General features: G+C 61.4%; 96 protein-coding genes and 1 riboswitch (2 of these 97 only partly in view). Of the genes, 28 read left to right on the top strand and 68 right to left on the bottom strand.

From position 1 onward, the window contains the following. The 3 genes from PZH32_RS04580 to nhaA all read right to left on the bottom strand — a co-directional run. A protein-coding gene (locus tag PZH32_RS04580) for a heavy metal translocating P-type ATPase (protein WP_275206495.1) crosses the window boundary here: on the bottom strand, positions 1 to 215 show its start. It extends 2,587 nt beyond the left edge of the window; 215 of the gene's 2,802 nt are visible here — the first part of the coding sequence; its start codon is at positions 213 to 215; the stop codon falls past the left edge of the window. Between the two features lie 11 nt (positions 216 to 226). Then, on the bottom strand, positions 227 to 553 hold the full coding sequence (locus PZH32_RS04575; RefSeq protein WP_275206494.1) for a metal-sensing transcriptional repressor: 327 nt from the start codon (positions 551 to 553) through the stop codon (positions 227 to 229). 168 nt (positions 554 to 721) lie between these two features. Next, positions 722 to 2,332: a Na+/H+ antiporter NhaA gene (gene nhaA, locus PZH32_RS04570; RefSeq protein WP_275206492.1), complete on the bottom strand. Its 1,611-nt coding sequence runs from the start codon at positions 2,330 to 2,332 to the stop codon at positions 722 to 724. A 207-nt stretch (positions 2,333 to 2,539) separates the two neighbouring features. Between nhaA and hpf the strand changes: the two genes are divergently transcribed. Beyond that, positions 2,540 to 3,124 (top strand): ribosome hibernation-promoting factor, HPF/YfiA family, encoded by a 585-nt coding sequence (gene hpf, locus PZH32_RS04565; RefSeq protein ID WP_275206905.1) that lies wholly within the window; start codon positions 2,540 to 2,542, stop codon positions 3,122 to 3,124. A gap of 3 nt (positions 3,125 to 3,127) precedes the next feature. Next, positions 3,128 to 3,346: a phosphopantetheine-binding protein gene (locus tag PZH32_RS04560; RefSeq protein ID WP_275206491.1), complete on the top strand. Its 219-nt coding sequence runs from the start codon at positions 3,128 to 3,130 to the stop codon at positions 3,344 to 3,346. 63 nt (positions 3,347 to 3,409) lie between these two features. Here PZH32_RS04560 and PZH32_RS04555 read toward each other — a convergent pair whose 3' ends face one another. After that, on the bottom strand, positions 3,410 to 4,825 hold the full coding sequence (locus PZH32_RS04555) for a bifunctional folylpolyglutamate synthase/dihydrofolate synthase (RefSeq protein WP_275206490.1): 1,416 nt from the start codon (positions 4,823 to 4,825) through the stop codon (positions 3,410 to 3,412). 146 nt (positions 4,826 to 4,971) lie between these two features. Between PZH32_RS04555 and PZH32_RS04550 the strand changes: the two genes are divergently transcribed. Further along, positions 4,972 to 5,895, top strand: a complete 924-nt coding sequence (locus PZH32_RS04550) for a magnesium transporter CorA family protein (RefSeq protein ID WP_275206489.1) — start codon at positions 4,972 to 4,974, stop codon at positions 5,893 to 5,895. 45 nt (positions 5,896 to 5,940) lie between these two features. On the opposite strand, the gene PZH32_RS04545 is transcribed toward PZH32_RS04550, so the two are convergent. From PZH32_RS04545 to PZH32_RS04530, 4 genes are all read right to left on the bottom strand, one after another. Continuing rightward, complete coding sequence (locus tag PZH32_RS04545; protein ID WP_275206487.1) at positions 5,941 to 6,516, bottom strand: uracil-DNA glycosylase; 576 nt, start codon at positions 6,514 to 6,516, stop codon at positions 5,941 to 5,943. Between the two features lie 9 nt (positions 6,517 to 6,525). Further along, the gene (gene alr, locus PZH32_RS04540) at positions 6,526 to 7,986 is read right to left on the bottom strand and encodes an alanine racemase (protein ID WP_275206486.1); all 1,461 of its coding nucleotides are present in this window, start codon (positions 7,984 to 7,986) and stop codon (positions 6,526 to 6,528) included. 142 nt (positions 7,987 to 8,128) lie between these two features. After that, a complete protein-coding gene (locus PZH32_RS04535; protein ID WP_275206485.1) occupies positions 8,129 to 8,608 on the bottom strand; it encodes a MogA/MoaB family molybdenum cofactor biosynthesis protein in 480 nt (159 codons plus the stop codon). A 105-nt stretch (positions 8,609 to 8,713) separates the two neighbouring features. Then, positions 8,714 to 9,970 carry a molybdopterin molybdotransferase MoeA gene (locus PZH32_RS04530; RefSeq protein ID WP_275206483.1) on the bottom strand — a complete coding sequence of 419 codons (1,257 nt, stop codon included), beginning with the start codon at positions 9,968 to 9,970 and terminating at the stop codon, positions 8,714 to 8,716. A gap of 191 nt (positions 9,971 to 10,161) precedes the next feature. Here PZH32_RS04530 and PZH32_RS04525 point away from each other — a divergent pair, with 191 nt between their 5' ends. Continuing rightward, positions 10,162 to 11,283 (top strand): hypothetical protein, encoded by a 1,122-nt coding sequence (locus tag PZH32_RS04525; protein WP_275206482.1) that lies wholly within the window; start codon positions 10,162 to 10,164, stop codon positions 11,281 to 11,283. A gap of 80 nt (positions 11,284 to 11,363) precedes the next feature. On the opposite strand, the gene PZH32_RS04520 is transcribed toward PZH32_RS04525, so the two are convergent. From PZH32_RS04520 to PZH32_RS04505, 4 genes are all read right to left on the bottom strand, one after another. Then, positions 11,364 to 11,687 carry a helix-turn-helix domain-containing protein gene (locus PZH32_RS04520; RefSeq protein WP_275206480.1) on the bottom strand — a complete coding sequence of 108 codons (324 nt, stop codon included), beginning with the start codon at positions 11,685 to 11,687 and terminating at the stop codon, positions 11,364 to 11,366. Beyond that, positions 11,684 to 12,031 carry a type II toxin-antitoxin system RelE/ParE family toxin gene (locus PZH32_RS04515; RefSeq protein ID WP_275206479.1) on the bottom strand — a complete coding sequence of 116 codons (348 nt, stop codon included), beginning with the start codon at positions 12,029 to 12,031 and terminating at the stop codon, positions 11,684 to 11,686. The genes PZH32_RS04520 and PZH32_RS04515 overlap by 4 nt, the downstream gene beginning before the upstream one ends. A 291-nt stretch (positions 12,032 to 12,322) precedes the next feature. Then, entirely contained in the window at positions 12,323 to 13,615 is a 1,293-nt protein-coding gene (gene eno / locus PZH32_RS04510; protein WP_275206477.1) for a phosphopyruvate hydratase, read from the bottom strand. Positions 13,616 to 13,744: 129 nt separating this feature from the next. Further along, positions 13,745 to 15,259 carry a response regulator transcription factor gene (locus PZH32_RS04505; protein WP_275206475.1) on the bottom strand — a complete coding sequence of 505 codons (1,515 nt, stop codon included), beginning with the start codon at positions 15,257 to 15,259 and terminating at the stop codon, positions 13,745 to 13,747. Positions 15,260 to 15,510: 251 nt separating this feature from the next. Between PZH32_RS04505 and PZH32_RS04500 the strand changes: the two genes are divergently transcribed. Further along, on the top strand, positions 15,511 to 17,208 hold the full coding sequence (locus PZH32_RS04500) for an FAD-binding protein (RefSeq protein WP_275206473.1): 1,698 nt from the start codon (positions 15,511 to 15,513) through the stop codon (positions 17,206 to 17,208). A 102-nt stretch (positions 17,209 to 17,310) separates the two neighbouring features. Here PZH32_RS04500 and PZH32_RS04495 read toward each other — a convergent pair whose 3' ends face one another. Next, positions 17,311 to 19,242: an oleate hydratase gene (locus PZH32_RS04495; RefSeq protein WP_275206471.1), complete on the bottom strand. Its 1,932-nt coding sequence runs from the start codon at positions 19,240 to 19,242 to the stop codon at positions 17,311 to 17,313. Between the two features lie 128 nt (positions 19,243 to 19,370). Between PZH32_RS04495 and PZH32_RS04490 the strand changes: the two genes are divergently transcribed. Further along, on the top strand, positions 19,371 to 20,327 hold the full coding sequence (locus PZH32_RS04490) for a DMT family transporter (RefSeq protein WP_275206469.1): 957 nt from the start codon (positions 19,371 to 19,373) through the stop codon (positions 20,325 to 20,327). Here the strand turns inward: PZH32_RS04490 and PZH32_RS04485 are convergent. The 10 genes from PZH32_RS04485 to infA form a co-directional block, all read right to left on the bottom strand. Further along, positions 20,262 to 20,936 (bottom strand): energy-coupling factor transporter transmembrane component T family protein, encoded by a 675-nt coding sequence (locus PZH32_RS04485; RefSeq protein ID WP_275206468.1) that lies wholly within the window; start codon positions 20,934 to 20,936, stop codon positions 20,262 to 20,264. The genes PZH32_RS04490 and PZH32_RS04485 overlap by 66 nt on opposite strands. Positions 20,937 to 21,202: 266 nt before the next feature. After that, on the bottom strand, positions 21,203 to 21,436 hold the full coding sequence (locus PZH32_RS04480) for a hypothetical protein (RefSeq protein WP_275206467.1): 234 nt from the start codon (positions 21,434 to 21,436) through the stop codon (positions 21,203 to 21,205). Positions 21,437 to 21,714: 278 nt separating this feature from the next. Beyond that, on the bottom strand, positions 21,715 to 23,130 hold the full coding sequence (locus PZH32_RS04475) for a uracil-xanthine permease family protein (RefSeq protein ID WP_275206466.1): 1,416 nt from the start codon (positions 23,128 to 23,130) through the stop codon (positions 21,715 to 21,717). A gap of 321 nt (positions 23,131 to 23,451) precedes the next feature. Next, the gene (gene rplQ, locus PZH32_RS14130) at positions 23,452 to 24,219 is read right to left on the bottom strand and encodes a 50S ribosomal protein L17 (RefSeq protein ID WP_343074490.1); all 768 of its coding nucleotides are present in this window, start codon (positions 24,217 to 24,219) and stop codon (positions 23,452 to 23,454) included. A 13-nt stretch (positions 24,220 to 24,232) separates the two neighbouring features. Further along, positions 24,233 to 25,183 (bottom strand): DNA-directed RNA polymerase subunit alpha, encoded by a 951-nt coding sequence (locus PZH32_RS04465; RefSeq protein WP_275206465.1) that lies wholly within the window; start codon positions 25,181 to 25,183, stop codon positions 24,233 to 24,235. Between the two features lie 29 nt (positions 25,184 to 25,212). Continuing rightward, complete coding sequence (gene rpsD, locus PZH32_RS04460; RefSeq protein ID WP_275206463.1) at positions 25,213 to 25,809, bottom strand: 30S ribosomal protein S4; 597 nt, start codon at positions 25,807 to 25,809, stop codon at positions 25,213 to 25,215. A 16-nt stretch (positions 25,810 to 25,825) separates the two neighbouring features. Next, on the bottom strand, positions 25,826 to 26,221 hold the full coding sequence (rpsK, locus tag PZH32_RS04455) for a 30S ribosomal protein S11 (protein ID WP_016309303.1): 396 nt from the start codon (positions 26,219 to 26,221) through the stop codon (positions 25,826 to 25,828). Positions 26,222 to 26,236: 15 nt separating this feature from the next. Further along, on the bottom strand, positions 26,237 to 26,605 hold the full coding sequence (gene rpsM / locus PZH32_RS04450) for a 30S ribosomal protein S13 (RefSeq protein ID WP_022740416.1): 369 nt from the start codon (positions 26,603 to 26,605) through the stop codon (positions 26,237 to 26,239). 22 nt (positions 26,606 to 26,627) lie between these two features. Next, a complete protein-coding gene (gene rpmJ / locus PZH32_RS04445) occupies positions 26,628 to 26,741 on the bottom strand; it encodes a 50S ribosomal protein L36 (protein ID WP_016309305.1) in 114 nt (37 codons plus the stop codon). A 131-nt stretch (positions 26,742 to 26,872) separates the two neighbouring features. Beyond that, a complete protein-coding gene (gene infA / locus PZH32_RS04440; RefSeq protein ID WP_016309306.1) occupies positions 26,873 to 27,091 on the bottom strand; it encodes a translation initiation factor IF-1 in 219 nt (72 codons plus the stop codon). Positions 27,092 to 28,227: 1,136 nt separating this feature from the next. On the opposite strand from infA, the gene PZH32_RS04435 reads away from it, so the two are divergent. Beyond that, positions 28,228 to 29,934: a response regulator transcription factor gene (locus PZH32_RS04435; RefSeq protein WP_275206460.1), complete on the top strand. Its 1,707-nt coding sequence runs from the start codon at positions 28,228 to 28,230 to the stop codon at positions 29,932 to 29,934. A gap of 96 nt (positions 29,935 to 30,030) precedes the next feature. On the opposite strand, the gene PZH32_RS04430 is transcribed toward PZH32_RS04435, so the two are convergent. The 7 genes from PZH32_RS04430 to rpoN form a co-directional block, all read right to left on the bottom strand. Continuing rightward, positions 30,031 to 31,740, bottom strand: coding sequence for an FAD-dependent oxidoreductase (locus PZH32_RS04430; RefSeq protein WP_275206458.1), 1,710 nt, complete (start codon positions 31,738 to 31,740; stop codon positions 30,031 to 30,033). Between the two features lie 358 nt (positions 31,741 to 32,098). Further along, positions 32,099 to 32,656, bottom strand: coding sequence for a DJ-1 family glyoxalase III (locus PZH32_RS04425; protein WP_275206457.1), 558 nt, complete (start codon positions 32,654 to 32,656; stop codon positions 32,099 to 32,101). A gap of 282 nt (positions 32,657 to 32,938) precedes the next feature. Next, complete coding sequence (gene dtd, locus PZH32_RS04420) at positions 32,939 to 33,385, bottom strand: D-aminoacyl-tRNA deacylase (RefSeq protein WP_275206455.1); 447 nt, start codon at positions 33,383 to 33,385, stop codon at positions 32,939 to 32,941. A gap of 203 nt (positions 33,386 to 33,588) precedes the next feature. After that, the gene (locus tag PZH32_RS04415) at positions 33,589 to 34,500 is read right to left on the bottom strand and encodes an electron transfer flavoprotein subunit alpha/FixB family protein (RefSeq protein WP_275206452.1); all 912 of its coding nucleotides are present in this window, start codon (positions 34,498 to 34,500) and stop codon (positions 33,589 to 33,591) included. Between the two features lie 17 nt (positions 34,501 to 34,517). Further along, entirely contained in the window at positions 34,518 to 35,285 is a 768-nt protein-coding gene (fixA, locus tag PZH32_RS04410; RefSeq protein ID WP_275206450.1) for a putative electron transfer flavoprotein FixA, read from the bottom strand. A gap of 79 nt (positions 35,286 to 35,364) precedes the next feature. Further along, positions 35,365 to 37,425, bottom strand: coding sequence for a sigma-54 interaction domain-containing protein (locus PZH32_RS04405; RefSeq protein ID WP_275206448.1), 2,061 nt, complete (start codon positions 37,423 to 37,425; stop codon positions 35,365 to 35,367). A 15-nt stretch (positions 37,426 to 37,440) separates the two neighbouring features. Then, complete coding sequence (gene rpoN / locus PZH32_RS04400) at positions 37,441 to 38,850, bottom strand: RNA polymerase factor sigma-54 (RefSeq protein ID WP_275206447.1); 1,410 nt, start codon at positions 38,848 to 38,850, stop codon at positions 37,441 to 37,443. A 185-nt stretch (positions 38,851 to 39,035) separates the two neighbouring features. On the opposite strand from rpoN, the gene PZH32_RS04395 reads away from it, so the two are divergent. Next, on the top strand, positions 39,036 to 39,509 hold the full coding sequence (locus PZH32_RS04395; RefSeq protein ID WP_275206446.1) for a GNAT family N-acetyltransferase: 474 nt from the start codon (positions 39,036 to 39,038) through the stop codon (positions 39,507 to 39,509). Between the two features lie 106 nt (positions 39,510 to 39,615). On the opposite strand, the gene PZH32_RS04390 is transcribed toward PZH32_RS04395, so the two are convergent. From PZH32_RS04390 to PZH32_RS04345, 10 genes are all read right to left on the bottom strand, one after another. Continuing rightward, the gene (locus tag PZH32_RS04390) at positions 39,616 to 40,413 is read right to left on the bottom strand and encodes a TIGR03084 family metal-binding protein (RefSeq protein ID WP_275206445.1); all 798 of its coding nucleotides are present in this window, start codon (positions 40,411 to 40,413) and stop codon (positions 39,616 to 39,618) included. 184 nt (positions 40,414 to 40,597) lie between these two features. Continuing rightward, entirely contained in the window at positions 40,598 to 41,773 is a 1,176-nt protein-coding gene (locus tag PZH32_RS04385) for an acyl-CoA dehydrogenase (protein WP_275206444.1), read from the bottom strand. Next, entirely contained in the window at positions 41,751 to 44,396 is a 2,646-nt protein-coding gene (locus tag PZH32_RS04380) for an AMP-binding protein (protein WP_275206443.1), read from the bottom strand. The genes PZH32_RS04385 and PZH32_RS04380 overlap by 23 nt, the downstream gene beginning before the upstream one ends. A gap of 121 nt (positions 44,397 to 44,517) precedes the next feature. After that, complete coding sequence (locus PZH32_RS04375; protein WP_275206441.1) at positions 44,518 to 45,291, bottom strand: enoyl-CoA hydratase/isomerase family protein; 774 nt, start codon at positions 45,289 to 45,291, stop codon at positions 44,518 to 44,520. Between the two features lie 9 nt (positions 45,292 to 45,300). Further along, the gene (locus tag PZH32_RS04370; RefSeq protein WP_275206440.1) at positions 45,301 to 47,394 is read right to left on the bottom strand and encodes an FAD-dependent oxidoreductase; all 2,094 of its coding nucleotides are present in this window, start codon (positions 47,392 to 47,394) and stop codon (positions 45,301 to 45,303) included. 42 nt (positions 47,395 to 47,436) lie between these two features. Then, positions 47,437 to 47,721 (bottom strand): ferredoxin family protein, encoded by a 285-nt coding sequence (locus tag PZH32_RS04365; RefSeq protein WP_343074489.1) that lies wholly within the window; start codon positions 47,719 to 47,721, stop codon positions 47,437 to 47,439. Continuing rightward, on the bottom strand, positions 47,721 to 49,013 hold the full coding sequence (locus tag PZH32_RS04360; protein WP_275206439.1) for an FAD-dependent oxidoreductase: 1,293 nt from the start codon (positions 49,011 to 49,013) through the stop codon (positions 47,721 to 47,723). The genes PZH32_RS04365 and PZH32_RS04360 overlap by 1 nt, the downstream gene beginning before the upstream one ends. A gap of 78 nt (positions 49,014 to 49,091) precedes the next feature. Continuing rightward, on the bottom strand, positions 49,092 to 50,354 hold the full coding sequence (locus PZH32_RS04355; RefSeq protein ID WP_275206438.1) for an MFS transporter: 1,263 nt from the start codon (positions 50,352 to 50,354) through the stop codon (positions 49,092 to 49,094). 72 nt (positions 50,355 to 50,426) lie between these two features. Next, positions 50,427 to 51,749, bottom strand: coding sequence for an MFS transporter (locus PZH32_RS04350; protein ID WP_275206437.1), 1,323 nt, complete (start codon positions 51,747 to 51,749; stop codon positions 50,427 to 50,429). A gap of 72 nt (positions 51,750 to 51,821) precedes the next feature. Continuing rightward, positions 51,822 to 53,063, bottom strand: coding sequence for a CaiB/BaiF CoA transferase family protein (locus PZH32_RS04345; RefSeq protein WP_275206436.1), 1,242 nt, complete (start codon positions 53,061 to 53,063; stop codon positions 51,822 to 51,824). Between the two features lie 135 nt (positions 53,064 to 53,198). Between PZH32_RS04345 and PZH32_RS04340 the strand changes: the two genes are divergently transcribed. Beyond that, positions 53,199 to 53,957 (top strand): Hsp70 family protein, encoded by a 759-nt coding sequence (locus PZH32_RS04340; protein WP_275206435.1) that lies wholly within the window; start codon positions 53,199 to 53,201, stop codon positions 53,955 to 53,957. A 54-nt stretch (positions 53,958 to 54,011) separates the two neighbouring features. Here PZH32_RS04340 and PZH32_RS04335 read toward each other — a convergent pair whose 3' ends face one another. The 3 genes from PZH32_RS04335 to PZH32_RS04325 form a co-directional block, all read right to left on the bottom strand. Beyond that, positions 54,012 to 54,509 carry a nuclear transport factor 2 family protein gene (locus tag PZH32_RS04335; RefSeq protein ID WP_275206433.1) on the bottom strand — a complete coding sequence of 166 codons (498 nt, stop codon included), beginning with the start codon at positions 54,507 to 54,509 and terminating at the stop codon, positions 54,012 to 54,014. A 117-nt stretch (positions 54,510 to 54,626) separates the two neighbouring features. After that, entirely contained in the window at positions 54,627 to 55,901 is a 1,275-nt protein-coding gene (locus PZH32_RS04330) for an MFS transporter (RefSeq protein WP_275206432.1), read from the bottom strand. 169 nt (positions 55,902 to 56,070) lie between these two features. After that, on the bottom strand, positions 56,071 to 57,315 hold the full coding sequence (locus tag PZH32_RS04325) for a CoA transferase (RefSeq protein WP_275206431.1): 1,245 nt from the start codon (positions 57,313 to 57,315) through the stop codon (positions 56,071 to 56,073). Positions 57,316 to 57,690: 375 nt separating this feature from the next. On the opposite strand from PZH32_RS04325, the gene PZH32_RS04320 reads away from it, so the two are divergent. Further along, positions 57,691 to 58,644: a gamma-glutamyl-gamma-aminobutyrate hydrolase family protein gene (locus PZH32_RS04320; RefSeq protein WP_275206430.1), complete on the top strand. Its 954-nt coding sequence runs from the start codon at positions 57,691 to 57,693 to the stop codon at positions 58,642 to 58,644. A gap of 9 nt (positions 58,645 to 58,653) precedes the next feature. Continuing rightward, on the top strand, positions 58,654 to 59,460 hold the full coding sequence (locus tag PZH32_RS04315) for a DNA/RNA nuclease SfsA (RefSeq protein WP_275206429.1): 807 nt from the start codon (positions 58,654 to 58,656) through the stop codon (positions 59,458 to 59,460). A gap of 135 nt (positions 59,461 to 59,595) precedes the next feature. Here PZH32_RS04315 and PZH32_RS04310 read toward each other — a convergent pair whose 3' ends face one another. The 3 genes from PZH32_RS04310 to PZH32_RS04300 form a co-directional block, all read right to left on the bottom strand. Then, positions 59,596 to 60,969, bottom strand: a complete 1,374-nt coding sequence (locus tag PZH32_RS04310) for a Na+/H+ antiporter NhaC family protein (protein ID WP_275206427.1) — start codon at positions 60,967 to 60,969, stop codon at positions 59,596 to 59,598. A gap of 143 nt (positions 60,970 to 61,112) precedes the next feature. Then, positions 61,113 to 62,570, bottom strand: coding sequence for an alanine/glycine:cation symporter family protein (locus PZH32_RS04305; RefSeq protein WP_275206426.1), 1,458 nt, complete (start codon positions 62,568 to 62,570; stop codon positions 61,113 to 61,115). 58 nt (positions 62,571 to 62,628) lie between these two features. After that, positions 62,629 to 62,725: riboswitch (glycine riboswitch) on the bottom strand. Positions 62,726 to 63,124: 399 nt separating this feature from the next. Further along, positions 63,125 to 64,789: an FAD-dependent oxidoreductase gene (locus PZH32_RS04300; protein WP_275206424.1), complete on the bottom strand. Its 1,665-nt coding sequence runs from the start codon at positions 64,787 to 64,789 to the stop codon at positions 63,125 to 63,127. Positions 64,790 to 65,135: 346 nt separating this feature from the next. On the opposite strand from PZH32_RS04300, the gene PZH32_RS04295 reads away from it, so the two are divergent. After that, a complete protein-coding gene (locus tag PZH32_RS04295) occupies positions 65,136 to 66,542 on the top strand; it encodes a helix-turn-helix transcriptional regulator (protein ID WP_275206422.1) in 1,407 nt (468 codons plus the stop codon). On the opposite strand, the gene PZH32_RS04290 is transcribed toward PZH32_RS04295, so the two are convergent. Continuing rightward, positions 66,539 to 69,211, bottom strand: coding sequence for a DEAD/DEAH box helicase (locus PZH32_RS04290; RefSeq protein WP_275206421.1), 2,673 nt, complete (start codon positions 69,209 to 69,211; stop codon positions 66,539 to 66,541). The two genes, PZH32_RS04295 and PZH32_RS04290, sit on opposite strands and share 4 nt — an antisense overlap. 663 nt (positions 69,212 to 69,874) lie before the next feature. After that, entirely contained in the window at positions 69,875 to 73,762 is a 3,888-nt protein-coding gene (locus PZH32_RS04285) for an efflux RND transporter permease subunit (protein WP_275206420.1), read from the bottom strand. Between the two features lie 224 nt (positions 73,763 to 73,986). Here PZH32_RS04285 and PZH32_RS04280 point away from each other — a divergent pair, with 224 nt between their 5' ends. Beyond that, positions 73,987 to 74,616, top strand: a complete 630-nt coding sequence (locus tag PZH32_RS04280; RefSeq protein ID WP_275206419.1) for a MarR family winged helix-turn-helix transcriptional regulator — start codon at positions 73,987 to 73,989, stop codon at positions 74,614 to 74,616. On the opposite strand, the gene PZH32_RS04275 is transcribed toward PZH32_RS04280, so the two are convergent. Beyond that, positions 74,613 to 75,056, bottom strand: a complete 444-nt coding sequence (locus PZH32_RS04275; RefSeq protein ID WP_275206418.1) for a hypothetical protein — start codon at positions 75,054 to 75,056, stop codon at positions 74,613 to 74,615. The genes PZH32_RS04280 and PZH32_RS04275 overlap by 4 nt on opposite strands. A gap of 245 nt (positions 75,057 to 75,301) precedes the next feature. Between PZH32_RS04275 and PZH32_RS04270 the strand changes: the two genes are divergently transcribed. Beyond that, positions 75,302 to 75,745: a hypothetical protein gene (locus tag PZH32_RS04270; RefSeq protein WP_275206417.1), complete on the top strand. Its 444-nt coding sequence runs from the start codon at positions 75,302 to 75,304 to the stop codon at positions 75,743 to 75,745. Positions 75,746 to 75,842: 97 nt separating this feature from the next. On the opposite strand, the gene PZH32_RS04265 is transcribed toward PZH32_RS04270, so the two are convergent. The 3 genes from PZH32_RS04265 to PZH32_RS04255 form a co-directional block, all read right to left on the bottom strand. Further along, complete coding sequence (locus PZH32_RS04265; protein ID WP_275206416.1) at positions 75,843 to 77,627, bottom strand: ABC transporter ATP-binding protein; 1,785 nt, start codon at positions 77,625 to 77,627, stop codon at positions 75,843 to 75,845. A gap of 172 nt (positions 77,628 to 77,799) precedes the next feature. Continuing rightward, positions 77,800 to 79,962: a HelD family protein gene (locus PZH32_RS04260; RefSeq protein ID WP_275206415.1), complete on the bottom strand. Its 2,163-nt coding sequence runs from the start codon at positions 79,960 to 79,962 to the stop codon at positions 77,800 to 77,802. After that, entirely contained in the window at positions 79,955 to 80,374 is a 420-nt protein-coding gene (locus PZH32_RS04255; RefSeq protein ID WP_275206413.1) for a peptide deformylase, read from the bottom strand. The genes PZH32_RS04260 and PZH32_RS04255 overlap by 8 nt, the downstream gene beginning before the upstream one ends. A gap of 316 nt (positions 80,375 to 80,690) precedes the next feature. On the opposite strand from PZH32_RS04255, the gene PZH32_RS04250 reads away from it, so the two are divergent. Both PZH32_RS04250 and PZH32_RS04245 read left to right on the top strand, forming a co-directional pair. Beyond that, positions 80,691 to 81,683 carry a hypothetical protein gene (locus PZH32_RS04250; protein WP_275206412.1) on the top strand — a complete coding sequence of 331 codons (993 nt, stop codon included), beginning with the start codon at positions 80,691 to 80,693 and terminating at the stop codon, positions 81,681 to 81,683. 218 nt (positions 81,684 to 81,901) lie between these two features. Continuing rightward, positions 81,902 to 83,149 (top strand): RidA family protein, encoded by a 1,248-nt coding sequence (locus PZH32_RS04245; RefSeq protein WP_275206411.1) that lies wholly within the window; start codon positions 81,902 to 81,904, stop codon positions 83,147 to 83,149. A 271-nt stretch (positions 83,150 to 83,420) separates the two neighbouring features. Here the strand turns inward: PZH32_RS04245 and PZH32_RS04240 are convergent, their stop codons facing one another. Both PZH32_RS04240 and PZH32_RS04235 read right to left on the bottom strand, forming a co-directional pair. After that, positions 83,421 to 83,891, bottom strand: a complete 471-nt coding sequence (locus PZH32_RS04240) for a hypothetical protein (protein WP_275206410.1) — start codon at positions 83,889 to 83,891, stop codon at positions 83,421 to 83,423. 786 nt (positions 83,892 to 84,677) lie between these two features. After that, positions 84,678 to 86,267 carry an FAD-dependent oxidoreductase gene (locus PZH32_RS04235; RefSeq protein ID WP_275206409.1) on the bottom strand — a complete coding sequence of 530 codons (1,590 nt, stop codon included), beginning with the start codon at positions 86,265 to 86,267 and terminating at the stop codon, positions 84,678 to 84,680. 194 nt (positions 86,268 to 86,461) lie between these two features. Between PZH32_RS04235 and PZH32_RS04230 the strand changes: the two genes are divergently transcribed. Beyond that, entirely contained in the window at positions 86,462 to 88,048 is a 1,587-nt protein-coding gene (locus PZH32_RS04230; RefSeq protein ID WP_275206408.1) for a helix-turn-helix transcriptional regulator, read from the top strand. Positions 88,049 to 88,069: 21 nt separating this feature from the next. On the opposite strand, the gene PZH32_RS04225 is transcribed toward PZH32_RS04230, so the two are convergent. Then, positions 88,070 to 88,627 (bottom strand): DNA-deoxyinosine glycosylase, encoded by a 558-nt coding sequence (locus tag PZH32_RS04225; protein ID WP_275206407.1) that lies wholly within the window; start codon positions 88,625 to 88,627, stop codon positions 88,070 to 88,072. A gap of 78 nt (positions 88,628 to 88,705) precedes the next feature. Between PZH32_RS04225 and PZH32_RS04220 the strand changes: the two genes are divergently transcribed. From PZH32_RS04220 to PZH32_RS04205, 4 genes are all read left to right on the top strand, one after another. Further along, entirely contained in the window at positions 88,706 to 89,104 is a 399-nt protein-coding gene (locus tag PZH32_RS04220) for an MGMT family protein (protein WP_275206406.1), read from the top strand. Positions 89,105 to 89,275: 171 nt separating this feature from the next. Then, positions 89,276 to 89,590: a hypothetical protein gene (locus PZH32_RS04215; RefSeq protein ID WP_275206405.1), complete on the top strand. Its 315-nt coding sequence runs from the start codon at positions 89,276 to 89,278 to the stop codon at positions 89,588 to 89,590. 144 nt (positions 89,591 to 89,734) lie between these two features. Then, complete coding sequence (locus PZH32_RS04210; RefSeq protein WP_275206403.1) at positions 89,735 to 90,427, top strand: nitroreductase family protein; 693 nt, start codon at positions 89,735 to 89,737, stop codon at positions 90,425 to 90,427. A 124-nt stretch (positions 90,428 to 90,551) separates the two neighbouring features. Next, positions 90,552 to 91,097 (top strand): phosphatase PAP2 family protein, encoded by a 546-nt coding sequence (locus tag PZH32_RS04205; protein ID WP_275206402.1) that lies wholly within the window; start codon positions 90,552 to 90,554, stop codon positions 91,095 to 91,097. Between the two features lie 100 nt (positions 91,098 to 91,197). Here PZH32_RS04205 and PZH32_RS04200 read toward each other — a convergent pair whose 3' ends face one another. The 7 genes from PZH32_RS04200 to PZH32_RS04170 form a co-directional block, all read right to left on the bottom strand. Then, positions 91,198 to 92,685, bottom strand: a complete 1,488-nt coding sequence (locus PZH32_RS04200; protein ID WP_275206400.1) for a S10 family peptidase — start codon at positions 92,683 to 92,685, stop codon at positions 91,198 to 91,200. Positions 92,686 to 92,842: 157 nt separating this feature from the next. Continuing rightward, positions 92,843 to 93,601, bottom strand: a complete 759-nt coding sequence (locus tag PZH32_RS04195; protein ID WP_275206399.1) for a hypothetical protein — start codon at positions 93,599 to 93,601, stop codon at positions 92,843 to 92,845. Next, positions 93,598 to 94,272 carry a TorD/DmsD family molecular chaperone gene (locus PZH32_RS04190; protein ID WP_275206398.1) on the bottom strand — a complete coding sequence of 225 codons (675 nt, stop codon included), beginning with the start codon at positions 94,270 to 94,272 and terminating at the stop codon, positions 93,598 to 93,600. Before PZH32_RS04190 ends, PZH32_RS04195 begins: the two co-directional genes overlap by 4 nt. A 115-nt stretch (positions 94,273 to 94,387) precedes the next feature. Continuing rightward, positions 94,388 to 94,993 (bottom strand): 4Fe-4S dicluster domain-containing protein, encoded by a 606-nt coding sequence (locus tag PZH32_RS04185; protein WP_275206903.1) that lies wholly within the window; start codon positions 94,991 to 94,993, stop codon positions 94,388 to 94,390. Then, complete coding sequence (locus PZH32_RS04180) at positions 94,983 to 97,718, bottom strand: molybdopterin-containing oxidoreductase family protein (protein WP_275206396.1); 2,736 nt, start codon at positions 97,716 to 97,718, stop codon at positions 94,983 to 94,985. The genes PZH32_RS04185 and PZH32_RS04180 overlap by 11 nt, the downstream gene beginning before the upstream one ends. Before the next feature lie 53 nt (positions 97,719 to 97,771). Continuing rightward, a complete protein-coding gene (locus tag PZH32_RS04175) occupies positions 97,772 to 98,395 on the bottom strand; it encodes a hypothetical protein (RefSeq protein WP_275206395.1) in 624 nt (207 codons plus the stop codon). Between the two features lie 143 nt (positions 98,396 to 98,538). Further along, entirely contained in the window at positions 98,539 to 100,104 is a 1,566-nt protein-coding gene (locus tag PZH32_RS04170; protein ID WP_275206902.1) for a helix-turn-helix transcriptional regulator, read from the bottom strand. A gap of 339 nt (positions 100,105 to 100,443) precedes the next feature. On the opposite strand from PZH32_RS04170, the gene PZH32_RS04165 reads away from it, so the two are divergent. From PZH32_RS04165 to PZH32_RS04150, 4 genes are all read left to right on the top strand, one after another. Then, positions 100,444 to 100,662, top strand: a complete 219-nt coding sequence (locus PZH32_RS04165; protein WP_275206394.1) for a type II toxin-antitoxin system Y4mF family antitoxin — start codon at positions 100,444 to 100,446, stop codon at positions 100,660 to 100,662. A gap of 56 nt (positions 100,663 to 100,718) precedes the next feature. Continuing rightward, complete coding sequence (locus tag PZH32_RS04160) at positions 100,719 to 101,939, top strand: HipA domain-containing protein (RefSeq protein WP_275206393.1); 1,221 nt, start codon at positions 100,719 to 100,721, stop codon at positions 101,937 to 101,939. 91 nt (positions 101,940 to 102,030) lie between these two features. Next, positions 102,031 to 102,783: an SDR family NAD(P)-dependent oxidoreductase gene (locus tag PZH32_RS04155; protein WP_275206392.1), complete on the top strand. Its 753-nt coding sequence runs from the start codon at positions 102,031 to 102,033 to the stop codon at positions 102,781 to 102,783. Between the two features lie 185 nt (positions 102,784 to 102,968). After that, entirely contained in the window at positions 102,969 to 104,501 is a 1,533-nt protein-coding gene (locus tag PZH32_RS04150) for an APC family permease (protein WP_275206390.1), read from the top strand. An 89-nt stretch (positions 104,502 to 104,590) separates the two neighbouring features. On the opposite strand, the gene PZH32_RS04145 is transcribed toward PZH32_RS04150, so the two are convergent. The 4 genes from PZH32_RS04145 to PZH32_RS04130 form a co-directional block, all read right to left on the bottom strand. Beyond that, on the bottom strand, positions 104,591 to 104,827 hold the full coding sequence (locus PZH32_RS04145) for a hypothetical protein (RefSeq protein WP_275206389.1): 237 nt from the start codon (positions 104,825 to 104,827) through the stop codon (positions 104,591 to 104,593). Beyond that, on the bottom strand, positions 104,805 to 106,634 hold the full coding sequence (locus PZH32_RS04140; protein ID WP_275206388.1) for an ABC transporter ATP-binding protein: 1,830 nt from the start codon (positions 106,632 to 106,634) through the stop codon (positions 104,805 to 104,807). Before PZH32_RS04140 ends, PZH32_RS04145 begins: the two co-directional genes overlap by 23 nt. A 163-nt stretch (positions 106,635 to 106,797) precedes the next feature. Then, complete coding sequence (locus PZH32_RS04135) at positions 106,798 to 107,592, bottom strand: ZIP family metal transporter (RefSeq protein ID WP_275206387.1); 795 nt, start codon at positions 107,590 to 107,592, stop codon at positions 106,798 to 106,800. A gap of 66 nt (positions 107,593 to 107,658) precedes the next feature. Then, positions 107,659 to 109,509 (bottom strand): flavocytochrome c, encoded by a 1,851-nt coding sequence (locus PZH32_RS04130; protein ID WP_275206386.1) that lies wholly within the window; start codon positions 109,507 to 109,509, stop codon positions 107,659 to 107,661. Between the two features lie 385 nt (positions 109,510 to 109,894). On the opposite strand from PZH32_RS04130, the gene PZH32_RS04125 reads away from it, so the two are divergent. Continuing rightward, the gene (locus PZH32_RS04125; RefSeq protein WP_275206385.1) at positions 109,895 to 110,833 is read left to right on the top strand and encodes a 3-hydroxyacyl-CoA dehydrogenase; all 939 of its coding nucleotides are present in this window, start codon (positions 109,895 to 109,897) and stop codon (positions 110,831 to 110,833) included. An 86-nt stretch (positions 110,834 to 110,919) separates the two neighbouring features. Here PZH32_RS04125 and PZH32_RS04120 read toward each other — a convergent pair whose 3' ends face one another. Further along, on the bottom strand, positions 110,920 to 111,963 hold the full coding sequence (locus PZH32_RS04120; protein WP_275206384.1) for a deoxyguanosinetriphosphate triphosphohydrolase: 1,044 nt from the start codon (positions 111,961 to 111,963) through the stop codon (positions 110,920 to 110,922). Between the two features lie 277 nt (positions 111,964 to 112,240). Between PZH32_RS04120 and PZH32_RS04115 the strand changes: the two genes are divergently transcribed. Then, complete coding sequence (locus tag PZH32_RS04115; RefSeq protein WP_275206383.1) at positions 112,241 to 112,891, top strand: putative ABC transporter permease; 651 nt, start codon at positions 112,241 to 112,243, stop codon at positions 112,889 to 112,891. Here PZH32_RS04115 and PZH32_RS04110 read toward each other — a convergent pair whose 3' ends face one another. After that, complete coding sequence (locus PZH32_RS04110) at positions 112,892 to 114,802, bottom strand: fructose-1,6-bisphosphatase (protein ID WP_275206382.1); 1,911 nt, start codon at positions 114,800 to 114,802, stop codon at positions 112,892 to 112,894. A gap of 284 nt (positions 114,803 to 115,086) precedes the next feature. Between PZH32_RS04110 and PZH32_RS04105 the strand changes: the two genes are divergently transcribed. Further along, positions 115,087 to 115,343 carry the 5' end (the start) of a pectate lyase-like adhesive domain-containing protein gene (locus PZH32_RS04105; protein ID WP_275206381.1) on the top strand. Its footprint extends 1,510 nt past the window's final position, so the window shows 257 of its 1,767 coding nt (coding positions 1–257); its start codon is at positions 115,087 to 115,089; the stop codon falls past the right edge of the window.

Below are 115,343 nucleotides of genomic sequence, written 5' to 3'. Positions count from 1 at the left end.
TCGGGCATGACCGCCACCTTGAAGTTCGTATCATCCAGGGCGTGAAGCAGATCGTCCAGCGTGACCTGACTCGGATCGAAGGTCACATCGGCCCACTGGCCGTCAAGGCTTACGTCCACCCCCGTAACACCGGGAAGATCCTCGTAGTGGGTGGTCACATTGGCCACGCACTTGTTGCAGTGCATGACCGCCGTAGCCAAACGGATAGTTTCCATAGTTTTGCTCCTTACTTGGCGAATCGCCGCATGAGGCCCATGACCTCTTCAATGACCTCGTCGTTTCCCTGTCGCACTTCCTCCACCACGCAGGTGCGCATGTGCTCTTCCAGTACCAGCTCCGACACGCGGCGCACCGCCGATTCGGCCGCCGCCAGCTGAGTGAGCACATCACCGCAGTAGCGGTTGTCGTCGATCATGGCCTTCACGCCATTCAGTTGCCCGATGGCGCGGTTGAGTCGCTTTTGCACATCGGCCTGCAGCGCTTCGCTGCGCGGCGTATGCTTGTGGCGGCAGCCGCAACCAGGCTGCTCCGCTTCCGCCGTTCGATCCTCCATAGAAGCCGCTCCTTACTGTTTGCCCGACAACGTTGGGCAGTCCTTTGCTTGAGGTCTTTATACCCCTAGGGGGTATATTCGTCAACCCTCGAGTAGACCTCGCCAGATAACAAAAAGGGGCTCCGCCTTAGCGGAGCCCCTACAACGTTCGCGATACACCGAGCGCGGTTACTCGCCGCGCGTGCCCGTTACGTCCTTGGCCTCTTCGGCGTCAGCCTCGTCGCGGGCCGCGTCCACGTGGACAACGAACTCAGCGATGCCACCCTCGTTGGCCAGCAGCTCGCGCACATCGTCGATGGTGTCCTCATCGGTCAGGCCGAGCACCACGTCATCGGCCACCTCCGCGGCTTCCTTGCCTGCCGTCTGACGAGGCACCTCGTCCAGCGAGGCAGACACGTAGGCAATGCCCTGGCGCTCGGCGGCCTTCGCCTGCATGAACAGGAAGATGAAGCCCACCACGCCAGCCAAGAGCGACGCGGAAAGAATACCGATCTTCGCATCCGAGATAAGAACGGCCTCGGGGAAGGCCAGGTTGGCCACGAAAATGGCCATGGTAAAGCCCACGCCGCCCAGAATGCCGGCACCCAGCATATGGATCCAGTTGACATTCTCGGGCAGGCTGGCAATCTTGAACTTCACCGTGAGGAAGCTGAACAGCATGATGCCGATGGGCTTGCCCAGAAGCAGGCCGAAGAACACGCCGAAGAACACCGGGCTGGTGACCATAGCCAGCACATCGCCGCCCAGGAAGCTGACGTCGGCGTTGGTCAGGGCGAACAGCGGCAGCACAGCGAAGTAGACCCAGGGGTACAGCATGTGCTCCAAGCGCGTAGCCGGGGGCACCACCTGCTTGGCCACGCGGGACAGGCGCGACACCGCGGACATGTAGTCCTTCTGCAGCACCACGGGCTCCGTCTCGACATAGGCATCGTTGGCCTCGCGCACGCGATCGCCCGACCACTTCATGAACTCGGACAGGTTCACACGCGAGCCCGTGGGGATGGTGAAGGCTAAGAGCACGCCGGCAATGGTGGAATGCACGCCCGACATGAACACGGCGAACCACAGCAAGCAACCCACCAGCAGATACGGCGCCAGCGAGTACACATGGGCCCGGTTGAGGCACAGCAGCACCACCAGGATGACGGCCGCCACAGCCAGCCACATGATCGAGGGGCTCTGGCCGTAGAAGATGGCGATGACCAGGATGGCGATGATATCGTCAGCCACCGCCAGGGTGGACAGGAACACGCGCACGCCGTTCGGCACGCGATTGCCCAGAAGCGCCATAATGCCCAGGGCAAAGGCGATGTCCGTAGCGGTGGGCACGCCCCAGCCATGGGATGTCTCCGGGTTGCCCGCGTTGAAAATCGAGTAGATGACAATAGGAGCCAACACGCCGCCGAAGGCCGCGATGATGGGCAGCGCCGCCTGACGGATGTTCGTGAGCTCGCCCACGGTCATTTCGTACTTGATTTCCAAGCCTACCAACAGGAAGAACACCGCCATGAAGATGTCGTTGATGATGTGGGCCAAAGACATCTCGCCAATGAAGCCGCCCACACCCACCACTACATGGGTATGCCAGAATTCCTCGAAGGGCTCGAAGACCGGCGAGTTCGCGATGATCAGCGCCACAATAGCGGCCAGCAGCATAATGGCAGCGGCCTTGGTGGACGACCCCGTGAACTGGATGACCTTCAGCCAGCGACGCTGGTGCCCCTGCACCTCGTCAATAAAAATATGGTGGGGGTCAGGATTTTTTGCCGTAGGATCCATTCAACTTCCTCGCTTCTGTGTGTTTTTCGCAGCTCATACGCTTGTAGGAAAACCATTTTCTTGCAACGCCAAATTACCCCATGAATATTAGCAGAATTGCGTTATGCTTGTTTCTCATGTTGATAAGCGGATACGCGCAACGCAGAAAACGGGAGCGCCCGCTTGCAACATACAATGTAAGAAGCGAAGTAAAAAGAGGTGGACATTATGACGATCACCGTGTCCGGACGCAAAATGCCCGTTACCGACGCCCTTCGTCAGTACGCTGAGGAAAAGGTTGGAAACGCTATTAAGGCTGTGGACGCCGACACCGTCTCCACGGAAATTGTTCTGTATACCGAGAAGAACCCGGCCAACCCGCTGCCGGCCATTTGCGAGGTCACTGTTCGCGTGAAGGGCCACATCGTTCGTGTGGAGGAAAGTGAAGAGGATATGTACGCCGCCATCGACGTGGCCGCCGCCAAGGTTGCCCGTCAGCTGCGCAAGTACAAGACCCGCGTGCTTGACAAGCGCGTTCGCGCCACTGAGAAGATCGTCGACTACGCCCACGAGGACGCCAAGCCGGCCGGCGAGCTCGATCTCGACCGCCTGATGGACGAGCTGTCCGAGGACGAAATTGTTCGTACCAAGGAAATGGAGTTCACGCCCATGACCCAGGACGAGGCGCTCGTCCAGATCGATCTGCTCGGCCACGACTTTTTCGCGTACACTGATCGTGACACCAACAAGGTGCACATTCTGTACCGCCGCGACGACGGCGGCTACGGCCTGCTGAAGCAAAAGGAGGACTAATCCATGGCCACTATCGACACCATCGCCACCGTCCTGGAGAACAACCTGGACATCGACCCCGCCACCGTGGTTCCCGAGGCCACCTTCGAGTCTCTGGGTATCGACTCCCTCGACATGGTCGAGCTCATCTGCGACCTTGAGGAAGCCTGCGAAGTCGACTTCGGCGAGCCCGAGGGTCTGGAGACCGTCGCCGACCTGGTCACTTACATCGATTCGCTGTAAGCTGCACCGGCAACCTTGCTTGCAAAGCCCCGCGCGCCTCTGGCCGCGGGGCTTTTTTGCTTCCTAAGAAAGTCCTTGCTTTAAATCGACGATGGCGTACAGGGTGCCGAAGGCCACTACGATTCCCGCATCCGCTTCCGAAGCAGCTAGGGCTCGCGCCCGCGCCATCGCCTCGGCCGGGGTGGGGACGGCCGAGGCCTCCAGTTCGCACGCTTCCTGCAGATAAGCGGCCAGTTCGCCCCCTGGAAGAGCCCGAGGGCTGTCGGGCGTGTAGGTAACCACCCGCCGCGCCCAGGGTGCTATCGCCGCCGCCATGGCGCCATAGTCCTTGTCCGCCAAAACCCCCATGACGAAGGTCACCGAGCCGAACCCTTCTTCGCCCAGGGCATCGGCCAACGAGGCTGCCAGCGCCTGCGCCCCCTGGGGGTTGTGACCGCCATCGATGATAGTGAGCGGATCGGAGGCCACCACCTCGAAGCGCCCAGGCCACTGAGCCGCCGCCACACCCGCGAACTGCGCCTCGGCAGGAATATCCCAACCGCGCTCAACCAACACGCGCACCGTTTCCAGTGCCAGCGCTGCATTGGCGGGCTGGTAGCTGCCCAAAAGACGCGTCACGAACTCCTCACCTTGGTAGGAAAAGCATCTCAATTCGCTGAACTCCGCCGCATCCCCCCTCTTCCCCCACTCCAGCGGCTCCACATGCAACGATGCGAAATCCGGTGTCGTCAGCGCACAGCCGCGCTCCGCGCACACGCGCTCGACCACCGCCATAGCCTCCTCGTCCTGCGGCCATGACACCACGGGCACGCCAGGCTTGATAATGCCCGCCTTCTCTCCCGCCACCGCTGCCAGCGTGTCACCCAATAAGTCGGTGTGGTCGAGCCCGATGCGCGCAATGACGCTCACCTCGGGGGTCTCGATGACATTCGTGGCATCCAACCGGCCGCCCAGGCCCACTTCCAACACCACCACATCACACCCGCTTGAGCGAAAATGCTCGAATGCCACAGCAGCCATCAGCTCGAACTCCGTGGGATGATCCCCGGTCCGCTTCTCCACGGCCTCAGCGCAAGGACGCACCGCTGCTACGGCTCGGGACAGCTCCTCGGTGGTGATGTTGGCGCCATTTACGCGAATGCGCTCTTCGAAGCATTCGATGAAGGGGCTTGTGAACAAGCCAACGCGGTAGCCAGCCGCCTGCAGGATGGACGCCAGGTAAGCGCAGGTCGATCCCTTGCCGTTTGTGCCCGCTACGTGGACAAAGCGCAGGTCATCCTGGGGGCGGCCAAGTTCTTCCAGCAGGGCCACCATGCGGTCGAGGCCTAACCGAGAGGCTTGCCAGCGCGGGGTGTTGATCCACGCCACGGGATCGATCGGCATCTGGTCGCCTGCGCTTGCGCTCGCGGAGCCACCGGCGCCCGTGCCTTCGCTCAGGGAACCGTCGTCGGACACCACCGCACCTTTTTCCCGCATCATTGCCTGCATCCTCCTTGGGCCGTAAAGCCCTTCCAACCGTTTTCTAACAAACATCCTGACAAGCAGGCTCATCTTGGAGCTCATTCTATACTACTGGTCAGGGAATATATTCACGCACTGGCATAAGGAGCTGAAAGGAGAGCATCATGGCCATCGTCTACGACCTCAATCGGCCCGACCCCCTTGCCGCGCCCTGCGATGCCGAAACCTGCAAACCGCCGCTCATCAAGATCCTGACCTCTCACGAGTTCAGCCAGCTTCCCAACATCTCCCTGGAAGGCCGCGAAGGTCTGGCGGCCCTGGAGCCTGCCGAGGCCAACTTCGTTGAGCTCTACCCCTCGTTCATTATCGGCTCCTTCGCCGTACCCGATAAAACCGATCCCACCAGCGATCCCGACCGCCTGGCCTTCTATCTGGAGAACGACCACCTCATCATTATCGATGACGGCAATATCGCCCAGGAGCTGCTGAAGAAAATCAAGGCCAGCGGCATGCTTACCAAGCCCACTACCTCCCACGCGCTCTATGCTTTCATGAAAACGCTCATCGCCGATGACTTCACGTGGTTCTCGGTTATGGAAGATGCCATGGAGGCCCTTGAGGAAACCATGCTCACCGACAACGGCGAGGTATCGGTGCAAACCATCATGAGCTATCGGCGGGCCGCCATGCGCATGGGCTCCTATTACCAGCAAATTGCCGTCATGGCCGACCTCATTGCTGACAACGAGAACAAGGTCATGACGCGCGAAGAAGCGCACGCATTCGCCCATGTGGTAACCCACGCCAACCACCTGGCCGACCGTGCCGATATGCTGCGCGAGTACAGCCTGCAGCTGTACGAGCTGCATCAGACGCAAATCGACCTGAAGCAGAACTCCACTATGCAGATTCTGACCATCGTCACGGTCATGTTCGCACCGCTGACCCTGGTCACCGGTTGGTTCGGCATGAACCTCACGGTGCTGCCGGGCCTGGATTGGCCCTATATGGCCTTCACTATCATTGGGCTGGCGCTCATTATGATTGTGGTCATGGTGGTGTTCTTCAAGAAGAAGAACTGGCTGTAGCCCCGGTCGCCTCGCAGGACGAGCGAGCAGGCCGATGCCGCGAGGCTAATTACTTGCAGGACGCGTGCCCAGCAGCTCGCCCAAGGTGGCGAAATCGTTCTCGAGCGCCTCGCGCTTCTTGCCATCATAGAGGGCCGCCGCCGGGTGGAAGATGGGGAACACTTTGAAGCGCCCTGCCTGCTGCAACGTGCCATGGAGGCGCGTAATGCCCACGTCGGTCTTCAGGATAAACTTCGTGGAGAAGTTGCCCAGGGTGACAATAAACTCCGGATTGATGGTGCGCGTCTGCTCGCGCAAAAACGGCGTGCAGGCCTGGATTTCCTCGGGACGCGGATCGCGGTTGGAGGGCGGCCGGCATTTCAGCACGTTGGCAATGAACACCTCTTCGCGGGTCAGGCCCGCAATGGCTAGAAGCTCGCTTAAGTATTTGCCCGCCGCGCCCACAAAAGGCTCGCCCTGCAAATCCTCGTTCTTGCCTGGCGCCTCGCCCACAATAAGCACACGTGCATTGGGATCGCCCGTGCCGAACACCGTCTGCGTGCGGCCATCGCACAAGGGACAGCGACGGCATTCCGCCACTTCGGCCCTTAGCTGATCAAGGGGAATATGAGGATGCTCCATCTTCTTCTCCTATTTATATATACGAGGCAGTCTCGAGCAGCCGAAGCCAATGGCCACTTCATGCTGAATAGTTCCCAGCGTCTCGGCCATCTGATCGATGGTGATGGAGGCCTCGCCCTGCTCGCCCACGATGGTTACCTCATCGCCAATTTGCGGATCGATGTCGCTGCGCTGCCGCAGGTTCACCTCGAACATGCACTGGTCCATGCAGATATTGCCCACCTGATGGAAGCGGCGGCCACCCAGCAGCACATCGGTGCGACCGGAAAGTCCCCGTCGGAAACCGTCGGCATAACCGATGGGCAGCGTGCATACCTTCACGGCGCCGGGACTGCGGTAATGAAGGCCGTAGCTGACGCCCTCCCCCACCGGCAGCGTCTTCACATCGGTGATGCGAGCCTTCACCGCCATGGCCGGCTTCAGCTCGATGAGCGGATAAGCCTCGGGGCACGGATAGAACCCGTACAGCGAAATGCCCAGGCGCACCATGTCCAGCTGCACATCGGGATAGCGAATGGCCGCCGCGGAGTTGGCCGCGTGTACGATGCCCGGGTTGATGCCGGCAGCCCGCAAAGCGTTCACCGCTTCAGCGAACCGCTTCACTTGACGGTCGAAATCGATGGTGCCGGGGCAGTCGGCCGTGGCGAAATGCGTGAAGGTGCCCTCCATGTCGAGCGCGCGATGGAACGAGATCTGTCGCACGAAATCGACGACTTCGTCATAACGGACGCCGATGCGGTTCATGCCCGTGTTCACCTTCAGATGGAAGGGAGCCCGCAACCCGAAAGCGTCGGCGGCTTCGCCATAGGCAATGGCGAACTCCGCCGTGTACACGCTGGGCATGATCTTGTAGGCCAGAAGCAGCGGAATGGCCGTCTCGGGCGGCTGGCCCAGCACCAAAATGGGAGCGTTTACCAGGGCTTCGCGCAGCTGAATAGCCTCGTCCACCGTGGCCACGCCCAAGTATTCCGCGCCGGAGTTGAGCGCCGTTTTCGCACACTGCACTGCGCCGTGACCGTAGGCATCGGCCTTCACCACAGCCATAAGCCGCGTGCCCGGGCGCAGGCTGTGCTTGACCACCGAGGCGTTGTGGCGGATGGCATTGAGGTCGATTTCCACCCACGACCAGCGGCGATCCACTTCGGGAATGCGCGCCAGCTTGTCGGGATCGAAGCGAGGCTTTCCCGAGTTGGCGGTGCCCGCTTCCGCAAAGCGCAGAATGTCGGCCGCCGCATTGGAGCGCGGCGCGAGCCCAAACCCATTCGCGGCGGCTCCGGCGCCCCCAACGGCTCCCGCCGCCGACGCCGAACCCGCGCCCTGGGGTTGCCAGGCACCAGCCACCGAGCGCTCCTGTTTGCGCGTCACAAAGGACGTGTCATCATAGCGGGATGAGCGCAACGCATCGCCCGCAGAGACAAAGTTCGGGTCACGTCGGGAAAACCCCGTGAACCCATTGGGAAGATCGGCCATAACGCACTACCTCAGATTCGCTGTTTCTATCACGGATGACAGTATAGCCCTTTGCGGCCATTGCCACGGCCCGAACAACGCGAGGGGCGTCCGCAGACGCCCCTCGATGCTCGAACAGCCCAATAATGCCAAAGCATCCGTCCTAGTGGCCGCCGCCGCCCATCATGGACACGGCGTGGGGTAGCACCTCGACGATGCCCTCCCAATTCTCGGTGGCCGCCTTCGTGGAACCGGGCAGGTTGATGATGAGGGTGCGGCCGCGCTGGGCGCAGACCGCACGGGACAGCATGGCGCGGGGCGTGATGGCCATGCTGTGGGCACGCATGGCCTCGGCAATGCCGGGCACCAGGCGATCGGCCACATCGGCCGTGGCATCAGGGGTGACATCACGCAGCGAAAGCCCACTGCCACCGCAGGTGATAACGATGTCAGCGTCGGTGTTATCGCAGGCGTTGATGAGCGCGCCCGCAATAAAGGGGCGCTCGTCCGTTTCCACGATGCGCTCGAGGCATTCCCATCCCTGATCAGCAATGAGCGCCTCCAGCTTCTGTCCCGCCTCGTCAGTGTCCTTCGAACGCGTATCGGAACAGGTGATAACGTAGAACTTGAGCGTGTCAGCCATGCTCTGCCTTTCTCTTAAAGGCGGCGCGCTGCAGCGCGCCGATCATTCCCTTGCCTCCCACGGCGCTGGTCGTTGCTTTGCGCCGCGCCTTCTTGGTATCGCGCCTTACAGGGCCACTTCCTCGGGCACGTCCAGAAGGACGCAGTCCACCCAGGAACCCGCCGGCTGAGGTTCCGTGCCCTCAGGCATGATAGCCATGCTGTTCGTCTTCTGGATAACGCCGAACAGGCCCGAGCTCTGGTTGCGGGCCGGCGTCACCTCATAGGTGCCGTCCTCGGCGCGGGTCAACACCGAACGCAGGAAAATGCGGCGCGGATCCTTGTTTTTCTCATCGGAGGTCAAGCGTGCCTTCACCACAGGATGGTCCATGCAGGTATAGCCCTGCATGGTGCGCAGAGCCGGACGGATGAGCATCTGGAAGCCCACATAGGCCGCCGCCGGGTTGCCGGGCAGTCCGAACACCGGTGTCCCCTCCACCAAGCCGAAGGTTTGAGCCTTCCCCGGGCGCATGTTCACTGTGGTCATCTTGAGCTCGCCCAGCTCGGCCACTACCGGCTTGATGAAATCGTAATCGCCATTGGCGGCACCACCCGTGGTCACGACGAAGTCGTACTCGCACGCTGCCGCAGCCACGGCATCGCGCAGGGCCTCGAAGGTGTCTTCCACGATAGGCAGCATAACGGCCTCAGCGCCGGCGCTGCGGGCGCAGGCGGCCATGGCGTAGCTGTTGGAGTTGCGGATCTTACCGGGACCGGGTACCTCCGTGGGAGGCACCAACTCGCTGCCCGTGGCGATGATGGCCACGCGCGGGCGGCCATACACCGGCACCTCCAGCACACCGCAGCCGGCCAAGAAACCCACGCCGGCATCCCCCAGCACCTCGCCGGCACGCACGATCACCTCTCCGGCGCGGGCCTCCTCTCCGGCCTCGCGAATATTCGAACGCTCCTTCGTGGGCGCCGCGAAGGCTACGGTCGAGCCCGTCTTGCCATCGCCTTCCACCACTTCGACGATTTCGTACTTCACCACGGCATCGGCGTCGGCTGGCAGGCACGCGCCCGTCATAATGCGCACGCACTCACCAGAAGCGATGGCGCCTTCGAACACGTCGCCGGCGCCGATCTCGCCGATCACGCGCAACGAAACGGGAGCTTCCGGAGTCGCGCCGGCCAAGTCGGCACCGTGCACGGCAAAGCCGTCCATGGCGGAATGGGCGAAGGGCGACACATCGATATCGCTCGTCAGATCCTCAGCCACAACGCGGCCCACCGCGTCAAGGAGCCCCACGCGCTCGACGGGCATTTTCGTCATGGCACCCGTCACCAGCGCCCGCGCTTCCTCCAGCGGAATCATTTCTTTCACAAGTCCCACCCTTCTGGAACGGCCCACCGGCCCTTCCGCAAAAATCCTGCCTGTGGCTCCAAGCACACATGATGTTTTCTCAATTATAGCGGCACAAGAATATCTGAGAACCCTCCCTGCCGTGCTTGCGCGGGAAAGACATTGCTACAATGAAACCCGACACCCGCGCTCTCACGGAAAGAAGGTCGACCATGAGTTTTCAGGTTACGCCCTACACACCCCCCAATTTCGACCTTCCCCATTTGGCCGCTGCGCCCGACGTGCGCCTGGAACCGGCGCCCAAGGACTTCGTGGCACCCCTGGACTACCACGCCATGTCCATCTATCCGGAATACCTGAAGCTTGACGGCCAGTGGACGCTGGCCGAGGACAGCCGTATGGACTGCGTTGCCGTGGTAGAGAACGGACGCATTTTCGTGCGCGAGTTTCGCCACATCAAAAAGGGCGACCTCATTGCCTGCGGCCGTTCCGAAAACGGTGAAGAGGGCATCCTGGTGTACACCGATGGCTTCAAGAACCCTGGCAACGACAAGGGCATCGCCCCCGTGGCTGGCGGCCACGACAACTTCGCCTTCCGCGTAGGCCGTTCCCGCGAAACCGCCTTTTCGCGGGATTACGACGAGCTGTACGAGCTGCTGCGTCACGATCGTGAGCACGGCTCCATCGTGTGGGTGATGGGACCCGCTTTCACTTTTAACGGCTACTCCCGCGAGGCCTTCTCGAAGATTATCGATGCCGGCTACGTCGATGCCGTCTTCGCTGGCAACGCCCTGGCAACCCATGATTTGGAAGGCGCGTACTTCCACACCTCGCTGGGCCAGGACATCGACACGCAGGAGAACCGCCCCAACGGGCATTACCACCACTTGGACACCATCAACCGCGTACGCTATTGGGGCTCCATCGACAAGTTCATTGCCGAAGAAGGCGTGCGCGACGGCATCATGTACAGCCTGGAGAAGAACCACGTGCCCTATGTACTTGCCGGCTCTATCCGCGACGACGGCCCGCTGCCCGGCGTGTTCGGCAACGCCTATCAGGCCCAGGACGTCATGCGCAACCACATTCGCAAAGCCACCACGGTCATCTGCATGGCCACCATGTTGCATACCATTGCCACGGGCAACATGACGCCCTCCTACCGCGTGATGCCTGACGACACCGTGCGCCCCGTGTACTTCTACTGCGTGGACGTGGCTGAGTTCGCCGTGAACAAACTGGTCGACCGCGGCAGCCTGGCCAGTCGCGGCATTGTCACCAACGTGCAGGACTTCATTGCCCACGTTGCCAAGGGATTGGGATTGACGGACTAGCGCTCCCGGTTCTGCGGGGGCCGCGATTACGCGGCCCCCGCACGACTGCCCCAACAGCAAAATGCGCCCAAAGACAGCTGTTACCGTGCGCAGGCCGCCCCAATGGAAGCCGCATATTCTTCCTTAGGAACAAACGAAACCTGCAAATACATGCCCATGCCTTCAGCCAATCGCTGAAGCACTTTCACAGAAGGGTTCCGCGTCCCATTTTCGATGCGGCTGATCTCCGTCTGGGCAATACCCGTCCGCTCAGCAAGTTCCTTCTGCGTAAGATTCTGCCCCGTTCGCGCCTCCATAAGGGCTCGCATGATTTCCATTTCGGGCTGTAGCTCCGCATAGGCTTCCACAAACTCAGGATCCTGAGAGCATTCCTCGAAAAGATCTTCAAGTGTTTTTTCCTTCATTGCACCCTCCTTAGATAGTCAGCACGATATCTCTTTGCTCGTGCAATTTCGTCCCCGGGCACCTTTTGGGTTTTCTTCACAAACCCATTCGTCAGCACGACAATGCGGTCTTTATGAAAGAAATACAGCACGCGCACCGTATCGGAGCCAAACTGACATCTCAGCTCAAAGATTCCCTCGCTCAAGCTCTTGCTAAATGGCGCCCTTAACTCTGACCCCACTTCCGACAAAAGCTCAAGCGTGCCGTACACCTTCGCTCGTAATTTTGGCTGCAGCCCCATGATGAACTCATAGGCTGGCTCTTCCCCCTCCTCCGTACGATAAAACCTTACATCCATCCTCATTCTTACTCCTTCCCATAGTATGAGATATAACTCATTTTGTCAACACTATGAAAGGAGGGAGCGCCATCCATATACGGGCAGCCTCCCACGGCTGTCCTTGGCATGATGCGAAGTTAGGAGGACGAAACCCCAGCCATTCTTTCTGACGGCAGATTACCATGTTATAAGAACAAATGTTCTTATAACTGCAACACTTTATCGAGCCGTCATGTTCCATCAAACACCGCTGCGGCAACGAAAAAGGGGCGCCCCTTGCGGGACGCCCCTGTGTGCGCATATCTTTCGGTGAATTTAGCGCTTGATGTTGTAGAAAGCGTTCATGCCAGCGTAGGTGGCCTGGGTGTCCAGCTGCTCCTCAATGCGGATGAGCTGGTTGTACTTGGCAACACGGTCGGAGCGGCAAGGAGCACCAGTCTTGATCTGGCCGGTATTGCAGGCCACGGACAGATCGGCAATGGTCACGTCCTCGGTCTCGCCGGAACGGTGGCTCATAACGCAAGCGTAACCGGCCTGCTTGGCCATCTCGATGGCCTCGAGCGTTTCGGTCAGCGAGCCGATCTGGTTCACCTTGATGAGAATGGCATTGGCGCAGCCCAGCTCAATACCCTTGGCCAGACGCTTGGAGTTGGTCACGAACAGGTCGTCGCCCACCAGCTGCACGCGGTCGCCGATGCGGTCGGTCAGCTTCTTCCAGCCATCCCAATCCTCCTCGGCCATGCCGTCCTCGATGGACACGATGGGATACTTGTTGACCAGGGCCTCCCAGTAATCCACCATCTCGTCGGAGGTGAGCTCGCGGCCCTCGCCCGCCAGAACGTACTTGCCAGTCTCGGCGTTGTAGAACTCAGTGGAAGCCGGGTCCATGGCGAACAGGATGTCGGTACCCGGTTTATAGCCAGCCTTCTCGCAGGCCTCCACGATGTAGGCCAGGGGCTCCTCGTTGGTCTTCAGGTTGGGAGCGAAGCCGCCCTCGTCGCCCACGCCGCCGCCAAGGCCAGCGTCATGCAGCACCTTCTTCAGCGTGTGGTAGATCTCCGCGCACCAGCGCAGGGCCTCCGCAAAGGTAGGGGCGCCCACGGGCATGATCATGAACTCCTGGAAGTCCACGTTGTTGTCGGCATGCACGCCGCCATTGAGGATGTTCATCATGGGGGTGGGCAGTACGTGGGCGTTGGCACCGCCAACGTACTTGTACAGCGGCAGCTCGGCCGCCTCGGCAGCGGCATGGGCCACAGCCAGCGAAGCGCCCAGAATGGCGTTGGCGCCGAAAGCGCCCTTGTTGTCGGTGCCGTCGGCCTCGATCATCACCTGGTCCACCAGGCGCTGGTCCTCGGCCTCCAGGCCCAACAGAGCCTCGGCAATTTCACCGTTCACGTGGGACACCGCGTCGAGCGTGCCCTTGCCCAGGTAGCGATTCTTGTCGCAATCGCGCAACTCAACGGCTTCGAAAGCGCCCGTGGAAGCGCCCGAGGGCACCGCCGCGCGGCCGAAGGAGCCGTCCTCCAGCACAACTTCCACTTCGACGGTGGGATTACCGCGGGAATCAAGAACCTCGCGCCCGTACACATCGATGATGACGCTCATGAATGCCTCCTTGAAGGTAGATTGATGCTCTCACTCAGCGTATGCCATCATAGCACGAGGATTGCCGAACGACGAAGCCCCCGACGAGAACGGCGCGAACAACCAGAACCGCGTACAGGCCGCCGTGCGTCACCCCTCCACCCGGTCCACCAAATCGATGAGCTGCTGCTGCGAGTGAACACCCAGCTTGCTGTAGATGTGTCGCACATGGCTCTTCACCGTGTTATGGGACAGCACGAGCCGCTCCTGAATGACCGAGGCCGTGCGGCCACGGGCCAGCAGCTGCAGCACGTCCACCTCGCGCGCTGTGAGTCCGAATCGCTGGGCCACCGCCGCGCAGGCCTCATCGAGCCGCTGCTCGCTGCCGAGCGCCTCCTCAGAAGCGAATGCTTTATCCGCTTCATCGCGGCGCGCATCCTCCGAAAGGCCGCTCTTCGGGTCCTTTCCATCGGTCTTCTCATCCCCCTCCGGCCCCAGCACGGGCAGCACTCCATCGATGGCTTGGGTAAAGCTTCCCGGCTTTACCGCCACGAAGCTGTAGGCCACAAACCCGAAAGTCAGCGCTGCCGAGGCGCCCATGAGCAGGGCCGGATTGCCGGCCGCCATCCCCTCCAGCGCGCTGGAAAGCATCGCGCCCGCTGCAATGCCCACCCAAGCAGCAGCGGTGGCACCGGCGGACGTCGTCAGCGCTCCCAACGGATTGCGCGCACCCACCCGAGCAACAATGAAGTAGGTCAGCACCCCAAAGCAATCGGCACCGCCCTGCAAAAGCACCGACGAGGACACGTTCGTCCAACTGGAAGGGCCCGGGTCGAACACCGTCAGCGGCACCAACAGAAAGCCAGCCAATACCAGCAGCGACGAGGCCCGCTGCAGGGCATCGGGAGAGAGCACCCGCACCCAATGGGAGACCGCCAGCGCCAGCACAAGGCCCACGGGAACAAACGACAGCACCAGGCCCAGCAAGGGCAAACGTCCCTCCACCTGCACCGTGCCATAGCCAAAAGCCGCATTGAACAGGAAAATAGTGACGTACACCACGCTGGCCAACGGCAGAAACGACGAAGGGTTCGTCACATCGAGCACCTCGGGTGCCTCCTGCTGCCGAATGCGCTGGAAGAGCTCGGCTGTACGCGGCATCACGCACACGAACACGCCTGCCAGGCACAGAAAGTACAGTAGCACCGCCACCGCGGTCGGCAAGGTACCCGCAAGACGCAGAAGAAACGTCACCCCATAGGAAACGCCATAGGCCGCAGGAATGACCAGCAAGGCATCGCGCATGGTCAGACGCGTGAGCCCCACGCCTGCCAGCACCGAGAACCATGCCGAACCGATACCTCCCAACGGCGCGCCCCATTCCACCAGCACTGGAATGCCGAACTCGAGGCCGAGGACAAGAACAGCCAGACTCACCGCCAACGCCACAAGAAGCACCACTGATATCCCACGCTCCCGCACCAGAGATGGCCGAAAGTAAGCCGCTGCCGCCACCGCCAAGGCAAAGAGCGCGCCGCAGAGCGTGGACACCTCGCGCGCCGCCGGACCCACGGTCGCCACTTCAGGAAACACCGAGGAGTTCAGCACGGCCGAAGCGGTAAATAGCAGCGCAAGGGCCGCCCCCATCTGCGTCCGAAGATTCATGAGCTCCCATCCTCCCCTCCCTTGCTTAACCGCGCTCGCGAGCCGACACACAAGGGACTCTTTGGGCTCCAGTATACCAATCTCCCCATCACCCCACCTCACCCTCAGAAGGTGAAAAGATCAACAGAATCTTTCGTTTTCCCAGATCAACCGAACAAATAAGAAATCAGGTCGAGAGGGTGGAGCCAGAGCGATCACCGCCGCGTAGACTGCGAGGCACTTGAGAGAAACTCACCACCAAGGAGGGAACCATGAGCAACCAAACGTCTATCTCCCGTCGCGGATTCCTGGGCCTGGGCGCCCTGGCCGCCGCTGGCAGCGCTCTGGCCGTAACTGGCTGCGCCCCCACGCGCCAGGGAGAAGAGAAGCTCTCCGACACTGGCAGCACCAACGCATCTGGCAACCCGGCATGGCTCGGCGACGAGCCGGAAATTGGCGAGATCGTCCGCGCCGAAGACACCGACTTCCTCATCATCGGCGCTGGTTGCGCTGGCACGGCTGCCGCAGCCACGGCCAGCGACATGGGCCTGAACTTCATCTGCTGCGAGAAGAACGCCAGCGTGCAGGAGACCCGCGAGTACTTCGGCGGCGTGAACACCAAGTACCAGAAGGAAGCCAAGATCGAAATCGACGAGGCCAAGCTGCTCAACGAGCTTTCGCGCTATGCTTCGGGCAAGTGCAACCAGAAGCTCATCAACATGTGGATTCGCGAGAGCGGCGAGACGCTCGAATGGTTCGATCCCATCATGCAGGCCGCCGACAAGCAAGGTGTACTCACCGTGCATACGGCCGACCATCCCACCGGGGGCACCGACTACTATGTGCCCGTTCTCGAGCACCTGTGGCTTACCCCCTACGAACCGCCCATGCGCAACGACCTGCTAGCCGACTATGTGGCCGCCGCAGGCAATCCCATCCGCTTCGGCTACGAAATGGTGCGCCTCGTTCACGAGGACGGCAAGGTGACCGGCGCCATCTTCGAGACCGACGAGGGCCGCGTGCAGATCAACGCTACCAACACGCTTATCGCCACAGGCGGCTATCCGGCCAACCCCGATATGATGGAGGCCCTCTCCCCCGCCGCTCTCGCCTGCTCAACCGCGGCCAGCTTCGCTCCCAACGACACGGGCGACGGCATTAAGGCAGGCCTGTGGGCCGGCGCCTCGAAGGATCCCGAGGCAGCTCCTATGCTTTTCGACCGCGGCGCTGTGGCTCCCGGCGTGGATGCCGGCTACGACGGCGCGGGTGACTCTCGCGGCCTTCCGGGCACTATCTTCCAGGAGAACATCGGCAGCCAGCCCTTCATGAAGGTGAACCGTCGCGGCGTGCGCTTCGTGAACGAGTCGGCCCCCTACGACTTCATGGGCAACGCCGCCGCACAGCAGCCCGGCGGCGTGTGGTGCCAGATCTTCGACGCCAACGCATCGGAGGACATCCTGCGCTTCGACACCATCGGCTGCTCTGGCTTCGCCAAGCAGATGATGGCGGCGGGCATGCCCATCGATGAGTTCTGCGCTGCCTCGCTGGAGTCGGGGATCATGGTGAAGGCCGACACCTTGGAGGAGCTTGCCGACGCCATGGGCTTTGCCGGCGACGACAAGACCGCCTTCCTCGATCAGGTGGAGCGCTACAACGCCCAGTTCGATGCCCAGAAGGACGACGACTTCGGCAAGGAGGCCTACCGCCTGTCGGCCATTCGCCAGGCGCCCTTCTACGGCTGCTGGTTCGGCTGCTCGCTTCTGACCACGCTCGACGGTCTGCGCATCAACGAGCACTGCCAGGTCATCGACGAGGACTGCAACGTCATCGAGGGCCTCTACGCCGCGGGCGACGCCTCGGGCAGCTTCTTCTCGGGCAACTATCCCGAGTACCTCGTGGGTGTGGCCTCGGGCCGCTCCACCGTGCAGGGCCGCCACGTGGCGCGTTTCCTTGCCGGCGACATCGCTTAAGCCCTCCCCTTTCCTCCCTTTCTTGCCCTCCCTACAAACGAGGCCCGCTCCATTCCCTGGAGCGGGCCTCGTTGTTGCATGCGGTCTTTCAGCTGACAGCTTCTAGTGAATGCCGGGCCACACAGCTCCCGTGGCGGGGCCCTTTACGTCGGCGTTCTTGTCGGTGGTGGGAATAACGCCGTATTCCTTCAGCAGGCCGTAGATGTCGGTGTTCTCAATCTCCTTCAGGCCCTTCGACAGCATCAGCTTCTCCATCAAGCTCATATTCATGTCCGTAGCGGGCTTGCCGTCGCGCAGCAGCACCGTGGCGTTCAGCAGGCAGCGCAGGTCGTAGACGCTGCCCCACACCTCGGGCACGCCGCGGTCGATGTCGAGCAGCGTGTAGACGGCCTCCATGCCGGTGCGCATGGAGTACTCGGTGGTGAAGATGGTGTCGCGCGGCGTTTCGGCGAACTGACCGATGAAGGCGAAGTTCACAGCGCCCTCGGGCACCACGTCGGGGCGATCGCCCTCGGCACGCGGCATGAAGAAGGCGGTAATGTAGGGCATCATGCAGGGCACGGTGTTGCAGCTGTGCTCCGCCAGCTCGGCAATTTGCTCCTCGGGCACGCCGATGTGGTACAGCCACTCCTCGCAAATTTCCTTGCCGGTGCAGTCGCGCATGGGCTTCTTCACGTAGTCGCCGGGCACGTCGGTGAACAGGCTGTACACCCACACGCACACCGTGCCGGGCTTCTGGTCGCGGAACTGCGGCTGACGGTTGATAGTCCAGGACAGCAGCCAGCTGGAATCCTTCACCGACACAATGCCGCCCGTAACCACGTTGCCGGACAGCGGGTCGCGCTGGCAGATGGCCTCGATGTAGGGCAGCACCTTGTCATCGAGCGTGGTTACCGTGGCGCTCTCCCAGTTGCTCTTCTCGGGGTCGCTGCAGAATTTCTCAGGATGGCCAAAGGCATCGTTCTGCGTGGCGATCTTCTTCCACAGATCCCAGCCGTCGCCCGGCACCAGCTGCGGCGCGAACTTCGCCGGCGTATTCTGATCGCCGAAGGAAGAATGGGCCACGCAGCTGCCCGGCGTAATGAACACCAGGTCGTTCTCGGAAAGCTCGATGGTCTCCGTGGATGCCTGGCGCGCGGCCTGATCGGCCGCGTCGGCATCGGAGGCCGGCACGCCCTCGGCCGCGTCCACCGCCGCCGGCGAGGGCTCATGGCGCAAGGTGATATCCGTGGCCATCTTGCGGTTGTCGCCCTTGGCGTCATCGCAGGAGAAGTTAACGTCCAGTACGTGGGTGTTGAACTGGAAGTCCACCCCATGGGCCTCCAGGTAGTTCACCATAGGCAGAATCATGGACTCGTACTGGTTGTAGCGGGTGAAGCGCAGGGCGCTGAAATCGGGCAGGCCGCCCACATGGTGGATGAAGCGGGTGATGTAGCGCTTCATCTCCAGCGCCGAGTGCCAATTCTCAAAGGCGAACATGGTGCGCCAGTACAGCCAGAAATTCGAGTTCAGCACCTCGTCGGAGAAGTACTCGGTGATGAGCTTGTCCTGCAGGTCCTCTTCCGGCGTGAAGAACAGCTTCATGATTTCCATGCAGCCCTTATCCGACAAATTGAACTTGTTGTCGGTGTGGGCGTTCTGACCGCGGTTCACCGTGGCGCGGCACAGCGAGTAGTTGGGGTCACGCTTGTTCAGCCAATAGTAGTAATCGAGCACGCTGACATCGGGGTCTTCGATGGAAGGAATGTCGCGGAACAAATCCCACATGACCTCGAAATGGTTGTCCATCTCGCGGCCGCCGCGCATGGTGTAGCCCAGCTGGGTATAATCCCAGCCGTCGCAGGCGCCGCCGGCGCGCGGGTCGCGCTCCAGAATGTGAATGTGATCGCCGGGCATTTGGCCGTCACGCACCAGATAGCACGCCGCCGTCAGGCCCGCCAGGCCCGAACCAATAATGTAGGCCTGCTTGTTCTCTACTCCTTCGGGCTTCAGGGGATGGGCGAAGGCTTCGTAGTTACCGCTGGAATAGTACATGGGACACGTCCTCTCGATAGATGTCGCACTGGCTCTATGATGACCCCGACGCTTCGTCAACAACCTTCGCCCCCTCATCCCGTTGCGGGGTTGTTGCCCAGCGGTTGACGTCGCTATAATGGCTCTTCGTGAATACCTCCCGAAACATACCCGGCTTCGTCTACAAGCTCATGCTGCTGGCTGCCACCATTATTTGGGGCATTGCCTTCGTGGTCATGAAAGACGCCGTGGACGTACTGCCGCCCGCCCAGCTGATCGGCGTGCGCTTTTTGCTGACCGGGCTTCTTATGGCGGCGGTGTTCCATCGCTCGCTGCGCGGCACGCTCAACGGCCCCTGCCTTCGGGCGGGTCTGGTGCTGGCATTGGTCACCTTCCTGGCCTTCTGGGTGCAGACCATCGGCCTTGCCGACACCACGCCGGGCAAGAACGCCTTTCTGACAGCCACCTACTGCGTTATCGTGCCCTTCCTGCTGTGGATTGTGGCTCGCAAGCGGCCCACCTTGGCTAATGTGGGCGCGGCGGTGCTCTGCATTGCGGGTATTGGCCTGGTGTCGATGACGGCGGGCAGCTTCCGCTTGGAGTTCGGCGACCTCATGACGCTTCTGTGCGCTGTGTTCTTCGCCGCGCAGATCATCGCCATCTCCCATTACGCCCAGCAGTTCAATGTGCTGGCGCTCACGGTATACCAGTTTCTCTTCGGAGGGCTCATGGGCCTGGTGCTGGGCGGCTTGACCGAGCCGGCTCCCACCCTGGCCGTGCTCACCCCCGATTTCCTCTTCAACTTGTTCTATCTGGTGGTGTTCGCCTCGGGCCTGTGCTACCTGTTTCAGAACGTGGGCCTGGCCCATGTGGCTCCGGCCCAAGGATCGCTGCTGCTGTCCCTGGAATCTGTCTTCGGCGTTCTGGCCAGCGTTTTGTTGTACGGCGAAGTGGTCACCGGGCGCATGATGCTCGGCTTCGTCCTTATTTTCGCCGCCATCCTCATCAGCGAATTGGCCCCCACGCTGAAAGCCAAGCGCCTAGAGCAGAAGCGCCAGCCCGAGGCAGCCTACGACCCCGAAGAAGAGTGCGCCCCCATCGGCTAGGGTAAACCGGCGTTCCACCAGCTGCGTCGGCTGGGCTACGGCCCCGAAACAGCGCGCGTCCATGGCACCGGCCAGGCGATCGGCGCGACGAAACAATCCCACAAACACTGGCATCATCAACGCTGCAGCCGCGCGCAGACGTACGAGCGGACTGCCCGCCTCAAACGATGCTCCTCGCGACTGCTGTGCCGCCCGTACCAGCGCCAGCTCTTCGGTCATAAGGGGAATGAAGCGCAGAGCCAGGGAAAGGGCACTCGCAAAATCATGGGCGGGCAGACCGAGCCGTCCCAAAGGGGCCAGCAGCTGTCGCAAGGCCATCGTTAACTCAACGGAAGAAGTGGTCCTCATAAGAAGGATGCTGGCGAAGGCGAGCAGGATAATGCGGGCCGTCACGAGCCCAGCACTCCCCCACCCCTGAAAGGCGCCATTACAGCAAAAAATTACCAGGGCAAGAGGGTACGCAAAGGCGGCATCGCGAGCAATGCGGACCACACTCACGCGCGCCCCCGCGACAGCGCTGGCAAGCAGCAGCGCCAAAGCACCCAGAGCCAAGGGGCTCTGGGCCACGAACAGCGCCAGAGAGTAGGCCAGCAGCCACCCCAGCTTCACCCGCGCGTCCCTTTTGTCTCCCCGGCATTTCATGGCGCCAGTATGGCAGAGCGCTCCTGCGATGGAGGCCGTCTTGCCGCACGCATCGGCCAGCTGCCATCCGAAACCCCATTTTTGCGCATGTGCACAAAGAGGAGCACCTTCCTTGGAAGGTGCTCCTCTTTCATGACAAGTAGCTATCCCGCGGGCCGAGTGTTAAGGAGGGGGCCCACGCTACTTGGATGCGAACACGCGCGACAAACGCACGGTTCGACGGGATGGTGGGTTTACAGAGCCTCGCCGATGCCAGCGGTGCCAGCCTGGGCAGCCTCGAACTCGAAGGCCGTCTCGGCGTCCTCGGCGGCGTCCTGCTCATTGCCCAGGGCGTCGTCGTACTCGGTGGACATGGTGGCCTCGGCCACTACTTCCTGCTCGATGCGCTCCAGATCGGCAATAGCGTCCTCAGTCTTCGCAGCCTCAGAATCGACGAACTCCTTCATCAGGGTATCCTTGTCAGCCATGATCCGGCTCCTTTCAATCTTTCGATGCTCGTGAACATACACTGCAGGAGCAAGATCGGTTGCCCTTGCAAGGAGTATTCTATGAGCCGAACGGAGCAAGAAAACCTGAGCGAACCGATAGTAATTGAGCAGTCAGGTACGCGTTGCTTTTCCGTCACTCGCGCTCAGAAGCGTGCCCGTCGCGAGGCGCCACACGAACCCGCTGCGGCACGAGTACCGACCCTTGGCTGCCTCGGAGATGCGAGCGAGAAAGAACGCAGATCCGCTCAAGAGGCCACCTAGGCGTGCGTGAGCTCGTCGTTATAGGGCGCCGGACCCTCCAGCGGATAATGACGATCCGCCTCGTCCTCGTCCGCCTCGGCAAGCGCCGGCTCAATGCCGTCACCATCCTTACCGGGCAGAATAATGTTGAGAACAATGCCCGCCAGGGAACCCACCGCCAAGCCTGACAGCGAAATGGTCACGCCCGCCACTTCCAGCACAATGGCTCCCGCGGCCGAATAGGCAATGCCAATGGACAACACCAGAATGAGCGCGGTGATAAGAATGTTGCGACTCTTCATGAAGTCGACGTGGTTCTCCACCAAGTTGCGAATACCCACCGAGGAGATCATGCCATACAGCACCAGCGAAACTCCACCGATAACGCACGCCGGCATGACAGCAATGACCGCCGCGAACTTGGGGCAGAACGAGAACAGGATGGCGAAGCACGCAGCCAGGCGAACCACGCGCGGGTCAAACACGCGCGTCAAAGCCAGCACGCCCGTGTTCTCGCCATAGGTGGTATTGGCCGGCGCACCGAACAGAGAGGCCAAAATAGTAGCCACGCCGTCACCGAGCAGCGTGCGGTGCAAGCCCGGATTCACAATGTAGTTGCGGTTGCAGGTAAAGCTGATGGCCGACATGTCGCCGATGTGCTCGATCATAGTGGCCAGGGCAATGGGCATGATAGTGATGATGGCGGTAATGGCCAGACCCGAGTCGAACTGCGGCCCCACCAAGGAGAACACCGTGTTGTCCCACAGCACGGGCAGACCGATCCATGCCGCCTCGGCCACTTGTGTGAAATCGCATTCGCCCAGCGCTGCCGCGGTCACATAGGACACCACCACGCCCAGCAAAATGGGGATGATGCGCACCATACCGCGGCCCCAGATGTTGCAGATCACAATGGTGGCGATGGCCACTAGAGCCACAATCCAATTCGTCTCGCAGTTGGCAATGGCCGAGCTGGCCAGAATGAGCCCGATAGAAATGACGATAGGACCAGTCACGACCGGCGGGAAGAAGCGCATGACCCGCGTAGGCCCGAAAATACGGAAGAGCGCCGACAGGATGAAGTACAAAAGTCCCGAGCACGCCACGCCCAGGCAGGCGTAGGGCAGCAGATCAGCCTCGCCCGCAGGGGCAATGGCCGCATAGCCGGCAATAAAGGCGAAGGACGACCCCAGAAACGCCGGCACCTTCCCCTTCGCCAGCACATGGAACAGCAGGGTGCCCAAACCAGCGAACAGCAACGTGGCCGATACCGAAAGCCCCGTCAGCGCCGGCACCAAAATGGTGGCACCAAACATGGCGAACATATGCTGGAAACCGAAGAGCACCATCTTCGGCGCGCCCAGCTTCCGCGCATCGTAAATAGCATCGGGAGCGTCCTGGGCTCCCATGGTGGGGATATCAGTGGCTGCCATAGGGTCTCGCACCTTTCACTCTCGCGATTCGCTGGTGCGATTCTAATACGAAGACCGCGCGACCCTGGCCACGAAGCGGCCGACGTGCTGAACCTCTCCGTGCACGCCCACGACACGCACCGAGCCCCTCTCGCACGCTACAGCCATCTCGCGCCGCTCAGCACCCTCCTGCTCACCCCCACTGCCGATAAGTCCGCTGACGCATCTTGCCCCCCAATGCAAAGCGACCACCCGAAGGTGGTCGCTTTGGTATAGAACGATGGAGCGGAGCCGACTCATGCGGCTGGTCGGCCTCCGCCGCATCCGAAGTTCAAAGAGAGGTTATTTGGCCTCGTCCTTGACGTCGGCCTTCTCCTCCTCAGCCTTCTCGGCATCGGTGGTCTCGGCCTCCTTGGCAGCCTTGGCCTCGGCCTTCTCGGCCTCTTCCTTGGCGGCCTCGGCGGGATCGCCCGCCGTCTCCTCGGTGGCGCGGAACGCCTCGGCCTCTTCAGCCTTCTTCTCCTCGACGGCCTCGACCTTTTCGGCCTCGGTCACCTCGGCGCCGTTCTCCTGCACCTCGGCAGCGGCGTCTACGGCCTCGAGCTGCTCCTTGGTACCGTCGGCCTCAAAACCCAGATCCTCGGCGAGCTCCTCGGACTTGTCAGCCTTCTTGGCCACCTTCTTCGGGGCAGCCTTCTTCGGCGTGGCCTTCTTGGCAGCAGCAGCCTGACGCTCGGCCTTGGGCACGCAGGGCTCGGTAACGAGCTCCATGATGACCATGGGGGCGTTGTCGCCCTTGCGGGGGCCCAGCTTCATGATGCGGGTGTAGCCGCCGGGACGATCCTGCCACATGCCCTGCTGAACCTTCTCAAAGATCTCGCGCACGAGCTCCTTGTCGTTCAGGTAGGCGATGGCCAGACGGCGAGAGTGCAGGTCGCCGCGCTTGGCCCAGGTGATGATCTTGTCAACCTGCGGACGGATCTCCTTCGCGCGGGCCTCGACCGTCTTGATGCGGTCGTTCAGGAACAGGGCGGTAACCAGGCTGCGCTTCATCGCCTTAGTGTGGCTCCAGTCGGTGCCGAGCTTGCGCCCCTTCTTGTTGTGTCTCATAGTGTCGTGTCTCCTAAAGCTTCAAATTGAGGTCCATGGAAATGAGCTTGTCCTTCACTTCCTCGATGGACTTCGCACCAAAGTTTCTGATGTTCAGCAGGTCGTTCTCGGAGAACTCAACGAGCTGACGCACGGAGTGAATACCCGCACGCTTCAAGCAGTTGTAGGAACGGACGGAAAGATCCAGATCCTCGATCTGCTTGTCAAGCTCGGCGTTGGACTCCTGGCCCTCGGGAGCGAAGATGGACGGAGCCTCGCCCTCTTCCTCCTCGCCCGTGTCGGACAGGCTCAGGAACGCGCCCATGTACTGGTTGATGATGTTGGCCGCACGGCACACCGCCTCAGTCGGGGCGACGGAACCGTCGGTTTCCACCTCGAGCACCAGCTTGTCGTAGTCGGTGCGCTGACCCACGCGCGTGTCGGTCACATTCATGGTGCAGCGACGAACCGGCGAGAAGATGGAATCGACATGGATGATGCCGATGGGATCCTCCGTGCGCTTGTTGCGCTCAGCCGAAACGTAACCGCGACCCACGCCGATGCGAATGGTCATGTCCAGCTGGCCGCCGTCGGCAACCGTGGCAATGACATGCTCGGGGTTCACCAGCGTGAACTGGCCGGGCACCTCGAGGTCGGCACCGGTGACGGTGCAGGGACCCTCGGCAAACACATGGGCAGTAGCTTCCTCGACGTCGTCGAGGAGAGCGGAAAACACCAGACCCTTCACGTTCAGCACGATGTCGGTGATGTCCTCGATAACACCCTCGGCCGTGGTGAACTCATGCTGCACGCCCTCGATCTGGATAGCGGTGGCTTTCGCACCGTCCAGCGAGGAGAGCAGCACGCGACGCATGGAGTTGCCCAGCGTATTACCGTAACCGCGCTCAAGCGGCTCGACAATGTAACGGGCAACGGTGTCGTTGACTTCCTCCGTAGTTACTGTAGGCCTCATGAACTCTGTCATGTGTGAATAGCCTCCTTAAAAAGCCGCGATTATTTCGAGTACAGTTCGACGATGAGCTGCTCGTTGATGTCCAGATCGATCTGGTCACGCGTCGGGAGGGACAGCACACTGCCCTGCAGCTTCTCGATATCGATCTCGAGCCAAGCGGGGACCTGAACGCGCTCGTTGGACACGAGGGCGCTCTTCACAACCAGGAGTTCCTTAGCCTTGGGGGCCACGGAAACCAGCTCGCCGGGACGCACGCGGAAGGACGGGATGTCCACGCGGCGGCCGTTCACGCAGATGTGGCCATGGGTGACCATCTGACGAGCTTCCTTACGGGTGCGGGCGAAGCCCAGACGGAAGACCACGTTGTCGAGACGGGTCTCCAGGATGGTCATCAGGTTCTCACCGGTCTGACCCTGCATGGACTTGGCGCGCTTGAAGTAACCACGGAACTGCTTCTCGAGCACACCGTAGATGAACTTGGCCTTCTGCTTCTCGCGCAGCTGCATAGCGTACTCGCTCTCCTTGCGACGACGCTTGGGCTGGCGGATAGATTCCTTCTTGCTGGAGTAACCGAGCACCACAGGATCGATGCCCAGCTGACGGCAGCGCTTGAGAACCGGAGTTCTGTTGATTGCCATAATACGATCCTTTCAGTTACACGCGGCGACGCTTCTTGGGGCGGCAGCCGTTGTGCGGGATGGGAGTGCAGTCCTGGATGCTGGCCACTTCGAGGCCGGCAGCCTGAAGAGAACGGATAGCCGTCTCGCGACCAGAGCCGGGGCCCTTCACGTAGACAGCGACCTTCTTCAGACCGTGCTCCATAGCCGTCTTGGCAGCGGCCTCGGCGGCCATCTGCGCCGCGAACGGCGTGGACTTACGGGAGCCCTTGAAGCCCACGGTGCCCGCGGACTGCCAGGAGATCACGTTGCCCTGGGGATCGGTGATGGAAACGATGGTGTTGTTGAACGTAGACTTGATGTGAGCAGCACCCACCGCAATGTTCTTACGCTCGGAGCGCTTGATGCGCGTACGTACTTGTTTCTTAGCCACGGTTAGCTTACCTCACTACTTCTTCTTGCCGCCGATTTGCTTGCGCGGACCCTTGCGGGTACGAGCGTTCGTGTGCGTGCGCTGACCGCGAACGGGCAGGCCGCGACGATGACGCAGGCCGCGATAGCAACCGATCTCCATGAGGCGCTTCACGTTCTGCGAAACCTCGCGATGCAGGTCGCCTTCGACCTTGAGGTTCTGCTGGATGTAGTCGCGCAGCTTCGCGAGGTCTTCCTCAGAGAGGTCCTTCACGCGAATGTCGGGATCAACGCCAGTAGCGGCGATGATTTCTTTGGCAGTGGTGAGGCCAATGCCGTAAATGTAGGTCAAGGCGATCTCAATGCGCTTGTTGCGAGGAAGATCGACACCAACGAGACGTGCCATATTACTTACAGTTCCTTTCTTCCTAGCCCTGACGCTGCTTGTGGCGCGGATTCTCGCAGATAACGAGGATCTTGCCATGGCGTCGGATGATCTTGCACTTGTCGCACATCTTCTTGACCGAAGGACGTACCTTCATATCACTTTCCTTTCGGTATGCGGATCGTTCTATACGTACACGCCCAGCCGCTGGCGATTGTTTTCTCAGCTGAACCAACCGCGAAGGATCCGAGTCTTCACGGCGGCGCGGCTTCCTCAGAAGCAGGAGGCCTACTTGAAGCGGTAGGTGATGCGACCACGATTGAGGTCGTAGACGGAAAGCTCCACGGTGACGCGATCTCCGGGCAGGATTTTGATGTAGTGCATACGCATCTTGCCGGAAATGTGAGCGAGAATGGTGTGACCGTTCTCAAGTTCCACCTTGAACATCGCGTTGGGCAGCGCTTCGAGCACCGTACCCTCGAGTTCGATTACATCTTCTTTAGCCAAAAGTTGCTCCTCCAAGCGGACTGATAAAGCAGCAACGCAAAATAGTAGCAAAGATTCAAGATGTTTTGGGGAGAAATTTGCACAAGGGCGTAAAAAACCAAAAAGCGGATTTGGCTTTGAAATGACCTGCTTGTCAGGCCTGCGGTCGAGCCGCGCAGCTCTCGGTGATCATCCGGAGCCGCCAGGTATTATTCGCGCTGCCAAGAGCGCCGCCGCCTTGTCGGCAAGAAGGGATAATAGCACAGGGGGCGCAGGGGCGCAAGTTCCCTGATGGGAAGCAGGATGGGCCCTTCGCCGTTGCCGTCTCTGTCCCCATCCCCATCTTTGTCGCCGTCGCCGCCTCTGTCTCCCTCGCTGTCCCCGTTTCCGCCTCTCCCCCGCATCCGCATGCATGGGCGCCGGCATTCTGTCCCCCGTCCCGACCATGCCATCACTTCAAGCCTGGACCCAGTCTCCCCCTCCCCTCCCAGGCTGGTCGCAATTTGGGCGAAGTTGAAGGTTTTGCCCGAAACAGAGCTTTTAAGGTCGCATCTGGCTCGAGGCGGGGGTTTTGCCCCGACTTCGAGGCATTTCTGACCACCAGCGAACGCCGTGCAGGACGCGGCCGAGCAGCTTGCAAGCAAAACACCAGGTCACAGAGCTGTCGAACAAGCGCGTCTCTGCACCCCGAGCAAACGCCTCGGGCAAAAACCCCGCTTCGAGCGCTTTTCGACCTTAAAAGTTTCGTTTCGGGCAAAAGTCCCGCCTCGAGCAAAAAATTACCACGCTCGAGACCATCGAACGCAAAGCGAATAAGGAGCGCGAAGCGATCCATGAGGTGGAGCGCACTCGTGACGCGAAGCGATCCATGAGGTGAAGCGCGCTCGTGACGCGAAGCGGCCCGAGGAAGCGCGGCGGACTCTGGGTTCAAAGCGACATGGGAAACGTAGCAGGCTTGGAGGACAAAACGGACCTGGAAGCGGAAAGTAAAACGGTCGGGGGGGCGGAGCGGCCGAGTGCGAAGCGGGCCACGAGGCGCAGCGCGCTCGTAGCGCAAAGCAACCTGGGGCGAAGCGGTCGAAGAGGGTGAAACGAGCTTGCGGCGCAAGGCGGCCGCGAAGCGCGGTACAATGCGGGAAACTACAGGGAGGGACGCTATGAATGTGCAGGGCAAAGCTACGGTGCCGTTGAGGCAATTGGGCTGGGGCTTTCTTTTGGCGTGGGTGTTCTGCGTCTTCTACACAAATGCCGCGGGTGCTTTTGAGGGTATGCCGCGAACGACAACAGGAGCAAACCTGGCTCTTGAGCTGTTTTACACCCTGATGCCTCTCGGGTCCTCCGTGGTTGCCCTTGCCGTCATCCTGATAGCGGAGCCTCGGTTCGGTGCCCCCACTTCGCATCGCAGCCTGTTGGTAGCCGCTCCCCTTCTTACGGCGTTCAGCACTCCCTTCATGTTTCTGAGTCTGGCCGACCCTCTTTTAGAGGCAATAGCGTTTGCCGCGGGATCCGTGGCCACGGGCGTCGGCAGCGCTCTGCTTTGGGTCATGTGGGGTGAATACTACGCCGTGCTTCCGCGCGAAAGCGCCGAGGGCCTTGCACCGGTTTCGGCTGTATCTGCAGCTCTTATGGTTCTGCTGGTGTCAGCCACCGATGGCTGGGTAGCCGTAGCCCTAGCGAGCCTCTTCCCCCTGCTTTCGGGCTGGTGCTTTTACCTGGTGTGGACACCCGATGTCGCCCACGAAGAGCGCGCCCTGGCCCTTATAGCCACCACGCGCGCATCCGCTGCCCGCGAAAGCTGCGGAGCTCGCGCCGATCGCTACGCCGCCATGCAGGGAAACACTCGTACCACCAAACTTACTCGTACCGGATTTGGCATTCTGGGCGTTTTCTCGGTAGTAAGCATTGCGGGAATGCTCGATCAATCCGAGGTGCAAGGACTGCCTCTGCAAATCATTCTGCTGATCAGTGCTCTCATGATGGCCATTGTGGCCGTCTTTGCTCTGTCGGGTCCGCGCCGTATTTCCCTGGCGTTTCTCTACCGCTGGATGTGCCCCGTGCTGGTCATTGGCTTTGCCGCCATTATCCTTCTGGGCCCCGAAGGCGGCATTGTGACCTTTGCTGCCTCGCTGGCCGGCCGCTTCACCTTCTGCCTCATCGCGCAGATCTACTTCGCCAGCTATGCCGCCAGCGGGCTGGCTACCCCGACCCAGGCCACCAGCTGGGGCTGGCTGTTCGTGCACGCCGGCGACTTGGTGGGCTGCACCCTGTGGGTCTGCGTCGCTCCACTGGCAGTCGTCGCGCCCGACGGTACTCTATGGGCCGCTACTCTGTGCATTGTAGTACTGGTGGTAGTCACCATGCTCACACTGAACGACACCGCCGTCTTCCATCGTGTGGGCCTCGAGAAAGGATCGGAAGCGGGTGATGCAAACATTCCTCCCGCACCTCTTGCCGACCAAGCCAACGCCGCAGGCCCCGCCGCAGCAACAGCCAGCACGCCGACGGTGTCCTCCCCGCAACAGGCAGCCTCCTCGGCCGTTGCATTCGCGATGCTCACCCCGCAAAGTAAGACCCCCGCGGCGGCTGGTCCCGCGACGCTCACTCCGCAAAGCACGGCTACCGCGTCCGCCATGGCAGAGCCCGACACCGTAACGGCCCTGGCAGCCGCCCATCGCCTCACCCCGCGTGAAACCGAAGTCTTCACGCTCTTGGCCCAGGGACGCTCCATTCCCTACATTCGCGACGAGCTGATCATCAGCCGTGAAACCGCAGCCACCCACGCCAAGCACATCTATGCCAAGCTGGGCGTCCATTCGCGCCAGGAGCTCATCGACCTCGTGCAAAAGCGGGAAATGGAAAGCTAGGGGCACCCCCAACGCAAAGCCCCTCGCCGCGCGTGCGACGAGGGGCCGAAACGGTGCCTGCGGGGAGGGTAGCAGGCTCGGGAAAAGCTGAAGCCCTTACTCCACGCCCAGGGCGTGCTTGGCGGCAATGCGGGCGAAGGTGGCCACGCGACCGGCGTTGATGCCCGTGAAGTTGCTGGGGTAGTTGTGCGGGTAGAAGCCGCCCTGGTCGTTGCCGCACACGTACAGGTTCTCGATGGGCTTGCCGTCGGCGTTCAGCGGCTGGGAGTTCACATCGGTGATCACGCCGTGGATGGTCACCAGCAGCGCACCGGCAATGCGAGCCGCGTAGAACGGCGCCTTCTCCACATCGGACAGGCGGTAGGCCGGCTTGCCGAAGTCGGTGTCCTCGCCCTTGGCGGCCATCTCGTTGTAACGGGCCACCGTGGCCAGGAAGGTGGCCTTCTGGTCGGCGTCGAACTCCATCATATCGGCCAGCTCCTCCAGGGTGTCGGCCTTCTTGAGCGAGCCGTTCTCCAGGCGCGGATTCAGCCAAAACTCGTCCAGATGCTCCTTGGTCAGCGCCTCGCAGTCGTACACGTCGGCGTTGAAGGCGGTGCCGGAGGGCGCGGGGTACAGGCGCGAGCAGCCGCAGGTGTCGAACTGAGCGATGTCCTCCCAGTAGTTGCCGTCCCACACGATCCAGGAGAAGTGACGCGGCTGCTGGGCACCCTGAGCGTAGCTCATGGGATAGCACTGGTCCTCGTTCATGAAGCGCTCGCCGTTCACGTTCACGTGCAGGAAGGGCTGGCTGCCGGGCAGGAAGATGTCGCCCCCGGAGCGGTCATCGGAGAACTCGAAGCCGTCAGGCAAGATGGCGCGGTTCCACACCATGGCACCGCCACCGGGCTCCAGCTCGGCACCGGCCCACAGGGCCATGCGAATGCCGTCGCCCTCCTCGGTGGTGGCGCTCGTCAGGCCGCACCACTTCGTGGCCGTCTCGCACAGATCGTTCAGCATCTCGGTGTTGGCCCCGTAGCCGCCGGTGCAGATGATGACGCCCTTGGCGGCGTTCACCTGGATGAAGCCCTTGTCGGCGCTTTCGGCAATGACGCCCGTCACCTTGCCGCTCTCGTCCTGGACGAGCATCTTCGCCGGGGTGTTGAACAGGATCTCGCCGCCCAGCTCCTGGGTGAACACATCGGCCAGCACGGCCACGTGAGCGTAGGAGTTGTAGTTCGGACCGTCGGGGTTGTACTCGCCGATGCAGGGGTTATAGCACATGGCCGGGTAGTAGGCGTGCGGATCGTCGGGAGAGTGCCACTCGAAGGGGAACAGCATGCCCTTGGGCTCCAGCGTCTCCTTGTACCATTCGATCATCTCGCCGGATTTCTCAGCCCAGGTCTTGTACAGCAGCATGTTGGCGTCGCCGGACTGGGTTTGGGCGGCATAGTTCAGCAGCTCGGGCACGTCCACGGGATGGTCGGGCTCCAGCTTCGAATTGATGGCGCCTATGGCCTCGCGGGCGGCCATCACTTCGCCGGCCTTCTCAAGCACGATGACCTTCGCGCCGTTCTGGGCGGCCGTGGCGGCGGCCACCACGCCGCCGTTGCCCGCGCCCACTACAACGATGTCGGCCTCCAGCGTTTCTGCGATGTCGGTGGGCATCTCGGGCTTGTCGCGCCACGAAGAAGCGGCACCGGTATCAGCGATCTTGGTGCCCTCGGCGGCCTGCTGCGGGGCGCAGCCGGCCAAGCCCATGGCGGCCAGGGCGCCAGCGGCTGCAGCACCCGTCAGAAATCCACGGCGAGAAAGATTGGTTTCCATGTGAGTCCTCCTTGTAAACGGTTCGCCTCGGCACCCGCAGCACGCACTTGAAAGCGGCACGCTGACGCCTCGACGTCTTTCGTCCGTCCCTCCCTTAAGGGCGAACAAGGGGAAGACTACCGAGCAAAAATCGTTTCGCACACCCCCACATTCGGGTATTTACCCTGGCTTCACCTGGGAAAACACGCAATATACCCGAGAATGGGTGAGATGGTTTCCGCTACTAAAAAGGGGCGACTCCGCCAGGAATCGCCCCTTGATTGGACCCCGTGCTGTCTGTTTACGCAGGCGTTGCGCAGGGTGCGTGCTCTGCAACCACGCCAGCAGAACGCTCAGCACAGGTTGATCGTTCTGCCCCCTACTTCAGCAGCAACATGCCCTTGCCTACTTCGGCGGCCACGGCGTCGCCCATGAGCGCGTTCAGAATGGCAATGCCGAACACCAGCGCCACCGCCGGACCCGTAGCGGTAATGAGGTTGCCATCAACGGCGATATCGCTGGCCGCCTGATACACGCCCTCGGGGAAGTTCGTCTGGCAGCCGGGGTAGCACACCGCCTCGCGGCCCTCCAGCAAGCCGAGATCGGCCAAGATGGTGGGGCCGGCGCAAATGGATGCCACGGGACGATCGTCGGCCATGCGCTTGCGCAGGTCCTCGGCCAGGGCCTGGCACTTGGCCAAGTTCTCCACGCCCACCGAGCCGCCGGGAACGATTACCACGTCGTAGGTGGCCAGATCGACATCTTCCACCAGCTTGTCAGCCTCGACCGTCACGTCTTGCGCCGCCGTCACCGTAGTGCGACCCATAACGGACACCATATCCACGGTCACGCCGCCGCGACGCAGCACGTCAACAGGACCGATAACTTCAACGGGCTCGAACCCGTCACCCAACATAATGGCAGCTGTTTTCTTCATAATGCACGTTCCTTTCCACGTACCAATGTACCCCTCCACGGTATCAGACGCAGCGCGACGCCCCTCCGGCCAAAACCGCATCGGTGGGAGAAATGACACCATATCCGCGCAGACAACGCACGTACGGCGGCAACGGAGCACAGCGGGAATACCTGCGGCGGGCGCAACCGCGAAGCACCTTTTGCCAGAAAGCCGACGGAGCCTTCCGATAAGCAGCGTCCACAACCGCACCTGACACGAGAGACGCGGGCCACCCTCTGGCACACGAGCCTACTTACGCCCCTACCACTGCTCCGTATCCAACCACAGGGTGAACGGCCCATGGTTGACCAGGGATACGTCCATCATGGCGCCGAAACGACCCGTAGCTACGGGGAAGCCATCCTGACGGGCCAGCTCGGCGAAGTACTCGTAGAGTCGCTCGGCCACCGCTGGATCGCCGGCCTCGGTAAAGGAGGGGCGGTTGCCCTTGCGGCAGTTGGCGTACAGCGTGAACTGGCTCACCACCAGCACTTCCCCGCCCACATCGGCCAAACTCAAGTTGGTCTTGCCGTCGGCGTCGTCGAACACGCGCAGTTTGGAGATCTTTCGCCACAGGCGCTCGGCCTCAGCTTCGGTGTCGCCATGGCCCACGCCTAACAGGATCACGAAGCCCTTGCCGATAGAGCCCACCACCTGCTCATCCACCGTCACCGACGCTTGGCTGACACATTGCACCACTGCTCTCATAGTCCGTCCTTTCCCTTTGCTGCGCCTATTGTAGCGAAATGAGCGCCGCCTCTGAGCGGGCGCCCCGAAGACTGAGACGCTTCCAGAGAAGGAGCAAACACGCCAGGGCAACACCGCCAGAAAAAGGGAACCCCGCATCCCAAAGGGTAAGGATGCGGGGCCAACAGGGGAAGAAAAGGGATTGGTATGAGAAACGCTCCAGCCTACAGGCGACCGAGCACGTCGAGCGCGGTGTCGGCGTCCATGACGATGCCCACATCGCACTGCTTCATGAGCGGCGCGTTCTTGTCCTTGTTGATGGAAACCACAAAGGCGGACTCGTTCATGCCGACGGTGTGCTGCACCTGGCCCGACACGCCGATGCCAATGTAGACCTGCGGCTTCACCGTGGCACCAGACACGCCCAGGTAGCGGCTGCGGGCCAGCCAGCCCTCGCCCTCGGCGATGGGTCGCGTGCAGGCCACTTCGCCGCCCAGCTTGTGGGCAATCTCCAGAGCGCGATCCACGTTCTCCTGAGAGCCGATACCGCGACCCACGCAGATGACGCACTTGGCCGCGTTCAGGTCGACGGTCTCTTCCTGCTTCTCCTCGGTGCCGGTCAGCTTCACGGGACCGGCCTCGACGGTTTCGGGCTGCTCCACGATGTCGCCTACGGCCGTCACCTCATCGGGCGGGAAGGTGCCGGCAGCCAGCAGCACAATGGCGCCAGCGCCCACGCGCTCGGTGCGCACAGCGGCACCGCCATAGACCATGTGCTGCACCTCGGCACCGCCGTCGGTCAAGGCAACCGCGGACACGTCGTTCACGGCCGGCACGCCCAGGCGCACAGCCAAGCGGCCAGCCACCAGGGCATCGCGCTTGCCGGCACGGGAAAGCACCAGCACCGGATTCTCGCGCTTGATGGCAGCCTCGTAGCAGGGAACGACGTCCTCGGCCATGGCGCCGGCCGGAATCTCGCCGAAGTAGAGCACCTTCGCACCGAAGCCGGTGATCTGCTCGGCACCCTCGCGGGGGCCGGCGTACAGCGCCACGGGCTCGCCGCCCAGGGCACGGGCCGCATAGGCGAGCTCCTCATAGGCGGACGGGGTGTCCGCGAACATCAAAATGTTTGCCATGATCATCTCATCCTTTCCTAGAGCTGCTCGCGAATGGCGCCGAGGAACTTCTCGATGGCCTCGTCGTCGGCCGTCTCGTAGACCGTGCAAGCACGGTCCTTCTGCTCGGGAGCCAGCGTGCTGACCACCTCGACGGTAGCCGGAGCGGCCTCCACGGCCACCTCGTCCAGGGCTACCACCTTCGAGGGCTTCTTGCCAGCGCCCAGGATGTCCTTCATGGAGGGAATGCGGGGATCGTTCATGTCGGCCACAACGCAGAGCACCGCTGGCAGCGGCACGTCGAGCGACTCCACCACGTCTTCCAGCGAACGCTGCACATGGGCCACGTCGCCGTCCAGCTGAATGGCGCTGACGGCGTTCACCACGGGCCAGCCCAGACGCTCGCCCAACTGGATGCCCACCTGCTGGGAATAGAGGTCGGCCGAGCCCTCGCCCGTCAGCACGAGCGATACGTCATCGAGGCTCTTCACCGCACCGGCCAGCACCGCGGAGGTGGTAGCGGAATCGGCCGCCGGGAGGCTCACGTCCTTCACGGCCACGTTCTCTTGGGGACCGCGGGCCAGAATGGCCTTCTTGAGCTTCGAGTCCTCGACGGCGTCGCCGCCAGCGGTCAGGCAGGTGACCGTCGCGCCCGTCTCGGCGGCCAGGGTCACGCCAGCCTCGACGGCATTCAGATCGTAGTCGCCGATCTTGAGGGCAGCGCGCTCGAAAGACAGCGTGCGGTCGCCCTGAATCTGAGCGTCCTGCTCGTCAGGAACGATCTTGTAGCACACAACGATGTTCATGAATCACTCCTTAGGTCATCGGTTTTGCGGCTTCGATGACCTAAGGAGCAAATAGCGTGCCAAAGTTGAAAGCGTCGCTTTACCAGCGCACGAAATTGCTGATGTCGTCTTCGTCATCAAGGACGACACGCGCTTTGAGGCCCAAAGTCTGCATGCGTTCCTGCAGCTTCTCCTCAGAGATTCCCAGCTGACGGGCCGTCTGAGCCAGCTGCCCGCCGGTGGCGGAGAAAGCCTCTTTGATGCGCTGCCGCTCGTCCGACGCAGAGACGGCGGGCGCTTCCATTAACCCCCGCGGATCGTTCGCCCACTGCAGCGACATCAAAGGACCCACGTTCGCCGATGAGGCGGCATTCTCAATATAGAAGGGCAGCGACGAAACGCCGATCTTGGCTCCCTCGCCCTCCATGATAAGGCAGCGCTCGACCACGTTGCGCAGTTCGCGCACGTTGCCGGGCCAGCTATAGGAGCGCAGCGCGTTTACGGTTTCCTCGGGAACGGGCGTGAGCGGCACGTTCAGCTGCGCCGACAACTGCTCGTTGAAGTAGGCCACCAGCAGAGGAATGTCATCACGGCGCTTGCGCAGCTCCGGCAGGCGCATTTCCACCATGGATAGACGATAGTACAGATCGCTGCGGAACTGCTTCTCGGCAATGAGCCGCTGGATGTTCTGATTGGTGGCGGCCACGACTCGCAGATCGAGAGTTTTAGCGGTGTTGGATCCCAGCTTGGTAACCGACGATTCCTGCAGCACGCGCAAAAGACTCACCTGCATGTCCACGGGCATCTCGCCGATCTCGTCGAGGAACAGCGTGCCTCCGTCGGCGAATTCGAACTTGCCCATGGCCCCGTCTTCGCGAGCACCCGTAAAAGCACCGCCCTCGTAGCCGAACAGCTCGGTAGCCAGAAGATCGCGGGGAAGCGCGCCGCAGTTCACCGCCACAAACGGGCCCTTGCGCCCGCTGTTGCGATGCAAGGCGCGGGCCACCACTTCCTTGCCCGTGCCCGTCTCGCCCAAAAGCAAGACGTTGGTGCGAATAGGCGCCACCTTGCGCACCATCTTGTCGATGGCCTTCCACTCATCGGTCTCCCCGATGTAGTCCACCGTCTCGCCCGAAGGCATGACCGTAACATCGCGGCGGGTTTTCTGTCGCTTGCCTGCGGCGCGATCGACTGTTTCCGCCGCCCGCTTTTCCGACTCGAACACCAGCAAATAGAAGGGCTCGACGGCCTCGATTTCCACCAAGCGGCACCGCACGAGGGGAAGCTCCACGACACTGCGCGACCGTCCCTTGCGGAAGGGCACCGGCACCGGTTCGTCGGAGTGCTCGCCCAGGCGCACGACATCTTTGAACGTCATGGATTTGCCCAGATAGGCCTCAATGGACTGCGAACCGTAAGAGAAATCCTCCCAATCGGGGCAATAGGCGCGCATGGGCGCGTTGGCATTGAGCACGTGGCCCTCGACATCGACGATCATCACCGGATCGCGGTACAAATTCAGCAGGGGCTTGAAGAACTCGGTGGTCGAGAGCAACACCGGGGCACGGCGCGCCGCCTGGAACAGCACCTGGGTCAGCTCGACGCCGCGCACGCACAGGTCCAATGCCTCGGGAGGCAGGTTGCGAAAGGGACTGTTGATGTTCATGGCGCCGAAGTAGCGCCCCTCGTTGTCCAAATAAGGGGCAGCCACGCCAGAATAGCTTTGCGCGATGGCCCGGTAATGCTCGAAGCCGTCGATGCGCACAGGGCGGCGCTCGGTGGCCACCAGCGTGGCATTGCCCGTGCCGACATCCTTCTCGCGCATGTACGTTCCATAGGTGCGCGAATACAGCGACATGGGCGACATGAGTTCGAAAACGAAATTCTCGCCGTCCATAAGCGACACGTTCGAGCCAAGCAGCGCCGTGAGGAACTTCATAACCGGCGTCGTGGCCCGCAAAGATGCCTGAAACCGCTGGCGCTTCTCGCGCAGCAGCGTGGTGTTCTCTTTCTCGAAACCGCTGGACCAAGGATCGAGCCCCATGGATTTGCAGCGCTTCCACGAAGCCGCCACCTCGGGGCGCACCTTCTCTTCCAAGATAATGCCCGTGCCCATGAAGGTCTTCCACGCCTCAAGGGCGTGCTCGTCTGAATAGTTCATGCTTCCCCTTGCTCTCTAGCGGCGGCGTTGCGATTGACGCGGAATGCCCAGCGCCTCGCGATACTTGGCTACGGTGCGACGCTTAATATCGATGCCCTCGGCGTTCAGTATATCGGTCAAAGCCGCATCACTGTAAGGGGTTCGAGCGTTTTCCTTGGCAATGAGCTCCTTGATGCGCTCTTTAATGGCCCGCGACGACAGCGCCGTGTCGCTCAGGCCGCGCGAGCAGGAAAGCGCCGTGTCGAAGAAGAACTTGAGCGGGTAGGTGCCCCAGGGCGTGAGGATGTGCTTGTCCTGCACGATGCGACTGACCGTGGACACGTGAATGCCCAGGCTGTCGGCCACCTGCTGCATAGTAAGGGGACGCAGAGCCGCCTCGCCGCGACAGAAGAAGTCGTACTGGGCCTCCAGCAAAAACGAGCCGAAACGGAACAGGGTGCGCTTTCGCTGGCTGACATTGGCCACGGCCAGATTGGCCTCGGCGCGCTTGCTGTCAAGCCAGCGCATGGCCTCGGCGTCACCGCTATTGGCCACCAGCTGCTCGTATTCATCGTGCTGGATCAAACGCTCGGACAACTCGCCCACCACACGCACGCCAAAACCCTGCTCGCGGCGCTCCACCACTAAATCGGGGATGACGTACACCGTGGTTTTGCGCTGGGAGAACGATGCCCCAGGTCGCGGGTTCAGCGCGGCAATGGCCTCGCGCACCGCTGTCAGATCGTCCAGGGTAAGGTGATAGGCGCGCGTCAGCTTAGTGGTGCGGTTCTGGGCCAGATCGTCCAGCCCCTCCTGAATGAGCGCGCGCATGACATCGGCATAGGGGTGGCTGTCGTCGATTTGCAAGAGGAGGCACTCGCGCAGGTTGCGCGCCCCCACTCCGCGCGGCTGCAAGGTTTGGATGAAAGCCAGAGCCGCCTCCCCCTCTTCCAGCAGGTAGTCGGCCTCGGCGCACACCACGGGCAAGCTTCCGTCGAAGTAACCGTTGTCATCGATACAATCGATGAGCGCCTCCAAGAGCGGCTGGGGAACCTGGGTGCGTCCAGCGCCCTCAAGCTGCATGCGCAGATGGCTGTGCAGCCCCTCGGTTACGGAGCAATCGTCGCGCAGCCGCCCTACATCTATAGGAGTTGTTTCGACCCCGATGCGGCGGGCGCGGCCATCGGAGGCCCCCTCCCACCATTCGCGGCCCTCGTCAACGGGGGCGTCTTCGACCAGCAGCTCGTCGAGCGCAACCGAGAATTCGTCGCCCTCGACATCGAGCAACGGGTTGCGTTCGACGAGCTGCTGAACATAGGCGTTCAACTCAGTAATGGGCAGAGCAAGCACTTCAAGACCTTGAATGGCCCCGGGCGCCAAATGAGGCCGTGCGCGCACTCCGGCTCGCGGCTGAACCTCGACCCGTGCGGATGCCGATGAGCTCATGGCTTCCCCTTTCGTTAACGACTCTCTTTTCTTTCCGGGACGGCGATTACTCCCGTCCGCGTTCCCCTGTGATGAAAATATGTTTTTAGCGTCGCAACTTCAATATTTTGTAATGTTAGCACGATATTTGCTAATTCATTTAATGATAGATTACGCCCCTTATTCACGTTCGTCAAGGAGCATTTATGACTTCCTTGCCTCCCTGCTCCCCTGCAGAAATGTCCTGCAACACACCCCCCGCAAAAGACGCGTTCCTCATTCGGCCAGCCACTCCCGAAGACGTCAATCGCATTGCCGCTTTGGCCGAGGAAGCCGATATGGGAGAACTCTCCGATCGGGGCGTTACCTGGGTGGCTGAACGCGACCACCACGTCCTCGGCTTCATCCGCCTGCTGGAAGACGCGGGCCAGTGGTACGTCAACCCCGTCGTTGTCGATAGCTCCCATCGCCGCGAAGGCTTAGGTGCGGCCTTGATGCGTTTCGCCCGCCAGCGCTATGGCGAACTGCGCTTCGTGGCACGCGGCTACGCCGTGCCGTTCTACGAGGCCTTAGGCTGCGAAGATATACCCTGGGAAAGCATCGCTCCCCTGGTGGCCGATGACTGCGACGGGTGCAGCATGCTTGCCACCTGCCACCCGCAACCCATGCGACTCCCCTAGCATCGCCTCCATCTCGCCAGAGCAAGCACGCAAAAAGGCCCGCTCCCTCCCCGAAGCGGGCCTTATCATCTGAGCCGCCCGCCAAGACGGGCGGCCTCCAGATTCTCTAGCGCTGACGCTGCGGCTCCGGCGCCGGATCGGCCGGGCCGGCATAGGTCTGCACAATGCCGGCGTAGGTGCGGGCCTCGTCGCCCACCACCTCCAGGTCGGTATCCATCCAATGGCGACGGCGAATGGCCACCAGCGCCCAGTCCTTGGCCGTGCCCTTGATGTAGTTCTCGTCGTTAGGCTCGCCCATGGCCCACAAATCCCCATTGGGCAGCGTCAGCTCCAAGTACATGGGGATTTCAGGGTTGAAGGTCAGACCGTTCACGTTGTACATGTTGGGACGACCCTGCCAGGAAAGGAACAGGGTGGAGGTGATACGATCCTTCACCACCGGATCGATGCCCAGGGCGTCGTAGATGTCTACGGAATGGGCCCACAGCTCCATGAGGCGCGCCGAGGCCAGCGAACGCACCGACATGGGCGGAATGCCCGCAGCCCACGGCACACGGCCCTTCGGACCCGCCTCCATGAAGGCGGCATCCATCAGCGTGCGCTGCTCGCGCCACCAGTTCAGAATCTCGGCGCCGCTCTTATCGCGATAGGCCAGCACGTGATAGTGCTCGTCCTGCTCGGAGGCAGCGTCGGCCACGGCGTTCACCGACTCGCCGCGCCCAGCCAGAAGCTCCACGGCACAGTAGTCGAAAAACGCAATGTGGCAAATGACGTCCTTGAGCGTCCAGGTGTCGCAATAGGAGGCCATACGGTTCCAGTCGTCCTCCGTAAAGTCGGCCACCAGCACATCCACGGCAGCCTGCTCGGCAATCAGATCATCAACCGGATTAAAAATCTCTGCCATCACTCTCTCCTTACTAAGTAAGTTTCACTTACGCTTATTCAACAATGGTTGCGCGCAGAGGGGCGCGGGGTGGTGCTCACCAAGCGAGTTCCGCAGCGAACGAAACAGCCCAGTGGGCTGTTTCGCCGAGCGAGGACTGTTTGAGCGACTGAGCACTACCCCGTGGCCCGACCTCGAGGAGCCCCTAGTTTTTAAAGGGCTTCTGCAGCGCGCGGCCGGCGATGTGGATCATGATCTCGTCGGTGCCGGCGCCGATACGGTAGACGCGCTGATCGCGCCAGATGCGGGAGATGCGGCTGTCCTTGGTGTAGCCGATGCCGCCCATGATCTGCAGGGCCAGGTCGCACACCTCGAAGGCAGCGCGGCCGCAGTACAGCTTGGCGCAGGCGGAATCCACCATCACCGACTCGCCGCGATCGATCATGGAAGCGCACTTGAACACCCAGTTGCGCATGTTCTCGATCATGATGTACATATTGGTGATGTGCTCCTGGATGAGCTGGTTGTTGCCAATGGGCTTGCCGAACTGGATGCGCTGGGTGGCATAGCGCACGGCATCCTCGTAGACGCACTCAGCGGCACCCAGGGACTGGGCACAGGCCAGCACGCGCTCCACCTCGAAGTTCACCATGGCCTGCATGAAGCCCTGGCCCTCGACGCCCACCAGATCCTTCTCCTCCAGCTCTACGTCGTTGAGCGACATCTCGCAAGTGTTGCCCATGTTCCAGCCGATCTTCTCCAGCGGCTCCATGGTGATGCCGGGCATCAGATTGCCCTCGTCGTCGTGCAGCTGCACCCACCACATGGAGAACTTGGAGCGGTTCGCCTTGTCGTTGGGGTCGTCGTCGGCGTTGCGCGCCACGCACAGCATGTACTTGGAGTTGAAGGCGTTGGTCATGAACGACTTCGAGCCGTTCAGGTACACCTTGCCGTCGCGACGCTTGAAGGTGGTGGCCAGCGAGCTGGAGTCGGAACCGGCGCCGGGCTCGGTGAAGCCCAAAACGAAGCCGGGCTTGCCGGCCATAACCTCGGCGAAGCACTGTTCCTGCTGCTCGGGGCTGCCGAACTCGGTCATGTCCTTCAGCGAGCACAGGTTGCCGTACACGTAAATGGGAGCGCCGTTCTTGCACACGCGCTCGGCCACCAACATGAGCGTGGTCACGTCCACGGGCGTACCGCCGAACTTCTCATCGACGCCCAGCATCTGGAAGCCGTTCTCCAGCAGCGCATCGGTGAACTCCTGGGGCCACTCGTGCTTCTCGTCGCACTCCTTGAAGTAGTCCTCGGTACCGTAGCGCTCCATGAGCTCGTCGAGACTCTCAAGCAACAGCTCCTGCTCATCGGTCAGAATCATGTCCATGCCCACGTCCTTTCTCATCTGCACCCTCTCCCGCAACGGGAAAGTAATGCCGCGTGCCTTGCTCCTTCTCTACGGAAATCAATCCCTGGGCCAGCAAGTGATCGAGGTGCGCCGCGGTCTCGCCCACGATGATCCACCGCTGGATAATGGGAACCTCGTCCCAGTGCTCGTAGGGAATGTTCCAATGAATAGTCTTAGCAATTTCCGTGCCAGTGGCGCCAGGATAGGCCGCCACGGCTGCTTCCACCTCGCGCAATCGCTGGCGATGGTGGTCGAGCAGCCAAGCAATGCGGCCATGCAGACGAGATGCGGGCGCCTTGGCGTCGATGGCGCCGTGGCCCATAAAACCGCGCAGGGGGCCGAGCCCGTCTATCTTCTCCAAACTAGTCAGATAGTCGCCAAGGGAATCAGGCTCATTCGGGAAGGGCGCCATGTTCGGCGACGTGTTCTCCAGCATGTGATCGCCGAGAAAGACGATGTCGCGGTCGCGCACGGCCAGGCACAGATGACCTGGCGTATGGCCCGGCGTGGCCACCACGTCCAGCGTATAGGGCCCAACGGAAAGCACGTCGCCGTCGGCCACGGTCTCAAACGCCTCGGGCATGGGCCACTGCGCACGAGGAATCAGTCGGGCATCGGTGCGGGCCAGCACCTCCAGATCTTCCGCGGGGAACCCCTCCTCAATGAGGCGGCGCTTCATAGTCCCCCGATAGGACGCCTCTCCGCGAGCCCGGAACAGCACCTCGTCGGGCGCTGAAAGATAGATGCGCGTGGTAGGAGCCGCCAGAGCGGCAGCCAAACCGAGATGATCGATATGGAAATGCGTGAGGAAGATATCGGTGCGCGCCATATCCACCTTCAGCTCTTCCAAGGCCCGCGACAGCACCGAATAGGACGCCTCGTGGCTGGTACCCGTGTCGATGAGCAGATCGCGCTCTTCCGTGCGCAGCAGGTAGGCGTTGGTAAAGTCGATGGGCGTGCCCTCTGAGAAGGGCACCTGGATGAGATAGATCTCGGGATCGTCGGAAAGCTTCTCGTGCAGCCGAGGGGCCGCCTGGGCTTTATGGGCGTCGAAGTACTCCTCGATGCGCGCCTTGCGCACTTTGCCCGCGCTGTCGCGTCCCATGTCGTCCATGAACACCACGTAACGGGGCTTTTTATAGCTGGCCAGCGTTTGCTTGCAGTGCATCTGCACGTCAGCGGCCGTCAACACCGCCCCGGGCGCCGGCTGCACCACAGCGGCCACGGCCTCGCCCATGACGGGATCGCTGGTACCAAACACCAGGCAGTCGTCGATGGCCGGATGCGCGCGCAGCACATTCTCCACCTCGGCCACGAACACGTTCTCGCCGCCCGACTTCACCATGTCCTTCTTACGGGAGCGCATGAAGAAATAGCCCGCTTCGTCTTGGGACATCATGTCTCCCGTACGAAGCCAGCCATCGGCCGTAAAAGCAGCGGCAGTCAGATCGGGCTGACCGTAGTAGCCCTCCATGGCGGCCTCGGTCTTGATGAGGGCCTCCCCCACCTCGCCGACGGGCACTTCACGCCCCTCGTCGTCGACAATCTTCAACGACGCATAGGGCATGGGTCGGCCGATGCTGCCCAAAAGCGGCGAGTCCTCGGCCAGCATCTGGCGGGTAATGCGCAAACTCGTGCCCGTGCCGCTCTCCGATTGGCCCCACCCGTAATTCAGCTCCGCGTTGGGAAACTGCGCCAGCACGCCCTCGATCATGGAACGCGTAGTAGCCCCGGCTGCACTCTGCACCAGGCGCACCGAACTGAGGTCGTACTGATCGATGACGGGACAGCGCGTCAGACGCTCATAGGTAGTGGGCGGCAGCAGAATCACATGGGTGACGCCATAGGCCGCTATGTCGTGGAGGATGCGCTCGGCATTGAAAGCCGCGCAGATGATGAGGGTTCCGCCTGTAGCGAAAATGCTGGTGAACCAGCTATGACCCCCATGATGCTCCAAGGGACACTGCACCAAGGCGATGCTTCCCGGGCTGGCGGCCATACCGTTGGAGGCCGTCACCGAGGCCAGCTCGACCAAATCGGCCCAATGGGTGCGCGCCGCCCCCTTCGGCAGCCCCGTCGAGCCGCCCGTGTACTGAATGCGGCTCAAGGCCTCGGCGTCATGGAACATCAGAGGTTCGTCACTGGCGCAACGGGCCAGGACCTCCTCCGCGTCCACGGCCCCCTCGGCCGCACCGCCCACGCAAAAGCACCGCACGGGGCGCTCGAAGCCCAAGGCCGCCTCGGCCACCAAATCGGCGAACTGCGCGGAGAACACCAGGGTTTCGGCCCCGCTCGCATTGACCAGGAAGCCCACCTCCCGCGCAATGAGCTTGAAATTCAGCGGCACGGTCACTGCCCCGATCTTCTGAGCCGCGTAGTACACCTCCATGAGCTCAGGGCAGTTGGGCAGCAGGTAGGCCACTCTATCTCCGGGGGTTACCGCCGCTTCCTCCCGCAACAAATGGGCGAAGCGGTTCACGCGCTCGTTCATCTGCCCGTAAGAGATGCGCTCCCCCTCGAACACCATGGCGCACGCGTCCGGGTTCGCGCGCACGCAGGCCAAAAACGGCTGCGCCACATTATCGTACTCGGCAAATTCCATTCCTCGTCCTTCCCCTGCGCTTGCCCCGGCAAGCAGGCAATCTCGGTACCTCTCCCGCGTCTCCCCCTTCGAGACCGCAGGCGTACAAGAAAGGGGCCCTCGAGCGAGGGCCCCGGCGGAGCTATTTCGCGAACCGCTCCATGGTCTTGGCGTAGGCCGTGGTGGTGGTGCAGAAGGGAGAGGCCGTCGACTCCGCTTCCAGGCACGCATTCAGGTTCTCGTCGGCCAGCGAATTCATCAGCGTCTTGGTAATCTGAATGGAGGCATCGGGCATGCTGGACACCTGGCGGGCGAAGGCCAGCGTCTCCTCCTCCAAGGAGTCAGCGGCAAACAGCCGGTTGACGAGGCCCCACTCCTTCATCTGGGCCGCGGGAATCTTGCCGCCGATGAACAGCAGCTCCTTGGCCCGCTGGGCGCCCACCAGCTCGGGCAAGTACTTCATGATGGCCATCTCGGGAATGATGCCGATCTGGCAGAAGGCCGGCACGAACTGGGCACGTTCCGATGCGCACACCAAATCGCTGGCTAACACCAGGGCAAAGGCGCCGCCCACGGCGTAGCCGTCCACCATGGCCACCACGGGCTTGGCGATGGAGCGCAGCGTGCGCACGGCCCGCAGGTAGCGGCGCAGGGTCTTGCGGGCCGATTCCGGGGTGGGCTTCGAGCCATCGCCCTGATTGAGGTCGCCGCCGCTCGAGAAGTTCTCGCCCACGCCGCGCAGCACGACCACACGCACCGCATCGTCGTTGTCCGCGGCGGTAAGCAGATCGGACAGCAGGTCCATCATCGGCGCCGAAATGGCGTTCTTCTTCTTCGGCTGGTTGAGATATATGACTCGGATGCCGTCGCCGGCATCCTCGGCGTAGACGACGTCGAGCTCTTCGTTCACGGTCATGACTTGCTCCTAGAGGGCACAGGCCGCCACATAGCCGGCCTTGGTGGCATCGGCGATACGACCGGGATTGTCGCAGTCGCCCACCAGGTACACTTCTTTCACGGCCGGCTTGATCTTTTCGCCCAGCTCGCGATTCGGGTCAAGGCCCAGGGTCAGGGCCACGGTCTTGGCAGGAATGAAGATCTTCTTGGCCTCGCCCTCCTTGTTGGTCTGGATGGCCTCCACGCCGTCCTCCCGGATAGCAGTCACACGCGTCAACGGGTAGAGCTCCACGTTCTCGGCCTTCTTGAAGCTGCTCGTCAAACCGAAACGCTCGGACGGGCTCACATCATAGCCGATCTTCTTCTTTTCTTCGATGATGGCGGTCTTGCGACCGGTCTCCATGCACAGATGGCCCAACTCGCAGCCGGGCAGGCCGCCGCCCACGATGGCAATGTCGCGGCTGATGGGCCAGTTCATCTTGGCCGTCATGTCGCGAGCGAACGCCGGGGTGTAATAGTGCTTCAGGAACATGGCACCCGCGCCCCACATGAAGTTGTTGAACGCCCCCTTCTTGCCCTGGGGCTTGTGGCCGTTCAGCATTTCCAGGAAGTCATGGGAGGAGATGACGTTCTTGCCGTCGGCACCGGGCACATCCAGGCCGATGGGCGCGCCGCCCACGGCCACGATGGCCGCATCGGGCTTCACGGACTGCACCAGCGCCGGCGTGACCTCGGTGTTGAGGTGCACGGTGATCTCGGGGTGCTTGCCCATCTCGTGGATCATGTAGTCCAGATAGCGCTCATGATAGGGGCTGAAAATGGAGCTCATCTTCACGCAACCGCCCAGGCGCGGGCCCATCTCGTACAAATCAACCGTGTGCCCGCGCTGAGCCGCCGTGAGGGCCGCGTTGATGCCGGCCGGCCCGGAGCCCACCACCATTACGCGCTTTTTCTCCTTCGCCGGCGGGTACATCTCGTGGAGCAGCTCGGGGCCCAGATGGGGGTTCACGCCGCAGTACACCAGCGAAAGGCCGCGAGACACCACGTCGTCGATGCAGCGGCAGCACACGATGCACTTGCGCATATCGGCCGTGCGGTCCTCCATAACCTTCAGCGGCAGCGCCGGGTCGGCAATGGAGTAGCGCAGACCGGCGATGACGTCGCACTTGCCGTCCTGCAGGTTCTGCTCCATCACCGTGGGGTCGGTGTTGCGGTAACCCTGGCCCACGGGCTTCTTCGCCACCGATTTAATCTGCTTGGCGATGTACATCCAGTGGCCGTCCTCAATGCCCTTGGTGGTCAGCGGCACGCTGGTCTCATGCCAGCCCACGGACAGGTCGTGCAGGTCAAGTCCGGCTTCTTCCATCCACTGGGCAATTTGCAGCGACTCTTCCATGGACAGGCCCGGGCCGTTGTCGGTCTTGATGAAGTCCAGGGGCGACCAGCGCACCACAATGGGATAGTCGGGGCCGACAATATCGCGCACGCCGCGAATGACCTCGAGGGTCAGGCGGGCGCGGTTCTCCAGGCTGCCGCCGTACTGGTCGGTGCGGTTATTGGTGGCCTGGCTCATGAAACGGCTGAGAATGCCGCCCACGCCCGCCATGACCTCGACGGCGTCGAAGCCGGCCTCCTTGCATACCTTCACGGCGTTGAAGAACTGAGCCTTGAAGGCCTCGATCTGCTCGAGGGTCATGGTCTTGAACCCGCCCATCATGGGGATGACGGCAATCTCGGAGGGACCGTAGGGGCTCTCCTTGGTTTCCGCGTCGGGCTTCCAGTCGTGCACGTAGTAGATCTGCGCGCAAATGAGGCCGTCATGCTTGTGCACCGGCTCGACCATGTACTTCTTCAGCTCGGGGATGCAGGACTCGTCATAGGCCATGGGCAGAGGATGCAGGCCATCGCCCTCGAAGCGCTGCCAGGGGCAGATGGTCTGGATGATCATGCCCGTGCCGCCGGCGGCGCGCTCCTCCAGATAGTTGGCCAGCATCTCAGTGGGATGATTGTCCTTGGTCACATAGCCCTCGCCCGGCGACATCGAAGTGGTGATCATGCGGTTTCGCATCGTCACACCGTTCACCTTCAGCGGCGATCCGAGAATGGGGTACTCTTTGCTCATTCCTGCTCCTTCATCTTAAAGCTCTTGCGAGCGCCTTACCAATTAACCCAGACGAAATTCCACGCCCATGCCCCCGCGGGGGTAGTTCCACGACTTCACCACCGTGTCGCCCACAGCCACCAGACAGGTGCCGCACTCCAGGCAACCGGCATAGTCGAAGGTCAGCTCGCCGTTCTCATCGATCACGTAGAGCCCGGCAGGGCACAGTTTCACCAAACGCGCGATCATGGCCGGATCGGCGTCCTTGTCCACCTCGATGTGGGCGAACTCCTCATCAACGTGGAACTTGTCCACGGCGAGCTTCTGCTCGACGGTCATATCCTCCATCACAGCGCCTTCACTCCCTTCCGCGCGTCCTTGGCAATATTCAGCAGACCCACTTTCTTCACCGCTCCCATGGCCTTCTTCTTAAGCGGCACCGGGTCGCCGCCGTCCACGGTGAACAGGCCGGCCATGATCTCGTTGAGCATGGGACCGTAGTCGGTGAACATGCGGCGGGTCTCCTCCATGAAGGCCGGGAACTTCGCGTAGTGCTTCAGATCCTTCATGATGAAGCTGTCGTCCAGCTTGGCCGTATAGGCGGCCAGGGTCTGGGCGCTGAAGTCGTCCTTCTCCTTAGCGGCCAGCACGGTCTCGGCAGCCAAGCGTCCCGACTCGATGGCGAAGTCCATGCCGCGCACGCAGTAGCCGGTGTTGAGCCCCAGGGCACCGGCGTCGCCGGTAATGAGCACGCCGTCACGCACCAGCTCGGGCACACCGGCCAGGCCCCCCTCGATGACCATGCGGCCGGTGTACTCGCGCATGTCGCCGCCCTCGATGAGGGGCGCCACCACCGGATGGGCCTCCAGGCGCTTGAGCATCTGGGGCACGGTGATGTCGCTGTAATCGATGTCGCCAATGGTGGTCACCACGCCCAGCGAAATGGAGTCCTTGTTGGTGTAGAGGAAGCCACCGCCGATATGGCTGTCAGTAGGGTCGCCCACGAACAGCCAGGCGCAGCCCTCTCCGGCCTTCACGCCGAAGCGGTCCGACACCGTTTTCTCATCCAGCTGGATGGTCTCCTTAGCGGCTACGGCATACTTATGGGGATCCAACTTGGGCACCATGCCCAGTTTCTGGCCCAAGAGCGACACGGCGCCGTCGGCCAAGATGGTCACGCGGGCGTACATGTCGTCCTCACCGGCGCGCACGCCGCGCACCACGCCGTCCTCGACGATAAGATCGTCTACGCGAATCTCATTGACGAACATGGCGCCCTCGGCCTCGGCCTGCTCGGCCAGCCACTGATCGAACGGCGCGCGCAGCACCGCATAGGAGGCGCAGGCGGGCTCGGCCAACGCCGGACTCGTGTAGTCCACCGTCGTACCCTCGGTCTCAGTCAGGAACGACAGGCGCTCCTTGGTAATGACGCGCTCCACCGGCGCCGACTCCGCGAAGTTCGGAATGACCTTCTCAAGGCTGTGGCCGTACAGACGGCCGCCGGTCATGTTCTTGGAGCCGCTAAAGGGGCCGCGCTCGATGACCACCACCTCGCAGCCGGCCTTGGCCAGCACATAGGCGGCCGTGCAACCGGCCAGGCCACCGCCGACGATGACCGCGTCGAATACTTCTTCGTCCACTCGATCTCTCCTTCTCTCGATGCTTATGGGGCATGCGGGAGGGCCAGACCCACGTTTCAAGGCCCTGCGACGATGCGCCTATTTCTTCCAGGCGCGATGGGAAATGCTGATAGTCAACGGCACCAGGACCACGCCCAGGGCGTACATGGCGATGACCACCACAAAGCACAGGTCATAGGAGCCCGTGGTGTCGTAGATCATGCCGTAGACCACAAAGGAAATAGCGGTGAACACGAAGATGCCCGTAGACACCCAGGAGTAAATTTGGGAGTAGTTCAGCGAGCCGAAGGACTCGCGCGCCAGCATCGGGGCAATGACCGTCAGGCCCGCGTAGCCACCGCCGAAGATGACCATGCCCGCATAGAACATCGCCACGTTCGAGCCGGCCAGGAACGCCAGCAAAATGCCGATGCCGCCGGCAGCTGCCGCGATGATGCCCGTATAGCGCACGCCGATGCGGTCGTTCAGGGCGCCCAGGATAAGCTTGAACACGATACCGCCCACCATCATGATGGATACGGCCATGGCGCCGGCAGCGGCACCCAGCTCGGTGCGGGCGCAGAAGGCGGGGATCTGCTGGAAGAACGCGGCGCACATCACGAAGATGCCGGCCACAAGCACCAGCATGTAGAGGCCCGGGGAGCGACGAGCCTGGGCCATGGTGGCACCGCTCTCGTAGGTCAGCTCCTCTTCCTTCTCCACGGCCGACTCGCCGGGCTTGTGCTCGGCGCCCACGGGCAGAAGCCCCATAACCGCCGGGCTCTTTCGCACGAAGAGCACCGTCAGCACCACCGAAAGCACCGTGGTGAACAGCGACATGATGGCGCGGGCCGTCTGCCAGCCATAGGCATCGATGAGGCCCTGGCCCACGGGGCTGGCAATAGCCGCCAGCAGCGACAGGGCCGCCGCCGTAATGGAGATGGCAATGCCGGCGTTCTTCTCGAACCAGGTGTTAATGAGCACAGGAGCGGCCAGATACATAAAGAAGCCGGCCGTAATACCGAAGATCACGCCGTAGAGGTTCCACTGCCACAGCTCGGTGGCGTAGGCGCTGGCCCAGGACGCCAGGCCGAACAGCAACGAGATGCCCGCCAAAATCCAGCGAGGGTTGCCCTTCTGCAAGAGCTTTCCTGCAAAGGGGGCGACGACGGCCGACACCAAGGGCTGGATCGTTCGATACATGGTGGTGTCCGTCTGGGTCCACCCGAACTGGTCCATAACCGGCGCTACGAAGATGCCCGACGTGTTGGCGATGACGCCCGTGGGGATGGAGTAGAACCCCAAGCATCCCAGAACCACGAGCCACGCCCACAGAGTACTGCGCTTCTGCATTGCGTTCATTGCACACCTCCTGCCCGAAGGCTTGAGAAGATGGATACCGTTAGCAAATGCATCAGCAAATACCGTGCCAAACTATGAGAGCGGGGCCTCCAACTCCTCCTCGCAGGGCACTGCCGCCTTGCTTTCAGCGACCTTCCAGCAGCGCTGGGAAAGCTTCACCGTCAGCGGACAGAGCAGGGCCGATACCAGGTAAATGGCAATGACCAGCACGTAGTCCACCGTGAAGCTGCCCGTTACGTCGTACAGGAACGCAAAGGCGAAGGATCCCAGGGCGCTCGCCACCGAGATGGCCATGCACACGTAGGAGTAGATTTCCGAGAAATGCGCCGTTCCGAAGCCCTGGCTGCCCAGCATGGGCGACACGATGGACAGGGAGGAATACCCCAGTCCGTAGATACCCACGCCCAAGAAGAACAGCGCGGCACTCTCGCCACTAAAAAGGGCGATAAGCACCCCGAGCGCGCCCCCGAAGCCGGCAATCATGCCCGTCGGCACCGCGCCGATGCGATCGGCGAGCCAGCCCAGCAGCGGCTTGCCGGCCACGGTGCCCAGCATGATGGCCGAGACGGCAAAGGCGCCCACTTCCGCCCCCAGGGGACCTACGGCGCAGGCCGAGGGCACCTGCTGCATGAAAAATGCCCCCATGGAGAAGCAACCCGCTACCACCATGAGCAGATAGAGCCCCGGCGAGCGCAGGGCCTGGGCCACTGTAGCCCCTTCGCGCACGACCGTCTCGGTGCCGACATGCTCCTGCAAGGGCACCGCACGGCCATAGTTCTCGTCCGCTCCATAGGGCAGGACGCCCATGGACTCGGGAGAGGGGCGCAGCAGAAGAGCCGTCAGCCCCGCGGACAGCACCATACAGGTCAAGCTTGTCACCAGGCGCGCCGTCTGCCAGTCATAGGCGGAAATGAGCATTTGGGTCAGCGGGCTGGCCAGAGCGCCGAACACCCCAATGCCGGCGCTGGCAATGCCAATGGCGAAACCGCTGCGCTGCACGAACCAGCGATTGATAATGGTGGGCACCGCCAGGAACAAGATGAATCCCGCGCAGAAGCCATAGACCACGCCGTAGACATTCCACTGCCAGGGCGCGTCGAAGAAAACACAGGCAGCCGTAGAGAGCCCGATGAGCAGAGAGATCCCCGTCAGCACCCAGCGAGGATTGAAGCGGGCCAGCACCATGCCGGCAAAGGGCGTGACCGCCGCGGCCACCAGCTGCTGGATGGCCATGTACAGCGTGGCCTCCGTGCGGGACCAGCCGAACTCTTCCATGACCGGCGTAGCATAGATGCCCGCCGTATTGCCCACAACGCCCACGGGCAGCGCATAAAAGGCCAAGCAGGCAACAACAATCACCCAGGCGTAATTCACCGATGCCGTTTTCCTCACCATCTGCGTCCCTCTCCCGAAAGAGAGAGCGGCCCCTCCCGGCCGCTCTCTCCAATGAATCTCGATCGCTGCGGTTTAGCCGAAGGGGGTCTCCTCCTTCTTCAGCAGCTTCTCGTCGTACATGGCCGCAATCTGGTCAGGCGTGGCGCCCAGCTCCTCAAGGATGTCCTCGTTGTCGGCGCCCACCAGCGGCATGCCGCGCCAAATCTGGCCAGGGTTGTTCTTCAGCTTCGGCACGATGTTCACGCCGCGCACCGTCTCGTCATTGAAGGAGTTCTTCCACTCGGTGAAGCTTTCGCGGGCGATGTAGTGCGGGTCCTTCTCGGCGATGGCGAAGTTGTAGATGCGGCTGGCCGGTACGCCGGCATCCAACAGGATGCGCTCGGCCTCTTCCGAGTCATGCTCGCTGAAGAATTTCTCCATAGCCGCCTCAAGCGCATCGCCGGCCTCGCTGCCGAAGGCCACCACGGGGGTGCCCACGGGGAACAGGTCGCTGCCGTACTCCAAACCGAAGGCCGGGATGGCCTTCTTAACCACGCCGGGTCCCAGGATAAGCACGTAGATGGGCACGCCGTCCTTGCAGATGTACGTGCCGTAGCCGGCCGAAGAGGTGGAGTGCGAGCCCTCGCGCACGGGCAGCGCGCCGGTGTTCAGGTAGTTCACCGCATAGAAGCCCTCGCAGCGCAGCATGGACTCGTACTGAGCCACGTCCACGCTCTCGCCCTGGCCCGTCTTCTGGGCGTTGATGTAACCTGCCAGTGCGCCCACATCGGCCATGAAGCCGGCGTAGTAGTCGGACACCTGAGGGAAGGCCAACACGGGCAGACGATCCGGGAAGCCGTTCATTTCCATGAAGCAACCGAAGGCCTGGCCGATACCGTCGAAGGAGGCGCGGCCGATGTAGTCGGGATCGCCGGTCTGGCCGAAGCCGGAGATGTGCACGATGGTCAGGCGCGGGTTGATCTCCCACAGCACCTCGTCGGGCATACCCCATTTGGCCATCTGACCGCCGCGGAAGCCGTCCATCAGGATGTCGGCGTCTTTCAGCAGCTCGAAGAACCACTCGCGACCAGCGCCCTCTTTCACGTTCATGCACAGAGAGCGCGTGTTGCGACGCTCCATCTGGGTGCCCCAGCCCTGGAGCGCCTCGCTGGTGGGACGCGAGGTGTCGCGGCCCATCGGGCTTTCGACGCCAATAACGTCAGCGCCCAAGTCGGCCAGCAAACCACAGGCGAAGGGGCCGGCAATGGCCATGGTCAGGTTGACCACCTTCACACCCTTCAAGGGACCGAACTGGGGGCACTCTTTTGTTTTCATACGCTCCTCCTTTTGATAGGCTGCAAAAAGCAGCGGGATGACGTCATTTCTCGCAAATTCCGTGCCAACCTGGCACGGAATTTGCGGCAGAAAGAACATCAACACCGTCGACATCCTTGAAGAAAAGGAGGTCCTATGGCTCTCATGGCCAAATCCGCACCCAGGCCCGCTCCCTGCGAGAGCGCCTGCATCCAACTGGAAATCACCGAGCCCGTTATGCCCGTAAGCCTCAATATCGAAGTGCCGGGCGGTCGCACGGAGCGCGTTATCGCCCAAGGCGTTCGCCTGCCGTTCCACCATACGGCGCTCTACTCGACGGCGGACGCCTACCAGATGGCCGCCGAGTTCCATATCGTCCTGGGCGAGCGACCCTTGGCCCGTGACAACGTAGATGCGTGCCGCGTGCGCGTGCGCAATCTGAAGTGGAGCGGCGCCGGCGTTCCCAAGATCGAAGTGGACTTCGATATCGACAAGGACGGGCGCATCACCATCGCCGCCGCCAATAAAGATAAGAAGAGCACCGAGCTTCTGGCCCATATCGAGCAGCCCCGCATTTCAGCGCAGACCCTGGCCCAGGCTGTGGCCGACGCCGAAGAGCACGAGCAGGAAGACGACCAGCACCGCGCCAACATCGACACCATGCTCGTGGGATATTCCCTGCTTGATCAGGCCTTCGAGCGCTTCAGCCTTGCCAAGCGCCGCATGGATTTCGGCCGCAAGCGCGCCTACAAGGCTGCGCGCAAGCGCCTGCAAACCGCCCTCCAGGTCATGCCGCCCGAGGCCACGGCGGCCACCATGGCCGAGCTGGAAAACGCTCTTGATGCTTTCAGAGCGCGCTATGACGACATGGAAGAAGATTACCTGCGCGTGAAAAGCTGGTGGGGCAAGCAATAGCCTGCCACTGCTTCTTCTGCGTCGACAACGGGCCGCTCAATCGAGCGGCCCGTTTTACTCTGCGCCTCCCTCTTGGCCTGCAAACGAAATGGCCAGCGAGGCCATGCGCCATCGGCCTTCCTCTTCGCGCACCAGCTGCGCCGCATAGCGGCCGAAGGAAAAGCGATTTTCCGCTCCGCCAAAGTGCAAGGAACCGTCAAAACCCTCCCAGGCCCAGAGCACGCAGGTCACCGCCGCACAATCAGGAGCCGTAAAAGCCACTTCGAAATTCGACACCACATGGGTCGAGGACTTCAAGGCGCCCAGCAGTCGGCCATAGACCTTGGCAATACGGGCGCGCCCGATCAGGGGCGCCGCACCCGGAACTTGCAGCTGGCCGTCTTCGGTAAAGAGCTCCGCTACCCCCTCGGCATCCCGTGCATCCACCTGGTGCGCATAGGACACCAGCACGGCCTCGACGGCCTGCCTATCCTCGAGGCGCTGCACGCGTTCCTCAAGGGAAAGCGCGTCCGATCCGTCGCTTCGCTTCTCTTCTTTCCGATAGCAGCCCATCGCCGATACTCCTTTTCCTCACTACCTTTTCCTAGACCGACAAGAAAGGCCCCCGCCGAGGCGGGGGCCTTATCGGGTCGAGTTTGCAGCCTCAACCTCTTCGTAGGATTATCGAGCCTACTTGTTCGCCCACGCGCGACGGCCCATGGGCACGATGACCAGAGCCAGGATGATGATCAGCACGTAGAAGATGATGTTCATCCAGAAAGCACCGGCGTAGGAGCCCGTGATGTCGAAGATCTGGGCATAGATGATCGCCGAGAAGCCGGAGAACACGTTCAGGCCCGTAGCAACCAGAGCGAATACGGAAGAGTAGTCCTTGTCACCGAAGGCCTGCTGGCAGGTCAGCGGCGGAACCACGTTCAGGGCCGAGTAGCCGATACCGAACAGAGCAACGCCCACGTAGAAGATCGTGGCGCTGTCGCCGGAAATCAGAGCCACAGCGGCACCGGCGCCGCCCAGAACGCCGGCCACCACACCGGCAGCCTTAGCGCCGAAGTGGTCGGAGATCCAGCCCAGACCGAACTTGCCGGCCATAGAGGTGATCATGGCAATGGACACGGCCATAGCGCCCACCGCGGGGCCCAGGGCATCCACGGTAGAGGCGTAACGGGAAAGCTGCTGCACGAAGGAAGCGGAGATAACGAACATGCCGGCCATCAGCACGAGGAGCCACAGAGCGGGCTGCTTCAGCGCCTCGGCGCGAGTCAGACCAGCGGTCTCCTTGACCTCGGTGATGTTGGCCTCGGCGCTCTTGGCGCGATCGGCCTCAGCGGCATCGTAGCCCCAGGGCTTCACACCCATCTTCTCGGGAGACTCACGCAGCAAGAGGAAGGTAACACCAGCGCCAATAACCAGCACGATCACGCCGGTGATGATACGGGCGGTGTGCCAGCCCATGCCGGAGATCCAGCTCTGCACAATGGGGCTCATGATGGCGCCGAACAGCGACACGAACACGCCGATAGCACCGATAACCGTACCGTTGCTCTTGGCGAACCAGCGGTTGACCATGGTGGGCGTACCGATGTACATCCAGAAAGCGGCAGAAGCGCCGTAGAGCACGCCGAACACGTTCCACTGCCAGGGGGCATCGAAGAACGCGCAGGCAATCCACGACAAGCTGAAGACCAGCATGGCAGCGGTCATGATCCAGCGCGGATTGTACTTGGCGATAATCTTGCCGGCGAAAATGGTGACGATAGCCTGTACCCAAGGCTGAATGGACATGTACAGCGAAGCGTCCGTCTGGCTCCAGCCAAACTCATCGATGACCGGGGTCAGGAACAGACCCGAGTGGTTGGCGGCAAAGCCCAGCGGTACGGCATAGAACGCGATACAAGAGATCGCAATTGCCCAGGCGTAATTGCTGCCCTTAGTTGAAGTTCCCATTCTTTCTCCTTATCTCTGATCGCCCGGCCTGCAAACCGAACGACGTATCACTAGCAAAAACCGTGCCTGCCGCCTTCTCTGCAACGAAGTCGCGGCTACCGTTTTTGCTAATTACCCTCCAAAGGGGCGGTCGGAACCGCCCCGGTTTCCCTACAGGGATCGAAAGGGCTTATTCCCCTTTCTTGAGCACGCCCTTCTCATACAGAAGCTCGATCTCCTCGGGCGAGTAGCCGAACTCCTCCATGATGTCGCGGGTGTCGGCGTCGTACTTGGCACCGCCGCGCACCACCTGACCCGGATGCTTCTTGAAGCGCGGCATCATATTTACCTGCTTCACGTCTTTCTCGGTGATCTCGTCGTAGACGTCGATGAACACCTCGCGGGCCTGATAGTGCGGATCCTCCAGCATCATGGCGTAGGTCATGTGCGGGCTGACGGGCACGCCCATCTCGGAGAAGGTGCGGTTGACCTCCTCCACCGTGTGCTCCTCGCACCACTTGTCCAGCGCGGCGCGGAACTTGGCCGCGCGCGGCGGCAGCGGCTCGTCCAGGCTCTTGCAGCCCGGGGCGCGAGTGATGGAAGCGTAGGAGCCCAAAGGTTGGAAGTCGGGGTCTTCGGCGAAGCCGAGGAACTCCACCAGCTTGCGCACAGGGCCGGCACCGCCCACGGCCACCTGGCAGTAGCCGTCCTTGCACTTCTGGGATCCGGCGCAGGCGCCTACCAGGTCCTCGTTGCCGATGCGCATGGGCTGGATGCCATGGTTGATGCCGTCGGACAGCGTGGCGCCCTGGATGCGCACCAGAGACTCGAACTGCGTGCAGTCGATGGACTCGCCCTCGCCGGTCTCACGGGCGCGGATGACCGCAGCCAGGGTGGCCCAAGCGCCCATGAGCGCCGTGGCGAAGTCGCCGGTGAAGGGCTTGGTCACGTTCGGCGGGCAACCCGGGAAGCCGTTCAGATTGGAATAGCCCGAGAAGGCCTGGCCGATGGGGTCAAAGGAGGCCTTGCGCACGTAATCCGGGTCGCCCCAGTTACCGAAGCCCGAGATGTGCAGAATGACGAGAGCCGGGTTGGCCTCCCACAGCACTTCGTCGGTGAGGCCCCACTTGGCCCAGGTGCCGCCCTTGGAGGACTCCACCAGCACGTCGGCCCACTTCACCATTTGCAGCAGAATTTCCTTGCCCTCGGGCGAGGGAATGTTCAGAGTCATCATGCGCTGGTTGCGGCGATCCACCGACCAGGCGTCGCCGTACATGCGGTACATGTCAGGCGCCATGGTGCTCTCCAGCTCGATAACGTCAGCTCCCTGCTCGGCGAACAGCTCGCACACAAAGGGCGCGGCAATGACAGCGCCGGCGTTCAGAACCTTCAGGCTCTGCAGATTGCCGAACTTAGGACGCTCCGATGATTTCATAAGCACTCCTCCTAATCTGGCGGCCCGCGAAGGGGTCGCAGTCGTGCCGCCGAGCGGCATTGGTCCCTGACCCTGCTTTAGCAACAAGCGTGCCAACGTTTACCGAAACGCCTCTCCTGGCGTAGCAATTGCCGGCCCGAGTTCCCCATGCAGCAAAGCAGCGGCTCGCGCCCTTTCATGGCTGTTTGGACCTGCCGAGGGCGCCTTCTTCCCGTCAAGCAAGTTTCGTGCCAGAAAAGAAGGACAGCGGGAACAAGCTCCCGCGTGGCCGATCTCGGATTAACGTCCTGCATTCGCTTTTATCTATGTCGCATTCCCCCTGCTCCGTGCTACCCTGTTCGAAACTATCAGCGGAAAGGAAGCGCGAGCACTACCATGATCATTGGCATCACTACCACCCTGAACGAGGCCGACGGCTATCAGCGCGTCAACGTCGAATACATCAACCGCGTGGCGGCAGCAGGCGCTACGCCGGTGCTGCTGACGCCGGTTCCTGGGGGTGCCGAGGTGAATCGCCGGCAGGCCCGCGCGGTCATCGACAGCCTGGACGGCCTGGTCATTACCGGCGGCGGCGACATCCACCCGCGCTACTACGTGCCCGCGCCCGACGACAACCGCGACGGCATGGCCATGGAGGATGTGGCCCATCTGGGCTGCGGCTCCTCGTCCTCCTCGCGCTGCCGTTCTACCGGCGCCGAGGTGCCCTTCTGCGGTCACTACGTGCCCGACTCCGCCTTCGAGCAGGCCATGGGCGCGCTGCCCGACGTGGACGAAGTGACGGAGCTGGACGGGCGTCACGTGCTCTCGGCTTCCGATAGCCCGCGCATCCCCTGCCTGGACGGCCTGCTGGCCGTCAGCGAGGACCGCGACGGCTTCGAACTGGAGCTGGCGAAGCTGGCCCACGAGCGCAAAATGCCGACCTTGGGCATTTGCCGCGGCATGCAGGTCATGAACGTGGCCCTGGGCGGCAGCCTTTACCGCGACCTGTACAACTGCGGCGTCACGGGCATCGGCCACCGCCAAGAGCCGCCTTACGACCGCACCACCGACACCGTGCGCATTGCCGCTGGCAGCCTTTTGGCCGGCACGCTCAGCGCCGCCGGCACCTTCCCCGTCAACTCCATGCACCACCAGGGCATCGATCACGTGGCAAAGCCGCTGCTGGTCAGCGCCCGCTCCAGCGTGGACCGCGTGGTGGAGGCCGTGGAAGACCCGGCCCTCCCCTTCTATCTGGGCGTGCAGTGGCACCCCGAGTACCTTGACCGTCACCGCGGCATCTTCCGCGCCCTGGCCGGTGCCGCCGAGCGCTACGGCGCCGAGCGCGGCTAGCGCAGGCCCATGACCCGCGCAGCCAACGGCTCTCCGACCGCCCAGGACCCCGCAAAGGCCCCACTTCTAAACGGCGAGCCCTTCATTCCCTTCCCCGAGCCTTTGCGCGAGGGCGTCATTGTGGCGCGGCCGAACCGCTTCATCATGGACGTGGATTTCGGGGAGGGCCCGGTGGTGCGCTGCCATTGCCCCGCGGTATCGCGCATTGGCGGACTTGACCTGGCGGGACGCCCCTGTCTGGTGTCCGATAGCCATAACCCCAAGCGCAAGATGCCCCTGACCGTGGAGGCCTACTCCTTGGCGCGGCCCGAGGACGCGGTGAAGCCCTGGATTGGCATTAACCAGAACGCCTCGAACCGCTACGTGGAGCAGTTTCTGCGCGAAGGGGCGCTCGACGCCGTTACGGGTCCCGTAAGCACCGTGCGCCGCGAGGTGCCCCTGGGCGATTCGCGCCTTGATTTCCTGGTGAACGACAACTTGTACCTGGAGGTGAAAACGCCCCTGGTGCAAATGCAGACGGAGATCCCTGCCTACGTGCCGCGGTTGCCCGAGGCCCCCTTCAACTCCACCGAGCGCTCCCTGCGCCACCTGCGCGAGCTGGCTGCCTCGCTGGAAACCAATGAGCGCGCCGTCATCCTGTACTGCCTTTACTACGACAACTTCGGGTTTCGCTTCTACCACGGCACCACCTACGACGAGGTGCTGGCAACGGTGGATACCTGCCGCGCCGCTGGCGTGGAGCTGTGGCAGGCCGACTTCAGCGTCAGTCCCGAAGGGGTTTCCTTGCAGACGTGCTATCCGCTAGAGGAATGGTAGGCACCGGACACGCAGCCGAACGCACGGTCGCGCCCGTGCCAGGCAACGCGCCACAACATTAAGAAGGGTCCCTTCGGGGACCCTTCGTTCGTTAACGCTACTTGGTGATGCGCACGGCTTGCCGCATCCCGCGGCTTAGGCCACTTCTTCTACCTCGACCACGTCGAAGTCCTCTTCCCCATGGTGCGGGGTATAGCCACGATCGTCGGGAATGACGAAGATGAACACCAGCGAGCTGATGAGCAGGAAGAACGGGTAGAACAAAAACGGCATGATCTGGAAGGCCGACACCGCATAGCCCAGCTCGGTGCAAGCAGAAATGGCCACGAGCATTTGAGCGCCGTAGGGAATGACGCCCTGGAACACGCAGGAGAAGGTGTCCAGCAGCGAGGCCGTCTTGCGGCGCGAAATATCGTAGGTCTCGGCCATTTCGTGGGCGATGGGGTTGGCCATGACGATGGCCACGGTGTTGTTGGCCGTGGCAATGTCCATGGCGCCCACCAGCAGGCCCATGCCCAGCTGGCCGCCCTTGCGACCCTTGAACACGCGCTTGATGCCGTTGAGCAGGGCCACAAAGCCGCCGTTCTCGCGGATGAGCGCGCAGATGGCGCTGACCAGCACCGCCACCATAGTAGTCTCGAACATGCCGGCGGCCCCGGTTCCCATGTTGCCCAGCAAGTCCGTAGCGGGCACGGCTCCCGTAGCCACCACCACGACGGATCCCACCACAATGCCCGCCAGCAGCACGATGAACACGTTGATGCCCAAGATGCCGCCGATAAGCACAATCAGATACGGAATGAGCTCGATGAGGTTGTAGTCGTTCTGCACCGTGCCCGTGATGTTCTCGCCCAGAGACAGCACCAAAATGATGACCAGCGTGACCAAAGCCGCCGGCAGGGCAATCTTGAAGTTCTCGCGGAACTTGTCGCCCATCTTGCAGCCCTGGCCCTGGCAAGCCGCAATGGTGGTATCAGAAATAAAGGACAGGTTGTCGCCGAACATAGCGCCGCCCATAACCGAGCCCACGCACAGAGGCAGGCTAAAGCCCGAGGCCGCCGACACCGCCGCGGCAATGGGCGTGATCAGCGTAATGGTGCCCACCGACGTGCCCATGGCCAGCGAAACGAAGCAGCTGACCACGAACAGCACGGCCACCGAGAACTCGGCGGGAATGATCGAGAGCATAAGATAGGCCACCGACTCGGCCGAGTCGCGACCCACGGTGCCTACGAACACACCGGCGGCCATGAAGATGAGGATCATGGTGACGATGGTCTTATCGCCAATGCCGCGACCCATGATAGTAAGCTTGCGGTCAAAGGACACCTTGCGGTTCTGGAAACAGGCCACCAAAAGCGCAATCAGGAAGATAACCACAATGGGAATATTGTAGAAGCCCATGGAAATGCCCATGCCGTACTCGAACATAATACCCAGGCCCAAGTAGAGCACCAGGAACACCCCAATAGGCAGAAGCGCTGCCACATTCCCCTTTTTATCCGCCATGTACTTCTCTTTCCCTCTTATCCAACGCTCTTGCGAATGCGATCGACCAGTATAGCGCACCCGTCGCGGCCCTAAGCAGCAAAAAGGGCACCCTCCGAAGAAGGTGCCCCTAGGTCGCGCAGACGGTTGTCTGAGCCGCCGGCCTACTTGCCGGCGTTCTCGATGGCACGCTCGCGATCCTCGAGGTTCTCCTCGCGGATGTCGGTAGCGTGTTTGTCGTGGGCCGCGTTGGCAATGGAGATGATGGCGCCCGACAGCGCGAACAGCGCGATGGCGTTGGGGATGACCATCAGCTGGTTGAACATGTCGGCCAGCTCCCACACCAGATCGTTGGACAGAATGGAGCCCAGGAAGATGAACACCAGGGCAATGATGGTGAAGGGCATGATAGCCTTCTTACCGAAGAGCCACTCCACATTCAGCTTCGCGAACAGGTTCCAGGAAAGAATGGTGGAGAAGGCGAAGAACAGCAGGCAGATGGCCACGAACCAAGCGCCCGGATTCTCGCCGAAGAACTGACCGAAAGCCAGCTGGGCAATGTTGGTCTTAGTGACCGTCTCGGTGGTGAGGGTCATGTAGTCGCCCGTGGCCAGCATGCCGTCGCCCACGTAGAGCACCGACAGCACCACCAGCGCCGTCATGGTAACCACCACGATGGTATCGATGAACACGCCGATCATAGCCACAACGCCCTGCTCGTGCGGGGTCTTCACCTCGGCCAGCGCGTGAGCGTGCGGGGTGGAGCCCATGCCGGCCTCATTGGAGAACAGGCCGCGCTTCGCGCCCTGGCTAATGGCGGCAATGATGCCGAAGGTGGCACCGCCCACGGTAGCCTCGGGGTTAAAGGCGCACTCGAAGATAAGGCCGAAGGTAGCCGGAATGTTCTGCGCGTTCATGATGAGCACGATCAGCGAGCCCACCACATAGAGGATGGCCATGATGGGCACGATCTTCTCCGTCACCGAAGCCAAGCGGGCCACACCGCCGATGAACACGATGCCGGCCAAGATGACCACGATGATGCCGATAAGCCAAGTGGGTACGCCGAAGGCGTTGTTCATGGTCTCGGCGATGGAGTTCGACTGCACCATGCAGCCCATGAAGCCCAGAGCCAAAATGATAGCCACGGCGAAGAAGCCGGCCAGGAACTTGCCCAGACCGCCCTTGAAGGCCGTGGTGATGTAGTACACCGGACCGCCGTGCACCGTGCCGTCGGCGTCAACCACGCGAGTCTTCTGCGCCATAACGGCCTCGGCGTAGTTGGTGGCCATGCCCAACAGCGCGATGATCCACATCCAGAAGATAGCGCCGGGGCCGCCGATGATGATAGCGCCGCAGGCACCCACGATGTTACCAGTGCCGACCTGAGCCGCAATAGCCGTGGACAGCGCCTGGAACGACGTCATGCCGCCACCCTGGTTGCCACCGCGCAGGCTGAAGTTGCCGAACATGCGGCGCCAACCTTCGCCGAAGCAGCGGAACTGAATGGCCTTGGTGCGGATGGTGAACCAAATGCCCATGCCCAAAAGCAGGATGATCAGCACATAGTTCGAAAGATAATTGTTGATGGTGGTAACGATACCAAGCAATGCCTCTTCCACGTTCTTCCCTTCTTCGTCTTACGCGAAAACTCGGGAGAACGCGCCCTTAAGAGAGGGCCGCACTCGCTCTGTCCGTTTGCCTGAGAGATTCGGCGCCGCTTGCAGCGGGCCTTGCACCTTCGGCACTCACTTAAGAGTTCTCCAGAGTTTTCTCCGCCTCCGGTTCGGACGCCCCACAGCGCTCCGTCCCGAAGACATCACAGAAATAATGCCGCCCTATTATGCGCCCTGACACGCTATCAATCAATAACTAATTCGCCCAACGTTTCATGCGGCGCAGAACGTGCCGCCAGCGGCAGGAGCACACCGTCTGTCCGCGCGGGAGGGGCCGGGCCCGTCGTCTGGCCACCCGCTTCGCTACTTCGCCTTCGGCTCAGGCGCTGCGCTCCCTCATGTTTTTATGGAGCGGCCTTTGGCCGCGGAAAAGACGGCGTTCAGAGAGGCCTGCCGACGGGCCCGGCCCCTCCCGCGCTACCACATAGTACTGGCGCCTTAAGGCGACCCTCGATCTCCATGCCGCAGCAGAGGAATCGAGGGTCGCCTTCGAATGATTACTAGGCCAGACCTAAATCTTTGCAAGCTGCGTTTGCAGCAACATATCCTGTCGTACAAGCAGCACCTTGCCCCGATCCACCATGCAACCCATAGGGATAGTCGTTAAACTGCATGGAACCATTGTCAATGCCGCACACAAACAAGCCCTTGATGGGGAGATCGTCGTGACCAATCGCTCGCGCCTCGTAATCTCCCCGCACGCCACCACAGGTACTATAGGCGCAAGCCTCGACTTGAACCGCATAAAACGGCTTCTTCTCTAACGGCGTCATAAGCGCAGGATCAGCTCCGAGGGGGTCACGAGAGCCACCCCCCTTTGCCCTATTATTGTAGTCTTCCACCGTTTCAACCAACGCCTTTGGATCAACCCCCATGAGTTCAGCAAGCTCCTCAAAGCTATCGGCCTTCCAAACAAAGTCGCTGCTTTCAACCAAAGATCGAAACTCTCCGCTCCCAACACCCATGAAGGCAACGAACTTATTAAGCTTATCCTCGCCCTCATAGGCCTCAACATGCGCCTCATCAAACAACGTAAAGACCTTCGACTGAGAAGCGATTGCCGTGTTGAGACGGGAGGTATCGGCGTCTTCCGCAAGCGTCTCATTGTAGAAGCGCTTGCCGCTCTGATTGACCATGGGGAGCGTTTTGCCTATTTCTAGCGGATACCGATAAGCGGGCGGCCACTGAGTGAAAATCGACAGCATGCTACTCCAGCTTTCTCCGCACGCCTTCGAAAGTCCATACATTACTGCAGACGGCGCCTGGGGCAACGCACCTGCTGTCAGCGCCATATTAATACCGTCACCATCTTGACCATCAAACCCCAGAAATACAACTCGTTCACTAGGAACGCGAAGCCGCTCGGCGCACATTTCCGGGTTTTTCCCGAATCCACCCGTAGCGAGCACCGTCGCTTTTGCATTAATACGCACGAGATCGTCTCCGCTTTTTGCGTAAACGCCCCCAACCCCCTCGTCATCGAGAATGATATTCACGGCAGGAGACTCTAGGCGAAAATCCAAATTATCGAGCGTCTCCCCATAGGCCCAAAGCGGCTTGAGCATACCTTCGCCGTTGTTTGTCCAATTTCCTGCCTCGTCAAAACAGCTCAGAAGGGAGCCCTGACCACCAGTCGACATCGAAGCCCCATGGCTTATAGCCCAATCGAGAGCTTCTCCAGAATTGTCCAGGTAGCACCAAATCCCCGGTGCATAAGCACCCCAATTGTGCCACTGCATGTAAGCTTCGAACTCAGCCTGCAAGTCTGCGGGCCCCTGCGCGTCAAGCTGTTCTTGAGTGTTGTACGCAAGCGTGCCCTCCGTCACCGTTGAAGTTCCTCCCTTGAGATTTGTCTTCTCGAGCCAGATTACACGAGCACCAAGCTCAGCTGCTCTAATCGCGGCATAGGTTCCAGCGGATCCCGAACCGCACACCACAACATCGCATTCCTCAGTGCGAGTCACATCCCTTTCATCCACTTCGACAAGTCGCGAAGAAAGAGGGCGATCCTCGCCCTTATTCGCACTGGTGCCCGATGCATCGGCGCCAGTGGACGGCAAACCGCCATTCGAAGGAGCACACCCCGCGAGGCCGACCGCTGCCACACTCGCACCAAACACTCCGCCCCCAACAATAAAATCTCTGCGCGATATTCCCTTGCCCATTGTTGACCCTCCTCTTTCCTAACTGGTTTATCGCATGCGCGATTTTGGGCTCATAAGCTATCGCCCAATTTGCCTATCGGCGAAAAACGTTGACAGCGCTTATTCCAAATCGCACTTAGGTATAAAAACGCAGGTGTTGGATTTTGAGAGTGCAGATTGAGGTTGATTGCAGGCGCGAAAGGGTTGAAAAAACGGTTGATGAGGCACATTACGCACTTCAAGCCACCCTTCGCCTCCGCACTCCACTTCCTCAAAGTGCGATTCCCCCTCGCGTTCTCCATGCTTAAACGATATAAAATAGGTCGAAAGGCAGTTCTATGATGCGAAACCACTCGGGAGGTCGAACGTGGCCAAAGCAGTGACGATAAACCAGATACGCAACGTGCCTTTTGCTCTCGCTCTAGCTTTCGCTTGCGCCTGGATGCTCGACCCCTCTGCTGCAATTCCGGCGGGATTCGCTTCGCTCATATCCTTTTCTCAATATCCCCATCTCCTTGTAACGTCACTCGCGTTCGGCGTCTTGGCTCTGTTTCACCGTCAAGCCAGCACTTTCCTCAGCAGCAGGGCGTTCGTCTTTACCTCCTGCTCACTGTGTTTTCTCGGCTTTTTTGGCGCCTGGATATTCTCATTATGGCCAGAGAATCCCTGGGGATTTCTGCCCTTCGCTTGCCTTTGCATAACGGCGCTTTGCCAAGCTTCTCTGCTCATCTCGTGCCTCAAAGCGCTTGCGGGGCTCCCTCTCGTTGACTGCCTTTTAACGCTCATTGCCTGGCAGTTTTTTGTTGGCATACTGCGAGCGCTCTCAACTTTGCTCCCGCCACTTGCCATATCCTGCATTGCGCCCCTCGCAATCGCCCTCTGCCTCACCCGGAAATCCTCTACTGCGCTTTGGCGCAAAACTCCTACGGTTATCCCACCCCCAGAAGAGATGGGGAAAATCGAGCCGCACAGTTTCTTTCCTATTGCGCGACTGCTGCTTATTTATTCGCTTATCATCTTTACCATCCAAACGCTACAAGGCTTTGCCCCCATACCCGTAGCTAGTGTTTCCTACTTCGGGCTCTTCGTCGCCATTGCAGTTACCTCAATCGCCCTTGCGGTCAACGGAAGGATCGTTCGCATCAAGCAGCTCTATGATGCATCGCTCGCCATTCTGGAACTAGCGATTATAGTTTTCGCGATAGGAGTCGGGCGCTCCTATGAAATCGCCTCGATTCTTCTCGACGCTTCCTATATGACCTTCTCAACGTTTTTCTTCACCGTACTTTGCAATCTCTGTCAGAGAAGAGGGAACAACCCAGTCCTTGTTTTCTCGCTTGCCTATCTTGCAGAGCAGCTCGCCGCTTTTCTAGGGGAAGCCTTCTCGGGCACGGTAGGGCCTGGCGTGCATGCTTTGCCCCTCGTCCTACTCGCAGGATTAGGAGCCATCGCGTTCGTCTATCTTTCGCCCCTTAGAGACGGAAGCCTCGAGAGAAACGCCGACCCAGCGAAGGCGCAGTACATCGATCCAGCACGCTATTACGCCATACTTACCGAAACCTGCACATCAGTTGCCATGCAGTGCTCTCTGACTAAACGCGAGGGAGACGTACTCCTTCTCCTCGCCCAAAGAAAAACGTTAGTGCAAATTAGCGACGATCTGGTGGTAAGCCTCGCTACGGTGAAGACGCACACCCACAATATTTATAAAAAATTGGGCGTTCATAGTAGGCAGGAGCTATACCTGTTTCTTGGTCTGGAGAACCTCTCCTAGTTCGTCAAATCCTCTACAAACCCGACGCGGTAGTTCTTGAAGATGACTTCGCCCTGCTCCTGGGTGGCGTCCAGGTCGACATCGGCTTCGATGCGGAAGTCGCCGTCGGCGTTCTCGTCCAGGAAGATTTGGCGCACGTGCCACCGATGCTCCTTCTGCTCCGGCCCCTCGTCGATGGTCAGATACGCGGCGCTGCGGGCGTCGCCGTCCAGACGGATTTCGTTGTGCTCGGCGAAGTAGTCGTCCAAGGCGGCGTTCCAGGCGCGCTCGCCCATGCCCCATTCTTCGTCCAGGTTGCCCAGTTCGCGCGTGCGCTCGAGCGCAGCCAGACGCACGCGGGCAAACAGCGCGTTGCGCACCATAACCTCCATGCCGTGACGGTCGGCCACCACCGCGTCGGGCGCCACCGGGGGCGCTCCGGCCTCGGGCAAATCGCCGGCACTGGCCCAGGCATCCACCAGCGAGGAGTCGGTGGTGCGCACCATGAAGCCGAGCCAGGCCACAATGTCGCGCAACGAATCGTTCATGGTGTCGGGCGGCAGCGTGCGCACCAGCACGCGGAAGGCGTCGGAGAGGTAGCGCAGCAGCGTGCCCTCGGATTTCGCAATGCCATAGCGGCCGATGTAGGTTTTGAAATCGCTGGCCGTCTCCACCATGTCGCGCAGCACGCTCTTGGGCAGCAGCTCGTAATCGCGCGCCCACGGCACGCTTTGGCAGTACAGGTCGAAGGCCTGGGCCAGCAGGTCCTCCAGCGGCTTCGGATAGGTGATTTCTGCCAGGCGCTCCAAGCGCTCCTCGTAGTCCACGCCGTCAGCCTTCATAGCGGCCATGGCCGCGTCGCGAGCCTTGCGCTCTTGGGCGCGCAGCACCTTCGCGGGATTCTCCAGCGTGGCCTCTACCAGGGAAATGACGTCCAGGGCATAGGTGTCGCTCTCAGGATCCAGCAGGTCGAGGGCCGCCAACAGGAAGGGCGATAGCGGCTGATCGAGGGCGAAGTCCTCGGGCAGGTCGACCGTCAGCACGTAGCTGGGGCTGCCGTCCTCGGCTTCTTCGCGCACCACTACGCCGGCCTCGATGAGCGTGCCGAAAATCTCGTCGGCGCGGGCATTCAGCTTGATCTTCTCCTCGGGCGTCTGGGCCGAGTCGGCAATCAGCTGATGCACGTTCTTCCAGGCATCGCCCCCGCGGGACACCACAGCCAGCACCATGGAATGGGTGATGCGCATGCGCGGCGTCAGCTTCTCGGGCGGCTTCTCGATGAGGCGCTCGAAGGTTTGCTTGTTCCAGCTGACAAAGCCCTCGGGCGGCTGCTTCTTCTTGATCTTGCGCAGCTTCTTGGGGTCGTCGCCCGCCTTCAGCACGGCCTTGTGGTTCTCGATCTCATGCTCCGGTGCCAGCGCGATAACCATACCCTCGGTATCGAAGCCGGCGCGTCCGGCACGGCCCACAATTTGATGGAACTCGCGGCTGCGCAGCTTGCGCATTTTCTGACCGTCGAACTTCGTAAGCTGCGTGAGCACCACGGTGTGGATGGGCACGTTGATGCCCACACCCAGCGTGTCGGTGCCGCAGATGACGGGCAGCAGCCCCTGCTGGGCCAGACGCTCCACCAGCAAACGATAGCGCGGCAGCATGCCCGCATGATGAACGCCCACGCCAGCGGCCAGCAGCCGCTGCAGTATCTTACCGAAGGGCGTGGTGAACTTCGTGCCCTTCATGGCCTCCTTGATGGCTTCGCGCTGCGCCTTGTCCGACACGCCGTAGCTGGCCAGAGCCCGAGCGTTCTTCAGCGCCTCGTCTTGGGAGAAGTGCACGATGTACATGGGTGCTTCGCCGGCTCGCAAGCCCAACTCGACCGTGGCCTCCAGGGTTTCGAAGGTGTAGTCGTAGGACAGCGGCACGGGACGCGGGGCATCGGTGATGCGGTCGACGGGACGGCCCGTGCGCTCCTCAAGGGCGGTGGCGATGTCGGTGATATCGCCCAACGTGGCGCTCATCAGCAGAAACTGGGCATTCGGGAGGGTCAGCAGCGGTACCTGCCAGGCCCAGCCGCGATCGGGATCGGCGTAGAAATGGAACTCATCCATGATGACGCAGCCCACCTTCGACGCCGGGCCTTCGCGCAGCGCTTGGTTCGCGAGAATTTCCGCCGTGCAGCAGATGACCGGCGCCTCGGTGTTGATGGTGGAGTCGCCCGTGATCATGCCCACGTTGTCGCGGCCGAGCACGTCTACCATGTCGAAGAACTTCTCGGACACGAGGGCCTTGATGGGCGCCGTGTAGTAAGCCGTGCGCCCCGTGGCAATGGCCATAAAGCACAGGCCCAGCGCCACCATGGACTTGCCCGAGCCGGTGGGCGTGCCCAGAATGACCGAGTCGCCCACGGCCAAGTCCATGAGCGCGTCTTCCTGATGAGGCCACAGCTCCATGCCGCGGGAATCGACCCACGCCAGGAACGTCTCGAGCGCCTCGTCGGGCGTCATCAGGTCGCCCTCGCCCGTTTCCGCCCAGGGCAGCATCCAACCCAGCGAGCCGGGCTCGAAGGGATCGACGGGCGCGGCGCCGACCGGCGCGGCAACGTCGGTAGCGGCATCGCCGGCTTCGCCCTCGAAGTCCTCGGGCAGTTCGTAAGTTTCAGATTCAGGAGCGTTCTCAACAGGCACAGCCATGGTCATCCTCACATCGCGCGGGTTTTCTTCCATTATAGGGAACTTCCCGACCTGGGCCCCAACTGTCAGCAACCCGCTGCCGAACGGAACGCGGACATGCAGGGCGCAGACCGTTGACCCCCGCCCAAGCGCTCTTACCAAGCGGCCGTTTTTGACATGAAAGGCCAAGGTAGCAGCACGGGGAGAGGGGACAAACGGGAGCCTGCGCGCAACAACCGCAAAAGGCGCATCGATGGATGGAAGGTTCCCAAATCCAGCTGTTTGGTTCCCTCCTCTTCCCCAAGTCATCTCTCCCACCTGGCCTTTTACTGGAACAGGGAACCAAGCGGCCCCTTTTCGTCCCTCAAAAGGGTATCAAAGGGGCCGCTTCTGGAACCTTTTCCCGCACCCACAACCTTGCGCAACCCAACGAGTAGCGCGGGAGGGCGGCGGACTCGTCGGCAGGCCTCTCTGAACACTGTCTTTTCCGCGGCCGAAGGCCGCTCCATAAAAACATGAGGGAGCGCAGCGCCTGAGCCGAAGGCGAAGTAGCGGAGCGGGTGGCCAGACGACAAGCGCGCCGCCCTCTCGCGCGGACGGGTGGGATCAGCACGAAGCGGGCAGCGATCAGGACCCCACAAGCTTCCCGCGCAAGCAGCCCGGCTACGCGTCCCAGCAGCCCAGTTACGCGCCCGCGGCATTCCCCGGCAGGGCTGCGTGCTTGCCGCGGAGCTCCTCAAGGAAGGCTTGGGCGTCGCCGGGGTCGTCGTCGATGGACTCGTCGCCCAGGTCAACTTCCGTGGGCGTCTTGCGGTAGAACAAGTCGTACAGAATGGGCACGATATAGAGCGTCATCAGCGTCGCGTAGGCCAGGCCTCCCACTACCACCAGCGCCATGCCGCGCTCCATGGAAGCGCCAATGGCCTGGCTGACCACCAGCGGCACCATGGCAAGAATAGTGGTAAGCGCCGTCATGAGGATGGGGCGCATACGCGTCTGACCCGCTGCCACCAAAGCATCGCGCTTCTCCAGTCCACCGATGCGCAGCTGGTTCACGTAGTCGACGAACACGATGCCGTTGTTCACCACTGTGCCCATGAGAATGGCGAAGCCCATCAGCGACATCATGGTCAGCTGCTCGCCGGCAGCCCACAGGGCCAAGAAGCCACCCGTGAAGGCCAGCGGCACCGTCATCATGACGATGAAGGGCGACAGCAAGCCCTGGAACTGGGCAACCATAATAAGATAGATGAGCACGAAGCCCACAATGAGCAACAGCATCATCTGCGAGAGCATGGTATCGATGTTCTCCAGCTCGCCGCCGAAGGAGAGCGAGTAACCCTGGGGCAGTTCGATCTCGTCGATCTTCTGCTGCAGGTCGCGAGCCAGCAGCGCGTTGTTGTAGCCGTCTTCCACCTCCGCCGTAACCGTCATGGTCTTCTGGGAGTTCTCGTGCATGATGGCCGTGGGCGCCTCGCTTTCCTCCAACGTGGCGAACTTCCCGATGGCAATAGCCTCGGTCTCCCCTTCGCGATTGGGAATGTCCACGGTGTGCTCGAGGATGTTCTCGCGGGTGAGCACATGGGTCTCATCGATGATGTGCACCTCGGCCGTGCTGCCGTCCAGCGTCAACTTGCTGGAGGTCACGTCGGTTGCCAGCTCGGTGGCCAGCGTCTGGTACAGCTGGGCCACCGTCCAGCCGTAGCCCGTCAGCGCGTCCTCGTCCACCACCAGGTTCAACTCGCGGTCAGCGTCCTCCATGCCGTTCTCGATCTCGGTATAGCCGGGCACCTCGGCCACCTTGGCCATTACTTCCTCGCTGATGTCGTTCAGAACCTCCTGGTCGTCGCCGACAATGGTCAGCGAAAGCCCGCTGCCCATCATCGACTCCATGGACGAGGCGGACGCATCGGCCATGACTTCGCAGGGCAAATCGGCCGTGGCGTCAGACAACTGGGCCATAATGTCCTGCACCTGCGTATCAGTGGTCACCTCATCGCCCATAAGGATGTAAAAAGCGAAGAGGTCGAAAATCTCGGCCCCGGCATCACTGGCTGCCGACGACACCATGGACACTGTCGTGGAGCCGTCGATGGCGGCCACCGTATCAACGCCCGGAATAGCCAGGGCCGCATCCATCACCTCATCGGCCAGGGCAAATGCCTCGTCCTTCTCGGTTCCCTCGGGCATGGTCACCATGACTTCCATGGTGTTGCCGCTCATGGAGGGAATCATGGAGATGCCCATGTTCACCACCCCGGCCACCGACACCACCACCAGCACCACAGCCAGTCCCAAGGGCAGCACCTTATGGCGCAGGAAGAAAGCGAGCGAGCGGCCATAAGCGGCCTTCACCTTCTCGAAGAGACCGTCACGGCGCACGCGCTGGCGGCGGAAGGCGAAGCGCGACAGGGCGGGCACCAAGGTAAGGGCCACCACCAGCGACGCCACCAGCACATAGGTAAGCGACAGGGCGAAGGGCATCATCATCTGGTTGACCATGCCCGTGGTAAAGGCAATGGGCACGAACACGCAGATAGTGGTAAGCGTGGAGGCCACCACGGCGCCGGAAATCTGCTTGGCGCCCTGCACGGCGGCTCGAGGCGCCGAGATGCCGCGGCTGCGCAGGCGGTAGATGTTCTCGAGCACCACCACGGAGTTGTCCACCAACATGCCAATGGCCAGCGAAATGCCCGCCAGCGACATGATATTGATGGAGACCCCGGTGAAATACATGATGAGCAGCGCCAACAGCACCGAGAATGGAATGGACACGGCAATGAGCACCGTGGGCTTCCAATCGCGCAGGAACAGCGCGAGCACCACCACAGCCAGAAGCGCTCCTACCAGCAGCGACTGCAAAATGGAGGCGATGAACAGGTCGATGTAGGATCCCTGGTCGCCCACTACCCGCAGCGTGAGGCCCGGATACTCCTCCTGCAGGTCAACCACTGCCTCGCGCACCGCGGAGGACACCTCGTTGGTAGAGGCCGTGGACGACTTGAACACCGACAGCAGCATGCCGTCGCCGCCGTTCAAGGACATGTAGGCATCCCCCGCGTTGTCCACCACCGTGATGTCGGCCACGTCAGCCAGGCGCACATCGCCCACGTCGTCCAAGGTCACCAGCAGCAGGTCCTCGAGCTCCTCAAGGGAGGTGATATTGTCGCCCACGTGGAGCAGCCACTGATTGTCGTCATCGGCGTTGCCCAGATAACCGGCCGGCATGGAAAAATCCTGGGCCTTGATAATGCTTGCCAGAGTGTCCTTATCCACCAGCGTATCGATGTTCGCCTGCTTGATGGCCTGCTCGCGCGCGTCCTCGTACTGCTCGCGCGCTTGCTCAAGCTGCGTCTTGCCCGATTCCGTTGCAGAAAGAGCCTGGGCTAGCTGGGCCGATCCGCTTCCGAACTGAGAAGCAGCCGTCAGGCTTCCGGCCTCGGCTTGGGCCAACTGCTTCTGATACGTTTCCAGTTCGCCCGAGGCCTTCTCAAGTTGCGCCTGCAGCTCGGTAGCCTGATCGGGCAGTGCCTGCAGCTGAGCGGCAGCCGCCTGTAGTTCCTCGGCCGCGGCGGCCAGCCGGGCGCCCTTCTCCTCGGCCTGGGCCTGCAGCGCGGCCGCCTTCTCCATGTCTCCCGCTAGAGCGGCTTCCTGGGCCTGACGACCCAGCTCCTCGATCTCAGCGGGCAGCCCCTCTACCTCTTCCTGCAGCGCCGCCACGGTGCCGCCCAGACTCTCGCCCTGAGCCTGAAGCGCCTGCAGCTGGGCGGCCAGCGTGGACACCTTGCTGGTGGAACTGGATACCGCCAGGGTCAGACCCGAGACTGCCTGGCCCAGCTGGTCGGTCGTCTCGGTTTCCTGGGAGGCAAGTTTTTCTTGCTGAGCCTTGATCTCGTCCTCGGCGTCAGCAAGGTCGGCCTCGCCCTTCTCGATATCGCTCTTCGCATCGGCCAGCTCGGCATTCACACTGGCCAGCAGCTGATTGTTCACATCCTCGATTTTGGAATCGGAAAGACGCACCTCCACCGTCTGCTTCACCGTGCCCGTCACCGACACGTCGGCCACACCGTTCACGCGCTCCAGGCGCGGCAGCAGCGTGTCTTCGGCAAAGTCGGACAGCTCGTAGATGTTCTTTTCCGGATAGGCCGCCGCCACGTAGCTGGTGGCCATCATATCCATGGAAAGCTCCATGATGTTCGGCGCGCCGGCTGTTTCAGGGAGCAGCGGCTGCACCTGGTTCACCGCCGAGGACACCTTCACCATAGCCGAATCCATATCGGTTCCGTCCTCGAACTCCAGGAACACCATGGACACGTTAGAAGCCGACTGGCTCATAACGCCGTCCACGCCGCTAACCGTGGCCAAGGCGCTCTCAAGCGGCTCGGTGATCTCAGTTTCCACCTTCTCGGCGGAGGCTCCCGGCTCGGTCACAATGACGGCCAGGTACGGAATGTCCATATCGGGCAAAAGATCGGTCTTCATGTTGGAAAGCGACACGCCGCCCAAAAGCAGGCAGACGATAACGGCCACCACGACGATATAGGGATGCTTCACGCTGAATCGACTAAGCATAGTCTCCTGCTCTCTGGCTTGCTGCAGCCCCTGGATGCGACTCTCACCGACCTCCTGGATAGCCCAGAGCCGGAATCGAGCCCCGTTCGCGTTTACGGGGCGAAATTTTCGCCATTTTACAACAGGTACCTATTATAATTATCGGAAACGTGATATTTTCCGTAAACGAAGCAGGAGAACGCCGGCGCTGATCTGCTGCGCCCGGCATCGTTGAGAGGGGATCCATGCACCACCATCCAACGGGCAGCGACATGCCCTCTCCCGCCTTCCTTGAGGCGCAGCTGGACGCGCTGCTGCGCGAAGACGACATCGACCTTGCGCTGACATTGCAGCTGTTTTCCCTCTACCACGCCATGGCGCGCCGCTTCATGCGCCAGGCGCTTAACCAGACCGACCCGCACCTCAGTCCGCTTCGCGGCCAGGGGCAGGTAATCGCCCTGCTCAAACAGCGCGACGGCCTTTCCACCCGCGAGATGGCCGAGCTCATGGACATCCGGACAGCATCGCTCAACGAGCTTTTGGTCAAGCTGGAGGGAAAGGGGCTCATTGAGCGCTGCAAATCGGAAAGCGACGGTCGCGTTACCATTACCCGGCTGACCGACGCCGGCCGCGCCATTGACCAGATGCCCTTCCTCAGCGAGATGAGCAACTACTACGCAGGCCTTACCGATCAGGAAAAACAGCAGCTCATTACCCTGCTCTCCATCATCGAGCAGGCAACACAGGAAACCCCCGAAGGCGACAGCGAAACCAGCGGCTGTCCCTTCGGCGAGTCATCCCTCTCTCGCCACCCCTGGTCGAAGATGCGCGACTACATCAACGCGCACCGTCTGGACGCCGAAGACGAGGCCTAGCAGCCACTGCGACGAGCCTGACTGCCGGGCACGCAGCCGCAGAATCGGCTGACCAACAGCCCAATGCCAGTGAGGGCAAGAGCCGTGCCGAGCCCCGGGTAAAAACTGCCAATAAAAGTTGCCGGTACCAGGTTGAACGCCCGCAGCGCAATGCCGCCGCCCATCATAACGGCGATGATCAGATAGCCCTTCGCGTCGAAAGTATGCACTACGCAGACGCGGTCAGCGGGGTGGGCCAAAATGCGCGCTGCGTGCTTGCGGGCCACGCGGCGAAACATAAAGGCGAAGCCAACGAACACGACAGCCATAAATCCGAACATCAAGAACCAGTGATCCTGGGGCACCCCCAGAAGCGCCTGCACGCCAATGGCCGCCACGTTAGCGCCGGCTATAAGCCAGAAAATTCCCGCGATAATCAGTAAATTTTCGCGCTTTACCATAAGCCTGCTTCTTTCTCGTGCCCTCTGCGCCAAGAAGCGCTTTTTTCACGCCCCCTAGCCTAGCAATTCAAGCATCCATTTTCAACAGGTACCTTCTGTATTTTCTCGTTCGAGGACGAATCGACACCATGCGCCACCGAAAACCAACTTGGACACAAATCAGGCTAGCAGGATGATGATCCGAAGAAAAGCCGTGCTAGACTGCCAAGCGTTCGCAAAAATTACTGCCTTGACAAGGAGATACTATGCCCCGCATCTCATCCCGCTCCGCATTCTCACGAGCCGGTCGCCTGGCTTTGGTCGCACTTCTTGCCGGCGCCGTTATCGGTCTTGCCGGCTGCGCTTCCAGCCATCCCATGATCAAATCGGGGCAGGCCTGCATCTCATGCCATGGCGATGATCGCGCTGCCGTCGACTCCCCTGATCTTTCGAAGGCCACGGAAACCGGGCTTACCTTCGCCATCGACAGCTCTGCCGACGAGGTGTCGCTATGCACCGCCTCCATCGCCGAAAACGGCACGGTCATCCCCGAGCGCCAGCGCACCATTCCCGCCAGCGAGTTCGGCGAAGTCACCGTCAGCAGCCCCGGCCTCTACGCCCTCTGCACCGGCGACGTAGCCAGCCCCAGCGCCACCGTGCTCATCAACGCCACCGAGAACGGCCCCGCCGATGTGGCCGTGAGGGTTTAGCCCCCACCAGCACGCCAATCCCACCGAGCCCGCGCCGTCTCCCTCCCCTGGCGCGGGCTTCTCTTTGCCCCGCAGCAGCCAGCGGCTGACGGAGCTCCTACTCCTCCATATAGGCGCCGGTTTGGCGGTTCCACAGGTGGGCGTATTCGCCGCCCTCCTCCACCAATTGGGCATGGGGACCGTCTTCCACAATCTGGCCGTGATCGAGCACCACAATGCGATCGAGGCTGGCCACCGTGGACAGGCGATGAGCCACCACGATGGACGTGCGGCCTTCCATCAGGCGCGCGAGAGCCTCTTGCACGGCCGCCTCGCTTTCCGAGTCCAGCGCACTGGTAGCCTCGTCCAGCACCAGGATGGGGCAGTCGGCCAGCATGGCGCGAGCGATGGCAATGCGCTGGCGCTGTCCGCCGGACAGCTTGATGCCGCGCTCGCCCGTAATGGTGTCGAAGCCCTGGGGCAGCGCCTCGATGAACTCCAGCGCGTTGGCCGCTCGGGCTGCCTCGCGGATTTCTTCCATCGTGGCATCGGGACGCCCATAGGCAATGTTCTCGGCAATAGAGCGATGGAACAGCAGCGCCTCCTGAGGCACGTAGGCAATCTGGCGGCGCAGACTTTGCTGGGTAATATCGGCCACGTTCTGGCCGTCCACCAAGATCTCGCCCTCCTGGATGTCGGCCAAGCGCAGCAACAGCTTTGTGAGCGTGGTCTTGCCCGCCCCGGACATGCCCACCAAACCAACGCGCTGACCTGCGGGGATCTTCAGGTTGAAATCGTTGAACACCTGGGTGCGCACATCGCCGTCGGTGTACCAGAAATTGATGTCCTTGAAGTTGATATCGCCCAGCTCCACCACCAAGGGCTGCGCGCCCGGCTTGTCGGCCACCAGCAGCGGCTCGTCGAGCACGGCCGTGAGTCCCGAAGCATCGCCCAGGGCCTGGTTGATGCGCTGCAGGCCATTGTTGATGAAGTTGAACTGGTTGGTCACGGTATTCGTGTAGGTGAACATGAGGATGACCGTGCCTGGTGTAATGCCGAACCAAGCGTTACCGCCGGAAATGAACACGGTAACCACCGACATGATGACTACCGTGATGGCCGCCGTGATGATGCCGCGGGTGAGCGAGGCCCACATGCGCTTCGAATCCTTCGCCACCACTTCTTTATTGGCCACGTCGAACAGCTTGCGTTCGTAGTCCTCGCGCCCGTAGGTCTTCACCGCCAGAATGTTGGTGACCGCATCGGACAGTTCGCCCGACAACGCGTTCTGCGCGCCGGCCGCCTGCTCGTTCAGATGCAGAATGCGCTTGTACATGATGTAGGAAATGGTGGCGTACACCGCCAACAGCACCATGAGCACGCCTGCGTACACCGGCACGACGGGGAACAAAATGAGGCACGTGAAGGTAATGGAGCAGAGGATAGGCAGGAACGGGAAGTTCATGGTCTGAAGAAGCAGGGTGTAGCCGGACATAAACTTCGCCGTCTGACTGACCAGGGTGCCGCCGAAGCGGTTGGAGTGGAACGACAGCGACTGATTGCACAGCGTGTCGAAGGCCGTGGTGGCCAAGTCGTAGTTCACCGCAATCTGAAGCTTCCACAGCGTGTAGTCCTGCAGCTTGCTGCACGTCTGACCAGCCAAATTGATGCCGATCAGCGCCGCAATGTAGGGGCCGAACACCGTGAACACGTCTTCAGCAGCCACCGGATCGGCGCTCACGCGATCGACGATCAGACTCATCACATACGGGTTTCCGTAGGTGAGGAAGCCGCAAAACCCAATAGTAGAGGCCACCAGCGCCACGAACAATCCCAGGTGGCGACGGGTGGCCAGCCAATAGTAGTGCAAGCTGCGAGCCGTCAACGATTGCTTCTTCTTCATCTAACTTCCTAACCTTTACTTTGTCGCAACTGAGTGACGGCGTAGAGGGGATACCGGGTGTGCCGACAGAGCGAGTTCCACAGCGACTGAAACAGCCCAGTGGGCTGTTTCACAAAGCGAGGACTGTTTGAGCGAATCGGCATACCCGGTAGCCCCGATCGGCGGCGAGTCACTACTGGAGCAGCCCGGCAAGCGCCCCGTTGCTCAACATGGTCACGTGGCGCGTGGCACGGGAGATGGTGGTGTACAGCCGTCGACGGGCCAGATCGGTTTCAGGGAACACGCGCTCACTAGCATCAGGGATGATGACGCGATCGAACTCCAACCCCTTCGCCAACTTCAGTGGGATGAGCACCGTGCCCTCGGCAGGCAGGCTATCGCCCTCGCCCAGCACGGTCACGCCGTCCAGCGTTTTCGCCAGCCGCTTCGCGTCGGATTTCCAGGGCACAATGACCGCCGTCAGCGAGCCGGCCTCCTGGGCCGCGCGTACCACGCGCTCCAGCTCGTCACGCCACTGCTCCGCGTTCTCGCAGGTGAGGATTTCCGGTGCAGGCGCCTCGCGCTGCACCGATGCCACCTCCATGGCCTCGCCGGCAGGCAGCAGCCGCGCGAACAGATCGGTGATGGCCGGCGTTGAGCGATAGCTGGTCATAAGGCGGCACTGCTCCACGCGGCCGCGCTCTTCCTCGAATACCGCCCGCATCTCATCCCAACTGGCCGTTCCCTCGAAGATGGCCTGGTTCGGATCGCCCAAGAGCAGGAAGTGCGCGCGGCGGAAATAGCGCGCCATGACGGCCAGCTGACCCTCGGAATAGTCTTGGGCCTCGTCGATCATCACGTACTTCGCCTGGGGGTTGCCCAAGCCCGTAAGCACCATCTTCAGGTACACCCACTCCACCGAAGTAAGACCCTCGCGGCCCATAAGGCGTTGAGCCACGCGATCGACGTCGAGCCACGCCATGGCCTCCAGGGCCTGCAAACCGTCGGCGTGCTTCTCGCGCAGATAGGTGAGCGCCAGGGTGCGCGCCTCTTCGTCGGACTGAGGGTCGAACACTTCGCCGAACAACCGCAGCTGTTCGTCTACCGACAGCGAGGAAATTTCGTCGTGGGTGCTTTCCGCAGCGGCCAGGCCCTTCAGGCGCGACTCCATGCGCGCAGCCAGCTCCTCGGCCATGAGCGTGACTCGATGGGGACCGGCTGGCAAGTTGGCGAACTTATTGGACACTTTCTCCACGGCGTCGGCGCCGATAAGGCGCACGCCGGCACTGACGATGTCACGGAAATCGCGGCGATCGAACTCGAAGGAGGCCACGGCGTCGTCGATGGCGCGCAAGCGCACATAGGACACGTCGCCCTCGCCTACACCGCGACCCGCCGGCAGCAACGGTGCCAGAAACTCTTCCCAGGTAAGAATCTCGGGATTGCGCTCGCCCAAGTCGGGCAGCACGCGATCGATGTAGCGGCCGAACACCGGATTTGGCGAGATAAGGAACACCTGCGTCGGGTCAAGAGCGCCCCGATGCTGGTAGAACAGGTAGGCGATGCGCTGCATAAGCACCGACGTTTTGCCCGACCCCGCAATGCCTGCCACCTGGAGCACCGGCACATCGGCGTGGCGCACCACGGCGTTCTGCTCGCGCTGGATGGTGGCCGTGATAGCCTGCATGTGGGCACTGCGACCACGGGCCAGCGAAGCCAGCAGCAGCTTGTCCTCGATGGCCACGTCGCTGTCGAAGTAGGTGATCAGCGTGTCTTCTTTGATTTCAAACTGGCGACGCAGCTGCAAATCCACGTTGATGGTACGGCCGTCGGCAACATAGGAGGTAGGGCCCATGGTCTGGTTGTAGTACACCTCAGCCACGGGACTGCGCCAGTCAACGATGAGGCGCCGATAGTTCTCATCCGAGATGCCTGCCGAACCGATGTACAACTCCTTAGGCGGCTGACCGGGCTTGAACTGCAGCACAATCTTCGCGAAATACGGCTCGCGCAGCAATACTTCCACCGCGCGCAGACGTTCGGCCTGCACCGAGTTCGCCATGTCATGGGCCTCGATGATGTTGTTCATAGCCACGATGTCGGCATGGGTTTCCAGGATGTCGTCCCAGGTGGCGAAGTTCACGGCCAGCTCATCGGCCATGTTCTTCTTGTCCTCCGCCGCCTGAGCCGCCACGGCCTCCATGGCAGTCAACGCATCGCGGCCGATTTTCTCCAGCTTGCCGTAGGTTTCCGTCAGGTGCGCTTGCTCGGCGGCGAACACCGGATCCGCAGAGAGCTCCTGAACCTGCTCGGCAGCGTCAATCGCTGCGTCGTTCTGTTCCGCTGCGCTAGACAAGGATGCCCTCGCAGTGATCGATCATATGCTGCACGGCCTGGGCGGAGTTGCCCTCCAGCTTCTTCTTGCGCGGCACCAGCTTGCCATCCACCAGCTGATCGTAGGCAACGCGAATCCACTCGTAGCGGGTCACCGCCGACGGCTCCTCGCGCGACAGGCAGGCCTCAACCGCCGTGTAGGGCTTGAGCTTCTGCGTCAGCTTCGGGTTGAACATGATCACGGGCTTTCCCGCCTCGTTCAGATAGGCGATGATGGCCTTCGTGACGCCAATCTGGTTGGCGGCCAGGCATACCGCCTCATCGTCGGCTAGCAGCGTGTCGGCCAGATCGGCCGCCACCTCGGCGTCCTCGGCCGTTGCCGGCTCGCACGGCCTCGAAAGAATCTCCTCGTCGGTAATGACTTCCTTAATCACAGGTGCTCCTTTGGATCGAGATGGACCGACAAGCGGCCCCCGACTCACTGAAAAATGCGACTAAAGAGTATACACCAGTGATCGACGCCTCGTCATCGCTCAACCAAGCTGGCAGCAACCGGTAAGCAGATGTTGCCAGAGGCTCCGCCGCTTCCCCAATCAACGATCTTTCTAACGATCCTTGGCCCGCGAAGCCCTCGGCGCCCCTTCTCTTATGATGGAAGCACTGAAACGTTGCAAGACGACGCCGCTGCACCCCATGCGCCGCGGCATTGTGTTCCCGAGCCGACGCTTGTCGGCAGGAGAGGAGATTGCCATGGCTGCTCATCGCCATCGTGCCCTCAAAATAATTGGCATTGTCCTGGGGTCCGTCGTTGGCATTGCCGTCGTTGCGGTGCTGGCCCTGAACATTTATATGCGCATGACCTTCGCCCCCTACTTCGAGCAAGCGGAGGCGCAGTTTGAGATTCCCGGTCTGAACACCGGCTTCGTTCCCCAAGACCTTGACCACGTCGAAGCGGACGACTCGTGGCTTTTCAGCGGCTACATGACCGACGGCTCGCCGTCGCCCCTGTATCGGCGCACTGCCGATGGCAGCATTCAAACGCTCTACGTTACCCTCCCCGATGGCTCCCCGTACACCGATCACGGCTCGGCCATCACCACCAACGAAGAATTCGCCTACCTGGCCTGCGAAGGCGGCTACCTGACTATTCCCATGGACACGCTGGTGTTCGCCGAAGACGGACAGAGCCTTCAGGCTACCGAAATGGTGAACCTGGACTTCACCCCCGCGTTCATGAACATCGAGGACGACCAGCTTCTTGCCGGCAACTTCTACTACCCCGGCGATTACGAGACGCCGGCCAACCACCACATTGTCACGCCCGATGGCACCGAGAACCCTGCTGTCATGTACGCCTTCCCCCAAGACCCGCAAACCCCGGGGCGCTTCCTGACAACGCCGGACAACGTGTTCTCTATTCCCGGCATGGTGCAGGGCACCTGCCTTTCCTCCGACGGCAAGCTGGTGCTATCCACCTCCTACGGCATCGCCCCGTCGCATCTTTTGGCCTACCAGGTTAACCTGGGCGATCCCGACGGCACCTTCACCATCGGCTCGGGCGAGGAGGTACCGCTGTTTTGCCTTGACTCGCGTAATTTAGCCGTCGACATTGTAGGACCCCCCATGCAGGAGGGCATCGAGTCCCATGAGGGCAAGGTGTTCACCACCGACGAGTCGGCCTCCAACAAATACATTTTCGGCAAGTTGTGCGGAGCGGGCCAAGCGTACGCCCTTCCGCTGTAACGGCGCGACACACAACCTTCATAGGATTGTTATCGTTTTGTTCATTAGCACAATTAAATAATGTCACCTGCTCTTATCGTTTTCAAAGTGACGGATATTGTGCAAATACCTGCCACGTTCCATCGCTATTTTTAAATGTGTCATTGACTTTACCGATTGAGTAAAGTTTAATGCAAGTGCACAAATCACTAACCTAGTTTTACCTAAGGGAGGTAATCATGAGCGATCCCAACGTGGTAGTTGCCCGGAACACCCAGAGTGCGCCGATCAGCAAGCTGTCCTCGCAGACGGTGGCTTTCTCGCACTACAACAATTTGTCCGCCCAGTTGCCCCTCGACCCCGCAACCGGCTCCCTGGTGGCCGGCGGCATCGCCGAGCAGGCCGAGCAGTGCTTCAAGAACGTTGAAGCCATCGTGACCAGCATCGATCACGACATGAACGACATCATTCGCCTCAGCATCTTCGTGCGCGACATCATGGACGTGAACGCCGTCGACAAGGTGCAGGCCGCTTTCTTCCCCACGTACCAGCCGGCCCGTACGGTTATGGCCGTGAACGAGCTGCCCGAGGGCGCCCTGGTCATGGTGGAGGCCCTGGTGGACAACGGCGAGGGTACGCAGTCGGTGCCCCAGGCCGGCGACCTGCTGAAGCTGGTCAACAACACCCACAACGCCCCCTACGACATCATGTCCACCCAGTCCGTGGCCTTCAGCCACTACAACAACATCTCGCTGCAGCTGCCGCTCGACCCGCAGAGCGGTCGCCCCATCCTGGGCAATGTGGCCGAGCAAACGGCCCAGTGCCTGAAGAACGTGAAGGCCATTCTCACGTCCATCGACGTGCCCTTCGACGACATCGTCAAGGTGAATGTGCTGGTCCGCAACTTGGACGACATGGATGCGGTGAACGAGGTCTACAAGACGTTCTTCCCCGATTCTGGCATTGCGCGCGCGGTTAACTATCTGCCGGCTCGCACCGTAGTGCCCGTGGCCGACCTGCCGCTGCACTGCGACGTGGCCATCGAAGCCGTGGTCTCCCACGGCGACGGCACCCCGCCGCAGGCCATCGAGGACCGTCATGGCCTGATTATCGAGGCCAACAACACCGACGCGGCTCCTCGCTGCCCGCTGTCCACGCAGACGGTGGCCTTCAGCCACTACAACAACATCTCCGGCCAGATCGCTACCGACCTGTCCGCCGATGTGGCCGGCCAGACCGAGCAGTGCCTGTCCACCATCAAGACCATCATCGAGTCGGTGGACCACTCTCTGGCCGACATCGTCAAGGTGAACGTGTACCTGGCCGACCTGAGCGACACCGCTGCCATGGACGAGGTCTACCTGCGCTTCTTCCCCGAGGGCACGCCGGCCCGTCGCGTGGTAGGCACCGGCGTTCTGCCGAAGGGCGCTCGCGTCATGATCGACGCCATCGCCGGCAACTGGGAAGGCACCCCTCCCCTCGCTTAATTGCGCGCTGCCCCAAGCGCAGCCGTCTCTCTCATGCCGAAGGGCCGCACCCCGCGATGCGGCCCTTCGAAAACCCGGGCCCCAGCAGCGCTCCTCCGAGCTGCCGGGGCTTTTTCTTGGGGTGCGCTTTCTGGAGTACGCCGCTTTGCCGTGACTCTCGCAAGCCGCACAAAGCAAGAGCCCCGCAGATACCTGCGGGGCTCTTGAGCGCAATGCCGGCTATTGAGGAAAGCCAGCGTTCGTTCGCGTCGGGATGCGTTGGTTCGCGCGATTACGCCTCGGGGGTAGCCGATTGCTCCTCATCGGGCGTAGCGGCTACCTCGGCAGCGGGAATCTCGCCGCGCTTGAAGCGCAGAGAATCGCCGTCGACCTCAATGACCAGTTCGTCATTCTCGATCTTGATCTCCTCGGTATCGCCCTCCAGCGTGAAGTCGGCCGTAGTAGCATCCTTCGCCTTCCAGGTGCCCGTCATCTCGGAGCCGAACAGGCTGATAACCGCCGTGCCGTCCTCCTGCAGCTGAATATACACGTTCATGCCCAATTGCTGCATGCTGTCGATGCTGGCCTGGTCGATCTCCTGACCGGCAGACGAGCCGCCCGAGAGCACCCAGTCACCCTGGAAGTTCTTGGCCGCGTCATCGCCTGCCGCATTGCCGCCGCTGGTACAGCCCACCAAAGCGAAGCACAGAGCAAACGCGCAGGCGAATACAGCAAGCGCCTTGGTCTTCAGACTTTTCTTCATTCCCACTCCTTACCTAAGTTGCATTCTGCCGCTGAAAGCAGCAACTCATTTATTGTAAGTATCAGCCGAAGGATCAGCAATAGCGCAGCCGCCCGATGGCAGCCTGGCGAGGAGCGGATCGAGGCGATTCGAGCCGTCGATGGCTAGCGGGACGAGCGGGTCAAAATCGACTCGAAGCAATAAAGCCTAAGAATCGGAGCCGCAAGAGAGGTGGTAGCGGGGGCTCGCAGACGGAGCGACGCTCCCCGCTGGTCAAATTCAGCTCGAAGCGGGGCTTTTGCCCGAAATCGAGCTTTTAAGGTCGCAATCGCGCCGAGGCGGGGTTTTTGCCCGAGAGCGCCCCAAAGAGCAACTGGCCGCCTGATCGCATCACAACGCTCTGATCTGGGTATATACCACAAAATCCGTCTCCTCCCCACCCTAACCACCTGCCAGCGCTCTCTCAGCATGGTCAAAAATGGCTCGAAGTCGGGGCAAAAGGTTCAACTTGGACGCAATCGCGACCTTAAAAGCCCGTTTTCGGGCGAAACCATCAACTTCGACCCTTTTGCGACCACCGCTCCTTCAACCTCGGCCCTTTTGCGACCACTAACCTTCATCTCAATCCCTCCGAGACCCTCATCCCTTCAACCTCGATCCTTTTGTGACCGCTCCCTTCAACCTCGAGCTACTTGCGACCACCCGCTCTCCAGCTTCAACCCGTTTGCGACCACCCCATACATCCACCAACAAGACGAGCCGCTCGAAGGCGGCTCGTCTAAGGGAGGGCGCGTGAACTACTTGCGCTTATGCTTTGACGCAGGTCTCGAAAGCGCTCTTGGCAGCCGTTCGACCCGAATTGCAATTGTTGGCATTGCACGACGCCGGAATGCTCATCGTGTACGTCTCACGATACAGGTTGCAGCCGTCAGTACCGGCAGCGTACAGACCGGGAATGGCCTCGCCGCGCGGAGTGACAACTTCCATCTTGCGATTGGTGTCGATGCCGCCAATGGAGGTCCAGAACGCCATATCCTGGCGGAAGATGTAGAATGGAGCGGTCTTCAGAGCCACCATGTCCTCGGAAGCCTTGTTGAAGTCCTCATCCACACCCTTGTCGCATAGCTCGTTGTAGCGGTCTACCGAGGCCTTGAGCATGGCGGGCTCCAGACCCTGCAGTTTGGCAAGCTCCTCAATGGTGTCGGCCTTGTAGATGTTGTCACCAGGGCACTGGGCAGCAGCATCGTCCATATCGGCTTGTAGACCCTCATAGCCCGAACGCTCGACGAACGTGTCGATGATGTCCTTGCTCAGCACCATGTAGGACTGCGGCTGAGTATGCACGGCATTGCCCACGCACTGGGGCACGAACGAACCGCAGCCCTCGTTGGTGTAGCGCTCGCCGTCCTGATTCACATACAGTTCCGGGCCACCACGATGGATAGTCTGGCTCATGTCTGCGAAGAAGTCGATACCGAAAGAGTAGGCCTCGCGCAAGAAGCAGCGCTCGCGGGACACGTCATGGGCGCCAGCCGCAATGGCCATGCGCAGGCCGTCGCCGTCATGGCCCTCCACGCCATTGTTGTGAGAATAGGTGAGATCCCAGCCGCGCTCGCCCATGATCTCCTCGTTCTGGGCGTAGCCGCCCGAAGTGAGGATGACGGCCTTGGCGTTCACCTGCAGGATAGAGCCGTCCTTCTTCTCAGCATACAGACCCACCACCTTGCCGTCCTCGATGATAAGATCGACGGCCGGCGTTTCGGTCATTACCGTGGCCCCCAGCTGCTGCGCGCTCTCCAACATCGGATCAATGTAGCAACTACCGCTTCCGTTGTTGTCGAACCAGTGGAAACAGTCGAACTTGCCCAGGCCGTGGTAGTCGTCCACCACACCGGAGAACTGCACGCCATGGGACGCCATCCAGTCGATGTTGTCGCCGGAAGCATCCACCATGTCCTTCCACAGCAGATTGTTGATGCGATAGTTGAAGAACTCCTGCTCGGCAGCAATGATATCGGTGAAGGTAACGTCAGCGCCCACGCCCTTCTCCTTCTGCATCTGCGAGTTGATGGCGAACATACCCTCGGTAAGACGCCCGTTGCCACCCGTCTGGGACGACTTCTCAAGAAGCAGCGTCTTGGCGCCCAGCTCAGCTGCCTGAACCGTGGCAGCCACGCCCGAGGAGCCCGAGCCCACTACCACGATGTCCACGTCCATGGTTTCCGCAGGCTCGTATGCCTTTACCTCGGACGACCCCGTGTCGCTCAGCTCCTTTTCCGGCTTGTCGGCGGAAGCACAGCCAGCCACCATACCAGCAGCCGCTACGGAAGCGGCCGCAAGACCAGCTCCCTGCAGAAAACGACGACGAGACACGCCTTGCTCATTGACAAAACTCATGATTCCCTCCAATTGTTCGTTGAATTCCTCTGCAATTTTTGAGATCTTGCGCGGCTCCTTCTCCTCCGCTAACCTCAAAGATCGCGACTCAAGATTACCGAGCGGCCTCGCCTTTCGCCATCGGAAGGTGCGGTTGATTTCGCGAAAAACGGGAGGGAGGCATTGTCCTCCATTGCAGGGGACGGGAGCTCAAAATGCTTAATTCATCAGGTGATACATCTGATCACCCCACAGAGCAGTACCAGAAGCACCAATCTTCATTCGATTGGCTGATATTACACTGCCTCGGATTCGGCGCGTGTTGGGGATGGGTACATGTCGCCTTCTTCTCGACGGTTTTATGGGGCGATAGCGGAGAATTGCTCAGTCTCTCGGCATGGCTCCTCAACGCCTTCTCAAACGGCTGCGCAATGATTGCGCTTGGTTTTGCCTCTTTGCGCTTTGCTCCTCTTTCCGCGCGGCGCGGCCTTATCGCAACCCTGGTTATCCTGACCGCACTGGGCACGTTCGGACTTTCATTTGGACAGGCAGCCGGCAATGGCATAGTTTACGCGGGATCGATCGCATCCGGAGTGGGCACGGCCGGCATTCTCCTTTTGTGGGCGGAAGCCTACCGCAGCATTCCTCCCCTTGTCGCCAAAAAATATTCCATCCCTTGGTCTATGGCTCTTGGCGTCTTCTATTATTTGGCTATTGGCATGCTCCCAACCTTGCTTGCGGTACTCGTCACCGCCGCCCTGCCCCTTGCGTCAGTGGTTCTTCTCGAACGATCGAATCATCTAAGGGAGCAACGCCTTTTTGAGGAAACTGAGACACCCAGCGCGGCGTCCGTCGGCTCTCCCGACGGAGCCCATCCTGGCAAGACAAAACACGCCTCTTGGCATGGAGCGCTCCCTCTTAAGTTTGCCGCTTGCGCAGCGGTGTACTGCATTCCTGACGGCTTCATGCGCGGCTATCCTGCCGCTCTTTCCTTTGTCTCGGCAGGAGGAATTGGCGAGGCGGTCTTTGCTGGTGTTGCCCTCGTTATGATCGTCGTCGCTGTCGCAAGCATTCTTTTCGTTGAACAGAGACGAATCGATCTGGCCTACAAACTCATTGTGCCGTTTATGGCCGGAGGCCTTCTGCTTTTGCCGTTCGTAGCCCCTGGGCAAGAAGCCCTTGCTGGAATTTGCATAATGTCGGGGTACATCCTCTTTGAGATGTACGTATGGGCTTCCCTCTCCGACATAGCAGCCAATGTTTCAGCGCCAAGCGCTCTTGTCTTCGGCGTCGGTAAATCCGGAATGAATGTGGGACTCTTGGCGGGCACGTTTATCGGCATTTGGCTCGGATCGAGCTCTTCGATGCTGCTAGTGGCTATTTCGCTGTTAATCGTATATCTCTTTATTGTTGTCGACAGCGTCATGAGCCCCAAAGGCGGAATGATGCTGCCCCTTCCCGTGCGCCACGCCACCTCCGGTGACGCCGAAAGCCCCGTCGAGCAGAAAATCACCATTGCAGAAGCAGCGCAGATGGACCTAGCCGAGATGTTCTCTGCCATGTTGCACCAACGCTGTCAGACCGTCTCTCAAAACTTCGGACTCACGGCCCGCGAAGCTGAGGTGCTCGAGCTTCTTGCAAAAGGTCGCAGCCTGCAATCTATCGCCGACGTCCTCGGCGTTGCGTACAGCACCGTCAAGACGCACACCGATCGCATCTACTCCAAAACCAACGTCCACTCCCGGCAAGAGCTCATTGAGCTCTTGGAGGAAAGTGACGCGACCGTCGAAACGGACAAATAACAGCCAAGCCTGAAGCACCGCTCACGCACCCACTTCAGCCTCCTCCACCGCTTCCGCTAGGGGGCGGTAGGCTTCGATGAGGCGGTCGAGGGACCAGGCGGCATTGGCGGGGCTGGTGGAAGGAAGCTGCGTAGCGGGAATGCCGGTGGCCGCCTCACAGTGCTTCCGATAGAGCCGCGCCGCCGTTGCTCCTGTGCAAAACACACGGTGGATGGGTGCTGCTTCAGTAATGCGGCTCAAGTCGTTGGGCACCGCGTCGGCAATGGAAGCGTCGGAGGCTCCCTTGATGGTGCATGAAGCCAGCACGTCCCAGAGCGCAATACGGTGAGCCAGCAACAGCGCCGTGCGCTCCTCGTTCGTTGTCGGGACCGGCTCGTCGAACAACGCCGCTAGCACGCGCCAGAAGCGGTTTTGCGGATGCCCGTAGTAGAAGCCGATTTCGCGGGACTTCGGAGAGGGCATGGTTCCCAGCACCAGCACGCGCGAGCGCTCGTCGAATACCGGCTCTATGGTGTGCACCACGCGCGCGGCAGCGCCGGCGTTCGACGCCACGGTCTCCTTGGGTTCTTTATTTTTCACGGCACCCGCCTCGTTCCCTTTGCGCGCTTCTGCTATGGTTACCCTCAGTGTATCGGAAACCGAGAGGCAGGAGCTTCCATGGGCGATTTTGCCAACCGCGTGTTTAACGTCGTGCGCCAGGTGCCGCGAGGCAAAGTGACCACCTATGGGCAGGTGGCGCGACTCATCGGTGCCCCTCGCGCTGCTCGGTACGTGGGCTACGCCCTTCATGCGAACCCCGAGCCTGGCACCGATCCGGGCTGCATCCCCTGCCATCGCGTGGTGTTCAAGGACGGCCGCATGGCCACGGGCTTCGCGTTCGGCGGCCCTGACGAGCAGCGCAAGATGCTTGCCGCCGAGGGCATCGCCTTTGACGAAGAAGGGCGCGTCCTGCTTGACCAGCATCTTTGGAGCGGGCGTCCCGAAGCCGAGCCGGACGGCGATCTGGCCGTCGGCCCTCCCCCGGATTTCGACTGGGACGCCGAGCTGGGAGACTAACACGCCAAATTGGCAACGGCTTCCCCCTCTTTCCATGACCGTCTTCCTACGAAATCGGCCAAGAAGAAATCGAGTCTTACCATGGGGTCGTGGGCTTGAATTGCTGGCGTACCGCACCAGGCGCGTCGGCCCCGCCCCGCCACCCATCAGACACTCGAAGGAGGCATTCCCATGCAGAACAAGGAATTGCTTGAGAAGATCATCGCCAAGCAGGACAAGATCATTAAGGCCATCAACGCCGACCAATCGGTGGACATCCCCGAGAAGCTGCGCCACGCCGAAGAAGCTGCCGAGGCATGGGCCCGCGGCATCGAAGGCGACGACGGCCGCGACAAGGAAGAGCGTCGTTGGCCCGTGAAGCAGTTCTCCCAGGAGCTGCATGAGCACATCGCGTTGTTCGATCATGAGACTCGTCAGCAAATCCAGGAGTACTGCGAACTGGTCAAGCGCATGCCCTACGACATGGACGAGACCCTTGGCTGCTAGCCGCGCCCTTTTTCGACATGAGCGCCCCGTCTTGCATCTCGCGAGACGGGGCGTTTCTTTCGATACGTCAAACACTCAGATTTCACAAGGGGCTCCCGCAGTCGTCCCCCTACAATAAGGGCAGACCAAGAGACAGGAGTTCCCATGATTCCCCTGCAAGAAGCCATGGAGCAGCGCCATGCGGTGCGCACCTTTGAAGACCGCCCCCTCGCCGATGACGCCGTTGAACATCTACAAGCCTTCATCGACATCATCAACGAAGAAAGCTGGATGGGCTTCAAACTGGTGCTCAACGAGCCCCTTGCCTTCACTAGCTTCCTGGCTCGCAAGGTAGGCTTCGCCAACGCTAACAACTATCTGGCCGTTATCGGGCCGGACGGCAAAGAGCTAGACAACTCCTCAGGCTATTACGGCGAGCAAATTGTCCTGCGCGCCCAACAACTGGGCATCAACAGCTGCTGGGTCGGCCAAACCTACAAGCAGGTGCAGGGTGCCTACAACGTGGACTTCGGCGAATCGCTGCGCTGCGTGGTGGCCTTGGGCTACGGCACAACCCCCGGCACGCCGCACACGTCGAAAACGCCCCAGCAAGTAAGCCCCGATTACGACACCGCCCCCGACTGGTTCCGCCACGGCGTCGATGCCGCCTTGCTGGCGCCCACGGCCCTGAACCAGCAGAAGTTCACCTTCCGCCTGGGCCGTCAGCAGCCCGACGGCACCTGGGAGGTTATCGCCAAAACCAAGATGGGCCCCTACACCAAAGTGGACTTGGGCATTGCGAAATACCACTTCGAGGTAGGAGCCGGCGAAGACGCGCCCTTCACCTGGAAGCACTAGCTTTCGCAACGAGCGTTGCCAGAAGTCTCCCCTTCCCAAGAGTTGCCCCGATAGGGGCTTTCCTGTAGGGTGGGAGACGGAAGGAGTGGGGCGCGATCGGGCTATCTCGCCGCCCTGGAATTTTGTGAACGAACTTGTCATTCTCGATGCCATTCAGACCATCCACACGGGGTGGCTCGATATGCTGGTAGCGACCTTCACCAGCTTGGGGAATGCCGGTGCCCTGTTCATCTTCACGGGCCTGGTGTTGTGCTGCATCCCGCGCACCCGCAAGCTGGGGGTGGCCGTGCTCGTGGCCATCGCCTTGGGCGCCCTGGTCACCAATCTCACCATCAAGCCCTTGCTCATGCGCCCTCGGCCTTGCGACGTGAATCCCGAGGTCATCATGCTCATCCCCCGGCCGCATGGCTCGTCGTTTCCCTCGGGGCACACCACCGCGGCCTTCGCCTGCGCCGGTGCCCTCCTGTTCATGCGCGACCCCCGTGCGCCTCGCGCCCTGGCCATTGGCGCCCTGGTGGTGGCCATCCTGATGGGGCTCTCGCGCCTGTACTGCTACGTTCACTACCCCACCGACGTACTTGCCGGCTGCCTGATCGGCCTGGCCGCCGGCTTTGCCGCTGCAAAAATCATGGCCGCCTGGAGCAAGCGACATCCCGCTACGAATGCCTAGGGCCGTCCAAGCGCAATCAACGCGCCCGGGGAACAAACAAGGGGGCTTCCGCCGACCATGGCGGAAGCCCCCTCTTCGTACCGAGCGTTTTGCGCCGGTCTTACTTCTGATGGCGCTTGTCGTAGAAGGCGGCCAGCTCGGGGCCCATCTTCTCGAGGGTAGGCTGATCCTCGTAGGCCATGTGGCCATTCTCGTGCACGTGGTACTCGATGCGGTCGGTGATGCTCTCGGGCAGGAACATCTTCGAGATGGAGTGCTTCACGTTCCAGAACGGCGTAGCGGCGTCGTGGATGCCGCCGAAGAACAGCACGCGGCAGTAGGGGTTGCGGCGCAGGGCCGTGCCCATGTCGTAGGCGGTGTTCGGGCACACGGGGCTGCCCATGGTGCCGGGCGCCTGATGGGTCCAGTTCCAGTCCTCATTCACCTTGAAGGACAGCAGCACGTTGTTCGGCGAGCCCTTGAAGCCCGTTTCCTGCACGAGCATCATCCAGGCGGACTCGTCCGGCGTCATAATGGCGTCGCCCGACGGATCCTCGCCAGCGAAGAACTCGTTGTCGCCCTGCACGTCCATATAGGCCGGCTCGGTGAAGCGCGTGTCATAGCGGCCGGTGAACAGGCCCTCGTCGGCCATGATGTTCTTGCGGAAGGTGTCCAGCTCGATGCGCAGGTGCTTGGCCTGGCAGAAATCGGCGGACAGACCGATGAGCTCGCTCATTTCCTCAGCAATGGCGCGCTCTTCCTCAGGCGTGATGGAATCGCTGGCAATCAGCGCGCGGCCGTACTTCTCGTCCACGAACTTCCAAGCCTTGTCGAACCACTCGAACTGGTCAACGCCCACGCCGGCCTTCTTGAAGTAGTTAGCCGTGGCGGCGTAGACAGGCAGCATGCCCATATAGTACAGGTCGTTACCGGACAGTGTCGGCGCGTAGTCCAGAATGGTGGACTGCTCGACTACGCCGGTCAGGGCAATACCGCGCTCGCCCAGCACGCGCATCAGCACCGAGTTACGCATGGTGCCGTAGGACTCGCCGTACAGGTACAGCGGCGCATCCCAGCGCTTGTGGGTGGTCAGCCACTGGGCAATGCCGCGGGCAAAGGCATCGGCGTCGCCGTCGACGCCCCAGACCTTCTTGGCATCGTAGTTCGGGCTCACCTTGGAATAACCGGTGCCGAAGGCATCAATGTACACCAGGTCAGTGATGGGAAGCATCGACCACTGATTGTCTTCCGGAGCCGTGGGGCAGGGCAGCTGCTTCTGGCTGGAAATGGGCACGTGGCGCGGGCCCATACCGCCGATATTCACCATAGCGGAAGATCCGCCAGGGCCGCCGTTCCAGCAGAAGGTGACGGGACGGTCGGACTTGTCCTCAAGATCGGTCACATAGGACAGCGCGAACATGTGCCCGATGAGCGTACCATCGTCGGTGTGCACCGGCATCATCTCAGCGGTGGTTTCGTAGGTAAGGGTTTCCTTGCCGTTGGTCCAGGTACGGGTTACCGATGCCGGCTCGGGAATAGTCGGCTCGGGCTTGGTGCCCTTGGCGCCGTCATTGATGGTGACGGTGAAGGACGGAGTGGTCTCAGCCATGATGGGCTCCTTAGGGTTTGCGTCTTCCCCTGTTCAGGGTTCAAAAAACACGGTACGCTCTCCTCGTGAAGCCTTCTATGGAGAAGGCTCGTCCGTCATAAAAGCAAGAAGCAGCCGAAACGCCGCCGTTACCCATTCACCCCTTAGAGGAGATGCCTCAGACGGACGGCGCCTCTTGCCACTCGTCCTCCCCCAGTCCCGACAGCGGCTCGCTCGGATTTGGCGGCATCTCGCGAAGTGATGCAGACGCTTCCCGATGCTCGGCCAAGGCGCGCGCCACCCGCGCCACGGCGTACACACCGAACACCGCCGTGTATACCGCCAGACTCTCCTGGGCGCTCGCTCCTCCGCCCAAAGCCGACGGGGCCAGCATCAAAGCCAAGTGCACATAGATCAGACCGAAGAAAGGATAGGCCCACTTCTGCACCTGCTTCCAGCGTTCGGAGGGCATGCGCCGTTTGATCGAATGGAGCGACGTGATGCCCAGCACCAAAATGAGCACCAACAGGCCCAGGGCCACGGCAAAGGCCACGGCCACGTTGCCGCGAGCGCTTCCCGCCACAAAACGCGACACATAGGTGCCCAGATAGGCCGCCATGTGACCCGCCGCCAAAAGACAGGCGGCAATGGACAGTTCGGCGCGCACGGGACGCAGCCAGTAGGATACCCGCGAGCTGTGTGGAAAGCATCCGATGTACATGACCACCGTGAACAACGCCAAAGAGAGCATGCACTTCTGCACCAGCACGAACAGAGGCGACCACAGCCAGAAGGGCGCATCCAGGTAGTCGGCGGCCAAATAGGCAACGTCCACTACCAAGGCGAATCCGTACAGGAGCGCTGGATGCGCGGCTACAACTCGGCGAAAGAGAAAGCACCCCAGCACGGTTAAGGCCAGAACCACGGCGAAGATCATGACAGCGCCTCCTCGAGGACTGCTCGGTTCTCGCGCACATAACAGAGGGTCAGCGCCACCATGGCCGGATAGAAGGGCAGCTTCGCAAAGCTCTCGACTCGCTTCTGCAGCGCTGGCACCCAATTGAGCAGGTGCTCGTCGATGAACTGCCGCTGCTCCTCCATCAAAGAGCGCGCGTCTTCTCCCGTACCCAGAGCCGCCTCAATGCGCTTGCTCAGATGGGCCATGAACTCCAGCTCGAAAGCCAGGTGATCCTCCGGTACCTGCAGATCCAAGGGAATGACCAGGCCGTTGCGGCGGTACACGCGCACCACCTCGTCACGAGAGTCCTGCATCATAATGCCCTCGGGCGACGTGTACACGCTCTCGTAGGGTACCGCCGTCTCGCCCTCATAGACACCGGCGGCCAGAAAGATGCGGGCGTAGTCGACGGCCAGATCTTGGCGCGCCGTCGCCCCCCGCCGTGCCAAATAGCGACGCAGCCGCGCGCAGGCATCGCCCATGGCAGACCCGTCGTCGGGAAAGGCAAAGCCGCTTTCTGCCAAGCCGTCGATCTGCTCTTCGGTCAATTCAAGATAGAAGATGCTGCTGAGCAGCGGATAGAACACAGCGGCGTTCTCAAAGAACGCGCGCGTCTCTTCAACCGCCGGAGACGAATCTGAAGCAGTCATAGGCGCGGTCCTTTCTGTGAGGAAAGAGGGCAGCGGTCCTGCCGCTGCCCTCCCAAGAAGAGCGGGCCATTTCCCAGGGAGGGGTGAGGGAATGACCCGCGGGATACATCAAAACTTAGGCGTTGCTCACCTGCACGGCGTCGTCGCTCACCCAAGTGGCGTACTTCGGCGAGAGCAGGTAAATAGTGCTCGGCCCGTTGCCGTCGTCGGCCAACTGATGACAATCGGCGGCATCGTAGGCGGCCACGGCCTTCGAGGCATCGCTTTCCGGATCGTCAAGATCGCCGTAGAAGCGCGCCTCGCCGCAGCAGGCCTTCACGCAAGCGGGCAGCTCGCCCTTGTCCGTAAGGGGCTTGCACAGCGTGCACTTCCCCACCACGTTCTCGGCCTCGTTCAGAGCGCGCACCCCGTAGGGGCAGGCCGAAAGGCAGGACTCGCAGCCGATGCAGTTCTCCTGGTCGATGAGTACAATGCCCGTCTCCTCGTCGCGGTAGGACGCACCCGTCGGGCATACCTCCACGCACGGAGCGCCGGTGCACTGCTGGCACATCGTGGGCAGCCAGTACTGCTCGATGTTCGGAAACGTTCCCTGGGGGCCCACCGGGGTCACCCGGCTCCAGTACTGGCCCAGGGGCACGTCGTTCTCTTGCTTACACGCGACCTCGCAACCGAAGCAGCCGATGCAGCGGTTCAGGTCGACAACAATGGCGTTACGCGTCATAGACGGCATAACCTCCTCCCGTTTCGTCGGTTACCTCGGGCAGCCACGGCGTGAACTCCGCCGGCTCCACCCACACGCCCTCGGGGGCGCTGTCGGCGCGGGTCACGTTGACGGTGAAACCGCGCAGCGTGTACGTGCCGAACTCGGGATTGTAAGGAGCATCGTTCTTGGTCAGCACATTCACATTCATGGCCTTCCAAGCGCGGCTCGGGTCGTCGGAATCCATAAGCTCCGGGTTCCAGAAGCGCTCCTGATAGATGACCTTGGGCGCGATGCCCTCGGTGATATGGATGCGGCCCTGAATCTTGCCACGACGGCTTTCCACGAAGCACCAGTCGCCCTCTTCCACGCCAATCTCGGCTGCGGTGACCGGGTTTACCCAGGTCTGCGGCACGGGATACATCTCGCGAATCCAGGGAACGTTGCGCAGGGTGCCGTGATGGTACATAGGCACACGGCCCTCGGTGAGCACGTAGGGGAAGTCCTCGTCGGACAGCGGCGACTCGGCCGGCTCCTCGTAGCGCGGCAGCGGCAGATAGTCCACGGACGCTGGCGGCAGCACGTAGCCGTCCCAGAACGACGATCCCTGGGGACCGCCCGTACGGCCCATGATGGTCATGGCCTCGCCGTAGGGCTCCATACGGTGGGAGTTGGTGGCAAAGCCGGCGGGCAGACCTGTCTCGGGGTCAGCCTGCTCGTAGCTCTCGTAGCTCGAGGTGATCCACTCCTCCATGGGCATGAACTCGGCCGGCAGCTTCTCGCAGCACTCGTCCCACGTCCACTGCTCGCCGAAGGACTGGCTCATGAAGGCGGCCAGGTAGCCCTTGTACTCGTCGTAGGTACGCCAATAGGGGCCAGCGGCACCGCAATTGTCTGCCTCGAAGGCCATCTGGGCCTCTCTGTGGCCACGATCAGCCAGAGCCGCCACAATCCACGACCAAATGAGCGTCTCGTCCACATGCTCGAAGGTGTGCACCACGTCGCGGCGAATGAGCCACACGTTGCAACGATCGGCGCCGTAGGCGGTCTCCAGCCATTCGGCCGTGGGCAGAATGAGGTCGGCCAGCTCGATGGAAGTCGTCGTGGGATACATGTACATATGCACGATGAACTTCATCTTCTTCATGGCCTCGAGGAAGGTGCCCGCACCGCCCACCATGGCCAGCTTGTTGCCGGAACGGTCGATCCACATTTCCGGCTGGTAGGGCTCGCCGGTGTTCATGGCCTCCATGATGGTGGGGATGTGCGAGGCCATCCAGTAGTTCAGGCCCTTGTGCTCGATAACGCCCAGACGGCGGCTCACCACGTCCTCGGTCGGCGAAAGCGGCGTGGGACCGAACAGGTTGAACGGGAACAGGAAGTAAGTACCAAGCGATTGGTTCTTGCGGCTCTGGATGGTGTTGCCCTGATGGCAGGCGTTGCCCATGAGGGACTCGATGATGGTCACGCCCTCGGGCACCTGGGCCGACTGGGCATACTGGTCGGTGGCCACGCCGATGGAGATACCGGAATGCGGCGAACCCTCGCAGTAGGTCTTCACGGCTGCTTCAATGGCGTCGGCCTCGCACCAGGTGACCTCGGCGGTACGCTCAAGGGTCCACTCGGCGCAGTTGTCCCACACCGCGCGGAAGGCAGTGCGGCTCTTCTTGCCCTTGACTTCGAACTCGCCATCGAGCACGGGGGCCAGGGACTCGTCCTGGGGCCACGGCATAGCGGCCGGCGCATTGGTGTTGCCGTCCCACACCACGTACTCGTCGGCACTGCCGATGCCCAACTCGTCGGCGTGATAGAGCAGCATGGTCTCCTCATTGATGAGGAAGGGCAGGTTGGTCCACTTCACGCACCATTCCTCATCGTAGAGCTTGTTCTCGATGATGTAGCGAGCCCAACCGTTGGTCATGGCCACGTCGGTTCCGGGGCGAATGGGCAGCCACACGTCGGCCTTGGCGGCGTCGGGGGTGAAGCGCGGGTCCACTACCACGGTCTTCATGCCCTTCATGCGCAGGTTGTTCACCGCGCGACCGCCCGAGGGCACGTGGCTCTGGGACGGATCGGTGCCCCACATGACCAAGCAGTTCGGCACGGCGTCCTCGTAGTAGATCTCGCCCACCGTAGAGTCGGCGATCGAAGTATCGTTGCAGCCGTTCAACATGGGCTGGGTGCACATACGGGGCAGGTAGCACTGGGCGCAACCCGGCTCGAAGAAGTTACCGCCACCGAAGGCTTGCAGAAAACGATGCAGACCGAAGAACTGCGGGTTGCCGCCGCCACCGGTGGAGATGACCAGCTTCATGGGATCCTTTTCGTAGATCTCCATAAGATTGTCGGCGATGGTGTCGATGGCCTCCTTCCAGCTGATGCGCTCCCACTGGTTGGTGCCGCGCTCGCCCACGCGCTTCATGGGGTACTTCATGCGGTTGGGGTTGTACAGCGCCTGGATGGCCGCCAGGCCCTTAGCGCACAGACGACCCTTCGACATGGGATCGATGGGGTCGCCCTCCACCTTCACCACGCGCCCATTGCGCACGTGCGCAATCACGCCGCAGTTGGAGATGCAGGCGCGGCACGACGTGTGCACGAGCTCCGCGGGCTCCTCCTCGGCAGCGCCGGTGTCGGCCATGTCGGTTTCCTCCATATGGGGCGAGCAGCCCGTTGCCGCGCAGGCGGCAGCGGCGGCGCCGGCCACCATGAGGAAATTGCGACGGGTCAACGTAGCTTCACTCATAGACTTCCTCCTCTTCCTCTCTCTCGACGTTTTCGCAGACTGCCTTTGGCGCGCTAGGCGCGCCCCCTCTCGGTGGCAATCCACGCCTTTCCATTCCACGCGAGCGCGCCTACGGCTTCGAGGGCGCCCGTGAAATAGCTTGCATGGAGCCCGTCGATACTGCGGGCCTCTTCGGTTTCCAGCTGGTTGGCCTCTTTCAGAAGTTCCTGCAGCTGTCGGGTAGTTTTTCCCGAATCGTCGGCGCACCAGGCCAGCACGGCACGAAAGCCGGCCTCGCGCTGGGGCGCTTCCGCAATGAGCCGCTCCAGCGAGCGCAGCTCGTTCTGGACGCGCGCCGCTTCAAGGCCCTCGGCCGTGGTTTGGAGCCGCACCGTCATCTCGGCCGACTCCGGCACTGTTTCGTCGTCCTGGAGGGCCTCAAGGGATCCCTCGTAAAGCGCACCGTCCACCAGAACACGTTGCTCCAGGGCACCGCAGCGCACCATGGCATCGACCAAGGCGGCATCGCTGAGGATTTGAGATTGGGACGTGCGGTGACTGGCACACCAGGCAAGCGCTTCTTCAAGAGCGCATTCGTCGGTACAGGCATCAAGTAGCCCCGCGTACAAGAATCGATAGGCAGGATTGTCCTCCAAAATACGGCTGACGCGCTCTGCCCCCATGACGTCGTAGCTCATAGTCTCCCCTCTTCGACGATGCTGCCGATGGGGAAATACTAGGATGCGGAGCGACGGTTGCGCATCGTCCACCGTGAGCGAAAACTCCTCACGGAAGCGGTTCACTCAAAATGTATGCAGCCGCTGAACAGGGAAAATGAGGACTATCCCTGAGGGGCTTCCTTTACCAGGTCCAGAAGCTCCTGACGGGAATGCACATCGAGCTTGACGTAAATGCGGCGAATATGAGAACGCACGGTATTGAACGAAATGAACAGTTCATCGGCAATGGCCTTGGCGTCTTTGCCCACCACCAGAAGCTCGAGCACGTCTACCTCGCGAGTGGAAAGGCCGTAGTCCACCGCCATCACCGCGCACAGACGCCGCAGCGATGCCTGGTAGCCGTCAAGAGCGGCCACCGTCTCCGCGGGCGCACGGTCCGACGCCGTCTCTCCCTCCTGGGCGGAACGCGCGGAAACGCCTATCGGACCCGAGGAAGCCGTCGCAGCGAGAGGCGCCCATTCTTCTTCCAACTCCTCTTCCGAAGGCTGCATCAACGCCTTGACGTCATCGATGCGCAACAGGAAGAGGCTGGACGCCACGCAGAGAATAACGGCCGCCGCCATGACGAAGGCCAGCACGGCGGTGGACACGCCAGCCGTGTACAACGCAGAGCCCGCACCGACACCGGCCGTGGTGCCCAAACAGGCCGCTCCGAACCCGACACCTACCACTTGCACCGCCGAGCGTCCCGAGCGAAATGACACGCGGCACAACAACGCCCATAGGCAGAGCATGGTCATGCCGTAGAGCACCGAGGACACATCGCCCATCACCGTAGCGTTCACATTGAGCAGCGCCAGCACCAGCACCACCAAGACCGAGCCCACGAGCAACCCATAGAACAGCGTGCCAAATGCCGCGTTGCGGGGCGAGACTGCCGCCAGGGCCGCCATAGCCGCACCCGCCGCCAAAAGACCCAAGCCCACCAGCGAACGAGAAGCGGCGAACTGGCCAGATTCCATGAGGTTGGGATAGTAGCCGCGGGTCAAGCTGAGCAGGAAGAGCAACATGACAATGAACACCGTAAGACGCACTACCTCAGCGGGCATGCGACCACGCGAAGTCCCTCCGGTGAAAGCATCGGGGTTTTCAGAGCCGCCCAAATCGGCGGGCATCGAAAGCGCGGCGGCGGCCAACGGAAGCAAAAGGACCAGCATCGCCGCGGCAAGGACCGGCAACCCGCAGAGCACCAGCATCATATCGAAGGCGTATATCAACACACCGAGCATGAGGGCGGACCCCATGGCAACGATCATGGCCTTGGTCTCCACCTCGGAGAGCACAAGGGCCGCCCGCAGCGCAATGAGCGACGTCGCCAGGCCCGTCGCCACCGCGCAAAGCACGAACAGCGCAGGCGCCAGAAGCGGACTGTTCAGGACGCCTAATGTTGCCCCCGCCCCTATCAGCGAAGCAACGGCCAGAGAGCGGCCACCCAGCCCATAACGCGTTGCCCAACGAGGTATGCAGCCAAGCGCAATCAAGGCTATGCCCAGGGAGAACGTAGAGAGAATGAAGGCATCCGCCGTCGTCTGAAGCGCGTTGACACCCGCGGGAAGCGTGACGTCGGCACTGTAAATGATAGTGATCCAGGCAATCCAGCAGCCTGACCCCACAGCCGCCGCCATAGACAGACCCAGGGCAGACCGCGCCCTCAGCGATTCTGGCATTTCCACTCCCAGGCCCCCTCCCTGCCTCTTTTTCCCAGAAAGTATAGAGGTATCGCCTTTCCCAGTAATGACCCATATTGAGTGAATCTTAATTTCAACACCCTTGCCACCTGGGAAAATAACTGATCGAAGCGGCATAAGCGAACATCGGTATTTCTATAAATGCTTCTAGTATTATTCGTCAAACCTTTTTTCACGAAAACCTATAAACCACCTAGCTGCTGTGATACTTTCTGCGTACGCAAGAATTATTAGCATTTCATGCTTTTTTGCGGCGTACGCAGAAATTTACGTCGTTTCTGACATAATTTCGGCGTACGCAGAAATTTGGAGGAAGACATGAGCCCCGTCAACACCGTTAGCGCCATCGGCGCCGCCATTCGCGCAGAGAGAAAACGGCAACGTCTCACGCAAACCATGCTCGCAGATCTCTGCGGCGTCAGCCTTTCGTTCATCTCGAATTTGGAAAACGGCAAGCCCACCACCGAGCTGGCAAAAACCCTCAACGTCATCAATACCCTTGGCCTCGACCTCACCCTCCAACGCAGAGGTGAATAGCCATGCAGCTACCCATTTATCGCGACGCCCCCGAAGGGCTCGCCCTTATAGGAGCCTTGAACCGCAAAAACGGCGCCGCTACCTTCCAATACAGCGAAGAATACCTTGATCGGGACGACGCCGCTTCCGTTTCGCTCTCACTGCCCCTCACGGACAAGCCTTACGACGAGGAGGCCCTTCTCCCTTACTTCAAAGGACTCCTCCCTGAAGGCGAGGCCCTTGAAAACCTCTGCCGGTCGCTTGGCATCCTCACCACCGATTACTTCACCATGCTTCAGATGTGCGGCCTTGACTGTCTCGGCGATATCATCATCAACCCGGAAGCCTATCAGGCAACTCGCGCCTATGAGCCCCTTACGCTCCAAGAGGTAAAGGCCATGGCAGGCAAGCCGAAGATGATTGATGAATCACTTGAGCTGGCCCGCCTCTCGCTCGCTGGCACCCAAAGCAAGTGCGGACTGTTCCACGATCCTCAGGCGCCCCTCGAAGAGGGCTGGTATCAGCCGCGGGGCGGCGCACCCTCGAATTACATCGTGAAATTCGCCCGCGAAGATTTGCGCGACCTCATGACCGTCGAGCATCTCGCCATGGTCTGCGCCCATGCTTGCGGCGTTCCAACAGCCCGAACCGAGTTGATCGACCCCCTCAGGCCAGTTATATGCGTAGAACGCTACGACCGCCTGGCCCCTACAACCGAAACAGTGGACGGCCTGGTGACGCCCCGTCGCCGACACCAAGAGGATATCACCCAAGCTTTCGGCATAAGACCACAGGACAAATACCACCAGCTAGAGCCAAGCACCATCGCCGTCCTTGGCGACTTCCTCAGAAAGCGATCTGCCCAACCCGCCCAGGACATCGCCAATCTCGCGCGCATCATTCTGTACAACTACCTCATCGGCAACTGCGACAACCATCTGAAGAATCTTTCGATCCTCTACGCTCCCAATTGGCAATCGTTCCAGCTGGCCCCCGCCTACGACTTGGTAAGCACCACGTATTTCGCGCGCTTCACCAGCAACATGGGCATGGCCCTTGGCGACCACCTCGATATCAACGAAGTCACATCAAGCGATTTCTCGATTGTAGCCGAACAGCTAGGTGTAAACATGCGCCTTCTCCGTTCCATGGCTCAAGAATTCGCCGATAAAGCCCTTCCGGCTTTGAGGGAAGAGAGCACGAAACTCGAGTCAATGGGATTCGAAGACGCTCCCTATATTACCGACGACATTGAAGAGGATGTGTACCCGCGACTCGAAATACTGCTCGCCATGTGAGACCTCCAGGTTTAACTGATCAGCAACAGAGAGCGAGCAATTTTCCGTTACACTGACGCGTAATTAGTTTTCAATCGAAAGGACTGACCTTATGGGCATTGTAGAAGGTAAAGTGGCCGTTGTTACCGGCGGCACGCGCGGTATTGGCTACACCATCGCCAAGGAATTCCTGAAGAACGGCGCCAAGGTGGCCCTGGCCGGCTCGCGCCAGGAAACCGTGGACGAGGCACTGGCGAAACTGGCCGAAGAGGGCCTGGCCGACAACGTCATGGGCATTGCCCCGAAGCTCACCGACCCCGATTCCGTCAAGGAAGCCTTTGACGCCGTGGTGGCCCGTTTCGGCCGCATCGACGTGCTGTGCAACAACGCCGGCATCAGCTCGCGCACGCCGCTGGTGGACTACACGCTGGAAGAGTTCGAGAAGGTCATGGACTTGAACGTCATCGCCGTGTTCGTGTGCAGCCAGGCGGCGGCACGTCTCATGATCGAGCAGGGCGAGGGCGGCGCCATCATCAACACCAGCTCCATGGTGGGCAAGCACGGCCAGCCCTCGGGCTCGGCCTACCCCACCTCGAAGTTCGCCGTGAACGGCCTCACGCTGTCGCTGGCCCGCGAGCTGGCGCGTCATCGCATTCGCGTGAACGCCGTGGCCCCGGGCGTCACCCACACCGACATGGTGGACGCGCTGCCCGAGTCCGTTATCAAGCCCCTCATCGAGTCCATTCCGCTGGGCCGCATGGGCGAGCCCGAGGACATCGCGAACGCCTACCTGTTCCTGGCCTCGGACATGGCCGACTACATCTCCGGCGCCGTGCTGCCCGTGGACGGCCTGTCCCGCCCGTAAGGACCAATCGGCTCCGCGCGACCTTCCAGCCCGCCGCTTATGGCGGGCTTCTTTTTCACTTCTTTACTTTAGTACAGTAGAGCACTATAGTTTCAGACGCACCGTCAATATCGGTGCCACGTCTTGCGAGCAGCACCCCAGGCTCCTCGCAAGACGCGCACAACCCCAACGACAAGGAGCTACCCATGAGCGCGCCCTACGAAAACGCCGACGAAATGGCTGCCGCCCAAGGCGCAGCCGGCCAGCCCATACTGAAGCGCCAATTCGGCCTGCGTGAGGCCATCACCATCACCGTAGGTACCGTCATCGGTGTGGGGCTGTTCACCACGGGCGGCAACATTGTGGGCATCATGGGACCGTCAGTTATCGTGGCCACCCTGGTGGCCATGCTCGTGTCCATCTACCCGGCGCTGCTCTACGGCGAGATGGGCGCGGCGCTCCCCTATGCTGGCGGCACGTATCAGTATGCAGGCCTCGGCCTGGGTCGTCCTTTCGGCATGCTGGCGGGCTGGAACTTCATCATCTCGCTCGTGGCCGTCACCGGCGGCGAGGCGCTGGCCTTCGCCTACTACTTCAAGACCATCTTCTTAGCCGTGGGCGTTGAGCTGCCTATTCCCGACGTGGCTCTGGCCTGTCTGGCACTCCTGCTGTTCATCGTCACCAACGTGGCCGGCGTGAAGATCACGGGGCGCCTGCAGAACGGCTTTATGTTCTTCTTCTGGGGCGTGGCCGCCATCTGGTTCCTCACCATGATCCCCAATGTGAGCCTGCCTGTCTTCGTCACGGCACCGGAGTTCCTGGGCTCCATGGACGCCTTCGGATTCATCGCGGCTGTGGCCATGATCTGGTGGTGCTTCGCCGGCTTCGAAACGTGCTGCGGCATGGGCGAGGAGATTCGCTACCCCTCCATCAACATTCCCCGCGCCTTGAAGCTGGCTCCCTTCATCATCTTTGCCGTGAACGGCGCGTTCCAATGGTTCCTCGTGGGGATCACGCCCATCGACGCCATTCCGGCCCTGGCCGATGCGTCGGCTCCCTACGCCGAAGCCATGATGTCGGCGGGCATCCTGGGCTTTCCGCTGCTGCTGCTTGCGCTGGGCGTGGCCTTTGGCGGCGACTTCTCCACGCTGAACGCCTCCATTGCCGTGCCGCCGCGCTACCTGTTCACCATGGCCCGCGATGGTGCCATGCCCCGCGCGTTCGCAAAAGTACACCCGCGTTTCCGCACGCCCTACGTGGCCATTATCACTTTGGGCGCACTGTCCATCCTGTTGGTGGCCACCAGCACCCTCGATTTCATCGCATCGCTCTCGCTGTTCGCCGATCTGTTCTACTACATCATTGGCATTGCTGCCGCCTGGGGTTTGCGCCGGCGCATGCCCGACCTTGCGCGCCCCTTCCGCGTGCCGGGAGTTGCCGTGGGGGTGCCCGTCTCCATCGTCATTTATGCGGTCATGATGAGTCAGCTGGGCACGGAGCCTCTGGTGGTGGGCGCGGTATGGTGCATACTGGGACTAGTGGTGTTCTACGTATGCCAGGCCCGCTACGGCAAGCCAACCCCGGTATCGGTAGCCGAGGCGCTCCCGGGCGCCGATGAGGTGCCCGCCGCCGCCGAAGCCGCAAAGATGGACCGCGAGTATCGCATCTGGAAAATCGTGGTAGCCGTGGCCTGCGCCATCGTAGCACTGCTGTACCTGGTACCGCTCGTAACGGGATAAGCAAAAGAGAGGGCAGCCGCGGAGGGGGAAGCGACTGCCCAGAAAGAAACTCTTGGACGGCGATCCGGCACGAGCCGATCGCCGTCTTTTTATGCTAAGTGGGCCACAGCATCCTGGGCCGCCACACCCAGCACAAAGGCAAACAATCCGCCATCGTAGTAGCCTGGCGTCCCTTCAATATCGAAAGCCACCAAAAGCGCTGTGTTCGCGCGATAGCTGCGAGCTCCAGCATCAACGCACATTAAGTGCCCCGATCCATCATGACCGTTGAAGCCGCCGTAGGTAAGACAGAAGACTTGGCTTTTACTGGCTAATCCCCTCTCCATCATCGGTCTCCTTTTCCTCCCCGAATTGCATGCGATAATAGCGCGCGTAGGTACCGCCTTCGGCCAGCAGTTCTTCGTGGCTGCCCAGCTCTACCACGCGCCCTTCGTCCACCACGGCAATCAGCTGAGCGTTGCGGATGGTGGACAGGCGATGGGCGATAATCAAGGTGGTCCGGCCGCGAGACAAGGCGGCCAGAGACTCCTGCACCGCGTGCTCGCTTTCATTGTCCAGGGCGCTGGTGGCTTCGTCAAGAATCAGAATATGCGGGTTGCGCAGAAACACGCGGGCGATGGCGATACGCTGCTTCTGTCCGCCCGACAAGCGCGCTCCGCGCTCACCCACCAGGGTATCGAAACCCTGGGGAAGCTCCATAATGAAGTCGTAAGCGTTGGCCGCTCGAGCCGCTTGCTCGATTTCCTCATCAGTGGCATCGGCCCGACCGTAGGCAATGTTTTCGCGCACCGTGCCGCCGAACAGGTACACGTCCTGCTGAACAATGCCGATGGCCTCGCGCAGCGATTCCACCGTCACCTCGCGAATATCGACGCCGTCGATGGTGATGGCACCACGGTCCACGTCGTAGAAGCGCGGCAGGAGTGAGCAGGTAGTGGTCTTTCCGCCGCCCGATGGGCCCACCAGCGCCACTGTGGCGCCAGCGGGAATATCAAGCGAAAGGCCGCGCAGCACTGGCTCTTCCTGGTTGTAGGCAAAGAATACGTCGTGATATTCCACATGCCCGCGCTCGCCGGGATCCGCTTCGGCAAGGCTGCGCGCCCCTGGACGGTTCGCTACATCGGGATGCTCCTCCAACACCTCCATGAAGCGGCGGAAGCCCGCATAGCCTTTCTGAAGCGTCTCGGTGAAGTTGATAAGCTGCTCGATGGGAGCGAAGAAGATGCCAATGTACAGGGCGTATATGGCCAGGTCGGTTACTTGCAAGGTGCCCTGGGCCACGAAGTAGCCGCCGCCCACAATGGTTACCGTGTACAACAGCCCCATAAAAAGCGAGCTCATACCGTGGAAAGCCCCCATGAACCGGTAGGAGCGCTTCTTCGTATCCAGGAACGCCTCGTTGGCGTCGCGGAACTTCTCCTCTTCAGCCGCCTCGCCGCCGAAGGACTTCACCACCCGAATGCCGCCCAACGAGTCCTGGACTGTGGCGTTGATGCCGGCCATGCGCTCGCGATTCTCGCGGAACACCGTACGACGGCGATAATTCAAGTAGAACGAAAGCGCCGCCATGATCACCGTTGCCGCCAGCATAATGGCCGTCAGCGGCCCATTGATCATGAACAGCAATACAAAGGATCCGACGATTTTCAGCGTGCAGATAAACAGGTTCTCGGGACCATGGTGAGCCAGCTCCGAGATATCGAACAGGTCGGACGTTACCTTCGCCATCATAGCGCCGGTATTGTGCCGATCGTAGTAGCTGAACGACAGGCGCTGATATTGGCTGAACAGATCGCGGCGCATGTCCGCCTCCATATAGGCACCCATCACGTGGCCCTGATAGGTGATGAACACCTGACAGCCCGTGCGCAGCAGGTACAGCGCTACGAACATCAGCGCAATAAGGCCGAGGCTCGACAAAATCACCGAGGGGCTCTCCAGGAAGAACTCCCTGGTAAAGAAGTTGAGGAATTGCGGAAAGGCCAAATCGATGGCGGCCAGCACCACCGCCGCCAGCAAATCGCCGAAGAAGAGCGCTTTATAGGGACCGTAATAGCTGATGAAACGCGACCAGACGCGCTTTGCCGATACCTCGGCATGGGTCTCCTTCAGCACTTCGTCGGCTTGGCTCATCTTCCGCTCCCCCTCTGTGTTCTTCTGCATGCTTTTGCACGCATAATACTCCACCGAGCATAATAAGAATGCCGTCAATTCGCCAGTGGGCCTGCGCCGATCCGCAGCCGCAAGAACCATGAGGGGGCTTTACCGCCTGATAATTTGCCCCACCGGCAGAGCTCTACCCTAGCGCCACGTCGAGCACCATCATGAGCACGAAGCCCAGGGCCACGCCGATGGTGCCGATGTTGGTATGGTGTCCCATCTGCGTCTGGGGAATGAGCTCTTCCACCACCACGTACATCATGGCACCGGCGGCGAAGGCCAGTACGTAGGGCAGAAGCGGCGTAGCCAAACCCGTGATGGCCAGCATGAGCACCGCGCCCACCGGTTCAACGGCACCGCAGCCCGTGCCCATCACGAAAGCACGGGCGCGAGAAATACCCGTCGAAGTGAGCGGCAGCGAAACGATGGCCCCCTCGGGCACGTTCTGAATGGCAATGCCGATGGACAGCGCCGTCACCGAGGCCAGGGTAATGGTGGGGTCGCCGGCCAAAAAGCCCGCGAGTACCACGCCAACTGCCATGCCCTCGGGCAGGTTGTGAATGGCCAGGGCCATGAGCATCATCGTGGGCTTCTTAAGCGTTGAAGGAGCGCCTTCCGGCTCATCGGAGCCCACGTGCAAATGAGGCGTAAAGTGGTCGATGACCAGCAGCAAAAGCATACCGCCCAAAAATCCCACGGTAGCGGGAACCCAGGCAGGAATCGGACCGCCTTCGGCGGCCTCCAGCGAAGGAATGATCAGGCTCCACACGCTAGCGGCAATCATGACACCGGCGGCAAAGCCGAGCAGCGCCTTCGTGAAGCGCTCGGACATGCCGCGGCGCAAAAACAGCACCAGCGACGCACCCACGGTGTTGCCCAAAAACGGCACGATAAGCGCAATGGCTAACGCAGTCGCTACAGCAGGTTCCATGATCTTCCCTTCCAGAAACAGCAAAACGGGCCGGGAGCTACGCCCCCGGCCCGCTCCTTCATGACATTATGCCTTGTAATGGGCGGCGTTCTTGCCGGCAATGCGGCCGAACGTGTAGATATCGGTCATCGAGCAGGAGCCCAAGCGGTTCGTGCCCATCTTGTGGCCGGCCACCTCGCCGGCGGCGTACAGGGCCGCAATGGGCTTGCCATCCTTGTCGAGCACCTCGGCCTCGGGGGTGATATGCAGACCGCCCATGGTGTAGTGCACAGCGGGCTTGCAGGCCATCAGGTAGTAGGGGCCTTCCTCGATGGTGTTCATTTCTTCGCCGCTATAGTGGAAGTCCGGATCGCTGCCCTTCTTGCAGTACTCGTTCCACTGCTCGACGGTTTTCTTCAACGCCTCAGGATCGACGCCCTGGGCCTTGGCCACTTCGTCAAGCGTGTCGGCCTTTACGATGACGCCGCGGGACTCGCTGTTCTCGTACTCGTCGGCATGAGTCTTGATCAGGCCGGTGTTGTCGGCAGCCTTCTGATCGAACAGCAGATAGCCGACGCCGTCCGTTTGGGCCTTGATACCGTTGGAGATAACGTCACGACGCTCAAGCTCCTCCACGAAACGCTTGCCCTCCTTGTTGACCAAGATGCCGTAGTTCTCCAAACGCACATCGCCCACGTACAGCAGCGCGCCGGTTTCAGGGTCGCACACTGGATAGGTTTGGATGTATTCCATGTCGATGGTGTCGGCGCCGATCTTCTCGGCCATGACGATGCCATCGCCCTGGGCCGCCACCGAGTCGGTGGACAGGATCTTCTCGTCCATTTCGGGGTTGTACTTCATACGCATTTCGATGTTGGAGCCGAAGCCGCCCGTGGTCAGCACCACGGCGTTGCAGGCGATGGTCTTCTCCTCGCCGGTTTGCTGATCGAGCACCTTCACGCCCGTCACGGCGCCGTTCTTCTCGCGGATGAGCTCCTCCGCCTTCATATCGCCAATGAGCACCAGGTTTTCGATTTCGTTGGCGCGGTTGGTCAGCTTCGTGGTCATCTCGGAGCCCGAATGGGTAATGGGGATGATGGAGCGCTTGATGCTGTGGCCGCCGAACTGCATGAGGTCGTGCTTCCAGGAGATGCCACCCTCGTAGGTCAGCCAGTTGGCGGAGTCCAGGGCGCCGTTGGCGATGATGGTCACCAGCTCCGGATCGCCCTTGTTATCGCCACCGACCAGCATGTCGGTTACCAAGCCCTCGGGCGAGTCCTTCACGCCCTGGGTTACCTGAATCCAATTGCCGGGAACGGCCATCTCGCCGCCGGACAGGGCCGTGTCGCCGCCATAGACGCCCATCTTGTCCAGCAGCACGACGCTCTTGCCCTCGTTGGCGGCCGTAATAGCCGCGGCAAAGCCAGCGCCGCCAGCGCCGATGACCACCACATCGGCCTTGTCGGGCAGCTCAACATCGTTCACCCACTGCGCCGGCTCGCGATGCTTCCAGTCCTCGGTGTCTTCGCCCAGCGTATCCAGGGCACTGCCCACGGCTGTCAGAAACGCCATGGAGGACAGGGTGGCACCGCTGATGGTGTCCACATCGAGAGTTTGATTGTCGATAATGGCCTTGGTCATCTTGTCCATGGCCACGTCCCCCATGCCCGGCGTCTCGCGCGAATCCAAGACGGTAATGCGGTCGATGGCGCCGTCCTTCATGGAAACTTCGACATCGAAGTTGCCGTGCTTGCCCATGCCCTGGCCAATGGCGGTTACCGAGCCTTCGGAATTCTTGTCCGTAGCTGCTGCCTGCTCCTTCTTTTTCTCGGCAGCCTCCTTCTCGGTCATCGGCGCGCACCCCGCAAGCAGCATGGTTCCGCCCAAAGCAGCAACGGCACCACCGGTGAGGAACTGACGACGAGAGTAGCGTTTCATGATGTGCCTCCTAAAGCAACGCCTCTACGCGAAGGGAGACGGGTGCTGAAGCAGCCGCGGTCAAAACTGCTGGTCACTTCTGGTTACCTTTCGGGAACGTCCCTTCCCCCTAATTCGCACCTTTCCGATGACTTCATCATAGGACCTCCACAGAGGAGGTCGCCAACTTGCAACGGACCCGCCCCGAACCGTTGCTCGGGCGTGACCAGAGGGTCATCTGACAGACGAGGCGTCAATATTCGCACCGAGCTCCGTCTCGCTGTTGCGAGCCGTCTCCCCCTTCCCCGAAGGTAACCTTCCTGAAACGAACCTTTGGAGATTTTCTTCTATGCTAGGACGCAGGCTTAGGCTGGAGCCCTACTTTATCCTCACGAAAGGAGCGTCCATGGATATTCAGAAGGTTACTGTTGCCGGCGGCGGCGTGCTGGGCAGCCAGATTGCCCTGCAAAGCGCCTACAAAGGTTTCGATGTCACCATTTGGCTGCGCAGCGAAGGTTCGATCGAGCGCGCGAAGCCGAAGCTCGAGCGCTTGCGCGGCATTTACAAAAGCACCCTGGAGGCCCTGAAGACGAATCCGGCGGCTTGGTGCCGCGGCCTAACCGACTCCGCCGACGTGCCCGCCGAGAAGATTGACGAGCTTATTGCCCAGGTGGACACCGCCTGTGACTCCATCAAGCTCACCTGCAGCTACGACGAGGCCTTCAACGATGCCGATCTGGTCATCGAGGCCATCGCCGAAGTGCTCACGGAAAAGGAGGCCTTCTACGCCGAGGCCTGCCCGCATATGCCCGAGCGCACCATCGTCTGCACGAACTCCTCCACGCTGCTGCCCAGCGCCATCGTGGGCTACACCGACCGCCCCGACAAGTTCCTGGCCCTGCACTTCGCCAACAACATCTGGCAGAACAACACGGCCGAGGTTATGGGTCAGCCCGCCACCAGTCCCGAGGCCTACCAGGCCGTGGTGCAGTTCGCCCGTGCCATCGGCATGATTCCCCTGGAGCTGAAGAAGGAGCAGCCGGGCTACCTGCTGAACTCCATGCTGGTGCCGTTCCTCAATTCCGCCGAGGCCCTGCTCGCCAACGGCGTTGCCGACGTGGAGACTATCGACAAGGCCTGGATGCTGGGCACCGGCGCCCCCTTGGGCCCCTTCCGCATCCTGGACATTGTGGGCCTGACCACCGCTTACAACATTGTGGCCGCCAGCCCCGATGCCGCCAACCCCGACAGCATCGCCGGCAAAATTGCCGCCACCCTGAAAAGCTACATCGACGCCGGCAAGACCGGCGTGAACGCCGGCGAGGGCTTCTACAAATACAACTAGTCGCACCACCCCAAACGCCACCGATAAAGCCCGGAAGCCAAAAGCTCCGGGCTTTTTGCTTCTGGGCCCGCTCTTCGGGCCACGCCCTAGTAAGAAAGCGCGTGGGGAATGAAAAGCCGCTGGTAGGTGGCCGTGGCGTAGCGATCGGTCATGCCGGCAATGTAGTCGGTCACTGCACGCAAGTCGTCGCCCTCGGAAATGGAGCGATAGTCCTCGGGCACCTCGTCGATATGCTCAACATAGTAGTCGAACAAGTCGCTCAGCAGGTGAGTAGCCTTGTCCACCTCGGCCATGACCACCGGCGCCGTGTACACGTTGGCAAAGAGGAAGGATCGCAGCTCCATCATGGCGTCCCACACCTCGGGACTCATGGCAATATCACCCGTAGCGGCCGACGTGTCCACCATGTCCCACACCAAACGCTCGATGCGCGCCGAATGGTTGGCCCCCAGCACCCGATGGGTGGTTTCGGGCAAATCGGCCTCGCTCAGAATACCGGCGCGAATAGCGTCGTCGATATCGTGATTCACGTAGGCAATGCGGTCGGCGGTGCCCACAATGCGTCCCTCCAGGGTTTCGGCCCGCAGATTGCCCGTATGGTTGAGGATGCCGTCGCGCACCTCGGCCGTAAGATTGAGCCCGGCGCCCCCGTTCTCGATGCGCTCCACCACGCGCACGCTCTGCTCGTTGTGGCGATAGAGCGCCTGGGCTCGCGGCGAAGCGGGATCAATACCCCGATGCCGCGCCAACGAGGCGCTGAGCGCCGCCTCACCGGTATGGCCGAAGGGCGTGTGGCCCAAATCGTGACCAAGGGAAATGGCCTCAGTCAAATCCTCGTTGAGCCCCAGGGCGCGCGTAATAGTGCGGGCTATTTGGGCCACCTCAAGGGTATGGGTCAAACGGGTGCGGAAGTGATCGCCTTCCGAGGCGAGAAAAACCTGGGTTTTATGGGAGAGGCGCCGAAACGACTTCGAGTGCAGGATTTTATCGCGATCGCGCTGGTAATCGGTGCGCAGCACATCGGGGTCCGTCGACCGCTCACGCCCCTCCGTGTCGGCCGCCCCCGCCGCATCCGGGGAAAGCTCACGGCGCTCCCGCTCTTCCTGGTATTCCCGATCGATCACGCGCATAGCAGCGTCCTTCCCTGCAGGGCCCCGCCCGAGCAGAGCCGTTGTTCTCCCAGTGTAGCAAACAAGAGGCCCTGCGACCGCCGTCAAAGGTAACGGTGCATCGACTCCTGCCCCGCCCCTTCGCCTTCGGGAACAGCCGCCCCGGACGCCGGCGGAATGCCCTCGTTCGGCAACAACGAATCAACGGTGAGTTAAAGCCTTACTAATTGCCGCGCACCCCGCGGGGTGGGCAGGGTAGGCTGAAGTCACTGAACGTTTCGAGACTAAAGAGACTCCCATGGCATTCCTGAGGATTCACAAGGTAACGGAGCAGGACGAGATCGGCTATTTCGCACCCAAGACCTGGGAGTTTTGGCGTGCCCTGGCCGTGTGCTTCTGCCTGTGCTGCATTATCGGCCACTGGCTGGAAATGCCCTACTGCTTCTTCATGGACAAGTTCTTCGGCATTGTGGATGCCGACTACGCCGTCTGGAGCGATCCCTGGTACCACCCCTACTGGGTCTACGGTTTCGGCGCCGTGTTCATGACGCTGCTCATCGAGCCTTTGAAGGAGCACTTCATCATGCGCCGCAAAACCCTGTGGGGCGCCTTCCTGGAATGCTTTGTGGCGGCCATTCTCATTGCCATGGTGCTCGAGCTGGTCATGGGGCTGCTGGTGAACCAGCCCGACCCCATCACCGGCGAATACCCCTTCTGGGACAACTCTCAACTGCCGGGCAATGTGCTCGGCCAAGCATGGCTGGTGAACGACTTCTTCATCGGTCTGGTATCCATGCTCTACGTATGGGTGGTCTTCCCCCTGGTGTGCGAGGGCTTCATGCACCTGCGCCCGCGGGTGGCCAACATCGTGTTCGCCCTGATCATTATCGGCTTCGGTCTGTGCTGTCTGGCATCCTACCTGGAATTGGCCCTGTGGGAGAAGTACTAGCTACAGCAAGCTGGCAATAAGCGCGGCGCGAGCCTGGAGCGCGGCCCCCTCGTCGGTATCGGCTACGGTAGCCGGACGCGGATAGCGCTCGAGGACCCGACGGTCCGCCACAATGTCGGCGTTATCCTTCACCGCAGCATCCCGCGACGCGAGCGGTGTATTGGCGTCCAGGAACAGTCCCTCGGCATTGGACACCAGCGTATAGCCCGCCAAGCCCGTAGTCTTCTGGTACGCCGCCGAGAAGCCGCCATCGATGCACAGCACGCGTCCGTCGGCCTTCACCGGGTCCTCGCCGTCCTTTGCCTTGACCGGCACATGGCCGCACACAATGCGCGAGGTAGCCGGATCCATGCCGAAATCCTCGAAGATACCATCCACCACCACCGCATTGTCGAGCAGCGAGTAGAAGGCGTTCTTCACCTCTTTGCGCGCCGCCTTGTCGGCAATGAGGTACAGCTCGAACGTGGCCATCTTGCTTTTGGCGAAGAGGGGCGAGCCAGGGCCGAGCCACAGGTACCACAGCATATCGAGACCGCGTTTGCGCGCCTCGCCTTCTGCCTCGAAGGCCTCGCGAACGCAGCGATCCACCATGTCGTAGAGGCTCTTGCCACGGTATGTCTCGCCGAACAGGGTCACCTCCATGAGCGATCCGTCGGCGTTCAGCGGCACGCAGGCATGGAGCAGCAAGTTGCCGTTCTCAATTTTGTACAGGCTGCCGTGCTCCAGGAAAAAGCCCATATGGCGCTGGAGCTTCTCGCTGTTTTGGAACGCGGCGCACAGCTGCTCGATAACTGCTTGTTCGCCGGGGGTGAGCTGATAGGGATCCTCCCAGTCCACCGTGGGAAAGACGGTGTCGATCAGTTCGTACTCCACGCCATCGACCACCACGGTGCCGCGCTCGCGGTCCACCAGGTGCAGCAGATTGCGGTCCTCCAGGCCAAAGCTGGGATTCTCGGCAATGAGCTGCGCCTCCACCTTGAACTGAATGATGGCCATAGCCTTCTGGATCTTCTCGGTCAGCGCCGCTTCGGCATCCGTAAGTCCCGTGCGGTCTTTAAGCCCGAAGGCGGCACAGGGGTCGTCGGCATAGGCTTCGGCGGCGAAGGCGGCCAGCGGGCGCAAATTGATACCGTAGGCGTCCTCCAAAATGTTCAAGTTGCCGTAGCGGGCGCAGATGCGCACCACGTTGGCCACGCTGCCCGGCTGCCCCAGCGCCGCGCCCATCCACAGGATGTCATGGTTGCCCCACTGCACGTCCACGTTGGGGAACGTCAGCAGCTCCTCCATGATAAGCTGAGGCGCCGGACCGCGGTCGTACACGTCGCCCACCAAATGCAGCTGGTTTACCATCAGGTGCTGCACAAGCGTTCCCAACGCTTCGGCCAGGGCCACTCCCTCGCCGGCCTCCAGATACCCGGCCACAAGAGCCGAGCAATAGGCGCGCTTCGCCGCATCGGCCGGCTCGGCGGCAATCAGCTCCTCGATAAGTGCAAAGGACTCAGGGATGAGCGCGCATACGGCGTCCAGGGACGTCGCGGCCGCCGCCCGCCGCGCCACCGCCACCACCAGGGGGACCTGATCTGCCAGATAGGCCTCCAAGTTGCCGCGCTCAGCCTCTACAAAGGCGCACTTCTCACGGGGATAGAGGATGAAACTCAGCAGCTCGGCCTTCTCGTCGGCAGAAAGCTGATGGCCGAACGTGTCGTGTACCAGCTGGCGCACCGCGCCCGAACCTCCGCGCAGCACATGGGAGAAAGCGTTGAACTCGCCGTGAATATCCGAGGCGAACAACTCGGTACCACGCGGCAGGGCGCAGGTGGCCTCCAGTTCGACCAAGGCGGCCACGGCCTCGGATCGCGTGGGGTAGCTCTCTGCCAGCAGCTGACGCTGCGCCGTTTCCAATGCGCTCACGGGCATCCTCCTTGCACAAGCGGCGACCTTCTGCGGCGCGCCGAACGAATGAACTCGCTTCATTGTAGCGGTTCGTAACGCCCGCGATACGGGCATTCAACGAGAAGGAGGGCAGTTTTACTGACAGGTTTCGGGCGTTGCACACTTTCTCAATAACTCCTTCACGCACCCCGCTATCGCCGATCTGGTTGCTAAGGTTTTATTCATCCCGCGACCTCGTTGTTTCTTGTGCTTGTCGGCACCACCGGGCCACGGCTCCCCTCGAGGCGAAAGAAGTGAGAGTTATGAGGAAACAGAAGAAGTTAACCAAGGCAACATCGGTGATTGCCTCGGTGCTGCTGGCACTGTACCTGGTACCGGCCACCGCCTTCGCCACCGACGATAGCTCCACCGAAGCAGGCACCGAAACCGACCCGGCCCCCACGGCCCTGGTCCAAGTAGTTGCCCCCGATGGCACCACCACCGACTACGGCACCCTGGAGGAGGCCGCCGCGGCTGCCCCCGACGGCGCCACTATCACCTTGCTTGCCGATCAAGAGGT

The sequence above is a fragment of the Adlercreutzia equolifaciens genome (assembly GCF_029076695.1).
In the GTDB taxonomy this organism is placed as follows: domain Bacteria; phylum Actinomycetota; class Coriobacteriia; order Coriobacteriales; family Eggerthellaceae; genus Adlercreutzia; species Adlercreutzia equolifaciens_A.
Note: the sequence above shows the minus strand (reverse complement) of the source record. Positions and strands in the feature narration are given on the sequence as shown.

What these genes read in the sequence shown, in the direction of transcription:
- PZH32_RS04180 (WP_275206396.1), bottom strand. Translation starts at nt 97,718, where the DNA reads ATGAGTGAAGCTACGTTGACCCGTCGCAATTTCCTCATGGTGGCCGGC.
- PZH32_RS04330 (WP_275206432.1), bottom strand. Translation starts at nt 55,901, where the DNA reads ATGGGAACTTCAACTAAGGGCAGCAATTACGCCTGGGCAATTGCGATC.
- PZH32_RS04320 (WP_275206430.1), top strand. Translation starts at nt 57,691, where the DNA reads ATGATCATTGGCATCACTACCACCCTGAACGAGGCCGACGGCTATCAG.
- PZH32_RS04135 (WP_275206387.1), bottom strand. Translation starts at nt 107,592, where the DNA reads ATGGAACCTGCTGTAGCGACTGCGTTAGCCATTGCGCTTATCGTGCCG.
- nhaA (WP_275206492.1), bottom strand. Translation starts at nt 2,332, where the DNA reads ATGGATCCTACGGCAAAAAATCCTGACCCCCACCATATTTTTATTGAC.
- PZH32_RS04365 (WP_343074489.1), bottom strand. Translation starts at nt 47,721, where the DNA reads ATGGAGGATATGACCGTCGAGCAGAAGCTCGCCGTGGACAAGTTCCAC.
- PZH32_RS04390 (WP_275206445.1), bottom strand. Translation starts at nt 40,413, where the DNA reads ATGGCAGAGATTTTTAATCCGGTTGATGATCTGATTGCCGAGCAGGCT.
- PZH32_RS04120 (WP_275206384.1), bottom strand. Translation starts at nt 111,963, where the DNA reads ATGCGCGTGATCGATCGGGAATACCAGGAAGAGCGGGAGCGCCGTGAG.
- PZH32_RS04280 (WP_275206419.1), top strand. Translation starts at nt 73,987, where the DNA reads ATGCACCACCATCCAACGGGCAGCGACATGCCCTCTCCCGCCTTCCTT.
- PZH32_RS04195 (WP_275206399.1), bottom strand. Translation starts at nt 93,601, where the DNA reads ATGATCTTCGCCGTGGTTCTGGCCTTAACCGTGCTGGGGTGCTTTCTC.
- PZH32_RS04175 (WP_275206395.1), bottom strand. Translation starts at nt 98,395, where the DNA reads ATGAGCTACGACGTCATGGGGGCAGAGCGCGTCAGCCGTATTTTGGAG.
- PZH32_RS04155 (WP_275206392.1), top strand. Translation starts at nt 102,031, where the DNA reads ATGGGCATTGTAGAAGGTAAAGTGGCCGTTGTTACCGGCGGCACGCGC.
- PZH32_RS04505 (WP_275206475.1), bottom strand. Translation starts at nt 15,259, where the DNA reads ATGAATCTTCGGACGCAGATGGGGGCGGCCCTTGCGCTGCTATTTACC.
- PZH32_RS04575 (WP_275206494.1), bottom strand. Translation starts at nt 553, where the DNA reads ATGGAGGATCGAACGGCGGAAGCGGAGCAGCCTGGTTGCGGCTGCCGC.
- PZH32_RS04350 (WP_275206437.1), bottom strand. Translation starts at nt 51,749, where the DNA reads ATGGTGAGGAAAACGGCATCGGTGAATTACGCCTGGGTGATTGTTGTT.
- PZH32_RS04290 (WP_275206421.1), bottom strand. Translation starts at nt 69,211, where the DNA reads ATGGCTGTGCCTGTTGAGAACGCTCCTGAATCTGAAACTTACGAACTG.
- PZH32_RS04395 (WP_275206446.1), top strand. Translation starts at nt 39,036, where the DNA reads ATGACTTCCTTGCCTCCCTGCTCCCCTGCAGAAATGTCCTGCAACACA.
- PZH32_RS04480 (WP_275206467.1), bottom strand. Translation starts at nt 21,436, where the DNA reads ATGGCTGACAAGGATACCCTGATGAAGGAGTTCGTCGATTCTGAGGCT.
- PZH32_RS04515 (WP_275206479.1), bottom strand. Translation starts at nt 12,031, where the DNA reads ATGAGGATGGATGTAAGGTTTTATCGTACGGAGGAGGGGGAAGAGCCA.
- rplQ (WP_343074490.1), bottom strand. Translation starts at nt 24,219, where the DNA reads ATGAGACACAACAAGAAGGGGCGCAAGCTCGGCACCGACTGGAGCCAC.
- rpsD (WP_275206463.1), bottom strand. Translation starts at nt 25,809, where the DNA reads ATGGCAATCAACAGAACTCCGGTTCTCAAGCGCTGCCGTCAGCTGGGC.
- PZH32_RS04520 (WP_275206480.1), bottom strand. Translation starts at nt 11,687, where the DNA reads ATGAAGGAAAAAACACTTGAAGATCTTTTCGAGGAATGCTCTCAGGAT.
- PZH32_RS04250 (WP_275206412.1), top strand. Translation starts at nt 80,691, where the DNA reads ATGGCTGCTCATCGCCATCGTGCCCTCAAAATAATTGGCATTGTCCTG.
- alr (WP_275206486.1), bottom strand. Translation starts at nt 7,986, where the DNA reads ATGGCCGATCTTCCCAATGGGTTCACGGGGTTTTCCCGACGTGACCCG.
- PZH32_RS04375 (WP_275206441.1), bottom strand. Translation starts at nt 45,291, where the DNA reads ATGACCGTGAACGAAGAGCTCGACGTCGTCTACGCCGAGGATGCCGGC.
- PZH32_RS04220 (WP_275206406.1), top strand. Translation starts at nt 88,706, where the DNA reads ATGGGCGATTTTGCCAACCGCGTGTTTAACGTCGTGCGCCAGGTGCCG.
- PZH32_RS04190 (WP_275206398.1), bottom strand. Translation starts at nt 94,272, where the DNA reads ATGACTGCTTCAGATTCGTCTCCGGCGGTTGAAGAGACGCGCGCGTTC.
- PZH32_RS04145 (WP_275206389.1), bottom strand. Translation starts at nt 104,827, where the DNA reads ATGGAGAGGGGATTAGCCAGTAAAAGCCAAGTCTTCTGTCTTACCTAC.
- PZH32_RS04545 (WP_275206487.1), bottom strand. Translation starts at nt 6,516, where the DNA reads ATGGAGCATCCTCATATTCCCCTTGATCAGCTAAGGGCCGAAGTGGCG.
- PZH32_RS04415 (WP_275206452.1), bottom strand. Translation starts at nt 34,500, where the DNA reads ATGGCAAACATTTTGATGTTCGCGGACACCCCGTCCGCCTATGAGGAG.
- eno (WP_275206477.1), bottom strand. Translation starts at nt 13,615, where the DNA reads ATGAGCGTCATCATCGATGTGTACGGGCGCGAGGTTCTTGATTCCCGC.
- PZH32_RS04115 (WP_275206383.1), top strand. Translation starts at nt 112,241, where the DNA reads ATGGCATTCCTGAGGATTCACAAGGTAACGGAGCAGGACGAGATCGGC.
- PZH32_RS04210 (WP_275206403.1), top strand. Translation starts at nt 89,735, where the DNA reads ATGATTCCCCTGCAAGAAGCCATGGAGCAGCGCCATGCGGTGCGCACC.
- PZH32_RS04380 (WP_275206443.1), bottom strand. Translation starts at nt 44,396, where the DNA reads ATGGAATTTGCCGAGTACGATAATGTGGCGCAGCCGTTTTTGGCCTGC.
- PZH32_RS04435 (WP_275206460.1), top strand. Translation starts at nt 28,228, where the DNA reads ATGAATGTGCAGGGCAAAGCTACGGTGCCGTTGAGGCAATTGGGCTGG.
- PZH32_RS04405 (WP_275206448.1), bottom strand. Translation starts at nt 37,425, where the DNA reads ATGAACTATTCAGACGAGCACGCCCTTGAGGCGTGGAAGACCTTCATG.
- PZH32_RS04370 (WP_275206440.1), bottom strand. Translation starts at nt 47,394, where the DNA reads ATGAGCAAAGAGTACCCCATTCTCGGATCGCCGCTGAAGGTGAACGGT.
- PZH32_RS04335 (WP_275206433.1), bottom strand. Translation starts at nt 54,509, where the DNA reads ATGGGCTGCTATCGGAAAGAAGAGAAGCGAAGCGACGGATCGGACGCG.
- PZH32_RS04200 (WP_275206400.1), bottom strand. Translation starts at nt 92,685, where the DNA reads ATGGCTGAGACCACTCCGTCCTTCACCGTCACCATCAATGACGGCGCC.
- PZH32_RS04140 (WP_275206388.1), bottom strand. Translation starts at nt 106,634, where the DNA reads ATGAGCCAAGCCGACGAAGTGCTGAAGGAGACCCATGCCGAGGTATCG.
- PZH32_RS04240 (WP_275206410.1), bottom strand. Translation starts at nt 83,891, where the DNA reads ATGAAGAAAAGTCTGAAGACCAAGGCGCTTGCTGTATTCGCCTGCGCG.
- PZH32_RS04125 (WP_275206385.1), top strand. Translation starts at nt 109,895, where the DNA reads ATGGATATTCAGAAGGTTACTGTTGCCGGCGGCGGCGTGCTGGGCAGC.
- PZH32_RS04285 (WP_275206420.1), bottom strand. Translation starts at nt 73,762, where the DNA reads ATGCTTAGTCGATTCAGCGTGAAGCATCCCTATATCGTCGTGGTGGCC.
- PZH32_RS04300 (WP_275206424.1), bottom strand. Translation starts at nt 64,789, where the DNA reads ATGGGCAAGGGAATATCGCGCAGAGATTTTATTGTTGGGGGCGGAGTG.
- PZH32_RS04325 (WP_275206431.1), bottom strand. Translation starts at nt 57,315, where the DNA reads ATGAAATCATCGGAGCGTCCTAAGTTCGGCAATCTGCAGAGCCTGAAG.
- PZH32_RS04525 (WP_275206482.1), top strand. Translation starts at nt 10,162, where the DNA reads ATGAGTTTTCAGGTTACGCCCTACACACCCCCCAATTTCGACCTTCCC.
- PZH32_RS04345 (WP_275206436.1), bottom strand. Translation starts at nt 53,063, where the DNA reads ATGAAAACAAAAGAGTGCCCCCAGTTCGGTCCCTTGAAGGGTGTGAAG.
- PZH32_RS04150 (WP_275206390.1), top strand. Translation starts at nt 102,969, where the DNA reads ATGAGCGCGCCCTACGAAAACGCCGACGAAATGGCTGCCGCCCAAGGC.
- PZH32_RS04475 (WP_275206466.1), bottom strand. Translation starts at nt 23,130, where the DNA reads ATGGCAGCCACTGATATCCCCACCATGGGAGCCCAGGACGCTCCCGAT.
- PZH32_RS04245 (WP_275206411.1), top strand. Translation starts at nt 81,902, where the DNA reads ATGAGCGATCCCAACGTGGTAGTTGCCCGGAACACCCAGAGTGCGCCG.
- PZH32_RS04275 (WP_275206418.1), bottom strand. Translation starts at nt 75,056, where the DNA reads ATGGTAAAGCGCGAAAATTTACTGATTATCGCGGGAATTTTCTGGCTT.
- PZH32_RS04430 (WP_275206458.1), bottom strand. Translation starts at nt 31,740, where the DNA reads ATGGAAACCAATCTTTCTCGCCGTGGATTTCTGACGGGTGCTGCAGCC.
- PZH32_RS04535 (WP_275206485.1), bottom strand. Translation starts at nt 8,608, where the DNA reads ATGGCTGACACGCTCAAGTTCTACGTTATCACCTGTTCCGATACGCGT.
- PZH32_RS04555 (WP_275206490.1), bottom strand. Translation starts at nt 4,825, where the DNA reads ATGATGCGGGAAAAAGGTGCGGTGGTGTCCGACGACGGTTCCCTGAGC.
- PZH32_RS04550 (WP_275206489.1), top strand. Translation starts at nt 4,972, where the DNA reads ATGGCCATCGTCTACGACCTCAATCGGCCCGACCCCCTTGCCGCGCCC.
- PZH32_RS04165 (WP_275206394.1), top strand. Translation starts at nt 100,444, where the DNA reads ATGAGCCCCGTCAACACCGTTAGCGCCATCGGCGCCGCCATTCGCGCA.
- rpoN (WP_275206447.1), bottom strand. Translation starts at nt 38,850, where the DNA reads ATGAGCTCATCGGCATCCGCACGGGTCGAGGTTCAGCCGCGAGCCGGA.
- PZH32_RS04310 (WP_275206427.1), bottom strand. Translation starts at nt 60,969, where the DNA reads ATGGCGGATAAAAAGGGGAATGTGGCAGCGCTTCTGCCTATTGGGGTG.
- PZH32_RS04130 (WP_275206386.1), bottom strand. Translation starts at nt 109,509, where the DNA reads ATGAAACGCTACTCTCGTCGTCAGTTCCTCACCGGTGGTGCCGTTGCT.
- PZH32_RS04355 (WP_275206438.1), bottom strand. Translation starts at nt 50,354, where the DNA reads ATGAACGCAATGCAGAAGCGCAGTACTCTGTGGGCGTGGCTCGTGGTT.
- fixA (WP_275206450.1), bottom strand. Translation starts at nt 35,285, where the DNA reads ATGAACATCGTTGTGTGCTACAAGATCGTTCCTGACGAGCAGGACGCT.
- PZH32_RS04215 (WP_275206405.1), top strand. Translation starts at nt 89,276, where the DNA reads ATGCAGAACAAGGAATTGCTTGAGAAGATCATCGCCAAGCAGGACAAG.
- PZH32_RS04270 (WP_275206417.1), top strand. Translation starts at nt 75,302, where the DNA reads ATGCCCCGCATCTCATCCCGCTCCGCATTCTCACGAGCCGGTCGCCTG.
- PZH32_RS04170 (WP_275206902.1), bottom strand. Translation starts at nt 100,104, where the DNA reads ATGCCAGAATCGCTGAGGGCGCGGTCTGCCCTGGGTCTGTCTATGGCG.
- PZH32_RS04495 (WP_275206471.1), bottom strand. Translation starts at nt 19,242, where the DNA reads ATGTACTATTCCAGCGGTAACTACGAAGCCTTCGCCCATCCCCTGAAG.
- hpf (WP_275206905.1), top strand. Translation starts at nt 2,540, where the DNA reads ATGACGATCACCGTGTCCGGACGCAAAATGCCCGTTACCGACGCCCTT.
- PZH32_RS04235 (WP_275206409.1), bottom strand. Translation starts at nt 86,267, where the DNA reads ATGAGTTTTGTCAATGAGCAAGGCGTGTCTCGTCGTCGTTTTCTGCAG.
- PZH32_RS04265 (WP_275206416.1), bottom strand. Translation starts at nt 77,627, where the DNA reads ATGAAGAAGAAGCAATCGTTGACGGCTCGCAGCTTGCACTACTATTGG.
- PZH32_RS04500 (WP_275206473.1), top strand. Translation starts at nt 15,511, where the DNA reads ATGAGCAACCAAACGTCTATCTCCCGTCGCGGATTCCTGGGCCTGGGC.
- PZH32_RS04315 (WP_275206429.1), top strand. Translation starts at nt 58,654, where the DNA reads ATGACCCGCGCAGCCAACGGCTCTCCGACCGCCCAGGACCCCGCAAAG.
- PZH32_RS04465 (WP_275206465.1), bottom strand. Translation starts at nt 25,183, where the DNA reads ATGACAGAGTTCATGAGGCCTACAGTAACTACGGAGGAAGTCAACGAC.
- PZH32_RS04185 (WP_275206903.1), bottom strand. Translation starts at nt 94,993, where the DNA reads ATGACGCGTAACGCCATTGTTGTCGACCTGAACCGCTGCATCGGCTGC.
- rpmJ (WP_016309305.1), bottom strand. Translation starts at nt 26,741, where the DNA reads ATGAAGGTACGTCCTTCGGTCAAGAAGATGTGCGACAAGTGCAAGATC.
- rpsM (WP_022740416.1), bottom strand. Translation starts at nt 26,605, where the DNA reads ATGGCACGTCTCGTTGGTGTCGATCTTCCTCGCAACAAGCGCATTGAG.
- PZH32_RS04425 (WP_275206457.1), bottom strand. Translation starts at nt 32,656, where the DNA reads ATGAAGAAAACAGCTGCCATTATGTTGGGTGACGGGTTCGAGCCCGTT.
- PZH32_RS04230 (WP_275206408.1), top strand. Translation starts at nt 86,462, where the DNA reads ATGCTTAATTCATCAGGTGATACATCTGATCACCCCACAGAGCAGTAC.
- PZH32_RS04340 (WP_275206435.1), top strand. Translation starts at nt 53,199, where the DNA reads ATGGCTCTCATGGCCAAATCCGCACCCAGGCCCGCTCCCTGCGAGAGC.
- PZH32_RS04560 (WP_275206491.1), top strand. Translation starts at nt 3,128, where the DNA reads ATGGCCACTATCGACACCATCGCCACCGTCCTGGAGAACAACCTGGAC.
- dtd (WP_275206455.1), bottom strand. Translation starts at nt 33,385, where the DNA reads ATGAGAGCAGTGGTGCAATGTGTCAGCCAAGCGTCGGTGACGGTGGAT.
- PZH32_RS04385 (WP_275206444.1), bottom strand. Translation starts at nt 41,773, where the DNA reads ATGGACATGATTCTGACCGATGAGCAGGAGCTGTTGCTTGAGAGTCTC.